This window comes from Streptomyces sp. NPDC088785 (assembly GCF_044750685.1).
Lineage (GTDB): Bacteria > Actinomycetota > Actinomycetes > Streptomycetales > Streptomycetaceae > Streptomyces.
This window is the reverse complement of sequence record NZ_JBIVKH010000007.1, coordinates 165,694-278,514: the sequence shown is the minus strand read 5'-3', so window position 1 is coordinate 278,514 and position 112,821 is coordinate 165,694. Positions and strand designations below refer to the sequence as shown.

Annotated in this window: 107 protein-coding genes and 1 riboswitch (2 of these 108 cut by a window edge); of the genes, 29 read left to right on the top strand and 78 right to left on the bottom strand. The window is 72.4% G+C overall.

The window, feature by feature from the left end:
• Positions 1-453, bottom strand: the 5' end (the start) of a protein-coding gene (locus ACIP5K_RS21810) for an acyl-CoA dehydrogenase family protein (RefSeq protein WP_401411794.1). The gene continues 711 nt to the left of window position 1, outside the view; 453 of the gene's 1,164 nt are visible here — the first part of the coding sequence; the start codon lies at positions 451-453; its stop codon lies off the left edge, out of view.
• A gap of 337 nt (positions 454-790) precedes the next feature.
• On the opposite strand from ACIP5K_RS21810, the gene ACIP5K_RS21805 reads away from it, so the two are divergent.
• Positions 791-2,032, top strand: a complete 1,242-nt coding sequence (locus tag ACIP5K_RS21805) for a glycoside hydrolase family 18 protein (protein WP_401411792.1) — start codon at positions 791-793, stop codon at positions 2,030-2,032.
• 59 nt (positions 2,033-2,091) lie between these two features.
• Here ACIP5K_RS21805 and ACIP5K_RS21800 read toward each other — a convergent pair whose 3' ends face one another.
• The 3 genes from ACIP5K_RS21800 to ACIP5K_RS21790 form a co-directional block, all read right to left on the bottom strand.
• On the bottom strand, positions 2,092-2,718 hold the full coding sequence (locus ACIP5K_RS21800; protein WP_401411790.1) for a TetR/AcrR family transcriptional regulator: 627 nt from the start codon (positions 2,716-2,718) through the stop codon (positions 2,092-2,094).
• Between the two features lie 95 nt (positions 2,719-2,813).
• On the bottom strand, positions 2,814-2,960 hold the full coding sequence (locus ACIP5K_RS21795; protein ID WP_401411788.1) for an SCO1431 family membrane protein: 147 nt from the start codon (positions 2,958-2,960) through the stop codon (positions 2,814-2,816).
• Positions 2,961-3,195: 235 nt separating this feature from the next.
• Positions 3,196-4,572, bottom strand: coding sequence for a peptidase C39 family protein (locus ACIP5K_RS21790; protein WP_401411786.1), 1,377 nt, complete (start codon positions 4,570-4,572; stop codon positions 3,196-3,198).
• Between the two features lie 173 nt (positions 4,573-4,745).
• Between ACIP5K_RS21790 and ACIP5K_RS21785 the strand changes: the two genes are divergently transcribed.
• Both ACIP5K_RS21785 and ACIP5K_RS21780 read left to right on the top strand, forming a co-directional pair.
• A complete protein-coding gene (locus ACIP5K_RS21785) occupies positions 4,746-5,423 on the top strand; it encodes a uridine kinase (RefSeq protein ID WP_401411784.1) in 678 nt (225 codons plus the stop codon).
• A 413-nt stretch (positions 5,424-5,836) separates the two neighbouring features.
• Positions 5,837-7,705 carry an AAA family ATPase gene (locus ACIP5K_RS21780; RefSeq protein WP_401411782.1) on the top strand — a complete coding sequence of 623 codons (1,869 nt, stop codon included), beginning with the start codon at positions 5,837-5,839 and terminating at the stop codon, positions 7,703-7,705.
• A gap of 216 nt (positions 7,706-7,921) precedes the next feature.
• Here ACIP5K_RS21780 and ACIP5K_RS21775 read toward each other — a convergent pair whose 3' ends face one another.
• The 10 genes from ACIP5K_RS21775 to ACIP5K_RS21730 all read right to left on the bottom strand — a co-directional run bounded on the left by ACIP5K_RS21775 (position 7,922) and on the right by ACIP5K_RS21730 (position 16,955).
• Entirely contained in the window at positions 7,922-8,998 is a 1,077-nt protein-coding gene (locus ACIP5K_RS21775; protein ID WP_401411780.1) for a hemolysin family protein, read from the bottom strand.
• On the bottom strand, positions 8,995-10,341 hold the full coding sequence (locus ACIP5K_RS21770) for a hemolysin family protein (RefSeq protein ID WP_401411778.1): 1,347 nt from the start codon (positions 10,339-10,341) through the stop codon (positions 8,995-8,997). The genes ACIP5K_RS21775 and ACIP5K_RS21770 overlap by 4 nt, the downstream gene beginning before the upstream one ends.
• Positions 10,342-10,581: 240 nt before the next feature.
• Positions 10,582-11,028, bottom strand: coding sequence for a PH domain-containing protein (locus tag ACIP5K_RS21765; protein WP_401411777.1), 447 nt, complete (start codon positions 11,026-11,028; stop codon positions 10,582-10,584).
• Positions 11,029-11,044: 16 nt separating this feature from the next.
• Positions 11,045-11,893 (bottom strand): ATP phosphoribosyltransferase, encoded by an 849-nt coding sequence (gene hisG / locus ACIP5K_RS21760; protein WP_401411775.1) that lies wholly within the window; start codon positions 11,891-11,893, stop codon positions 11,045-11,047.
• 57 nt (positions 11,894-11,950) lie between these two features.
• Entirely contained in the window at positions 11,951-12,223 is a 273-nt protein-coding gene (locus ACIP5K_RS21755) for a phosphoribosyl-ATP diphosphatase (protein ID WP_401411773.1), read from the bottom strand.
• 34 nt (positions 12,224-12,257) lie between these two features.
• Positions 12,258-12,743, bottom strand: a complete 486-nt coding sequence (gene ribH / locus ACIP5K_RS21750) for a 6,7-dimethyl-8-ribityllumazine synthase (protein WP_401411772.1) — start codon at positions 12,741-12,743, stop codon at positions 12,258-12,260.
• A 94-nt stretch (positions 12,744-12,837) separates the two neighbouring features.
• A complete protein-coding gene (locus ACIP5K_RS21745; protein ID WP_401411770.1) occupies positions 12,838-14,124 on the bottom strand; it encodes a bifunctional 3,4-dihydroxy-2-butanone-4-phosphate synthase/GTP cyclohydrolase II in 1,287 nt (428 codons plus the stop codon).
• A complete protein-coding gene (locus ACIP5K_RS21740) occupies positions 14,121-14,762 on the bottom strand; it encodes a nicotinamide riboside transporter PnuC (protein WP_401411768.1) in 642 nt (213 codons plus the stop codon). Before ACIP5K_RS21740 ends, ACIP5K_RS21745 begins: the two co-directional genes overlap by 4 nt.
• Positions 14,759-15,373, bottom strand: coding sequence for a riboflavin synthase (locus ACIP5K_RS21735; protein ID WP_401411767.1), 615 nt, complete (start codon positions 15,371-15,373; stop codon positions 14,759-14,761). The genes ACIP5K_RS21740 and ACIP5K_RS21735 overlap by 4 nt, the downstream gene beginning before the upstream one ends.
• A 162-nt stretch (positions 15,374-15,535) precedes the next feature.
• A riboswitch (FMN riboswitch) is annotated at positions 15,536-15,666 on the bottom strand.
• A gap of 125 nt (positions 15,667-15,791) precedes the next feature.
• Positions 15,792-16,955 (bottom strand): ROK family transcriptional regulator, encoded by a 1,164-nt coding sequence (locus ACIP5K_RS21730; RefSeq protein WP_401411765.1) that lies wholly within the window; start codon positions 16,953-16,955, stop codon positions 15,792-15,794.
• Positions 16,956-17,070: 115 nt separating this feature from the next.
• On the opposite strand from ACIP5K_RS21730, the gene ACIP5K_RS21725 reads away from it, so the two are divergent.
• Positions 17,071-18,291 (top strand): MFS transporter, encoded by a 1,221-nt coding sequence (locus ACIP5K_RS21725; RefSeq protein ID WP_401411763.1) that lies wholly within the window; start codon positions 17,071-17,073, stop codon positions 18,289-18,291.
• Here ACIP5K_RS21725 and ACIP5K_RS21720 read toward each other — a convergent pair.
• Positions 18,254-18,727 carry an acyl-CoA thioesterase gene (locus ACIP5K_RS21720; RefSeq protein ID WP_401411762.1) on the bottom strand — a complete coding sequence of 158 codons (474 nt, stop codon included), beginning with the start codon at positions 18,725-18,727 and terminating at the stop codon, positions 18,254-18,256. The genes ACIP5K_RS21725 and ACIP5K_RS21720 overlap by 38 nt on opposite strands.
• Before the next feature lie 189 nt (positions 18,728-18,916).
• On the opposite strand from ACIP5K_RS21720, the gene ACIP5K_RS21715 reads away from it, so the two are divergent.
• The 4 genes from ACIP5K_RS21715 (at position 18,917) to ACIP5K_RS21700 (ending at position 23,067) form a co-directional block, all read left to right on the top strand.
• Entirely contained in the window at positions 18,917-20,308 is a 1,392-nt protein-coding gene (locus ACIP5K_RS21715) for a uracil-xanthine permease family protein (RefSeq protein ID WP_401411761.1), read from the top strand.
• An 85-nt stretch (positions 20,309-20,393) separates the two neighbouring features.
• Positions 20,394-21,116 carry a DUF5995 family protein gene (locus tag ACIP5K_RS21710; protein WP_401411759.1) on the top strand — a complete coding sequence of 241 codons (723 nt, stop codon included), beginning with the start codon at positions 20,394-20,396 and terminating at the stop codon, positions 21,114-21,116.
• Positions 21,117-21,211: 95 nt separating this feature from the next.
• Positions 21,212-22,141 (top strand): LLM class F420-dependent oxidoreductase, encoded by a 930-nt coding sequence (locus ACIP5K_RS21705; protein WP_401411758.1) that lies wholly within the window; start codon positions 21,212-21,214, stop codon positions 22,139-22,141.
• 230 nt (positions 22,142-22,371) lie between these two features.
• Positions 22,372-23,067 (top strand): DUF4232 domain-containing protein, encoded by a 696-nt coding sequence (locus tag ACIP5K_RS21700; protein ID WP_401411756.1) that lies wholly within the window; start codon positions 22,372-22,374, stop codon positions 23,065-23,067.
• 43 nt (positions 23,068-23,110) lie between these two features.
• Here ACIP5K_RS21700 and ACIP5K_RS21695 read toward each other — a convergent pair whose 3' ends face one another.
• The 5 genes from ACIP5K_RS21695 to ACIP5K_RS21675 all read right to left on the bottom strand — a co-directional run bounded on the left by ACIP5K_RS21695 (position 23,111) and on the right by ACIP5K_RS21675 (position 29,407).
• On the bottom strand, positions 23,111-24,868 hold the full coding sequence (locus ACIP5K_RS21695) for a RecQ family ATP-dependent DNA helicase (RefSeq protein ID WP_401411753.1): 1,758 nt from the start codon (positions 24,866-24,868) through the stop codon (positions 23,111-23,113).
• A 49-nt stretch (positions 24,869-24,917) separates the two neighbouring features.
• Positions 24,918-25,076 carry a hypothetical protein gene (locus ACIP5K_RS21690; RefSeq protein WP_401411869.1) on the bottom strand — a complete coding sequence of 53 codons (159 nt, stop codon included), beginning with the start codon at positions 25,074-25,076 and terminating at the stop codon, positions 24,918-24,920.
• Between the two features lie 347 nt (positions 25,077-25,423).
• Entirely contained in the window at positions 25,424-27,118 is a 1,695-nt protein-coding gene (locus tag ACIP5K_RS21685; RefSeq protein ID WP_401411752.1) for a flavin monoamine oxidase family protein, read from the bottom strand.
• Between the two features lie 350 nt (positions 27,119-27,468).
• The gene (locus ACIP5K_RS21680; protein WP_401411751.1) at positions 27,469-27,921 is read right to left on the bottom strand and encodes an Lrp/AsnC family transcriptional regulator; all 453 of its coding nucleotides are present in this window, start codon (positions 27,919-27,921) and stop codon (positions 27,469-27,471) included.
• Between the two features lie 10 nt (positions 27,922-27,931).
• Positions 27,932-29,407 carry an amino acid permease gene (locus ACIP5K_RS21675; protein ID WP_401411749.1) on the bottom strand — a complete coding sequence of 492 codons (1,476 nt, stop codon included), beginning with the start codon at positions 29,405-29,407 and terminating at the stop codon, positions 27,932-27,934.
• 425 nt (positions 29,408-29,832) lie between these two features.
• Between ACIP5K_RS21675 and ACIP5K_RS21670 the strand changes: the two genes are divergently transcribed.
• The 6 genes from ACIP5K_RS21670 to ACIP5K_RS21645 all read left to right on the top strand — a co-directional run bounded on the left by ACIP5K_RS21670 (position 29,833) and on the right by ACIP5K_RS21645 (position 33,015).
• Entirely contained in the window at positions 29,833-30,072 is a 240-nt protein-coding gene (locus ACIP5K_RS21670; protein WP_401411747.1) for a hypothetical protein, read from the top strand.
• 162 nt (positions 30,073-30,234) lie between these two features.
• Entirely contained in the window at positions 30,235-30,693 is a 459-nt protein-coding gene (locus ACIP5K_RS21665) for an ATP-binding protein (RefSeq protein WP_401411745.1), read from the top strand.
• Positions 30,690-31,034 carry a hypothetical protein gene (locus ACIP5K_RS21660; protein WP_401411744.1) on the top strand — a complete coding sequence of 115 codons (345 nt, stop codon included), beginning with the start codon at positions 30,690-30,692 and terminating at the stop codon, positions 31,032-31,034. Before ACIP5K_RS21665 ends, ACIP5K_RS21660 begins: the two co-directional genes overlap by 4 nt.
• Entirely contained in the window at positions 31,031-32,248 is a 1,218-nt protein-coding gene (locus ACIP5K_RS21655; protein WP_401411742.1) for a PP2C family protein-serine/threonine phosphatase, read from the top strand. Before ACIP5K_RS21660 ends, ACIP5K_RS21655 begins: the two co-directional genes overlap by 4 nt.
• Positions 32,245-32,637, top strand: a complete 393-nt coding sequence (locus ACIP5K_RS21650; RefSeq protein ID WP_401411741.1) for an STAS domain-containing protein — start codon at positions 32,245-32,247, stop codon at positions 32,635-32,637. Before ACIP5K_RS21655 ends, ACIP5K_RS21650 begins: the two co-directional genes overlap by 4 nt.
• Positions 32,638-32,658: 21 nt before the next feature.
• The gene (locus tag ACIP5K_RS21645; RefSeq protein WP_401411739.1) at positions 32,659-33,015 is read left to right on the top strand and encodes an ATP-binding protein; all 357 of its coding nucleotides are present in this window, start codon (positions 32,659-32,661) and stop codon (positions 33,013-33,015) included.
• Positions 33,016-33,075: 60 nt separating this feature from the next.
• On the opposite strand, the gene ACIP5K_RS21640 is transcribed toward ACIP5K_RS21645, so the two are convergent.
• The gene (locus ACIP5K_RS21640) at positions 33,076-34,518 is read right to left on the bottom strand and encodes a GuaB1 family IMP dehydrogenase-related protein (protein ID WP_401411738.1); all 1,443 of its coding nucleotides are present in this window, start codon (positions 34,516-34,518) and stop codon (positions 33,076-33,078) included.
• A gap of 219 nt (positions 34,519-34,737) precedes the next feature.
• On the opposite strand from ACIP5K_RS21640, the gene ACIP5K_RS21635 reads away from it, so the two are divergent.
• On the top strand, positions 34,738-34,923 hold the full coding sequence (locus tag ACIP5K_RS21635) for a hypothetical protein (RefSeq protein ID WP_401411737.1): 186 nt from the start codon (positions 34,738-34,740) through the stop codon (positions 34,921-34,923).
• Entirely contained in the window at positions 34,859-35,341 is a 483-nt protein-coding gene (locus ACIP5K_RS21630; protein ID WP_401411736.1) for a DUF1097 domain-containing protein, read from the top strand. Before ACIP5K_RS21635 ends, ACIP5K_RS21630 begins: the two co-directional genes overlap by 65 nt.
• 14 nt (positions 35,342-35,355) lie before the next feature.
• Here the strand turns inward: ACIP5K_RS21630 and ACIP5K_RS21625 are convergent, their stop codons facing one another.
• From ACIP5K_RS21625 to rpe, 4 genes are all read right to left on the bottom strand, one after another.
• Positions 35,356-35,667, bottom strand: coding sequence for a barstar family protein (locus tag ACIP5K_RS21625; protein WP_401411734.1), 312 nt, complete (start codon positions 35,665-35,667; stop codon positions 35,356-35,358).
• A complete protein-coding gene (locus ACIP5K_RS21620) occupies positions 35,664-36,014 on the bottom strand; it encodes a ribonuclease domain-containing protein (protein ID WP_401411732.1) in 351 nt (116 codons plus the stop codon). The genes ACIP5K_RS21625 and ACIP5K_RS21620 overlap by 4 nt, the downstream gene beginning before the upstream one ends.
• A 54-nt stretch (positions 36,015-36,068) precedes the next feature.
• On the bottom strand, positions 36,069-37,052 hold the full coding sequence (locus tag ACIP5K_RS21615; RefSeq protein WP_401411864.1) for a sugar-binding transcriptional regulator: 984 nt from the start codon (positions 37,050-37,052) through the stop codon (positions 36,069-36,071).
• Positions 37,053-37,258: 206 nt separating this feature from the next.
• Positions 37,259-37,936 (bottom strand): ribulose-phosphate 3-epimerase, encoded by a 678-nt coding sequence (gene rpe, locus ACIP5K_RS21610; RefSeq protein ID WP_401411730.1) that lies wholly within the window; start codon positions 37,934-37,936, stop codon positions 37,259-37,261.
• A gap of 140 nt (positions 37,937-38,076) precedes the next feature.
• Here rpe and ACIP5K_RS21605 point away from each other — a divergent pair, with 140 nt between their 5' ends.
• Positions 38,077-40,272, top strand: a complete 2,196-nt coding sequence (locus tag ACIP5K_RS21605; protein WP_401411728.1) for an MMPL family transporter — start codon at positions 38,077-38,079, stop codon at positions 40,270-40,272.
• Here ACIP5K_RS21605 and ACIP5K_RS21600 read toward each other — a convergent pair.
• A complete protein-coding gene (locus ACIP5K_RS21600) occupies positions 40,269-41,717 on the bottom strand; it encodes an RsmB/NOP family class I SAM-dependent RNA methyltransferase (protein WP_401411727.1) in 1,449 nt (482 codons plus the stop codon). The genes ACIP5K_RS21605 and ACIP5K_RS21600 overlap by 4 nt on opposite strands.
• A gap of 114 nt (positions 41,718-41,831) precedes the next feature.
• Positions 41,832-42,761: a methionyl-tRNA formyltransferase gene (gene fmt / locus ACIP5K_RS21595; RefSeq protein WP_401411725.1), complete on the bottom strand. Its 930-nt coding sequence runs from the start codon at positions 42,759-42,761 to the stop codon at positions 41,832-41,834.
• Between the two features lie 275 nt (positions 42,762-43,036).
• Here fmt and ACIP5K_RS21590 point away from each other — a divergent pair, with 275 nt between their 5' ends.
• Positions 43,037-43,585 carry a hypothetical protein gene (locus tag ACIP5K_RS21590; RefSeq protein WP_401411724.1) on the top strand — a complete coding sequence of 183 codons (549 nt, stop codon included), beginning with the start codon at positions 43,037-43,039 and terminating at the stop codon, positions 43,583-43,585.
• Positions 43,586-43,689: 104 nt separating this feature from the next.
• Here the strand turns inward: ACIP5K_RS21590 and ACIP5K_RS21585 are convergent, their stop codons facing one another.
• The 14 genes from ACIP5K_RS21585 to pyrR all read right to left on the bottom strand — a co-directional run bounded on the left by ACIP5K_RS21585 (position 43,690) and on the right by pyrR (position 60,271).
• Positions 43,690-45,846 carry a primosomal protein N' gene (locus ACIP5K_RS21585; protein WP_401411722.1) on the bottom strand — a complete coding sequence of 719 codons (2,157 nt, stop codon included), beginning with the start codon at positions 45,844-45,846 and terminating at the stop codon, positions 43,690-43,692.
• A gap of 101 nt (positions 45,847-45,947) precedes the next feature.
• On the bottom strand, positions 45,948-47,156 hold the full coding sequence (gene metK / locus ACIP5K_RS21580) for a methionine adenosyltransferase (RefSeq protein ID WP_401411721.1): 1,209 nt from the start codon (positions 47,154-47,156) through the stop codon (positions 45,948-45,950).
• Positions 47,157-47,409: 253 nt separating this feature from the next.
• Entirely contained in the window at positions 47,410-48,624 is a 1,215-nt protein-coding gene (gene coaBC / locus ACIP5K_RS21575) for a bifunctional phosphopantothenoylcysteine decarboxylase/phosphopantothenate--cysteine ligase CoaBC (RefSeq protein ID WP_401411719.1), read from the bottom strand.
• Between the two features lie 118 nt (positions 48,625-48,742).
• Positions 48,743-49,015 carry a DNA-directed RNA polymerase subunit omega gene (gene rpoZ, locus ACIP5K_RS21570; RefSeq protein WP_005319902.1) on the bottom strand — a complete coding sequence of 91 codons (273 nt, stop codon included), beginning with the start codon at positions 49,013-49,015 and terminating at the stop codon, positions 48,743-48,745.
• A gap of 50 nt (positions 49,016-49,065) precedes the next feature.
• Positions 49,066-49,623 (bottom strand): guanylate kinase, encoded by a 558-nt coding sequence (gmk, locus tag ACIP5K_RS21565; RefSeq protein ID WP_401411718.1) that lies wholly within the window; start codon positions 49,621-49,623, stop codon positions 49,066-49,068.
• A 62-nt stretch (positions 49,624-49,685) separates the two neighbouring features.
• Entirely contained in the window at positions 49,686-50,009 is a 324-nt protein-coding gene (locus tag ACIP5K_RS21560; protein WP_026246651.1) for an integration host factor, read from the bottom strand.
• A gap of 275 nt (positions 50,010-50,284) precedes the next feature.
• Positions 50,285-51,133, bottom strand: coding sequence for an orotidine-5'-phosphate decarboxylase (gene pyrF / locus ACIP5K_RS21555; protein ID WP_401411716.1), 849 nt, complete (start codon positions 51,131-51,133; stop codon positions 50,285-50,287).
• The gene (locus ACIP5K_RS21550) at positions 51,130-52,239 is read right to left on the bottom strand and encodes a quinone-dependent dihydroorotate dehydrogenase (RefSeq protein ID WP_401411714.1); all 1,110 of its coding nucleotides are present in this window, start codon (positions 52,237-52,239) and stop codon (positions 51,130-51,132) included. The genes pyrF and ACIP5K_RS21550 overlap by 4 nt, the downstream gene beginning before the upstream one ends.
• Positions 52,240-52,318: 79 nt before the next feature.
• Positions 52,319-55,627 carry a carbamoyl-phosphate synthase large subunit gene (gene carB / locus ACIP5K_RS21545; RefSeq protein WP_401411712.1) on the bottom strand — a complete coding sequence of 1,103 codons (3,309 nt, stop codon included), beginning with the start codon at positions 55,625-55,627 and terminating at the stop codon, positions 52,319-52,321.
• Positions 55,620-56,762: a glutamine-hydrolyzing carbamoyl-phosphate synthase small subunit gene (carA, locus tag ACIP5K_RS21540; protein ID WP_401411710.1), complete on the bottom strand. Its 1,143-nt coding sequence runs from the start codon at positions 56,760-56,762 to the stop codon at positions 55,620-55,622. Before carA ends, carB begins: the two co-directional genes overlap by 8 nt.
• On the bottom strand, positions 56,759-57,331 hold the full coding sequence (locus ACIP5K_RS21535) for a hypothetical protein (RefSeq protein ID WP_401411708.1): 573 nt from the start codon (positions 57,329-57,331) through the stop codon (positions 56,759-56,761). The genes carA and ACIP5K_RS21535 overlap by 4 nt, the downstream gene beginning before the upstream one ends.
• Positions 57,328-58,614, bottom strand: a complete 1,287-nt coding sequence (locus ACIP5K_RS21530; protein WP_401411705.1) for a dihydroorotase — start codon at positions 58,612-58,614, stop codon at positions 57,328-57,330. The genes ACIP5K_RS21535 and ACIP5K_RS21530 overlap by 4 nt, the downstream gene beginning before the upstream one ends.
• A gap of 5 nt (positions 58,615-58,619) precedes the next feature.
• Complete coding sequence (locus ACIP5K_RS21525) at positions 58,620-59,597, bottom strand: aspartate carbamoyltransferase catalytic subunit (RefSeq protein WP_401411704.1); 978 nt, start codon at positions 59,595-59,597, stop codon at positions 58,620-58,622.
• 101 nt (positions 59,598-59,698) lie between these two features.
• A complete protein-coding gene (gene pyrR, locus ACIP5K_RS21520; protein WP_401411702.1) occupies positions 59,699-60,271 on the bottom strand; it encodes a bifunctional pyr operon transcriptional regulator/uracil phosphoribosyltransferase PyrR in 573 nt (190 codons plus the stop codon).
• Positions 60,272-60,514: 243 nt separating this feature from the next.
• On the opposite strand from pyrR, the gene bldD reads away from it, so the two are divergent.
• The gene (gene bldD, locus ACIP5K_RS21515) at positions 60,515-61,015 is read left to right on the top strand and encodes a transcriptional regulator BldD (RefSeq protein WP_093894511.1); all 501 of its coding nucleotides are present in this window, start codon (positions 60,515-60,517) and stop codon (positions 61,013-61,015) included.
• An 81-nt stretch (positions 61,016-61,096) separates the two neighbouring features.
• Here bldD and ACIP5K_RS21510 read toward each other — a convergent pair whose 3' ends face one another.
• The 15 genes from ACIP5K_RS21510 to ACIP5K_RS21440 all read right to left on the bottom strand — a co-directional run bounded on the left by ACIP5K_RS21510 (position 61,097) and on the right by ACIP5K_RS21440 (position 76,960).
• Entirely contained in the window at positions 61,097-62,536 is a 1,440-nt protein-coding gene (locus ACIP5K_RS21510) for a pyridoxal phosphate-dependent decarboxylase family protein (RefSeq protein ID WP_401411699.1), read from the bottom strand.
• Between the two features lie 95 nt (positions 62,537-62,631).
• Entirely contained in the window at positions 62,632-64,002 is a 1,371-nt protein-coding gene (locus tag ACIP5K_RS21505) for an MFS transporter (protein ID WP_401411697.1), read from the bottom strand.
• Positions 64,003-64,104: 102 nt separating this feature from the next.
• Complete coding sequence (nusB, locus tag ACIP5K_RS21500) at positions 64,105-64,539, bottom strand: transcription antitermination factor NusB (RefSeq protein ID WP_401411695.1); 435 nt, start codon at positions 64,537-64,539, stop codon at positions 64,105-64,107.
• A 2-nt stretch (positions 64,540-64,541) separates the two neighbouring features.
• Positions 64,542-65,108 carry an elongation factor P gene (gene efp / locus ACIP5K_RS21495; RefSeq protein ID WP_111665655.1) on the bottom strand — a complete coding sequence of 189 codons (567 nt, stop codon included), beginning with the start codon at positions 65,106-65,108 and terminating at the stop codon, positions 64,542-64,544.
• Positions 65,109-65,169: 61 nt separating this feature from the next.
• Positions 65,170-66,288: an aminopeptidase P family protein gene (locus ACIP5K_RS21490; RefSeq protein WP_401411694.1), complete on the bottom strand. Its 1,119-nt coding sequence runs from the start codon at positions 66,286-66,288 to the stop codon at positions 65,170-65,172.
• 141 nt (positions 66,289-66,429) lie between these two features.
• Positions 66,430-67,245, bottom strand: coding sequence for a Pro-rich N-terminal domain-containing protein (locus ACIP5K_RS21485; RefSeq protein ID WP_401411692.1), 816 nt, complete (start codon positions 67,243-67,245; stop codon positions 66,430-66,432).
• 134 nt (positions 67,246-67,379) lie between these two features.
• Positions 67,380-68,471, bottom strand: coding sequence for a 3-dehydroquinate synthase (aroB, locus tag ACIP5K_RS21480; RefSeq protein WP_401411690.1), 1,092 nt, complete (start codon positions 68,469-68,471; stop codon positions 67,380-67,382).
• Complete coding sequence (locus ACIP5K_RS21475; RefSeq protein ID WP_401411862.1) at positions 68,468-68,950, bottom strand: shikimate kinase; 483 nt, start codon at positions 68,948-68,950, stop codon at positions 68,468-68,470. The genes aroB and ACIP5K_RS21475 overlap by 4 nt, the downstream gene beginning before the upstream one ends.
• 29 nt (positions 68,951-68,979) lie before the next feature.
• Complete coding sequence (gene aroC / locus ACIP5K_RS21470; protein ID WP_401411688.1) at positions 68,980-70,164, bottom strand: chorismate synthase; 1,185 nt, start codon at positions 70,162-70,164, stop codon at positions 68,980-68,982.
• A 167-nt stretch (positions 70,165-70,331) separates the two neighbouring features.
• The gene (locus ACIP5K_RS21465) at positions 70,332-71,171 is read right to left on the bottom strand and encodes a shikimate dehydrogenase (protein WP_401411687.1); all 840 of its coding nucleotides are present in this window, start codon (positions 71,169-71,171) and stop codon (positions 70,332-70,334) included.
• Positions 71,149-72,888 (bottom strand): endolytic transglycosylase MltG, encoded by a 1,740-nt coding sequence (gene mltG, locus ACIP5K_RS21460; RefSeq protein WP_401411685.1) that lies wholly within the window; start codon positions 72,886-72,888, stop codon positions 71,149-71,151. Before mltG ends, ACIP5K_RS21465 begins: the two co-directional genes overlap by 23 nt.
• Positions 72,889-73,016: 128 nt before the next feature.
• Complete coding sequence (gene ruvX, locus ACIP5K_RS21455) at positions 73,017-73,481, bottom strand: Holliday junction resolvase RuvX (RefSeq protein WP_401411683.1); 465 nt, start codon at positions 73,479-73,481, stop codon at positions 73,017-73,019.
• Positions 73,481-76,153 carry an alanine--tRNA ligase gene (alaS, locus tag ACIP5K_RS21450; RefSeq protein ID WP_401411681.1) on the bottom strand — a complete coding sequence of 891 codons (2,673 nt, stop codon included), beginning with the start codon at positions 76,151-76,153 and terminating at the stop codon, positions 73,481-73,483. The genes ruvX and alaS overlap by 1 nt, the downstream gene beginning before the upstream one ends.
• A complete protein-coding gene (locus tag ACIP5K_RS21445; protein WP_401411679.1) occupies positions 76,153-76,506 on the bottom strand; it encodes a DUF6167 family protein in 354 nt (117 codons plus the stop codon). The genes alaS and ACIP5K_RS21445 overlap by 1 nt, the downstream gene beginning before the upstream one ends.
• A 7-nt stretch (positions 76,507-76,513) precedes the next feature.
• Positions 76,514-76,960, bottom strand: a complete 447-nt coding sequence (locus tag ACIP5K_RS21440) for a DUF948 domain-containing protein (protein ID WP_401411678.1) — start codon at positions 76,958-76,960, stop codon at positions 76,514-76,516.
• Positions 76,961-77,133: 173 nt separating this feature from the next.
• On the opposite strand from ACIP5K_RS21440, the gene ACIP5K_RS21435 reads away from it, so the two are divergent.
• Positions 77,134-79,344 (top strand): ATP-binding protein, encoded by a 2,211-nt coding sequence (locus ACIP5K_RS21435; protein ID WP_401411676.1) that lies wholly within the window; start codon positions 77,134-77,136, stop codon positions 79,342-79,344.
• A gap of 30 nt (positions 79,345-79,374) precedes the next feature.
• Here the strand turns inward: ACIP5K_RS21435 and rpsD are convergent, their stop codons facing one another.
• The 4 genes from rpsD to ACIP5K_RS21415 form a co-directional block, all read right to left on the bottom strand.
• Complete coding sequence (rpsD, locus tag ACIP5K_RS21430) at positions 79,375-79,989, bottom strand: 30S ribosomal protein S4 (protein WP_018534860.1); 615 nt, start codon at positions 79,987-79,989, stop codon at positions 79,375-79,377.
• Between the two features lie 342 nt (positions 79,990-80,331).
• Entirely contained in the window at positions 80,332-81,018 is a 687-nt protein-coding gene (locus ACIP5K_RS21425) for a DUF1524 domain-containing protein (RefSeq protein WP_401411674.1), read from the bottom strand.
• 563 nt (positions 81,019-81,581) lie between these two features.
• Positions 81,582-82,931, bottom strand: a complete 1,350-nt coding sequence (locus tag ACIP5K_RS21420; protein WP_401411672.1) for a replication-associated recombination protein A — start codon at positions 82,929-82,931, stop codon at positions 81,582-81,584.
• Positions 82,932-82,976: 45 nt separating this feature from the next.
• Positions 82,977-83,624, bottom strand: a complete 648-nt coding sequence (locus tag ACIP5K_RS21415; protein ID WP_401411670.1) for a vitamin K epoxide reductase family protein — start codon at positions 83,622-83,624, stop codon at positions 82,977-82,979.
• 140 nt (positions 83,625-83,764) lie between these two features.
• Between ACIP5K_RS21415 and ACIP5K_RS21410 the strand changes: the two genes are divergently transcribed.
• Genes ACIP5K_RS21410 through ACIP5K_RS21395 form a run of 4 tightly spaced genes read left to right on the top strand, consistent with a single transcriptional unit; the run spans position 83,765 to position 87,316 of the window.
• The gene (locus ACIP5K_RS21410; RefSeq protein WP_401411669.1) at positions 83,765-84,637 is read left to right on the top strand and encodes an ABC transporter ATP-binding protein; all 873 of its coding nucleotides are present in this window, start codon (positions 83,765-83,767) and stop codon (positions 84,635-84,637) included.
• Positions 84,634-85,503, top strand: coding sequence for an ABC transporter permease (locus tag ACIP5K_RS21405; RefSeq protein ID WP_401411668.1), 870 nt, complete (start codon positions 84,634-84,636; stop codon positions 85,501-85,503). Before ACIP5K_RS21410 ends, ACIP5K_RS21405 begins: the two co-directional genes overlap by 4 nt.
• Positions 85,461-86,696, top strand: coding sequence for a sensor histidine kinase (locus ACIP5K_RS21400; RefSeq protein ID WP_401411666.1), 1,236 nt, complete (start codon positions 85,461-85,463; stop codon positions 86,694-86,696). Before ACIP5K_RS21405 ends, ACIP5K_RS21400 begins: the two co-directional genes overlap by 43 nt.
• Positions 86,693-87,316: a response regulator gene (locus ACIP5K_RS21395; RefSeq protein WP_401411663.1), complete on the top strand. Its 624-nt coding sequence runs from the start codon at positions 86,693-86,695 to the stop codon at positions 87,314-87,316. The genes ACIP5K_RS21400 and ACIP5K_RS21395 overlap by 4 nt, the downstream gene beginning before the upstream one ends.
• Before the next feature lie 82 nt (positions 87,317-87,398).
• Here ACIP5K_RS21395 and hisS read toward each other — a convergent pair whose 3' ends face one another.
• Both hisS and ACIP5K_RS21385 read right to left on the bottom strand, forming a co-directional pair.
• Positions 87,399-88,661, bottom strand: a complete 1,263-nt coding sequence (gene hisS / locus ACIP5K_RS21390) for a histidine--tRNA ligase (RefSeq protein WP_401411661.1) — start codon at positions 88,659-88,661, stop codon at positions 87,399-87,401.
• Between the two features lie 14 nt (positions 88,662-88,675).
• A complete protein-coding gene (locus ACIP5K_RS21385) occupies positions 88,676-89,386 on the bottom strand; it encodes an MBL fold metallo-hydrolase (protein WP_401411659.1) in 711 nt (236 codons plus the stop codon).
• 146 nt (positions 89,387-89,532) lie between these two features.
• Between ACIP5K_RS21385 and ACIP5K_RS21380 the strand changes: the two genes are divergently transcribed.
• Both ACIP5K_RS21380 and ACIP5K_RS21375 read left to right on the top strand, forming a co-directional pair.
• On the top strand, positions 89,533-90,324 hold the full coding sequence (locus ACIP5K_RS21380; RefSeq protein WP_401411658.1) for a peptidylprolyl isomerase: 792 nt from the start codon (positions 89,533-89,535) through the stop codon (positions 90,322-90,324).
• Between the two features lie 135 nt (positions 90,325-90,459).
• Positions 90,460-91,692: a DUF349 domain-containing protein gene (locus ACIP5K_RS21375; RefSeq protein ID WP_401411656.1), complete on the top strand. Its 1,233-nt coding sequence runs from the start codon at positions 90,460-90,462 to the stop codon at positions 91,690-91,692.
• Positions 91,693-91,770: 78 nt separating this feature from the next.
• Here ACIP5K_RS21375 and ACIP5K_RS21370 read toward each other — a convergent pair whose 3' ends face one another.
• From ACIP5K_RS21370 to pgsA, 15 genes are all read right to left on the bottom strand, one after another.
• Positions 91,771-94,299, bottom strand: coding sequence for a RelA/SpoT family protein (locus tag ACIP5K_RS21370; protein WP_401411655.1), 2,529 nt, complete (start codon positions 94,297-94,299; stop codon positions 91,771-91,773).
• A 169-nt stretch (positions 94,300-94,468) separates the two neighbouring features.
• Complete coding sequence (locus ACIP5K_RS21365) at positions 94,469-95,008, bottom strand: adenine phosphoribosyltransferase (protein WP_401411653.1); 540 nt, start codon at positions 95,006-95,008, stop codon at positions 94,469-94,471.
• A gap of 155 nt (positions 95,009-95,163) precedes the next feature.
• Positions 95,164-96,297, bottom strand: a complete 1,134-nt coding sequence (gene secF, locus ACIP5K_RS21360; RefSeq protein ID WP_401411651.1) for a protein translocase subunit SecF — start codon at positions 96,295-96,297, stop codon at positions 95,164-95,166.
• Position 96,298: 1 nt separating this feature from the next.
• Positions 96,299-98,065, bottom strand: a complete 1,767-nt coding sequence (gene secD, locus ACIP5K_RS21355) for a protein translocase subunit SecD (protein ID WP_401411860.1) — start codon at positions 98,063-98,065, stop codon at positions 96,299-96,301.
• Positions 98,066-98,208: 143 nt separating this feature from the next.
• Positions 98,209-98,727 (bottom strand): preprotein translocase subunit YajC, encoded by a 519-nt coding sequence (gene yajC, locus ACIP5K_RS21350; protein ID WP_401411650.1) that lies wholly within the window; start codon positions 98,725-98,727, stop codon positions 98,209-98,211.
• 175 nt (positions 98,728-98,902) lie between these two features.
• On the bottom strand, positions 98,903-99,982 hold the full coding sequence (ruvB, locus tag ACIP5K_RS21345; RefSeq protein ID WP_401411648.1) for a Holliday junction branch migration DNA helicase RuvB: 1,080 nt from the start codon (positions 99,980-99,982) through the stop codon (positions 98,903-98,905).
• Between the two features lie 108 nt (positions 99,983-100,090).
• Complete coding sequence (gene ruvA, locus ACIP5K_RS21340) at positions 100,091-100,702, bottom strand: Holliday junction branch migration protein RuvA (protein ID WP_401411646.1); 612 nt, start codon at positions 100,700-100,702, stop codon at positions 100,091-100,093.
• Positions 100,699-101,229, bottom strand: coding sequence for a crossover junction endodeoxyribonuclease RuvC (ruvC, locus tag ACIP5K_RS21335; RefSeq protein WP_401411644.1), 531 nt, complete (start codon positions 101,227-101,229; stop codon positions 100,699-100,701). Before ruvC ends, ruvA begins: the two co-directional genes overlap by 4 nt.
• Before the next feature lie 105 nt (positions 101,230-101,334).
• Positions 101,335-102,087 carry a YebC/PmpR family DNA-binding transcriptional regulator gene (locus ACIP5K_RS21330; protein WP_401411642.1) on the bottom strand — a complete coding sequence of 251 codons (753 nt, stop codon included), beginning with the start codon at positions 102,085-102,087 and terminating at the stop codon, positions 101,335-101,337.
• 74 nt (positions 102,088-102,161) lie between these two features.
• Positions 102,162-102,767, bottom strand: a complete 606-nt coding sequence (gene pdxT, locus ACIP5K_RS21325) for a pyridoxal 5'-phosphate synthase glutaminase subunit PdxT (RefSeq protein WP_401411640.1) — start codon at positions 102,765-102,767, stop codon at positions 102,162-102,164.
• The gene (pdxS, locus tag ACIP5K_RS21320) at positions 102,767-103,678 is read right to left on the bottom strand and encodes a pyridoxal 5'-phosphate synthase lyase subunit PdxS (RefSeq protein ID WP_401411638.1); all 912 of its coding nucleotides are present in this window, start codon (positions 103,676-103,678) and stop codon (positions 102,767-102,769) included. The genes pdxT and pdxS overlap by 1 nt, the downstream gene beginning before the upstream one ends.
• Positions 103,679-103,875: 197 nt before the next feature.
• Positions 103,876-104,421, bottom strand: a complete 546-nt coding sequence (locus tag ACIP5K_RS21315; protein ID WP_401411636.1) for a hypothetical protein — start codon at positions 104,419-104,421, stop codon at positions 103,876-103,878.
• 157 nt (positions 104,422-104,578) lie between these two features.
• Entirely contained in the window at positions 104,579-105,742 is a 1,164-nt protein-coding gene (locus tag ACIP5K_RS21310; RefSeq protein WP_401411635.1) for a glycosyltransferase family 4 protein, read from the bottom strand.
• The gene (locus tag ACIP5K_RS21305) at positions 105,739-106,653 is read right to left on the bottom strand and encodes a phosphatidylinositol mannoside acyltransferase (RefSeq protein ID WP_401411633.1); all 915 of its coding nucleotides are present in this window, start codon (positions 106,651-106,653) and stop codon (positions 105,739-105,741) included. The genes ACIP5K_RS21310 and ACIP5K_RS21305 overlap by 4 nt, the downstream gene beginning before the upstream one ends.
• Positions 106,650-107,303 carry a phosphatidylinositol phosphate synthase gene (pgsA, locus tag ACIP5K_RS21300; RefSeq protein WP_401411631.1) on the bottom strand — a complete coding sequence of 218 codons (654 nt, stop codon included), beginning with the start codon at positions 107,301-107,303 and terminating at the stop codon, positions 106,650-106,652. Before pgsA ends, ACIP5K_RS21305 begins: the two co-directional genes overlap by 4 nt.
• Before the next feature lie 274 nt (positions 107,304-107,577).
• Between pgsA and ACIP5K_RS21295 the strand changes: the two genes are divergently transcribed.
• Positions 107,578-109,785, top strand: a complete 2,208-nt coding sequence (locus tag ACIP5K_RS21295; protein WP_401411629.1) for an elongation factor G-like protein EF-G2 — start codon at positions 107,578-107,580, stop codon at positions 109,783-109,785.
• Positions 109,786-109,953: 168 nt separating this feature from the next.
• On the top strand, positions 109,954-111,696 hold the full coding sequence (locus ACIP5K_RS21290; RefSeq protein WP_401411627.1) for a hypothetical protein: 1,743 nt from the start codon (positions 109,954-109,956) through the stop codon (positions 111,694-111,696).
• On the opposite strand, the gene ACIP5K_RS21285 is transcribed toward ACIP5K_RS21290, so the two are convergent.
• Complete coding sequence (locus ACIP5K_RS21285; protein WP_401411626.1) at positions 111,641-112,339, bottom strand: YitT family protein; 699 nt, start codon at positions 112,337-112,339, stop codon at positions 111,641-111,643. The two genes, ACIP5K_RS21290 and ACIP5K_RS21285, sit on opposite strands and share 56 nt — an antisense overlap.
• Before the next feature lie 109 nt (positions 112,340-112,448).
• Between ACIP5K_RS21285 and ACIP5K_RS21280 the strand changes: the two genes are divergently transcribed.
• Positions 112,449-112,821, top strand: partial view of a PLP-dependent aminotransferase family protein gene (locus ACIP5K_RS21280; RefSeq protein WP_401411624.1) — the 5' end (the start) only. Its footprint extends 1,136 nt past the window's final position; 373 of the gene's 1,509 nt are visible here — the first part of the coding sequence; it begins with the start codon at positions 112,449-112,451; its stop codon lies off the right edge, out of view.

Here is a 112,821-nt window from a genome sequence, read left to right as displayed (position 1 = left end):
GTCGCCGTCGCGCACCGCCTTCGTCCGCAGGGAGGCGGCGTCGGAGCCGGACGAGGGCTCGGACAGGCAGTACGCGCCGAGCAGTCCCCCGCCGAGCATGTCGGGCAGGTACTCGGAACGCTGCTGCTTCGTACCGAAGTTGGCCAGCGCGTGGCAGGCCAGCGAGTGGACGCTGACGCCGAGCCCGACCGTCAGGCGCGCCGCCGCCAGCTCCTCCAGGGCCTGGAGGTACACCTCGTACGGCTGGTCGCCGCCGCCGAACTCCGCGTCGTAGGGCAGTCCGAGCAGGCCGGACGAGGACAGCAGCGCGAAGGTCTCGCGGGGGAAGCGGCCGGCGTCCTCCTCCTCGGCCGCGCGCGGGGCGATCTCCCGCTGCGCGATGTCACGGACCAGCTGCATCAGATCCTGGGCTTCGTCCGTCGGCAGCTGACGCTCGACTCCTGGCTCCGGCATGGCGGCGCTCTCCTCCCTGGCGGGCGCTGCGGTGGTGCCGCGGGGTGCGGCGGCGCCACCGGGTGGGCACGACCGAACCGATGCTGCCCTTCCGGGTCTCGGAAGCGGCTGACCAGCGGCTGCGGCGTGTTGAGTATTCCCGATCCGGAGCCTCCCGTCACTAGTTAACGACCGCTTACTCCAAGTTTTTCACGGGCCTCCACCCCGTGTGCGGAAGCTGCGGAGGTTGGTACGGACCATTGACCCGACTGGTCTAGTCCTCCTACTGTTCCGTCCGCAGGTCCAGCACGGAATCCCCCACATCCCGTATGTCACCCCTCCCCCACGAGGAGACAAGATGCTCAGGCCGCACCTCCCCCGCACGCGCCTCAAAGCGCTGACCGCCGCCGCGTGCGGCGTCGTCCTCGGCGCCGGCATGCTCGCCTCCGCGGGCACCGCGTCGGCCCGGACCGAGACCGGCCCGGCCCCGGCCGCCGCCGGCTCGAAGGTCGTCGGATACTTCACCGAATGGGGCGTCTACGACCGGAACTACCACGTCAAGAACATCGAGACGTCCGGTTCCGCCGATCGGCTGACGCACATCAACTACGCCTTCGGCAACGTCCAGGGCGGCAAGTGCGCCATGGGCGACTCCTACGCGGCGACCGACAAGGCGTACACCGCCGACCAGGCCGTGGACGGCGTCGCCGACACCTGGGACCAGCCGCTGCGCGGCAACTTCAACCAGCTGCTCAAGCTGAAGAAGCTGCACCCGAACCTCAAGATCCTCTGGTCGTTCGGCGGCTGGACCTGGTCCGGCGGGTTCGGCGAGGCGGCGAAGGACCCGGCCGCGTTCGCCCAGTCCTGCTACGACCTCGTCGAGAACTCCAAGTGGGCCGACGTCTTCGACGGCATCGACATCGACTGGGAGTACCCGAACGCCTGCGGCCTCACCTGCGACACCAGCGGGCCCGACGCCTACAAGAACCTGATGGCGGCGCTGCGCGCGAAGTTCGGCGGCGACTACCTGATCACCTCCGCCATCGCGGCCGACGCCGAGGACGGCGGCAAGCTGGACGCCGCCGACTACGCGGGCGCCGCCCAGTACGTCGACTGGTACAACCCGATGACGTACGACTACTTCGGCGCCTGGGACGCGCAGGGTCCGACGGCCCCGCACTCGCCGCTGACCTCCTACACCGGGATCCCGAAGGAGAGCTGGAACTCCGCATCGACCGTCGACAAGCTCACGGCGAAGGGCGTCCCGGCGTCCAAGCTGCTGCTGGGCATCGGGTTCTACGGGCGCGGCTGGACCGGCGTCACCCAGGACGCCCCCGGCGGCACGGCGACCGGCCCGGCGGCCGGCAAGTACGAGCCCGGCATCGACGACTACAAGGAGCTGCGGACCAAGTGCCCCGCGACGGGCACCGTCGGCGGCACCGCGTACGCGCACTGCGGCTCGGACTGGTGGAGCTACGACACCCCGCAGACCATCGCGGGCAAGATGGACTACAAGAACCGGCAGGGCCTGGGCGGCACCTTCGTCTGGGAGCTGTCCGGTGACACCGCGGACGGCGAACTGATCAAGGCGATCGACTAGGCGGTGTCCTGGTAGCCGCTACCCCGGCCGGCCGGGGCCGGGCTGCCGGCCCCGGCCGCTCACGCCGCAGGGGCCGGCAGACCGGGCTCGAACTCCGCGATCACGCCCATCGTTTCGACGAGGGTGCGTACCAACAGGTCCCGCACCGTGTCCCGTTCGACCTCGCGGCGGCCGATCCACTCCAGCGTGACGCCCTCGACGCTGCTCAGCCAGCCGAGCAGGGCGAGCCGGGCCAGCTCCGGCACGTCGGGCTTGCCGTACGCGCCCCGGGCGATCGTCGCGATCATCTCCTCGCGCACGCCGTTGCGCAGGGCCTGCACCTCGGCGTCGAAGCCCACACCGCCCGTGATGATCGTGCGGTAGGCCGCCTGGTGGTGCTCGGCGTAGCGCAGGTAGCCGTCGAGGGTGCGGTGGACGCGGTCGAGGGGGGCCAGCTCCTCGGCGCTGCTCGCCCGGTCGACGAGGTCGCCGACGGACTCCTCGACGATCGCCAGGTAGTAGCCGCGCTTGGACGTGAAGTAGTAGTAGATCAGGCCCTTGGCGACCCCGGCGTGCTGGGCGATGTCGTCCATCGACAGCGCGTCGTAGGACGTGTCGGCGAACAACTTCCGCCCGATGGCGATGAGTTCGGCGCGGCGCGCGACCGAGCGATCGGTACCGCGCGCCCGCTGTTCACTGTTCTTCAATTCCGGCCCTGGTGTCCGATTCCTGCGGATGTCGCAGTATGGCAGCTCCGGGGCCGGCCGTGACCCGGATCACCTCACGCCGGGTGACGCGGGGGTCACAGCAGGCCGAGCTGGGTGACGAGCATCGCGACCACCACGACGAGGGTCCAGCCCAGGACGTGTTCGAGGATCTCGGGGCCGTGGTCCCGGGGGCCGCCGGTGCGGGTGGCAGGGGCTGCGACAGGGGCTGAACTGGCGGTCATGGGCGTCTCGCTCGGCTCGTGATCAGGGGCCTGATCGGGGCAGGAACTCCCCCCGAGGGCGCCCGACTCCCCTCCGGCGCCTCCTCCACCATGCCACCGCGCGGGCCGCTTGCGACCGAGACCTTCATCACGCGGGCCCCGCCCGGGCATCCGAGGGCCGACGATGCCGGGCGGACGCGGCCCGAGGGGGGGCCGCCGCACCCGCGAGGCCCCTCCCGCGTCTCCCGGCCGGTGCCTAGCGGACACCCACCTCCGCGAGCGCGCGCCGCTGCGCGGGCGTGACGCGCGTCGGGAAGTACAGGTAGCAGACGCCGCCGGTGCCGGAGGCGACACCGCCGGAGGCGTTGTACCGCTTCGTGCGCAGCCAGATGTTCTCCCACTCGCGGCGCCGGTAGACGCGGCGCACCGCCGGGTCGTCCGGGGAGGCCGGGTCGTTGGCGATCACGTCGCCCGCGGCGGTGAAGCCGATGACCGTCATCAGATGCCCCGAGGTGCCGTAGCCGGCGCCGGTCAGCTCGGTCTTCAGGAACGACTGGGAGGTGATGACCGGGATGCCCGCCGCGATCAGCGTCTCCAGGTCGGTGAGCGAGCCGAGCCGGGTGACGACGCCCTGGAGCTCCTTGTACGTGGCCGCGTACGCCGCGTTGAACGGCCAGTTGCCGCAGCCCTCGTACTGGTAGTCGTAGGTCGAGCGGGCCGCGAGGCAGACCTGCGGGTCGGCGTAGGACGGGTCGACCCAGGCGAGCTGCGCGGCGGTCGGCCTGCGCCCCCAGGACTCGATGATCATCTGCGAGGAGGTGGGGCTGCACCACGCCTCGCCGCCGCCGTCGTACTCGGGGTACTGGCCGGCGTGCACGTCCTGCGAGTAGCGCGGGACGCGCAGCTCACCGGCGAAGCCGGGGACGGAGGCCGGGACGGTGAAGCGGTCCGGGACGTCCGAGCCCATCGCGCCGAGCCGCCAGACGGTGGGCGCGGCCTCGGCGCCCGGGGTGCGCAGCAGGGTGAGCCGCAGGCGGTAGGAGACGAGCCGCAGGCCGGACGCCGCGTCGTCGATCGAGAAGGTGTCGGTCCAGATGCTGGAGCGGCCGTCGCTCTGGTCGTCGACCGAGGTGCGCCGGATGTCCGCCTTCTCGTCGTCGCCCGCGGTCCAGCGGCCCATGACGTACCAGGGGGTCGCGGTGCCGTCGGTGTACGTGCCGCGCAGCTCGACCTGGATCCAGGTGCCGGCCGGGGTGTGCGCGTTCCAGGAGGCGATGACCTCGGTGGCGGGCACGGCGAGCGTGTGGAGGGGCGAGGTCCAGGTCGCGTACTCCCAGTCGGCCGTCCGGTTCAGGTGCGGATCGGTGTAGCTCATCGTGCCGGCGGCCCGGGCGAGGGTGACGCCGGGGCGGGCGCCCGCGACGGTGCGGGTGCCGCGGCCGGTGCCGGAGCGCCAGTCGGCGTACGTGGTCCAGGCGCGGTTGTCCACGGGTCGGGCGGGGGCCTTCCGGTGTGCGGGGGCGGCGGCGTGCGCGGCGGTGGCCGAGGTCGCGGCGAGCGCGGCGCCCGCGGCCGCCGTCAGCACGGTTCTGCGGGACGGGGTCGAAGAGGTCTGCTGGTCGGGGCGGGTCATCGGGAGGATCCCCCTGTCGACGGGTCGGGCGGACGGACGGACGCGCGGGATGCGTTCCGGGTGGAACGGTGCGCCAACTATGGCTCCCGGAACGGGATTTCCACCAGCGTTTCGGGAGGGCCACGCGCCACCAATATTGGTCTTCACCACTGGCATGACCTGCGGAGGCGTCGATGAAACCGATCGGCGCGCGACATACCCTTGCGGGTGTGGACCCTCAGCACACCCCCCTCGGCCCGTACGCCGAACGGCTGCGCCGGCTACCGCCCTCCTGCGGCCCGGTCCGGCTCGTCGGCGTCGACGGGCACGCCGGTTCCGGCAAGTCGACCTTCGCCGGCCGGCTCGCACGGGCGCTCGGTGACGCGCCGGTGCTGCACCTCGACGACCTCGCGAGCCACGACGCCCTCTTCGACTGGACCGGGCGGCTGCGCACCCAGGTCCTTGAGCCGCTCTCCCGCGGCCGGACCGCGCACTACGAGACGTACGACTGGCACGCCCGGCGCTTCGCGGGGACGCGGCCGCTGCCGCCCGCCCGGGTGGTCCTCGTCGAGGGCGTGGGGGCCGGGAGGCGGGCGGTGCGGCCGTTCCTCGCGGAGCTGCTGTGGATGGAGATGGCGGACGGGCCGGCATGGGAGCGCGGGCGCGCGCGGGACGGTGCGGGGCAGCGGGAATTCTGGGACGGCTGGATTCCAGCGGAGCGCGAGCATTTCGCGCGGGACCCCTCCCGGCCGTTCGCCAAGAAATTGGTAAGAGAGTGCCCGGAGGGATACGAGATGCGCACGGGCCCTGCCGGGACCACACAGACTCGCCACTCCGTCACTCACCGTGAGGGTCCGCCAGCGGTGTGCTGAACGCGCGAAAAGCGCCTTCCGCCAGTTTCCGCGAGTGCCTCAACTCGGCTTGACCCAGGGGCCGTACAGGACTTACGTTCTGAATGTGCGGCCTTTAGGGGCCGCCCGCAGTCGCGAAGCCCCCGGTTGTTCCCCCGTGATCGGGGGCTTCGTTCTGCCCGCATTGCCCCTTCACCGGTGTTCCGGCGCACACTTCGTTCACCGAGAGTCACCCTGTGGTACCGCGCTCACCTGCACCGAATCCCCCGATCGCGCACCGATCCGACCCCGTTGCGCCCTTCGGCCCGCCCTGTGCCCGCAGGTACGATGCCTGTCGGTGCGGCCTCTGGACGGCTCGCTGTCCGCATCCTGGCAACTCCCGTCCATGACAGAGCGGTTCAGGTTCATCGGGGGCACGGCGTGTGGGGGACGTGATGAGCTTCGGCACTGGGGCACCACCGACGGGCCCGGCCGACCTCGCCTGGCTGCGGGGCGTCGACGCGTACACGATGGGCGCATACCCGCAGGCGGAGGAGGAGTTCCGGGCCGCCGTGCGGATGGATCCGGGGATGGCGGACGGCTGGCTCGGGCTGCACGCCCTGCGCATCGACACGACGACGGCCCTGCTGCGGATGTTCCGGCACCGCGAGCGGTTCGGCGAGCAGCGCACCCGGCACCGCCGCACCCTCAACTCCTGGTACTGGCTGGGCTGGTGGGTCCAGCCGGTGCTCGAGCACCCGCGCGACCTGCTGCTCGCGCACGCCTCGCACTGGCTGGACGGCCGCCATGTCCCGGACCTGGACCGGGCGTTGGCCACGCTGCCGCCGGTCGACGCGGACCGGCAGGTGCGGTTCCTGCACGCCTGCCGGGCCTATCTGGTCAAGGACTGGGAGCAGCTGGTCCGGCACACGGACCCGCTGGTCGACGACCCCATGCTCGGCATCGAGGCGGGGCTCTTCGGCGGCATGGCGCGGGTGCGCCTGGACATGTACGGGCAGGCCGAACCGCTGCTGTCGTCGGCCCTGATGCGCTGTCGCAGCGAGCAGCCGCAGCGCAAGGAGCTGCGGTACTGGCTGGCCCGCGCGCACGAGGGCACCGGCCGCTCGGCCGCCGCGCTGCCGCTGTACCGGGCCGTGCACCGGGTCGACCCCGCCTTCATGGACACCGCGGCGCGGCTCGCGGCGATCACCGAGGGGGACGGCTACGCGGACTTCACGGACGGCACCGACCTCACCCCGATGTCGCTGACGGGCTTTCAGGACGGCTTGGACACCGGGGAGTCCGTCGATCCGCTGTTCGCCAGCGACGGGCGCGACCTGAAGGTGTCCGAGCCGGATCTGCCGCCGCCCGGCGCGGGCACGGCGGAGGACGCCGACCGGGTGCGGGAGAAGGCGGTGGTACCGGTGGCGGCGCCGCTGCCGCCCGGGCCGGCCGATCCGACGCTGCTCGACGAGGCGCTCACGGAGCTGGAGTCGATGGTCGGCCTCGAACCGGTCAAGCGGCAGGTCAAGGCGTTGTCGGCGCAGCTGAACATGGCGCGGCTGCGGGCCGGGCAGGGCCTGCCGGTGCAACCGCCCAAGCGGCACTTCGTCTTCTCCGGCCCCTCGGGCACCGGCAAGACGACCGTCGCCCGGATCCTCGGCCGGGTCTTCTACGCGCTCGGGCTGCTCGGCGGCGACCACCTGGTGGAGGCGCAGCGGGCGGACCTGGTCGGCGAGTACCTGGGCCAGACCGCCGTCAAGGCGAACGAGCTGATCGACTCGGCGCTGGGCGGGGTGCTCTTCGTCGACGAGGCGTACGCGCTGTCCAACTCGGGGTACGGCAAGGGCGACGCGTACGGCGACGAGGCGCTCCAGGTGCTGCTCAAGCGGGCGGAGGACAACCGCGACCACCTCGTGGTGATCCTCGCCGGCTATCCCGAGGGCATGGACCGGCTGCTCGCCGCGAATCCCGGGCTGTCCTCGCGCTTCACGACGCGGGTCGACTTCCCCTCGTACCGGCCGCTGGAGCTGACCTCGATCGGTGAGGTGCTGGCCGCGGAGAACGGGGACGTGTGGGACGAGGAGGCGCTGGACGAGCTGCGCTCCATCGCCGGGCACGTCGTCGACCAGGGCTGGATCGACGAGCTGGGCAACGGCCGGTTCCTGCGGACCCTGTACGAGAAGTCCTGCGCCTACCGCGATCTGCGGCTGACCGGCTATCTGCGGGAGCCGACCCGCGACGACCTGGCCACGCTGCGGCTGGCGGACCTCATGCAGGCGTACGGCGAGGTGCTGTCGGGGCGGGGGCCGGGCGGGCTGTGACGGGGCCGTGGGGGGGGCGCCCGGGGGGGGGCCCCGCCCGGCGGGGCAGGCCGGGGCGGCCCGCCCCGGGGGGGCCCCGCGGGCCCCACCGGCGGGGCCCGGGGGGGGGGGCGCCCCCTCTGGCGGGGGGGGGGGGGGGGGGGGGGGGGGGGGGGGGGGGGGGGGGGGGGGGGGGGGGGGGGGGGGGGCCCCGGGCCCCCCCCCCCCCACGGCGGGTCAGGCCGGTACGCCCTGCCGGGTGCGGGCCGGCGGGACCACCGGGTCGTCCCGGTGGGCCGGGTCCCTGACCTCGCCCACCAGCAGTTCCAGGACGTCCTCCAGCGCGACGAGCCCGAGGACCCGGCCGGAGGCGTCCGCGACCTGTGCCAGGTGGGTGGCGGCGCGGCGCATGACGCTCAGCGCGTCGTCCAGCGGAAGCTCGGCGCGCAGGGTCGTCATGGGACGCCACACGTGCTGCGGGACGGCCCGGTCGGTGTCGGGGCCCTCGATCAGGTCGAGGACGTCCTTCACGTGCAGGTAGCCCATGAACGCGCCGGTGTCCGCGCAGATCGGGAAGCGCGAGAAGCCGGTGCGGGCGGTGCGGGCGATGACCTCCGCCGGGGTGACCGACGGGCCGACCGTCACCAGGGACGCCTTGGTCAGCAGGACGTCCGTGACCGGGCGCGAGCCCAGCTCGAGGGCGTCCTCCAGGCGCTCCTGCTCCTCGGGGCCGAGGAGGCCGGCCTGTCCGGAGTCCTCCACCAGACGGTTCAGCTGCTCGCTGGTGAAGACCGCCTCCACCTCGTCCTTGGGCTCGACCCGGAAGAGCCGCAGGATCAGCCGGGCGCAGGCGCCGAGCGCCAGCGTGATCGGCTTGCACAGGCGGGCGAAGGCGACGAGACCGGGGCTGAACCACAGCGCGGTCCTCTCGGGCGCGGCCATCGCCAGGTTCTTCGGGACCATCTCGCCGATGACGAGGTGGAAGAAGACCACCGCGGCGAGCGCGATGACGTACCCCAGCGGGTGGATGACGCCGTGCGGCACGTGGACCGCCTCGAAGAGCGGCTCCAGGAGCTTGGCGACCGTCGGCTCGGCGACCGCGCCGAGCGTCAGCGAGCAGACGGTGATGCCGAACTGGGCCGCCGCCATCATCTGCGGCAGGTGTTCGAGCCCGTACAGGACCTGGCGGGCCCGGTTGCCGGGGATCGGTTCGATCTGGCTGCGGCGGACCGAGACCAGGGCGAACTCGGCTCCCACGAAGAAGCCGTTGGCCAGCACCAGGAGCGCGGCGAAGAACAGTTGCAGGGCGCTCATCGGGCCGCCTCCAGGGCTGCGGCCGGCGTCGCGTCCGCGGTGCGGACGAGCCGGACCCGCTCGGCCCGGTAGTGGTCGACCTGGCGGACCGAGAGCTTCCAGCCCGGGAGCTCGGCCCTGTCGCCGGGGGCCGGGATGCGGCCGAGGAGGTCGGCGACGAGTCCCGCCACCGTCTCGTAGGGGCCCTCGGGGACGTCGAGGCCGATGCGGCGCAGGAGGTCGACCCGGCAGCCGCCGTCGGCGTCCCAGGCGGGGCGGCCGTCCTCGGCGGGCGCGACGGCCAGCTGGGGCCGCTCGTCGAGGACGTCGTCGTGCTCGTCGCGCACCTCGCCGACCAGCTCCTCCACGATGTCCTCCAGGGTGACGACTCCGGCGGTGCCGCCGTACTCGTCGACGACCACGGCCATCGGCTGCTCGCTGCGCAGCCGGGCCAGGAGCGGCTGGACCGGGAGGGTCTCGGGGATCAGCAGCGGGGCCTGGGCGATCCGGCTCACCGGGGTGCGCAGGCGTTCGTGGGCGGGCACCGCGAGGGCGTCCTTGAGGTGGACGACTCCGATGACCTCGTCGATCCGCTCCCGGTAGACGGGGAAGCGGGACAGGCCGGTGGCGCGGGTCAGGTTGACCACGTCCTCGGCGGTCGCGGAGGACTGGAGGGCGCTGACCTTCACCCGCGGTGTCATGACGTGCTGCGCGGTCAGCTCGCCCAGCGAGAGGGTGCGCACGAACAGGTCGGCGGTGTCCTGCTCCAGGGCGCCGGCCTGCGCGGAGTGGCGGGCCAGCGACACCAGTTCGCCCGGGGTGCGGGCGGAGGCCAGTTCGTCGGCGGGTTCCACGCCGAGCGCCCGGACCAGCCGGTTGGCGACGGTGTTGAGCAGGGCGATGACCGGGCGGAACAGCCGGGCGAACACCGACTGCGGGCCGGCCACGAAGCGGGCCACCTGGAGCGGCTTCGACACCGCCCAGTTCTTGGGGACGAGTTCGCCGACCACCATCTGCACGGCGGAGGCCAGCAGCATGCCGACGACGACGGACACCCCGCCGACCGCGCCCCCGGGCACGCCCAGGGCCGTGAACGGGCCGCGCAGCAGCTCGGCGAGGGCCGGTTCGGCGAGCATGCCGACGACCAGGGAGGTGATGGTGATGCCGAGCTGGGTGCCGGAGAGCTGGAAGGAGAGTTCCTTCAGGGCGCTCACGACGGTGCGGGCGCGCTTGTCGCCCGCGGCCGCGGCCTGTTCGGCGTCGGGGCGTTCCACGGTGACGAGGCCGAATTCGGCCGCCACGAAGAAGCCGTTGGCGAGGATCAGAAGAAAGGCGGCCGCGAGAAGCAGCAACGGGATGGTCATGCCGCCGCCTCCGAAGACGTACGCGAGCGGGTCGCGCTATGTCGGGAGGGGGCGGCGCAGGTACTACCGGACGATCCGTCCATCGCTGGAGGGAGTCACTCCTCGGTTAGCAGGAACCCCGGTCGGTCGGTCGGGCCGGGGCGGGGCGGCACTCGACGCGCGCCCTTCCAACAGATTAATCACGACCGGGGGCGCGGCGTCAGGGGCGGGGCCCCTGATCCGTCCCCGAACCGCGGCGGGTCAGTCCCGGGAGCCGCCGTGGGCCGCGTCGGTCAGGGCGCGCAGGGCCCGCGCGTCGCGGATCGCGCTCTGGCGGGCGAGGCCGGGCTGGATGCCCATGGCGGCCATGCTGGTGCCGTCGGTGAGGTCGAGGAACACCCAGGGGTCGCCCGGACGGAGGTTGACCCGCACGATCTCCGCCCAGGCCAGACGGCGGCCGCGCGCGATGTTGACGACGGTGACGCCGTCGCCGTCGGCGACCACCTTGGGGCGGGCCAGCAGGGCCAGGACGCCCCAGAAGAGCGCCGCCGTGAAGACGAAGCTGGTCTTCTCGGCCGGGCTCATCCCGTGCAGGACGAGCGCGACGACGGTGATCGTGACGAAGGAGGCGGCGCCGAGCGTGTGCAGGATCACGCGGGTGCGCCCCGGCCTGAAGGTGACGGGCAGGCTGGGCAGGGCTTCCGGCATGGTGGTCTCGGTGTCCTCAGAGGCGGCAGGCGTGGATGGCCGTCGTCAGGATGGCCCGCGCGCCGAGGGCGTACAGGTCGTCCATGATCCGCTGCGCGTCCTTGGACGGGACCATGGCGCGCACGGCGACCCAGCCCTCGTTGTGCAGCGGCGAGACGGTCGGCGACTCCAGGCCCGGAGTGAGGGCGACGGCCCGCTCCAGGTGCTCGGCGCGGCAGTCGTAGTCCATCATCACGTACGTACGGGCGACGAGGACGCCCTGCAAGCGGCGCAGGAACTGCTGCGCCTTGGTGTTGTCGGTGTCGGCGCCGGTGCGGCGGATGACGCACGCCTCGGACCTCATGATCGGCTCGCCGAAGACCTCCAGGCCCGCGTTGCGCAGCGAGGTGCCGGTCTCGACGACGTCGGCGATGGCGTCGGCGACGCCCAGTTCGATGGCGGTCTCGACGGCGCCGTCCAGGTGGACGACGGAGGCGTCGACGCCGCGCTCGGCGAGGTACTTGCCGACGATGCCCTCGTAGGACGTCGCGATCGTCCTGCCCGCGAGGTCGGCGAGGTCCTTGACGGCGCCGGGCCGGGAGGCGAAGCGGAAGGTGGAGCGGGCGAAGCCGAGCGGCAGGATCGTCTCGGCGTCGGCGCCCGAGTCGATCAGCAGGTCCTGTCCGGTGATGCCGATGTCGAGCTTGCCGGAGGACACGTAGATCGCGATGTCCTTGGGGCGGAGGTAGAAGAACTCCACCTCGTTGTCCGGGTCGACCGTGACGAGTTCCTTGGACTCCTTGCGCTGGCGGTATCCGGCCTCATGCAGCATCGCCGACGCAGGTCCGGACAGTGAACCCTTGTTGGGGACGGCGATGCGCAGCATGAGGCGGGATTCCTTCGCGTGATCAGGGAGTGGGCGGAAACGGGCTGAGCCGGCGGCTCAGAGGTGGGCGTACACGTCGTCGAGGGAGATGCCGCGGGCGACCATCATCACCTGGACGTGGTACAGCAGCTGCGAGATCTCCTCGGCGGCGGCCTCCTTGCCCTCGTGCTCGGCGGCCATCCAGACCTCGGCGGCCTCCTCGACGACCTTCTTGCCGATGGCATGGACACCCTTGCCGACCAGTTCGGCGGTGCGGGAAGTGGCGGGGTCGCCGGTGGCGGCCTTCTGCTGGAGCTCGGCGAAGAGCTCCTCGAACGTCTTATTGGGCATGGTGGTGCCTACTTTACGCGGCTCTCCCCGGCCCCTAGCGCCAGGGTTCGGCGATGGTGCGCAGCGTGGTCGCGGTGGCGACGGCGGCGGTGACGGCCTCGTGCCCCTTGTCCTCGGTGGACCCCGCGAGGCCCGCCCGGTCCAGGGCCTGCTCCTCGGTGTCTACGGTCAGCACGCCGAAGCCGACGGGGACGCCGGTGTCGACGGAGACCTGGGTGAGGCCCTGGGTGACGCCCTGGCACACGTACTCGAAGTGCGGGGTGCCGCCGCGGATGACGACGCCGAGCGCGACGATCGCGTCGTAGCCGCGGTCGGCGAGCCGCTTGGCGACGACCGGCAGCTCGAAGCTGCCGGGGACGCGCAGCACGGTGGGCTCGCTGATGCCCAGCTCGTTCAGGGCCCGCAGGGCGCCGTCGACCAGGCCGTCCATGACTTTCTCGTGCCACTGGGCGGCGATGACGGCCACCCGCAGGTCGCCGCAGTTCTCCACGCTCAGTTCGGGTGCACCCTTGCCGCTCACGCGCTTCTCCTCGTGTGTACGTAGATCGGTGGTACGTAGATCGGTGGTACGTAGTTCGGTGGACGTCGGTCGATGCGGGTGGGGGAAGGAGGGCTCACTGGTTGTTGCAGGCGGACGTGCGGGGCGCGTCCAACCAGGGCAGGTCGTGGCCCATCCGGTCCCGCTTGGTGCGCAGGTAGCGGAGGTTGTGCTCGCCCGCCGTGACCGGCATCGGCTCGCGGGCGGTGACCTTGAGGCCGTGCCGGGTCAGGGCATCGGTCTTGTCGGGGTTGTTGGTCATCAGGCGCAGGCTGCGCACCCCGAGGTCGTCGAGGATCTGGGCGCCGGCCGCGTAGTCGCGGGCGTCGGCGGGCAGGCCCAGCTCCAGGTTGGCGTCGAGGGTGTCGCGGCCCTGCTCCTGGAGTTCGTAGGCGCGCAGCTTGGACAGCAGGCCGATGCCGCGGCCCTCGTGGCCGCGCAGGTAGACGACGACCCCGCGGCCGGTCTCGACGACGCGGCGCATGGACTCCTCCAGCTGGGGGCCGCAGTCGCAGCGCAGCGAGTGGAAGATGTCGCCGGTCAGGCACTCGGAGTGGATCCGCACGAGGACGTCGTCGCCGTCGCCGATCGCGCCGTGGACGAGGGCGACGTGCTCGACGCCGTCGACGGTGGAGCGGTAGCCGTGGGCGGTGAACTCGCCGAAGGCGGTGGGGAGCCGGACGGTGGCCTCGCGCTTGACGGTGGGCTCGGCGCTCCTGCGGTACGCGATGAGGTCCTCGATGGAGATGATCGTCAGGCCGTGCTTGCGGGCGAACGGGATCAGCTCGGGCAGCCGCAGCATGACGCCGTCCTCGCCGGCGATCTCCACGATGGCGCCGGCCGGGCGCAGTCCCGCGAGGCGGGCCAGGTCGACGGCGGCCTCGGTGTGGCCGTTGCGGACGAGGACCCCGCCCTCCTTGGCGCGCAGCGGGAAGATGTGGCCGGGCCGGACGAAGTCGCCCGCCGCCGCCGTGCCGGAGGCGAGCAGCCGGAGCGTGGCGGCGCGGTCGGCGGCCGAGATGCCGGTGGTGACGCCGTGGGCGCCGGAGGCGTCGACCGAGACCGTGAAGGCGGTCTGCATCGACTCGGTGTTGTCGCCGACCATCTGCGGCAGGTCGAGCCGGTCCAGTTCGGGGCCCTCCATCGGGGCGCAGATCAGGCCGCGGCACTCGCTCATCATGAAGGCGACGATCTCGGGGGTGATCTTCTCGGCGGCGACGATCAGGTCGCCCTCGTTCTCCCGGTCCTCGTCGTCGACGACCACGACGGGGCGGCCCGCGGCGATGTCGCGGACCGCCATCTCGACCGGGTCGAGGACGAGGGCGTCCTGGGGGACCTCGTACAGGCGGGGTGCCGTGCTCATGCGTGCGCTCCTTCCAGAGCGGGGGCGGCGGCCGCGCGGGACCGCTGCCACCAGTCGCGCATGCCCCACAGGACGAGCGCGCCGTAGATGACGTAGACGAAGCCGGAGAAGGCGTAGCCGTTGGCGAAGTTCAGCGGGACGCCGACGGCGTCGACCAGCAGCCAGGCGAACCAGAACTCGACCATGCCGCGCGCCTGGGCGTACATGGCGACGACGGTGCCGACGAAGATGTACGCGTCCGGCCACGGGTCCCACGACAGGGTGGGGAAGGCCTTGAAGAGCAGCGCGACGGCGACCGTGCCGGCGGCGCCGGCGAGGACCATCAGGCCCCGCTCCTTCCAGGTGGCGAAGCGCACGGCGATGGTGCCGTCCTGCGCCTGCTTGCGGCCGCGGATCCAGGCGGCCCAGCCAAGGGCGGCCACGACCATGACCACGACCTGCTTGCCGGCGCTGCCGGTCAGGTGTCCGGCGAAGGCGCCGAAGAGGATCAGGCCGGAGACGAACTGCACGGGCCAGGTCCATATGGAGCGCTTCCAGCCGAGCGCGAGGGCGACCAGGCCGAAGCTGTTGCCGATCATGTCGGACCACAGGATGTGCTGGCCGAAGGCCGTGAACGCCTCGGTGTTGAGCCAGTTCACCGGGTGCCTCCCCGGGTGTCCTCGCGGCCGCCGAGCATCCGCTCGACGTACTTGGCGATGACGTCGACCTCCAGGTTGACCGGGTCGCCGGGCCGCTTGAGGCCGAGCGTGGTCAGGGCGAGCGTGGTGGGGATGAGGCTGATGGTGAAGTGGTCGGCGGCGGCCTCGACGACGGTGAGGCTGACGCCGTCGACCGTGATCGAGCCCTTCTCGACGACGTAGCGCGACAGCTCCGCGGGGAGCGAGACCTTGACGATCTCCCAGTGCTCGGAGGGGATGCGCTCGACGACGGTCCCGGTGCCGTCGACGTGGCCCTGCACGATGTGCCCGCCGAAGCGGCCGTCGGCCACCATCGGGCGTTCGAGGTTGACGCGCGAGCCGACGGCGAGGGCGCCGAGGCCGGAGCGCTTGAGGGTCTCCGCCATGACGTCGGCGGTGAACGCGCCGTCGCCGTGCTCGACCACGGTGAGGCAGACGCCGTTGACGGCGATGGAGTCTCCGTGCTGGGCGCCTTCGGTCACGACGGGGCCACGGACACGGAAGCGACAGGCGTCATCGAGCATCTCGACGGCGGTGATCTCGCCCAGCTCTTCGACGATTCCGGTGAACACTTCCCGGGTCCTCCCTCTTGGGGCCTGGACTCCGGGGCACTGTCGTACGACGACGACAGGACGTGCGGACCGCGACACCGGGAACGGCGACGCCGTGTTCGACACCGGTCCCTTGCGGGAACGGCGAAACAGCCGGCGACGCGCACCTGTGGTGCCCGCCCGCCGCGCACTGCCTCCCATCCGGACTTTAACCGTCGGTCCAGGAATTTCACCTGGTCAACCGGCCACTGGACGTGGCCGGGTCGCGGACTGTAACCGCCGGTTCGGACTTTCACCGACCCCGGAGTGCGCTGCTTCTGGTACACGCCCAGTCTGCCACGTCGGGTCGTCGTCCATGCGGACACCCGCTGTGGCCTGACTCACAGCGCGGACGGGCATGTTCCGGCGCGCGGCCGACAGGGGGCCGGGCGCGGGCCGGCTAGGGCGCGAACACGTCCTCCTGCGCGGCCTCGCGCGCCATCAGCAGCGCCCCGCGCAGCACGGCCCCGCCTCCCAGCTCCCCGGCCCGCACCTCGGTGGCCAGCGGCGACATGGCGGCGAGGCGGGCGGCGACCCGTTCGGCCAGGAGATCGCCCCCCGCCCGTCCGACCTCGCCGGCGAGCACGACGCAGCCGGGGTCGAGCACGGCGACGACCGCGGCGGCGCCGAGCACCACCCGCGCGGCCAGCGCGTCGAGGAAGGCGTCCGCCCCGGCGGCGACGGCCGCCCGGACCACGTCGGCGGCCCGCGCCACGGGCTCCCCCGGCGCCGCGAGCCCGTGCTCCGCGGCGAGCGCCAGGATCGCCGCCGCACCGGCCAGCGAGTGGAACCCGCCGCCGCAGTCGGTGGCGGACGGCACCCCGCCGGTGCCGGGCACGGGCAGGAAGCCCACCTCACCGGTGCCGCCGGAGGCCCCGCGGCGCAGCCTGCCGTCCAGGACGACGGCCGCGCCGATGCCGAGACCGAGCCAGAGCAGCACGAACGTGTCCCGGTCCCGGGTGGCGCCGTCGCGCTGTTCGGCGAGTGCGGCGAGGTTCGTCTCGTTCTCGACCAGGACCCGCGCGGGCAGCCGTTCCTGGAGGGCCGCGATCAGCCGGCGGTGCCATTCGGGCAGTCCGGAGGAGTCCCGCAGTTCGCCGGTCGCGGGGTCGATGAGGCCGGGGGCGCCGACCCCGACGGTGTGCAGGGCGCCGGCGCCGACCTCCTCGGCGGTGCGCTCCAGCAGGGCGACGGCGCGCTCGACGGCGGCCGCGGTCTCCTCCCCCTCCTCGACGGGGACGGCGGCCCGGGCGAGGACGGAGCCGAGCAGGTCGGCGACGACCAGCCGGACCCCCTCGGTGCGCACGTCGAGGGCGGCGAGGTGGGCGCGGCCGGCGACGATCCCGTACAGCTTCGCGTTCGGGCCGCGGCGCTGCGACCCGCTCTCCCCCGCGACCTCGACGAGGCCGGAGGCGGTGAGCCGCTCCACGAGGTCGGCGACGGTGGGCCGGGACAGGCCGGTGCGTTCCTTCAGCTGGCCCGCGGTGAGCGGCCCCTCCTCCTGGAGGAAGCGCAGTGCGAGCCGGTCGTTGATGGCTCGGGCGGTCCTCGGCGATGCGGGCATGGCGGGATCCTACGGCTCGGCGACGGAAACAGGTTAACTATCAGGCAGGGTTCCTGATAGTTTACGGCGGCACCGTGCGGGACGAGCATGGGACACACCGGGAGGGACCCGCGGGATGAGTGAAGTCACATACGGAGCACGGGAGTTGAAGCGGGCGCGGTACGCCGTCGCGACCGTCTTCTGCGTCCACGGGGCGGTGACGGGTTCGTTCGCGACCCGGGTGCCCTGGATCCAGGACCACGCGGGCGTCAGCGCGGGCCAGCTCGGGCTCGCGCTCGCCTTCCCCGCGATCGGCGCCTCGGTGGCGATGCCGCTGGCGGGCAGCATCAGCCACCGGTTCGGGGCCCGGACGGCGCTGCGCGGGCTGCTCGCGCTGTGGACGCTCGCGCTGACCCTGCCCTCCCTCGCGCCGAACCTGCTCACCCTCTGCGTGGGCCTGTTCGTCTACGGCGCGACGGCCGGCATGTCGGACGTGGCGATGAACGCCCTCGGGGTGGAGGTCGAGACCCGCCTCGACAAGTCGATCATGTCGGGGCTGCACGGCATGTGGAGCACGGGCGCCCTGCTCGGTTCGGCGGGCGGCACGCTGGCGGCCCATCTGGGCACGGACGCCCGGCTGCACCATGTGTGCGCCGCGGCGGTGCTGACCGTCGCGGGGTTCACCGCCTGCCGGTGGGTGCTGGACCTGCGGCCGACGGAGGACGAGGAGCCGCCGCCGCGCTTCGCGCTGCCGCCGAGGTCCGCGCTGCTGATCGGCGCGGTCGGCTTCTGCGCGGTGTTCGCCGAGGGCGCCAGCCTGGACTGGTCGGCGGTGTACCTGAAGGACGTGCTCGACACGTCGGCCGGGCTCGCGGCCGCCTGCACCACCGGCTTCACCCTCACCATGGCGGTGGCGCGCATCGCGGGCGACCGGGTCGTGGACCGGTTCGGGGCGGTGCGCACCGTGCGGATCAGCGGCATCGGCGCGGCCTTCGGCGCGCTGATGGTGGTCCTCGCGCCGAACCCGGCCGTCGCCATGGCCGGATTCGGGCTGCTCGGGCTCGGCATCGCGGTGGTCGTGCCGCTCGCCTTCGCGGCGGCCGGACGCAGCGGGCCGAACCCGAGCCAGGCCATCGCCGGTGTCGCCACGATCACGTACACCTCGGGACTCGTCGCGCCGTCCGCGATCGGCACGATCGCCGAGGCGACGAGCCTGGTGGTGTCGTTCGGCGTGGTCACCGTGCTGGCCTGCGGGCTCGCGGTGTTCGCGGGGGTGCTGCGGGCCGGCGACCGGACCCGGGCGACGGTGCCGGAGCAGGTCAGTCGCGCGGCAGCAGATCCCGCGCAGAAGCCCTGAACCGCTCGCTCCAGGGGGTGGGGCGCAGCGTCCCCGGGTCGAGCCGGACCAGGACGCGCGTCCCGCGCGCGTAGGTGGTGGCGCCGTCCGCCGAGCAGAAGCGGAAGCCGTAGGTGAGCCCGGTGTTGCCCAGCCGCTCGATCCACAGGTGGACGGCGTACGTGCCGGGGCGCAGGACCGGGGCCTCGTAGCTGACGGTGAGTTCCCTGACCGCGTTGCAGAAGTCGCCCGCGGCGTTCCAGTCGCCGTCGAAGGCGAGGCCGCGCGCGTTCCACAGCGCGGTCCAGGCGCGTTCGACGAGGACCGGGTAGCGGGCGTTGTGCAGCATGCCGAGCGCGTCGAGGTCGTCGAAGTGGACCTCGACGGGAACCGCCGGGACGGGACGGCCGGGGCCGCCGGTGGTGCCGGGCTGGAGGTCGGGGGTGACGGCGGTCACGGATGGGGCTCCTGGTGCGGTGCGGGTGGGAGCGTCATCGTACGGCGGAAAGCTAAGCAAACGCTCAGCAGACCGGCGTGACCTGCACCTCAGCGGCGACGGGGCGGGCGACGGGCACAGCGGGACCCCGTACTTACGTCGCATTAACATGAGGCGATCGTTTCAGGCCACAGAAAGCAGAGTGCGCTCATGGACCTCGGCGTCCGCTGGAAACTGCACGGTGACGGCAAGGTCCCGGCCCCGGGTGCCGTCGTCCGGCCCGACGAGCGGCTCACCTGGCCGCGCACGATCGGGCTCGGCGCCCAGCACGTGGTCGCGATGTTCGGCGCCTCGTTCGTCGCCCCGGTCCTGATGGGTCTCGACCCGAACCTCGCGATCATGATGTCCGGTGTCGCCACGGTCATCTTCCTGCTCGCGACACGCGGCCGGGTCCCCAGCTATCTGGGCTGTTCGCTCTCCTTCGTCGGGGTCGCCGCCGTCATCCGGGCCTCGGGCGGCGACAGCGCCACGGTCACCGGCGCGGTCTTCGCCGTCGGGGTGCTGCTCTTCTTCGTCGGTCTTGCGGTGCAGAAGTTCGGGGCACGGATCATCCACGCCGCGATGCCGCCGATCGTGACCGGCGCGGTCGTCATGCTGATCGGCTTCAACCTGGCGCCGGTGACGGCCTCCACCTACTGGCCGACCGACCAGTGGACGGCACTGCTCGTCATGCTGTTCACCGGTCTGGCCGTGGTGTGCCTGCGCGGATTCTGGTCCCGCATCGCGATCTTCCTCGGGCTGATCTTCGGATACCTGCTCTCGTGGCTCCTCGACGAGGTCTTCGGCCGGATCCACTCGCCGAACGGCGGCGCCCGGGCCGTGGACCACTGGCGGCTCGACCTGTCCGGCGTCGGCAAGGCCGACTGGATCGGGCTGCCGACCTTCCACGCCCCGTCCTTCCAGTGGTCGGCGATCCTCGTCGCCCTCCCGGTGATCATCGCGCTGATCGCGGAGAACGCCGGGCACGTGAAGGCCGTCGGCGAGATGACCGGCGACAACCTCGACGACAGGCTGGGCACCGCGGTCTCCGCCGACGGCGTCGCGTCGATGCTCTCCACCGCCGTGGGCGGCCCGCCCAACACCACGTACTCCGAGAACATCGGCGTGATGGCGGCGACCCGCGTCTACTCGACGGCGGCCTACTGGGCGGCGGCCGGCTTCGCGCTCCTGTTCGGCCTGTGCCCGAAGTTCGGGGCGATCGTGGCCGCGATCCCGGGCGGGGTGCTCGGCGGCATCACCGTCATCCTCTACGGCATGATCGGCCTGCTCGGCGCCCAGATCTGGATCAACGCCGGGGTGGACCTGCGCAATCCGCTGAACCTGGTGCCGGCCGCCGCCGGCATCATCATCGGTGTGGGCAACGTGTCCCTGAAGTTCACCGACAACTTCTCGCTGAGCGGCATCGCCCTCGGCACCATCGTGGTCATCACCGGCTACCACGCGCTGCGGGCGATGGCCCCGGCCCACCTCAAGCAGCAGGAGCCGCTGCTCGACCAGGGCACCTCCACGTACGACGAGGAGAGGACGGCCGGGCAGCCGTAGCCCTCCCGCGCCGGCCGTTCCCTCGTTTCGGGGAAGCCCCGGCCGGCCGGCGCCCGCGTCGGCCCGGGGCTGGGACGCTTCGCACATGGCGCAGTCGGAACGCATCACGGGGCCGCACATCCCGGCCCAAGGAGTCGACCCGGTGCTCGCACGGATGCGGGCGGTCGCCGCGCGGCTGCCGCCGCAGGACGGCGTGGCGGTGTTCAACCGGATCTACCTGTCGGTCACGGAAGCGATGGATCACGCCATCGACCAGGGGGCGCGCGGCGGGTTCGGGGACCGCCCGGCGGCCGTCGCGCTCGGCGTCCGCTTCGCCGAGCGCTATCTGACGGCCGTCGACGCGGCGGCGTGCGGGGTGCGGCCACCGGCCTGTTGGCGGCCGCTGTTCCAGTTCCGCAGCCACCCGCAGGTACGCCCCCTCCAGTTCGCGCTCGCGGGCATCAACGCCCACATCGGCCACGACCTCGCCCTGGCCGTCGTGGACAGCTGCCACACCCTCTCCTGCGAACCGGCCGCGCTGGAGGACGAGTTCGACCGCGTCGGTGACCTGCTCGTCTCGCTGGAGGAGCGCGTCCGCGAGGAGCTGATGCCGGGCCCCGACCTGCTCCAGGTCGCCGATCCGCTCACCCACCTGCTCGGCTCCTGGAGCCTGGAGCGGGCCCGCGACGGCGCCTGGGCGGCGGCCCGCGCCGTGTGGGCGCTGCGCGATCTGCCGTCGCTCCAGGCCGAGTTCGCCCAGCGCCTCGACGCGTCGGTGGGTCTGGTGGGCCGGATGCTGCTCACTCCGCTGCCCGCCTTCCCCGGCTGAAACCGGCCGTTCCCGCTCCGGAACTCCCCTGGCGTGCGGCTACGTTGACGGTGTGACACCCGTTGTATCGGACACGTACGACGAAGGAGACCCGCATGACGACCCGGCTCGGACTCGGACTTCCGCAGATGCGGCAATACGCCATCGGCCGTGACATCCCCGACGTGGCGCGCGCCGCCGAGGCGACGGGCTACGAGAGCCTGTGGGTCTTCGAGCGGATCCTCTATCCGGAGCCCGCCCGGCAGGGGCTGTACGGGATACCCGGCATGCCGTGGCCCGACGGATACCGCTCGGTCGCCGATCCGCTCGTCTCGCTGACGCTCGCGGCGGCGGCCACGAGCACGGCGCGGCTCGGCACCAGCGTGCTGGTGGCGCCGCTGCACGTGCCGTTCCAGCTGGCGCGCTCGCTGGCCACCCTGGACGCGGCGAGCGGCGGCCGGGTGGTGGCGGGGCTCGGCACCGGCTGGTCCCACGACGAGTACGCGGCGGCGGGCGTCGCGCCGTTCGCCCGGCGCGGGCAGGTCCTCGACGAGCTGATCGAGGTGTGCCGCGCCGTGTGGGGGCCGGACCCGGTCGCGTACGAGGGCGGGCTGACGACCATCGCGCCGTCCGTGGTCGGCCCGAAGCCGGCCCGGCCGGTGCCGATCCTGCTGGCCGCGGGCAGCCCCAAGGCCAGCCGTCGGCTCGTCGACCGGGCGGACGGCTGGATGCCGGTGGGGATGGGCGCCGACGAGCTGAAGCGGAGTTGGGCGCAGTTGCGGGAGCTGGCCGAGGAGCGCGGTCGCACGGAGCCGTTGCAGAGCGTGCTGCGGGTGAACACGGTCCGCACGCCCGAGCCGTACACCGGCGACGACCGCCGGCCCTTCCAGGGCAGCGTCGACCAGATCGTCGAGGACCTGGTGGCACACGACGAGGTCGGCCTGGACGAGATCCTGATCGAGCTCCAGGGGCCGCTGCGCGACGCCGAGGAGCTGAAGGACGTGGCGGCCGAGGTGTACGAGAAGGCGCGGGCCGCGGGCGTCTGACCCCCTCCCCCCGGGCCCGCGGGTCAAGGGCCGCCGTGTCACGGAACGGTGCCGGTGGCCCGGCCGGCGCCCCGCGCGGAACCCGCTCCACCACCGCCTTCCCCGATCGCGTGTAACAGACATGTATGGGGACGGTGGTGGGCGGAACGGGCCGCGCCGCCGGGGTGTCCTGATGATCAGTGGGCCGCTCACACCGGGCGGCCGCCGCCACCGATCACGAAGGAGCCACCATGCGCGCCCAGAAGCTCGCCCTCGCCGCGGTCGCCCTCACCGCCGGCCTCACCCTGACCGCCTGCCAGGACAACGACGACGCGGCATCGGCCCCGGACGGCTCCGGCGCCTCGTCCTCGGCGGCGGCTTCGTCGTCATCGTCGTCATCGTCATCGTCGTCGTCGTCTTCGTCGTCCGGCTCGTCCGGCTCGTCCGGCTCGTCCTCGGAGGCGTCGGCGGGCTCGGCGTCCGCCGAGGGCGGTGCCGGCGCGGCCACGGACGACGACGCCCCGGGCAGCGGCGGCGGCCAGATCAACACCGGCCCGTGCCGGACCGCGCACCTCGACTTCAGCACCGCGCACGGCATGGGCGAGGGCGACTTCATGGTCGCCCTGAAGAACACCGGCGACTCCTGCCTGCTCAAGGGCTTCCCGGGGGTCGACCTGAAGGCACGCAACGGCGGGGGCAGCCTCAGCGCCGGGCGCTCGGGGGTCGCACCGGTGCCGGTCGTCCTCAAGAACGGCGAGGAGACCCGCTTCCACCTGCACTACACGCCCAACACCACGGGCGGCTCCGGCGTGACCATCACCAGCCTCGTCGTGACGCCCCCGAACGAGACCCACTCCACGAGCCTGCCGGTCACCCTGAACCTGCCGGCCACCGACAACCCCTCCGGCGGTGTCACCGTGGACCCCGTGGGCACCGGCAAGCAGTGACGCGGGGCGGTGACCGCCGGGCGGGGCACAGCGCCCGGAACGCTCAGGCCGGGGTCTTCTCGCCGTTCCCCGTCGCGGCCGTCAGCAGGCCGTTCTCGCTGATCGCGCTGAGCGAGAGCGTGCGGTACCCGGCGTCGGCGAACAGGACCGTGACCCGGTCCTCCTGCTGGCTCATGACCTCGCCCTCGCCCCAGGACGTGTGCCGCACCCGCTGCCCCGGAAGGAACAGGTCGGCGTGTCCGCCGCCGGGCGCGGCGCCCGGGGCGCCCGGGGCGTGCGGCTGCGAGATGACGCCGCCGGTGCCGGCCAGGACGCCGTTCCGCTGGTCGCGGGAGGCGGGCTCGGGGCGGGCGGGCACGCAGCTGTCGCAGCCGCCGCAGTTCTTCTTGGCCGGCGATTCGCCGAAATACCCCAGCAGCTGACGACGGCGACAGCCGTCGGCCTCCGCGTAGGACCGCATCATCTCCAGGCGGGAGCGCTCCAGCTTGACGCGGGCTCCGGCGATGCGCAGCGCCTCGCGGGCGCAGGTGTCGCGGCGGGCGCCGGGGACCACGTGCACGTCGCCCTCGGCGGTGAAGCGGACGCCGCCCGCCTCCTCCAGGAGGTGCAGCATCGAGGTCAGGGCCGTCTGCGACAGGTCCGTCTCGTCCCGCAGCGCGGTGCCGGAGACGCCGTTCCGGTGGGCGCGCACGGCGTCCATCAGTCGCAGGAGGGTGTCCTCCTCGGGGCGGCCGCCCGCGCGATAGCGCTGGGCCGCGAGGTCTTCGGGCCGGTAGGCGAGGATCGCGGCGGCCGGTTCACCGTCACGGCCCGCCCGGCCTATCTCCTGGTAGTAGGCGTCCAGCGAACCGGGAACGGTGGCGTGCAGCACGAAGCGGATATCCGCTTTGTCGATTCCCATTCCGAATGCCGAGGTGGCGACGACGACATCGAGCGCGCCGTCGCGAAAATGTTCGTGGGTCCGCGTGCGTTCCGCCGCGGAAAGTCCGGCGTGGTACGCGGCGCTGTCGAATCCAAGATCGGACAGTTCGGCGGCGTACTGCTCGGCCTCCCGGCGGGTTCCGGCGTAGATGATGCCGGGTTTCGCCTCGGCGGAGGCGCGTTCCACGACCCAGCGGCGCTTTTCCGCGTCCTGCTGGTGGCGGACGACTTCCAGGTGGAGATTGGGGCGGTCGAAACCGGCGATCACCTGGTGGACGTCCCGCATGCCGAGGCGCTCGACGATGTCGTTGCGCACCGGCGCGGCGGCGCTCGCCGTCAGGGCCAGCAGGGGCGGCCGACCGAGCCGGTCGCGCACCCGCCCGAGGGCGAGGTAGTCGGGCCGGAAGTCATAGCCCCACGTGGAGACGCACTGGGCCTCGTCGACCACCAGCAGCGCGGGGTGCGCGGCGGCGATCTCGGCCACGACCTCGTCCTTGGCCAGCTGCTCGGGCGAGACGAAGAGGAAGTCCAGGGCCCCGTCCCGCATCCGCTCCCAGGCGGCTTCGTTGGCCCGGTTGCCCTGGGCGGAATTGACGGCCTGCGCGCCGGGGCGGCCGCGTGCCCCCGTGAGCGCCGCCACCTGATCGCGTTGCAGCGCGATCAGTGGCGACACGACCACGGTGGGACCGTTCAGGAGGACACCAGGGACCTGATAGACAGCCGATTTGCCGGCGCCCGTCGGCATCACGACCATGGTGTCCCGCCCCGACATCACGGCGCTCATCGCGTCGACCTGCGCCGCTCTCAGTCTCTTCCAGCCGAACACGTCTCGAGCGCTGCGACGAAGACGTCGCCTGAGGGACATGTTCTTGAGAGGCATGGTTCTCCAGAGAAAAAGGGCGGGTCGACCGCGATCCACTGCTGGAGATCTAGAAGTAATGCTTGCGCCCGCCGACGGCACGCCCGGTGGCTCCGAGAATCCACAGAATCGCGCCGACCAGGATCAGGATTCCACCTATGGTGGTGAGGAGTCCCATGCCCACCAGCAGGCCGATGATCAGCAGGATCAGTCCAATAACAATCATCACGAATCCGTTCGTTCGAGTTCTGCGGGTTGATTTTTTCGAGTCGTTCTCTGCGAGCTCTCGTCGAGTACCCCGACCTGAACCGCACATGCGACCGAGAAAGATATTTACCGGTCCTTGTGACGGGACCCGGTTCGTCGTACGGGCGTCGAGTACCGGCCGCGGAGAGAAACAATCGGAAACGCGTTCATCGTCGCCAACTCCCTCACCTCCGCCACCTCGCACGCTCGTGCCGATCACCTTCCGAGGGCACGATTGCCCCACAACCACCCGCGCACTCATACAACCTTCATGACTTCGCGTCGCAGGGCCCTCCGGACGCCGCCCGGGCCCGCAAACCCGTGCGGGAACTAGTCCTCGGGCAGTTCGACCGGTGCGAGGGAGTCGTACAGGTCGCCGGGGCCGGGGTTGGCCGGGTCGGTCCCGCCGCCCAGGTGGTGCATGACGCCCCACACCGCGTTCAGCGCGGTCTGCACGGCGCCCTCGGCCCAGCCGGCCGTCCAGGAGATGTCGTCGCCGGCCAGGAAGATCCCGCGCCGGTCGGCCGGCAGCGTGTCCTGCATGAAGTGGGTGAACAGGCGGCGCTGGTAGCGGTAGTGCCCGGGGAGGTTCGCCTTGAAGGCGCCCATGAAGTACGGCTCGTTCTCCCAGGACACGGTCGCCGGGTTGCCGATGATGTGCTTGCGGATGTCGACGCCGGGATAGATCTCGCCGAGCGACTTCAGCATCACTTCGAGCCGCTCGTTCGCCGACAGCGGCAGCCACTTCAGGCTGTCGTCGCACCAGGTGTAGGAGAGGCAGATGACGGCGGGCCGGTCGGGGCCGTCGTCCAGGAGGTAGGTGCCGCGGGTCATGCGGTCGGTGAGCGTCATCGACATGACGTCGCGGCCCGTGGTCTCGTCCTTGTCCAGCCAGAAGGGCCGGTCGACGGGGACGAACAGCTTGCTGGACTCCATGTAGTGGGTGCGCTCGATGGCGGTCCAGTGGTCGATGGGGAAGAGCGCGTCGTCGCACGCCACCTTCGACAGCAGCATCCACGACTGGGCGGTGAAGATCGCGGCGCGGTAGGTGCGGATGTCGCCGTCGGCGTCGGTCACGGTGATGCGGTTGCCTGCGGTCCGGGACAGCCGGGTCACGGCGGGGCGCGGGGTGCGCTCGGGGTGCAGGGCGGCGAGGGAGGTGCCGGGCGCCCAGTGCACCAGCTTGCGCGGCTCGCGCTCCCACAGCCGCAGCGGCAGCTGCTGCGAGCCGCCGACGATGCCGCGGTGGTGGTCGTCGGCCTCGGTGTAGACGACGCGCAGGATCTCCAGGATCGAGTTCGGGAAGTCGGTGTCCCAGCCGCCGGTGCCGAAGCCGACCTGGCCGAAGATCTCCCGGTGCCGGAAGGACCGGAAGGCGTCGGACTCGCACAGGAACCCGTAGAAGGTCTGGTTGTCGAGCTTCTCGACGAGCTGCGACCAGATCTCCCGGATGCGCGGCACGTCCCGCTCGCGCATCGCCTGGTTCATGTCGGAGAAGTCGGCGCCCTCCTCCAGGCAGGCGCTCCACGCGGCGGCGACGTCGCGGTAGACCTGCGGCAGGTCGTCGATCGTCTCGGCGTAGTGCGACGCGCCCTTGAGGTCGACGACCGTCGACGGGGTCGCCGGGGAGAGCGGGTTGGGGAACTCCCGGGTCTCCAGGCCGACCAGGTCGATGTAGTGCTGGAGCGCCGTCGACGACGGCGGGAAGCGCATCGCGCCCATCTCGGCGGTCAGCGTCGGGTCGCAGCCGTCGAACCCCACGGTCCGCAGCCGCCCGCCGATCTGGTCGGCCTCGTACACGACGGGCTTGAGGCCCATCTTCATCAGCTCGTACGCGGCGACGATGCCCGACAGGCCGCCGCCGATGACGGCGACCTCGGTGCCGTGCTCGGTCGCCGGTATCTGGCCGAGGCCCGCCGGGTGCGCGAGGAAGTCGTCGTACGCGTACGGGAAGTCCGGCCCGAACATGGTGATCGGCGGCTGGGCGTCGGTGTGCTGGACAGCGGTGGGCACCGTGGACGTCATGGGGTGCGGACTCCTTGCGGACGCGGTTGAGACAGGAGCGTGCCCGGCCTGGGCGAGCTGGGGGGGGGCGGTCCGCGACGGTTCGGCGGGCCCCGAGAACGGTACGTTTGCGCTGGTCAGCCGGGCAAGACGGGACTGTTGCGTCTGCGTGTGCGATCTGTTGCGTACGGGGCGCTGTGGGCGTCGATTCATTGCGCGGGGGACGCCCGGAACGGCGCATCGCGTACCCGGGCCCGCGTGCGCCGCCCCGTCGCCGGGGTCCGTCGGCTCGGGCGGCCCGGCGGTCGGGGGGCCGCGAAGGCGGCGAGCCGGTGGCAGTCCCGCCCTGTGCGGGAGGCCCCCGCCGGCGGTCAGGCCGGGGCGCCGGAGGTGAAGCGGCGCATCAAGGGGGACAGGACCAGGACGGACTTGGTCCGCTCCACGAAGGGCTCGCCCGCGATCCGCTCCAGGACCCGCTCGAAGTGCCGCATGTCGGAGGCGAAGACCTGCACCAGGGCGTCCGCGTCCCCGGTGACGGTCGACGCGGCCACGATCTCCGGATAGCGCTCCAGGCCCCGCCGGATCGACTCCGGCGAGGTGTTGCGGCGGCAGTAGACCTCGATGAACCCCTCGGTCTCCCAGCCGAGCGCGGCCGGGTCGACGCGGACGGTGAAGCCGGTGATGGCGCCGGTGGCCCGCAGCCGGTCCACGCGGCGCTTCACGGCGGGCGCGGACAGCCCGACGAGCTGGCCGATGTCGGCGTAGGAGCGGCGGGCGTCCTCGGCGAGGGCGTGCACGATGCGTTCGTCGAGATCGTTCAGCAAGGCAGGAGGTTCACTTCTGGGCTGGGGGGTCAGCGGTGACTTCCGGGGCGGCGAGACGGGAGCGACGCATCCCGTAGCAGAAGTAGAACACGAGGCCGACGGCCATCCAGGCACCGAAGACGATCCAGGTGATCGAGGACAGGCTGCCCATCATCCAGATGCAGAAGCCGAAGCCCAGGACCGGCAGGACCGGGAAGAGCGGCACCCGGAAGGTGCGGTTCATCTCGGGGCGGGTCCGGCGCAGCAGCACCACGGAGACGTTGACCAGGGCGAACGCGAAGAGCGTGCCGATGCTGGTGGCGTCGGCGAGCTGGCCCAGCGGGATCGCGGCGGCGAGCACCCCGCAGAACAGGGAGACGATGACGGTGTTGGCGCGCGGCGCGCCGGTCCTGGGGTGGACCTTGGCGAACACCTTGGGCACCAGCCCGTCCCGCGACATGGCGAACAGGATGCGGGTCTGGCCGTAGAGGACGGTGAGCACGACCGAGGCGATCGCGATGACGGCCCCCGCGGCGAGGAGCGTCGCCCAGAACGACTGGCCGGTGACGTCCTGCATGATCCCGGCGAGGGTGGCCTCGGTGTCGTCGAACTGCTTCCAGGGCCGGGCCCCGACGGCGACCGCGGCGACGAGCACGTACAGCGCGGTGACGATGACCAGCGAGAGCATGATCGCGCGGGGCAGGTCGCGCTGTGCGTTCTTCGCCTCCTCACCGGCGGTGGAGGCGGCGTCGAAGCCGATGTAGGAGAAGAAGAGGGTGGCGCCGGCCGCGCTGACCCCGGCCATGCCCAGCGGCATGAAGTCCGCGTAGTTGCCCGACTGGAAGCCCTTGAGGCCGATGGCGCAGAAGAGCAGCAGCGAGACGATCTTCACCACGACCATGATCGTGTTGGCGCGGGCGGACTCCCGGGCGCCGCCGAGCAGGAAGCCCATCGCGAGCAGGACCACGATGAGCGCGGGCAGGTTGAAGACGCCGCCGTCGCCGGGCGGCGCGGAGAGCGCGTCCGGGATGGTGACGCCGATCGTGCCGTCGAGCAGTTCGTTGAGGTACTCGCCCCAGCCGACGGCGACGGCGGCCACCGAGACCCCGTACTCCAGGATCAGGCACCAGCCGCAGACCCAGGCGACCAGCTCGCCCATCGTTGCGTATGCGTACGAGTACGAGGAGCCCGCGACCGGGATGGTCCCGGCCAGTTCCGCGTACGACAGGGCGGAGAAGAGCGCGGTGAGACCGGCGATCACGAAGGAGAGGGTGACCGCGGGCCCGGCCTTGGGGACCGCCTCGCCGAGCACGACGAAGATCCCGGTGCCGAGCGTGGCACCGATGCTGATCATGGTCAGCTGCCAGAGGCCGAGGGTGCGCCGCAGCGAGCCGCCCTCCCCCTGGCCGCCCTCCGCGACCAGGCGTTCCACGGGTTTGCGCCGCAGGAGGCGGGCGCCGAGCCCTGCGGGGGGTCCTGCTGCGGGTGGGGTTCCCTGGTCGAGCACGCGCTGGCTCCTTGATCGCTGCCGGTGGAGTCGGCCGTGACGGAAGGAGACGTGACGGTCCACACCCTGACCGGGGACCGCCGAGCAGGCCGTCCCCCGCCTTGCCACGTACAGCGGATGACTCTAGAGGACGCACGTTCCCGTCTGTAATGCAGCAACCTTGCGCACACCCGGATGATCGTTGCGCAGAGCGTCAACACGCACGTGTTCATTGCGTCGTTCGGCCGCGCGGGGGGCGTGCGGTGTGTCCGAGGCCACATCGGACGCGTGGGAGTGAAAGCTCCGTTCGGGGGTAATCGGAACGGCCGCCCCTGCCGGTGGCCCGGAGGCCGACCTGACCCCCTCCCGGGCTTCGGCGGGGGTGGTTCGGGAAAGGCATCATGTGCGCGACGTACATGCCCGGAGAAGCGATGTGAGAGAGGCCTGTGAGGACCAGCGACACCGACAGCCGCACCCTGTCGCCCGCGACGCCGCGGGAGCGGGCCGCGCTCGGCAGTACGGACGGGCCCGGGGGCGCACCGCGCCGCACGGCGGCCCGCCGCGCCGGCGAGCCCCTCGGTGACGCGCCGGCCGGGAACACCCCGCTCCGGCACCCGGCCGCCTCCCCCCACGGACTGCCGCTGCCCGCCGCGCCCCGGGCGGTCGCCTGCTCGGCGGCCCGGTGACCGTCCCGCGCCCGGCGGGCGTTCCCCTGTTCCGGCCGCTGTTCCGGCCGCGCGACGCCGCGGTGACCGGCCCGCACGGCGCGCCGCACGGCGTGGCCGCCCCGACGTGCGCGGCCGGACCGTGCGCGCCGACGCGACCGCGGATCCTGGAGGCCCCGGGCCATGACCCTCTCGGATGAGCACGCGGCGCCCGCGGCCCACCCCCCGGGACCGCGGGTGACCTCCCGGCGCGCCTACGAGGTGCGCTCGGACGACGACCTGCTGACGGTGCGGCACGCCGTGCGCGCGGCCACCGTCCAGTGCGGATTCGGCCTGGTCGACCAGACCCGGGTCGTGACGGCGGCGAGCGAGCTCGCCCGCAACGCCTACGTCCACGGCAAGGGCGGCACCCTCACGGTGGAGCTGCTGTCCCGCCCCGGCGCCGACGGCATCCGCCTGGTGATAAGGGACGACGGTCCGGGCATCGCGGACGTCGCCGCGGCGCTCCAGGACGGCTTCACCACCGGCGGCGGGCTCGGCCACGGGCTGGGCGGCGCCCGCCGCCTGATGGACGAGTTCCATGTCGAGACCCGCCCCGGGGCGGGCACGACGGTGACCGCGACGCGCTGGACGCAGCGATGACCGCGGACCTCCTCGCCCCCGCCGCCACCGCGCGCGCCACCCTCGGCCACCGCGCCGCCCGCCACCCCGCCGCGCAGGTGGGGGGCCGTGCGCCGGGTCCGGGCGCGGGCGCGGCCGGGTGGAACGCGCGGCGCCCACGAACCCGTACGCTGCATATGCCCCAGAAGTGCGCCGCGGCGCCGCGCAGCGACGGCACCGCCGCACGCTGGGCCGACACCGCCGCGCCCGTCCTGCCCGGCACGCCACCCCGGCCGCTCGCCGCCGACCCGGGGCACGGCCACCGCAGCACACGCGACGAAGCGACCGCACGGGTCTCCGGAGCGGCAAGGAGGAGTTCATGACCGACAAGGCGGCCGCGCAGCAGCGTACGACGCACCGGTCGCTGCCCGAACTGCGGTCAGCGGTACGGGCGTGGGCGGCCCGGATGCGGCTGCCCGCCGAGCTGCGCACCCGGCTCGCGCAGTCCGTGTCCCGGGTGGCCGAGGCCGAACTGCGGGCGGGCCGGCTGGTCACCCTGGAGGCCGCCCCGGACCCCGCGGCGGACGACCGGGGACTGACACTGCGGCTGCGCGCCCCCTCCGCGTCGGCCGTGGAGAACCTTCCTCTGCCCGCCCAGCGCGAGGCGGACGCCGCGGTGTGGCGGATCCCGCTGCCCGCGCAGGCCCCGGCCGACCGGCCTCCGGACTCCCCCGTGGAGCTGCTGGAGGAGGAGCTGCGGACGGCGGTGCAGCGGGCCGACTCCCTGGAGGCCGACCGGCGCAGCCTCACCCACGAGCTGGACGAGACGAACAGCGGTGTCCTCGCCCTGTACGTGGAGCTGGAGAAGCGCGACGAGCAGCTGCGGCGCGCGCACGGCCAGATGCTGCGCGAGCTGGAGGACGCGCTGCGTCCGGCGCCGATCAAGGTCGACGGGCTGGAGCTGGCGATCCACTACGCGCCGGCCGGGTCCGACGCGCCGACCGGCGGCGACCTCTACGACTGGTTCGAGCTCCCCGACGGCACCGTGCACATCACGGTCGTCGACGCCCTCGGGCACGGTGTCACCAGTACCCGCAGCGCCCTGAACGTCACCCACGCCGTGCGCACGCTCACCCTGGAGGGACACTCGCTGGAGTCGATCGTCGGGCGCACGGACGAGATCCTGCTGCCCTACGACCGGGAGCTGATGGCGACGGTGCAGCTGGTCCGCATCGACCCGGCGTCCGGCCACGTCGCCCTGGCCAACGGCAGCCACCCGCCGCCCCTGCTGGTGAGCGGCGACGGCAGCGCCCGCTTCCTGGAGATGCGCGGCCGGGGCATCGGCTACCCGCTGGCGGGCAGCGACGGGCTGCGCCACGAGCGGCTCGCCCCCGACGACCTCCTGGTCCTGTACACGGACGGGCTGACCGAGAGCCGCCGCGACCCCTACGAGGGGGAACGCCGGCTGACGGCGGCGGCCGTGCGCCACCGGCACCGCCCCACCGAGGAGATTCCCGGGGCCCTGGCCCAGGAGATGCACACCGTGATCCTGCACCCGGACGACACGCTCGCCCTGACCGTACGGAGAAGCCGATGACCCACGCCGCGCCCGGGGCGATACCCGGCGACCCGTCCCACGCCCTGCGGCTGGCCACCGAGCCGGGCCCGGCCGGTCCGCTGCTCGTCCTCACCGGCGACCTGGACTACGAGAGCGCGCCCCGGCTGCTGGAGACCCTCACCGAGGTCGCCGTGCCGGACGGCGGCACGCTCACCCTCGACCTGTCGGACGTGCGGTTCTTCGACTCGGGCGGCATCAACGCGCTGCTGCGGGCGCGGCGGGCCCTCCAGGAGCGGGGCTCGCGGCTCGCGGTGTCCGCGCTGTCGCCGGTCGTCGAACGGATCTTCCGCATCACCGGGCTGGACACCGTCCTGGTCCCGGACGGACCGGCGGGAACCGGCACCGGTACCCCGCCGTCGGCGGGGTAGCCGGTACAGATGGAGATCGTGATGGACGGTCCCCTGACGGGGACACAGGCCCGGCACACGGCTGCCCGGTTCCTGGCCGAGCACTGTCCCTGGGCCGACGCGGACGCGGTGCTCCTGGTCGTCTCGGAGCTGGTGACCAACGCGTCCCGGCACACCGGCGCGCTGGCCCGGCTGCGGCTGCGCTCCGACGCGGGCGGCCTCGCGGTGGAGGTGGAGGACGGGGATCCGCGGGCGCCGGTGGCGCGCACGCCGGACTTCGGCGGCGGGGGCGGCTTCGGCTGGCACATGGTGGAGCGGCTGGCCGAGCAGCTGACGGTGCGTCCGGCGGCGGACGGGAAGTGCATCGCCGTGGGATGGGCGGCGCCGACGGTGGCGTGAGCGGGCGGGGCGCGCCGCCCGGACCGGGTCCGGACGGCGCGTGCGCGGAGCGCGGTCCCGCTAGCTCCAGCTGGCGTGCAGCGGCTTGCCCTCGGCGTAGCCGGCGGCGGACTGGATGCCGACGGTGGCGCGCTCCTCGAACTCGGCCAGCGAGTTGGCACCGGCGTAGGTGCAGGAGGAGCGGACGCCCGCGATGATCGAGTCGATCAGGTCCTCGACGCCCGGACGCTGCGGGTCGAGGAACATGCGGGAGGTGGAGATGCCCTCCTCGAAGAGCGCCTTGCGGGCGCGGTCGTACGCGGACTCGTCCGAGGTCCGGTTCTTGACGGCGCGGGCGGAGGCCATGCCGAAGGACTCCTTGTAGGCACGGCCCTTGGCGTCGTGCTGGAGGTCGCCCGGGGACTCGTAGGTCCCGGCGAACCAGGAGCCGATCATCACGTTCGACGCGCCGGCGGCCAGCGCCATGGCGACGTCGCGCGGGTGGCGGACACCGCCGTCGGCCCACACGTGCTTGCCGTACTTCTTGGCCTCGGCGGCGCACTCCAGGACGGCGGAGAACTGCGGGCGGCCGACGCCGGTCATCATCCGGGTGGTGCACATGGCGCCGGGGCCGACCCCGACCTTGATGATGTCCGCCCCGGCCTCGATGAGGTCCTTGACGCCCTCGGCGGCGACGATGTTGCCCGCGACGATCGGGACGTGCGGGTCGAGCGCGCGCACGGTCCTGATCGCGGAGATCATCGACTCCTGGTGCCCGTGGGCGGTGTCGATGACGAGGGTGTCGACCCCGGCGTCGAGGAGCTGCTTGGCCTTGCCCGCCACGTCGCCGTTGATGCCGACGGCGGCGGCGATGCGCAGCCTGCCCTCGGCGTCGGTGGCCGGGCTGTAGAGGGTGGCGCGCAGCGCGCCGGTGCGGGTCAGGATGCCCGCGAGTCGGCCGTCCTTGTCGACGGCCGGGGCGTAGCGGCGGTTGGCGCCGTCCAGCTTGTTGAAGGCGTCCCGCGGATCGATGTCCGCGTCGAGCAGCAGCAGGTCGCGGGACATGACCTCGGACAGCTGGGTGAAGCGGTCCACACCGGTCAGGTCCTCGTCGGTGACGACGCCGAGGGGGCGCTGGGCGTCGTCGACGACCACACCGGCGTTGTGCGCGCGCTTGGGCAGCAGGGCCAGGGCGTCGGCGACGGTCTGGGTGGGGGCGAGGACGATCGGGGTGTCGAGCACCAGGTGGCGCGTCTTGACCCAGGAGATGACGTCGGTGACGACCTCGATCGGGATGTCCTGCGGAATGACGACGATGCCGCCGCGGCGGGCCACGGTCTCCGCCATGCGGCGGCCGGCGATCGCGGTCATGTTGGCGACGACCAGCGGGATCGTGGTGCCCGTGCCGTCCGGGGACGAGAGGTCCACGGCCTGCCGGGAGCCCACCGCGCTGCGGCGGGGCACCATGAAGACGTCGTCGTACGTCAGGTCGTACGCGGGCTGGATGTCATTGAGGAAACGCACGTGCGCAGGTCCCGATCGCTAGGAGGGAGCCCCGGAAGAATGCCGCCGGGGCACAAAGCACGTACCTCATTTTCCCACGGGGCCCATGGCCGCGTCTTCGGGCCGAACGTCCCAAGGGTGCCGCATCCGCTTGGACGATCACATGAGACCACCGGCGGGAGCGGTGACGCCGCAGGTCAGGGCGGGGTCGGCCGGTCGGGGAAGGCGTCCAGGGCGCGGGTGAAGCAACGCAGGGGCGCGCGGGTGAGCTACGGGGTCCGGCCGGGCGCCCGCGCCGATCTGGTGGTCCTGGACTCGACCACCTACGACGACATCGTCCTGGACCGCCCCGACCGCACCCATGTCATCAAGGCGGGCCGGATCGTCGCCCGCACCACCCGCACGAGCGAACTCCTGGCTCCCTGAGCCCGGTCGCCCACCAGCACGGCACCCGCGCACCCACCCCTTCCTCCCCTCGGCGTTCATCGGCGGCAACGCCCTCCATCTGCCGCCCTGGGCGATCTTCATCGGCCGGCTCGCCCGCGACACGTTCCAGGCGCTGGTCGTCCTGGTCGTGAACAGCGCCCTGATGTACGCGGGCCGGCTCCGGGCCCTCGCCCTGGTCCCCGGCATGTTCTTCGGGTTCGCCTGCTACTTCGCCACGTACTTCGGCGGCTTCGGCCACGACCCGGGCGACGAGTGGGTGGCCTGGCTGAGCGTGGTCGCCATGAACGCCCTGGGGCCGGTCTTCGCGTACCTGTCGGTGAAGCTGACCTTCGCGACGGCGGACGGACCCCACTCCTCGGCGCCGCGGGCCGGGGCCGAGCCGGTCCGGCGGGCCTGAGCCGCGGCGGGCTCCTAGAGGGGGCCGAGCGCCAGGGCCACGCGGACCGCCGCGGCCCGCTCGAAGACCTCCTGGGCGATCTCCCACTGGCCGGGCTCGCGCCGGGCGTACCCGCGCCAGCCGGTGACGACGAGCAGCAGTCGGTGCCCGGCGGCCGGCGGGGGCAGTTGCCCGGCGTCGCCGAGCGCGTCGGCCAGCGCGTCCCAGTTCCGCCCGAACCACGCGGGCAGGTCGAGGGCGGTGGCGCAGCGGTCCATGAAGGCGGCCTTGTCGACGGCCCCTTCGAGGTCCAGGACGCGGACCGTCCAGTCACCGCTGGCGCTCATCGCAGCACTTCCTTGAACGACTCGTAGTGGTCATCGGTGTAGTACGTCTCCCCCGCCGCACCGGTGACGAGGCGCCGGGCGCCCCGGTCGCGCGAGCCCGGGGTGGGCACGGTGTACTCGTGGTAGTAGCCGCGCCGCTCGGCGGGCAGCTCGTGCTCGTAGTTCCCGAACACGCTGCCGTCCTTCTCGTACGGGAAGGGGCCGCCCCGGTCGATGAGGGTGAGCGTGCGCCGCGCCTCGGCGGGCAGCCGGCTCTCCCGGACGGTGTCCGTGCCGGAGCCGGCTGCGGAGCACCCGAGGAGAAGGGCGCCGCAGACCAGCACCAGACACAGGAGACGACGAACCACGGATGAACCCCTCCGGCGGTCGAGGAGCGGGGCCCGGGGCCGAGCCCCGCGGCCTCACACTCCGTCGGGGTCGGCCCGCTGGAGCGCGGGCTTGGGCGTCGGCCCCGCTGTCAGCAGGAAATCGGCCGCGGACGTGTCGGTGACCAGGCTGGTCACGAGCCCCGACCGCAGCACCGCGTCGATGGCGGCGGCCTTGCGCTGCCCGCCCGCGATCGCGACGACCTCAGGTATGCGGCGCAGCCGGTCCGCCTCGACGGTGATGCAGCGCTCGCCGAGGTCCCGGCCGACCCGGCGCCCCTGGGCGTCGAACAGGTGGGCGGACATCTCGGCCGCGACGCCGAGCGAGGCGTAGTGCGCGCGCTCCTCGTCGCTGAGCATGTCGTGGACGGTGGAGATGCCCGGCTCCCAGGAGCCGATGGACACGCACGCGACGGTGACCTTGTCGAAGTACTCGAAGGCGCGGGCGATCCCGGTCTGATTGCGCAGCGCGGCGGCGGTCGCCTCGTCGGGCAGCAGCATCGGCGCGTAGATCGGGTGCGCGTCCCCGCCGGAGACCTGCGCGGCGCGCCGCACGGCCTCCACGGAGCCGCGCTCGGCGGTCCCGGCGTCGTACACACCGGTCAGCTGCACGACGGTGCACGGCGGGAGCCGGTCGAGGGCGGCGGCCATGTGGATGGTGGAGCGGCCCCACGCGAGACCGAGGACGTCGCCCTCGGTGACGAGTTCGCCCAGGAGGTCGGCGGCGACCTCCCCCAGGTTCTCGGGATCGGGCGACTCCTCGGCGTCGGCCGGCGACTCGACGACCACCACGTGCCGCAGGCCGTACCGCGCGCGCAGCGCGTCGGAGCGGTCCGCGTCCAGCTCGGCCGGGACCCGGATCTCGATGCGTACGAGATCACGCTCCAGGGCGGTCTCCAGGACCCGGGCCACCTTGAAGCGGCTGACGCCGAACTCCTCGGCGATCTGGATCTTGGACTTGCCCTCCAGATAGAAGCGACGGGCCATGGCCGCCGCCTGCATCAGCTCCGCGGGTCCCATCCTCAGGGCTGCGCGTCCCGCCGATGATGCGGACACGGCGATCTCCTCACTGCTCTTCTTCACGACTCACACGACAAAGGTGGACACAGGCACTCATGGGGCGCCCACCGCACCCTCTTCTGTTCACAACCTGGATACGTCGTTCATCCTTGCAGATCCCGCGGATTTGATCAGCCCCGAAGGAACGCCGTTCACGGAACCGTGGCTCAGTGTCCGCATGCCCAGGTCGTCGACGCCGCCGCCTGCTCGCGCAGCGCGCGGACCGCCTCGGCCGGGTCGCTCGCGCCGTATACCGCCGAACCGGCGACGAAGACGTCCGCGCCGGCGTCCGCGCACCGCTCGATGGTCGACGCGGAGACCCCGCCGTCGACCTGCAACCACAGCTCCAGGCCGTGCTTGGCGATCAGCTCACGCGTCCGGCGGATCTTGGGAAGCATGATGTCGAGGAAGGACTGGCCGCCGAAACCGGGCTCGACCGTCATGATCAGCAGCATGTCGAGCTCGGGGAGCAGGTCCTCGTACGGCTCGATGGGCGTGGCCGGCTTGAGCGCCATGGAGGCGCGGGCGCCCTTGGCGCGGATCTCCCGGGCGAGGCGGACCGGCGCGTGGGCGGCCTCGGCGTGGAAGGTGACGGATCCGGCCCCCGCTTCGACGTACTGGGGGGCCCAGCGATCGGGGTCCTCGATCATCAGGTGGCAGTCCAGCGGGGTGTCCGTCGCCCGTGCCAGCGACTCTACGACCGGCACCCCCAGGGTCAGGTTCGGGACGAAGTGGTTGTCCATGACGTCGACGTGGAGCCAGTCGGCGCCCGCGACCGCCCGTGCCTCGTCGGCAAGGCGCGCGAAGTCCGCGGAGAGGATGCTGGGGTTGATCTGAACGGCCATGCCCCAAGACTGCCATGCCCGGCGCCGCTTTCCCGCCTCGGTCCTGACCGGTCCCGCGGACCGATGCCGAGCCGTGCCCTCGCGTGCCATGGTGGGCGGCCGGCGGAGCAGGCACCGCACGGCACACGGCGGGGGGCGCCATGGCGGACGGGCAGGGCGGGGTGCGCGACGGCGGACGCACGGAGCGCGGCCGGCGGGAGCGGCCCGCGCGGCGCGGCGCCGCCCGGCTGGTGTGCGGGCGGCGCGGCAAGTGGCTGGTGCTGGTGCTGTGGCTGGTGATCATCGTCGGCGCGGCCCCGCTCGCCCAGAGACTCACCGGCGCCCAGGACAACGACGCCCAGTCCTGGCTGCCCGGCTCCGCCGAGTCCACCCGGGTCCTCGGCGCCTCCAAGGACTTCCGGCCGGAGACCATCCCGGCCATCGTGGTCTACGCGCGCGAGGGCGGCCTCACCGCGGCGGACCGGACCCGCATCGAGCGCGACGCGGGCGAACTGCGCCGGCTCGGGACGTTCGGGCTGCGCGGCACCGAGGTCCGGGGCCCGGTCTACGACGACGAAGCGCGGCCCGCGGCGGCGCAGACGTACATCCCCGTGACGATGAACGCGAAGGGCTGGCAGCAGATCGCCGACGCCGTCGGCGCGGTCCGGGACCGCACGGGCACCTCGCACGGCGGGCTCGCCGTCCACATCACGGGCCCGGGCGGCACCTCGGCCGACTTCGCCGAGGCGTTCGACGGCCTGGACTCGACGCTGCTGTTCGCGGCGCTCGGCATCGTCATCGTGATCCTGCTGTGCACCTATCGCAGCCCTTCGCTGCTGCTGGTGCCGGTGGTGAGCGTGGTGGCGGCGCTGTTCACGGCCCAGGCGCTGGTCTATCTGCTGGCCCGGCACGCCGGGCTGACGGTGAACGGCCAGAGCGCGGGCATCCTGACCGTCCTCGTGTTCGGCGCGGGGACGGACTACGCGCTGCTGCTCGTCGCCCGCTACCGGGAGGAGCTGCGCCGCCACGAGGACCGGCACGAGGCGATGGCGCTCGCCCTGCACCGCGCGGGCCCGGCCGTGCTCGCGTCCGGCGCGACCGTGGTGCTGAGCATGCTGGTGCTGCTGACGGCCGAGATGAACTCCACGCGCGGCCTCGGCCCGGTCGCCGCCGTCGGGGTCGCCGTCGGCCTGGCCGCGATGCTGACGCTGTTCCCGGCGCTGCTGGTGGTCCTCGGCCGCTGGATCTTCTGGCCGCTGGTGCCGCGGCGGGGCAGCCCGGAGCCCACGGTGCGCGGCTTCTGGGCCCGCTCCGGGCGGCGGATCGCCCTGCGCCCCCGTCTGGTGTGGGGCGCGACGGCCGGGATCCTGGCGGTGCTGTCGCTCGGCCTGCTCCAGCTGCGCGCCGAGGGCATCGGCAACGCCGACTCGTTCACGACCAGGCCGGACTCGATCGTCGGGCAGGAGGTGTCCGCGAAGTACTTCCCCGCGGGCAACGGCGATCCGCTCGTCGTCGTCGCGGACCGGGACCGGGCCGCCGCGGTGCGCGGCGCCGTCGCCGGTACGGACGGCGTGGTCCGGCGGAGCGTCGGGGCGCCGCCGGGCACCGCGCCCGAGGCCGGGGGCCGGGTCCTGTTCGAGGCGACGACGACCGCCCCGTCCGACAGCCGGGCCGCCCAGGACACGGTGGAACGGGTGCGGCGGGCGGTGCACGCGGTGCCGGGCGCCCGGGCCGCGGTGGGCGGCGGCGCGGCGGCCCTGCTCGACATGGACCGCGCCACGACGCACGACAACAGACTGGTGATCCCGCTGGTGCTGGTGGTCGTGCTGCTGATCCTGGCCCTGCTGCTGCGCGCCCTGGTCGCGCCGCTGCTGCTGATCGGGACGGTCGTGCTGTCGTTCGCGGCGGCCCTCGGCGTCAGCGCGTTCGCCTTCCGCCACCTGTTCGGCTACGCGGGCGAGAGCACGGACTTCCCGCTGTTCGTCTTCGTGTTCCTGGTGGCGCTCGGCATCGACTACAACATCTTCCTCACGACCCGCATCCGCGAGGAGGCGATCCGCCAGGGCACCCGCGCCGGCGTCGTCACGGGCCTGGCCGCGACCGGCGCGGTGATCACCTCGGCGGGCCTGGTGCTGGCCGGCACCTTCGCGGCCCTCGGCACGCTGCCGATGGTGGCGTTCGCGGAGATCGGCTTCGCGGTGGCCCTCGGCGTCCTCCTGGACACCTTCGTGGTGCGGTCGGTGCTGGTGACGGCGCTGTTCCTGGACGTGGGCCCGAAGATCTGGTGGCCCCACCCGCCGGCCCGCTCCGGCCCGGCGCCCGCCCCGCACGGCCACCGGAGCGTGAGGAGCGGCTAGGAGGTCCGCCGGATCAGGGCCAGATACATCGCGTCGGTGCCGTGCAGGTGCGGCCACAGCTGCACGTCGGGCCCGTCGCCGAGCCCCGGCACGCCCTGCATCAGGGGCCGCGCGTCGATGAGTTCGGCGCCGCCGACCGACTTCAGCACGTCGTCGACGACGGCCCGGGTCTCGGCGAGGTGCGGCGAGCACGTCGCGTACCCCACGACACCCCCGACCCGCACCGAGTCGAGCGCCGTCCGCAGCAGGCTCCGCTGCAACGGGCCGAACCCGTCCAGGTCCTCCGGCCGCCGCCGCCAGCGCGCCTCGGGCCGCCGCCGCAGGGCGCCGAGTCCCGTGCAGGGCACGTCCATCAGGACGCGGTCGAAGGTGCCGGACCGCCACGGCGGGCGCGTCCCGTCCGCCGCGATCACCTGGTAGGGGCCCGGGTTGCCGGCCAGCGCCTTGGCGACGAGCCCGGCGCGGTGCGGTTGCTTCTCGGAGGCGAGGAGCACGGCGCCGCGCTCGGCGGCGAGCCCGGCGAGCAGGGCGGCCTTGCCGCCCGGCCCGGCGCACCCGTCGAGCCACGCGCGGTCGGAGCCCTCGACCGGCGCGTTCGCGAGCGCGAGCGCGACGAGCTGGCTGCCCTCGTCCTGCACTCCGGCGCGCCCGGTCCTGACGATGTCGAACGACCCCGGCTCACCGCCCTCGGACAGCCGCACGGCGTACGGCGACCAGCGCCCCGGCAGCCCCGACTCCTCGCCGACCTCGGCGAGCACGGCCTCGGCGGTGGTCCGCCCGGGCCGCGCCACGAGCGTCACCTCGGGCCGCTCGTTGTCCGCCTCCAGCAGGTCCTCGATCCCGGCGCGCCCGCCGCCCAGCGAGTCCCACAGCGCCGACACGACCCATCGCGGATGCGAATGGACGACGGCGAGATGGTCCTCGGGGTCCTCGTCGTACGGCGGCGCGACGCGCTCCAGCCAGGCGTCGAGGTCGTGCTGCGAGACCTTGCGCAGCACGGCGTTGACGAACTTGGCCCGTCCGTCGCCGAGCACCACGCGCGCCAGCTCCACCGAGGCGGAGACGGCGGCGTGCGTCGGGATCCGGGTCCCGAGCAGCTGGTGCACGCCCAGGTTCAGCACGTCGAGGACGGGCGGGTCGACCTCGCGCAGCGGCCGGTCGATGCAGGCCGCCACGATCGCGTCGTAGGTGCCCTGGCGCCGCAGCGTGCCGTAGACCAGCTCGGTGGCGAGGGCCGCGTCCCGTCCGTCGAACTTCTCCGGGCCCTCCTTCTCGCGCGCCTTGCGCAGCAGCGGCGGCAGCACGAGATTCGCGTACGCGTCCCTCTCGTCGACCGCGCGCAGCGCCTCGAAGGCGAGGATGCGCACCGGGTCCTTCTTGGGACGGCGGTGGGGCTTGCCGGGCTTGCGGGGGCCACGGCTCGACGAGGTCGGCTGGTCGCTCAAAGGTGCTCCGCTGCTGGATTCGTACGGGCGTCACGCGCGGGGGCGCACGCCGATGTCAACCCTCCCAGCCTACGGCCCGGCCCCCGCACGGGCCCTTCCGGGCCCGGCCGGGCCTCAGCCCAGCCGCTCGCCCGCGGCGATGCGCACCCCGCGCGCCCAGTCCGCCGCCGCCATCGGCTTCTTGCCCTGGGCCTGCACCCACAGCAGCTCGACGGCGTACGAGCCGGTGCCCACGTACAGATTCTTCTTGCCGACGGCCAGCTCGCCCGGCGCCAGGTCGGTGCGGTCCGGCACCGGCACGGCGGAGCGCACCTTGAGCCGCTCGCCGCGGAACTCGGTCCAGGCACCCGGCGCCGGGGTGCAGCCGCGCACCACCCGGTCGACGCGGAGCGCGGGCGCCGCCCAGTCGATCCGGGCGTCCTCGACGGTGATCTTCGGGGCGAGGGAGACGCCGTCGGCGGGCTGTGGCACGGCGTGCACGGACCCGTCCTCGATCCCGTCCATGGTCGCGACGAGCAGCCCGGCCCCGGCGAACGCGAGCCGCGTCAGCATGTCCCCGCTGGTGTCCGTGGGCCGGACGGCCTCCGTCACCGTGCCGTACACCGGCCCGGAGTCGAGCCCCTCCTCGATGAGGAAGGTCGAGGCGCCGGTGATCTCGTCACCGGCCATGATCGAGTGCTGCACGGGCGCGGCGCCGCGCCAGGCGGGCAGCAGCGAGAAGTGCAGGTTGACCCAGCCGCGGGCGGGCACGGCGAGCGCGGTCTTCGGCAGCAGCGCGCCGTAGGCGACGACCGGGCAGCAGTCCGGGCCGATCTCGCGCAGCCGGGCCAGGAACTCCTCGTCGCGCGGCTTGGCGGGCCTGAGCACCTCGATGCCCGCCTCCTCGGCCCGCTCGGCGACCGGGCTCGCGATCAGGCGGCGCCCGCGCCCGGCGGGGGCGTCGGGCCGGGTGACGACCGCGGCGACCTCGTGCCGGTCGGAGGCGATCAGGGCGTCCAGGGCGGGTACGGCGACCTCGGGGGTGCCGGCGAAGACGAGCTTCATCGGTGGATCGTGGCCTCTCGGGCGGGGTGACGGGCAGCGCACCAGTCTATGGGGGCCCGCTCGCACACACGCATGGGGCGCACGCCAGAACGTGCGCCCTGCGCATATGCGGATACGCCCGAACAGCGTGACCCCTCACCGCATGGCGCGTTGGTCAAGAAAGAGTTGACCAGTCAGCGGGCCGTCAGCACTCGATCGTCGCCGGACACGGTCGTCGTTCGGTGCGCGAGCGGCCCATCATTCTCATCTTCATCGCCGGTTCGAGAGGCTTGTAAATGGCCGACCACGCAACCCACGACGCCCAGGCACGGGCCAGCCTGCACCTGCTGGTGCGGGACATCGAGCGGGTCCGACGGCAGGTGGACGCACTGCGCACCCTCACCGCACAGCTCGGCAACGTCTACCGCCCGCGCCGCTCCGGCCCCTCCGCGGGGTTCGTCGTCTACGGCAGGGCGCCCGCCCCGACCGTCCGCCTCGCCCAGGAGCTCCGGGACAGCGTCGAGACCCTGGTGACAGCGGCCGTGGACTTCGACCGCTCGCTGGGATTCTCGTGGGACGCGGTGGGCTCCGCGCTCGGAGTCACCAAGCAGGCGGTGCACCGCCGTTACGGAGCGCGCCGAGCCGCCACCCAGGCCGCCGCCGAGGCGGAGCGCGCCACCGACACCCCGACGGCCACCGCGCCGCGCCCGCCGGTGCCGCTGGCCGCGGGCCCGCTGCCCTCGGTGCCCGCCGCCCGGTCGATGCCGACCCAGCCGACCGCGGGCAGCTCGGGCCTGCGCGAGGAGGTGCGCCCCAGCGCGTTCCCCGGTCCGCGCAACGGCTGACGCCGACACCGCACCGTCCCCGTACGACGCAGCCTCCCCGCACTTCACGTCCGGGGAGGCCTCGCCATGTTGACGCCCCCGCGGCAACCGCGCCTGACGCCGGGTCACCCGATGTCGAGCGGATCCACCCGCACGCGCACCGGCTCACTCCCGCCGCGCGCCATGCGCGCCGCCTGCGCCTGCTTGAGCGCCGCCGCGAGCGCGGCGCCGCTGCCCGGCGGCACCCGCACGAGCGCCCGCTCCTCCTGCTCGCCGCCCGCGGGCTCCGCGGGCCGCGGGCCCGGCCCGCGGGTCCCCCCGCCGCCGCTCCCCGCCACCGGCACGGGCCCGAGCACCTCGGCGTCCGCGGGCAGTTCGACCGCCCCCAGGAACTCCGCCAGCGCGTCCGGCGCGCCGCTCACCGCGGCCATCCGGGACACCGGCGGGAAGCCCAGCTCGGCCCGGTCGGCGAGCTCCCGCACGGCGTGGCCCACCGGGTCCCAGCGCACCAGCGCCTGCACGGGCCGCAGCGTCGGCTCGGCCACGACGACGACGGTGCCGCCCGCCTCCTGGGGACGGACCAGCGCCGACGCGGCGATCCAGCGCCGCAGCGCCTCCTCGCCGGCCCGCAGGTCGGGCCGCCCGAGCATGGCCCAGCCGTCCAGCAGCAGCGCCGCCGCGTACCCGCCCTCGGCCACCGGCTCGGCGCCCGGGGTGCTCACCACGAGCGCCGGTTCCCCGGACACGCTGTCGAGGACCTGCTCGCGGCCCGAGGTCCGCACCGGCACGGCGGCGAACGCCCGGCCCAGCTCCTCGGCGGTCCGGCGGGCGCCGACGACCTGGGCCCGCAGCCGGGTGCCGTCGCACTCGGCGCACTGCCAGCCGGGCTCCTCGCGCCCGCACCAGCCGCAGGCGAGCACGCCGGTCGCCTCCCGCGCCTCCAGCGGCCCGGCGCACGCCCGGCACCGGGCCGGCTCGCGGCAGCGCTGGCAGGCCAGCCGGGGCACATAGCCGCGCCGGGGCACCTGCACCAGCACGGGCCCCTCGCGCAGCGCCGTCCGCGCGGTCTCCCAGGCGATGCTGGGCAGCCGGGCGGCCCGCGCCGCCTCGTCCCGCGCGAGGTCGAGGTCGCCGACGGTCCGCACCAGCGGCGCGGTCCGCCGCACCTCGGCCCGGGGGGCGGCGACGGCGGCCGCCCAGCCGCTGCGCACCAGCTGCGCGGCCTCGACGGTGCAGCTCCAACTCCCGGCCAGGAAGGCGCACTTGTCCCGCGCGGCGCGCAGTTCGAGCACTTCGCGCACATGCGGGAACGGCGCCCGGTCGTCGCTGTGGTGCGCGTCCCCGTCGTCCCAGACGACGACGAGCCCCAGGTCCCGCACGGGCGCGAACATGGCGGCCCGGGTCCCCACCACGGCCCGGACCGCGCCGCGCCGCACGGCGAGCCACTCCGCGTACCGCCGCTGCTGCCCGGCCTCGGCGGTGAGCACGGCGTGCTGGCCGGGCCCGAGCAGCTCCCGCATCGCCCGATCGACCCGGGCGGCGAGCCGCACGGTCGGTACGACGACCAGGGCGCCGCGCCCCGACGCCAGCGTCGCCCGCACGGCCCGGGCGATCTCGTCGGCCCACTCGGGGCCGGGCAGCGCGGTCCACACGGCGCGCGGGGCGCCGCCCGCGGCGAGCGAGGCGATGAGGTCGGCCCCCCGCTCGTACCGCTGCCAGGAGCCGGGCCCGGGCGCGGCGGGCGGCTCGGGCGGCGGCGGGAACTCCCGGGCCTCGGCCTTGGCGTGCCGGGGCGGGATCGCGAGCTGGAGCACATCCGCGAGGCTCCCGGCGTACCGGTCGGCCACCGCCCGCGTCAGGCCCAGCAGCTCCGGCCCGAGCACCTGCTCGGGCGACACGACCTGCGCCAGGGCGGCGAGGGGCCCCTGGTACTCGGCCTCGGCGACCCGCTCCAGGAGGAAGCCGTCGATGAGGCCGCCGCCCTCGCGCCGCCCGTCCCGCACGTTCTTCGCCCCGGCCCCGAACCGCACCCGGACCCGCACCCCCGGCTGCGCGACGGCGTCCAGCTCCGCGGGCACCGCGTACTCGAAGTACCGGTCGAGGTGCAGCACCCCCTTGTCGACGAGCACCCGCGCGACGGGCAGCTCCTCGGCCAGCGCGGCCCCCCGCCACGTCCGAGGCTTGGCCTTCGGCGCCTTGGCCCGCCGCACACTCTCCCGGATCAACGCCAGCTGCTCGGGCTCCCCGCCCCCCTGCCCCGACCCGCCGTCCTCGCTGCTCACACCTGCATTCCTACCAGAGGGCACCGACAGACCGGGCCCGCGCACAGCGGTGGGCCCGGCCCTCCCGAAGGAGGAGCCGAGCCCACCGGACAGGACGCGGGTTACAGCCCCGCGGCCGTACGCAGAGCGTCCACCCGATCGGTCCGCTCCCACGTGAAGTCGGGCAGCGCGCGCCCGAAGTGGCCGTAGGCGGCCGTCTGGGAGTAGATCGGGCGGAGCAGGTCGAGGTCGCGGATGATCGCGGCCGGGCGGAGGTCGAAGACCTCGGAGATCGCCGACTCGATCCTGTCCGGGTCGACCGTCGCCGTGCCGAACGTCTCGACGAACAGGCCCACCGGCTCGGCCTTGCCGATCGCGTACGCGACCTGGACCTCGCAGCGCGAGGCGAGTCCGGCGGCGACCACGTTCTTGGCGACCCAGCGCATGGCGTAGGCGGCCGAGCGGTCGACCTTGGACGGGTCCTTGCCGGAGAAGGCGCCGCCGCCGTGCCGGGCGTAGCCGCCGTAGGTGTCGATGATGATCTTGCGGCCGGTCAGGCCGGCGTCGCCCATCGGGCCGCCGATCTCGAAGCGGCCGGTCGGGTTGACCAGGAGGCGGTAGTTCTCGGTCTCCAGCTTGATGCCGTCGTCGAGGAGCGCCTTCAGCTCCGGCTCCACGACGAACTCGCGGATGTCGGGGGCGAGCAGCGACTCCAGGTCGATGTCGGAGGCGTGCTGCGAGGAGACCACGACGGTGTCGAGGCGGACGGCCTTGTCGCCGTCGTACTCGATGGTGACCTGCGTCTTGCCGTCGGGGCGCAGGTAGGGGATCGTGCCGTTCTTGCGGACCTCGGACAGGCGGCGCGACAGGCGGTGCGCGAGGTGGATCGGGAGCGGCATCAGCTCCGGGGTCTCGTCGCACGCGTAGCCGAACATCAGGCCCTGGTCGCCCGCGCCCTGCTTGTCCAGCTCGTCGTCATCGCCCTCGACCCGCTTCTCGTACGCGGTGTCGACGCCCTGCGCGATGTCCGGCGACTGCGAGCCGATCGAGACCGAGACGCCGCAGGACGCGCCGTCGAAGCCCTTCTTCGACGAGTCGTAGCCGATCTCCAGGATCTTGTCGCGCACGAGCTGCGCGATCGGCGCGTAAGCCTTGGTGGTGACCTCGCCGGCCACGTGCACGAGGCCCGTGGTGATCAGCGTCTCGACGGCCACGCGGGACGTGGGGTCCTCGCGCAGCAGCGCGTCGAGAATGGTGTCGCTGATCTGGTCAGCGATCTTGTCGGGGTGACCCTCGGTCACGGACTCCGAGGTGAACAGGCGACGGGACACAACGCTCCCTGTGGTTGCAGCGGCTGCTGGCTGATCATTTACGGATGGGTACGGGAGCTGCGCCCGACGACATCCAGAAACAGTTTATCGGTCGTGCTCGCTCGCCGGACCACGTGTCTCGCCTACTGGGAGCGCTGTGACCTGCGACACCGCATTCTCCGATATGACGATCGGTCTTAGGAAGAGCGCCGGGCGCCCGAAATCATGGCGTTTTCGTGTCTTGGGTGCACCCAAAGGGGCGAATGCGCTTTTTTCATCCGACCCGGGGCAACCGGGACACGACGGCGTCCCAGATCCGCTCCGCGAGGGCCTCCTTGGGGCCGTACGGCACGGGGTCCTCGCTGCCGTCGGAGCCGAGGATGACGGCCTCGTTCTCCTCCGCGCCGAACGTCTTGCGCTCCCCCACCTCGTTGACGACGAGCAGGTCACAACCCTTGCGGGCGAGCTTGGCGCGGCCGTTGGCGAGGACGTCGTCGGTCTCGGCGGCGAAGCCCACGACCACCTGGCCGGGGCGCGGCCGCCCGGCGGCGATCTCGGCCAGGATGTCGGGGTTGCGCACGAGGGCGATCGGCGCGGGCTCCTCGCCGTCCTTCTTCTTGATCTTGCCGGTGGCGTACGTCTGCGGGCGGAAGTCGGCGACGGCCGCCGCCATGACGACCGCATCGGCGTCCCCGGCCGCCTTCAGGGCCGCCTCCCGCAGCTGGACGGCGGTGCCCACGTGGACGACGTCGACACCGGCCGGGTCGGGCAGGCCCGCGTTCGCGGACAGCAGCGTGACCCGGGCGCCGCGCGCGGCGGCGGTGCGGGCGAGCGCGTAGCCCTGCTTGCCGGAGGAGCGGTTGCCGAGGAAGCGGACCGGGTCGAGGGGCTCGCGGGTGCCGCCGGCGCTGACGACGACGTGCCGGCCGGACAGGTCCGGGACCACCGGTCCGCGGGCGAGCACCCGGCGCACGTACTCGAAGATCTCGACCGGGTCGGGGAAGCGGCCCTTGCCGGTGTCGACGCCGGTCAGCCGGCCGACGGCGGGCTCGATGACGAGGGCGCCGCGGCGGCGCAGCGTGGCGACGTTCTCCCGGGTCGCCGGGTGCTCCCACATCTCGGTGTGCATGGCCGGCGCGAAGACGACCGGGCAACGGGCGGTGAGCAGGGTGTTCGTCAGGAGGTCGTCGGCGAGGCCGTGGGCGGCCTTGGCGAGCAGGTCCGCGGTGGCCGGGGCGACCACGACCACCTCCGCGTGCTGGCCGATGCGGACGTGCGGCACCTCGTGGACGGAGTCCCAGACCTCGGTGGAGACCGGGTTGCCGGACAGGGCCGACCAGGTGGCGGCGCCGACGAAGTGGAGCGCGGAGTCCGTGGGCACGACGCGCACGTCGTGGCCGGACTCCGTCAGACGGCGCAGCAGCTCGCACGCCTTGTAGGCGGCGATACCGCCGCTGACCCCCAGGACGACGTTGGGCTTCGACGACACCGGCTCTCCCCTGACTCCACTGCTGCGTACGAGGACACGTACGCCTCCATGACACACCACAGGCCCGGCAGTCGCGCTGCCGGGCCTGTGGTGACGTGAATGCTGCGAGAAACGGGTGCTACTGCGCGGGGCCCTCGATGGCCTCGGACGTCAGCAGGCCCGCGTTGATCTCGCGGAGGGCGATCGAGAGCGGCTTCTCGTGGACGTGGGTGTCCACCAGCGGGCCGACGTACTCGAGCAGGCCCTCACCGAGCTGCGAGTAGTACGCGTTGATCTGGCGCGCGCGCTTGGCGGCGTAGATGACCAGGCTGTACTTCGAGTCGGTTGCTTCGAGCAGCTCATCAATCGGCGGGTTGATGATGCCCTCGGGCGCGGTGATGGAAGAGGACACTCTCTGCCTTCCGATGGGGGCCGGGACCGGAGTCCCGACTGGGGTAAAGATCAAAGGACCTTCATCAAGGCTAGCAGCTCGCGGGCCACGTCCTCGACGGAGGTATTGACAAGCGTCGTGTCGAACTCCGCCTCGGAGGCCAGCTCCACCTTCGCGGTGTCGAGACGGCGCTCGATCACCTCGGCGGACTCGGTCCCCCGCCCGGTGAGCCGGCGCACCAGCTCCTCCCAGCTCGGCGGGGCGAGGAAGACCAGCTGCGCCTCGGGCATCGACTCGCGGACCAGACGGGCGCCCTGGAGGTCGATCTCCAGGAGCACCGGCTCGCCCGCTTCGAGGCGGTCGAGGACGGCACGTCGCGGAGTGCCGTAGCGGTTCCCCGCGAACTCGGCCCACTCCAGGAGCTCGCCGTTGGCGATCAGCTTGTCCATCTCCTCGTCGGTGACGAAGAAGTACTGGACACCGTGCTTCTCGCCCGGGCGCGGCCTGCGGGTCGTCGCCGACACCGAGAGCCAGACCTCGGGGTGTTCCTTGCGCATATGAGCGACGACCGTGCTCTTGCCGACCCCGGAGGGGCCGGAGAGCACGGTCAGCCGCGGACGTTCACTCATGCAGCGATTATTCCAGTTGTTCCGGAGTGCCCGGACCAGCCCCGGAGCCGGTCCGGAAGCACTCAGGCGCCGGTGCTGCCGAACTCGCGCTCCAGGGAGGCGATCTGGTTGGAACCGAGACCGCGCACCCGGCGGGATTCGGAGATCCCCAGACGCTCCATGATCTGCTTGGCGCGGACCTTGCCCACGCCCGGGAGGGACTCCAGCAGGGCGGAGACCTTCATCTTGCCGATGACGTCGTTCTCCTGGCCCTGCTTGATGACCTCGTGCAGCGAGGCACCGGAGTGCTTGAGTCGATTCTTGACCTCGGCCCGCTCCCGGCGAGCCGCGGCGGCCTTCTCGAGCGCGGCTGCGCGCTGTTCAGGGGTAAGGGGCGGAAGAGCCACGCCTACGTCACCTCGGATGTCGAACTGTCGGATACGGACCGGTGCGGAAGCTGGTCGCCCCACACCTGGTGAGCAACGGACAACGCCCTTGCCTGCGTTCGCCCGTTCGCTCTCGTCGGAGACTAGCGGCCACGGCGGTCAGAGTCAGCGAGAACAGCGGAAAAGTCCTGGTCAGCTGTGCCCAGGCCGTGCATTTCGGACATATCGTCCACTAAATCGGTCAGGATTCGGACGGCGGGCCCAAGGTAGGCACGCAGTGCCACCCGCGAACGGGCTCAGCCGGCGGTCCCGACCGCCGCACGCACCTCGTCCGCGAACCGCACGGCCGCGTCCCTCAGTGCCGTCACGGACGGCCCTTCCTCGAGCACGGCGCGGCTCACGTTCGGCACGACGTCGCGGACCGCGGAGCCGAAGACGGACGGCAGATCGGCCGCCGTCGCGCCCTGCGCGCCGATGCCGGGCGCGAGGAGCGGACCGTTGATCCCGAGCTCGTACCCGGACAGGTCGCCCAGGGTCGCGCCCACGACGGCGCCGAAGGAGCCCAGCGGGGTCGCGCCCGCGTTCTCCTCGGCGAGGTGGGCGAGCATCGTGGCGCCCACGTTCCGTCCGTCGGCCCGGACGGCGTGCTGGACCTCGCCGCCCTCCGGGTTGGAGGTGAGCGCGAGCACGAAGAGCCCGGCGCCGGACTCGCGCGCGAGGTCGACGGCCGGCCGCAGCGAGCCGTAGCCGAGATACGGCGACACGGTCAGGGCGTCCGAGAACAGCGGGGAGCCCGGGTCCAGGAAGGTCTGCGCGTACGCGGCCATGGTCGAGCCGATGTCGCCGCGCTTGGCGTCCATGACGACGAGGGTGCCCGCGGCCCGCAGGTCCGCGACGGCCCGCTCCAGCACGGCGACACCGCGCGAGCCGAACCGCTCGAAGAAGGCCATCTGCGGCTTGACCACGGCGACCGTCCCGGCCAGCGCCTCGACGGTGGTGCGGGTGAAGGTCTCCAGGCCCGCGATGTCGTCCTCCAGGCCCCAGGAGGCCAGCAGGGCGGCGTGCGGGTCGATGCCGACGCAAAGCGGCCCGCGCTCGTCCATGGCGCGGCGCAGGCGGGCACCGAAGGGTGCGAGGACTGTCATGCGGCGGCGGCCTTCTTCCGGACATCGGCGCCGACGGCGTCGGCGAGCGTGGCGTACGGCGAGTTGTTCAGGCGGGCGGCGAGGCCCTTGTGGATCGCGCGGGCGTAGAACGGGCCCTCGTAGATGAAGGCCGAGTAGCCCTGGACGAGCGTGGCGCCGGCCAGGATGCGCCGCCAGGCGTCCTCGGCGTTCTCGACGCCGCCGACGCCCACGAGGGTGATCCGGTCGCCCACGCGCGCGTACAGGCGGCTGAGGACCTCCAGGGAGCGCTCCTTGAGGGGCGCGCCGGACAGGCCGCCGGTCTCGTTCACGACGTCGCCCCGGGTCGTCAGGCCCGCGCGGGAGATCGTCGTGTTCGTGGCGATGATGCCGTCGAGGCCCAGCTCGACGGCGAGGTCGGCGACGGCGTCGACGTCCTCGTCGGCGAGGTCGGGCGCGATCTTCACCAGGAGGGGGACGCGGCGCGAGCGCACGGTGCGGTCGGCGGCCTCGCGCACGGCGGTCAGCAGCGGGCGCAGCGCCTCGGTCGCCTGGAGGTTGCGCAGGCCCGGCGTGTTCGGCGAGGAGACGTTGACCACGAGGTAGTCCGCGAAGGCGGCCAGCCGCTCGGTGGACTTCACGTAGTCGCCGACGGCCTCGGCCTCGGGGACGACCTTGGTCTTGCCGATGTTCACGCCGACGGTGGTCCGGAAGGCCGGGGTGCGGGAGGCCAGGCGGGCGGCGACGGCCAGCGAGCCCTCGTTGTTGAAGCCCATGCGGTTGATCAGCGCGCGGTCCTGCACGAGGCGGAAGAGGCGCTTGCCGGGGTTGCCGGGCTGCGGCTCGCCGGTGACGGTGCCGATCTCGATGTGGTCGAAGCCGAGCATCGACATGCCGTCGATCGCGACGGCGTTCTTGTCGAAGCCGGCGGCGAGCCCGAAGGGGCCGTGCATGCGCAGGCCGAGGGCCTCGGTGCGCAGCTCCTTGTGGCGGGGGGCGAAGACGGCCGCCACGAAGGTGCGCAGCACGGGGATGCGGGCCGCGAGGCGGATCCAGCGGAAGGCGAGGTGGTGCGCCCGCTCGGGGTCCATGCGCCGGAAGACGAGGCGGAAGAACAACTTGTACATGACTGACGTCCTAGGGGTGCTCATGAGGCGGTGGGCTCATGAAGAGGGGGACACCGTTTCGGTGTCCCCCTCCGGGCTGCTAGTCGCGGGCCGCGGTCAGGTGCTCCGCGTGTTCCTGGAGTGAGCTGACGCCCACGTCGCCGTGGTTGAGCGCGTCGATGCCCTGGACGGCGGCCGCGAGGGCCTGGACCGTGGTGAGGCAGGGCACGGAGCGGGCCACGGCGGCCGTCCGGATCTCGTAGCCGTCGAGCCGGCCGCCGGTGCCGTACGGCGTGTTGACGATCAGGTCGACGCCGCCGTCGTGGATCAGCTGGACGATCGTCTTCTCGCCGCCCGGGCCCTCGCCCTCGGACTGCTTGCGCACGACGGTGGCGTTGATGCCGTTGCGCTTGAGCACCTCGGCCGTGCCGGACGTGGCGAGCAGCTCGAAGCCGTGGGCGACCAGCTCGCGCGCCGGGAAGATCATCGAGCGCTTGTCGCGGTTGGCGACCGAGATGAAGGCGCGGCCCTTGGTGGGCAGCGGGCCGTAGGCGCCCGCCTGCGACTTGGCGTAGGCCGTGCCGAAGACGGAGTCGATGCCCATGACCTCGCCGGTGGAGCGCATCTCCGGGCCGAGGACGGTGTCGACGCCGCGGCCGTGGATGTCGCGGAAGCGCGACCACGGCATGACGGCCTCCTTGACGGAGATCGGCGCGTCCAGCGGCAGGGTGCCGCCGTCGCCGGTCCTCGGCAGCAGGCCCTCGGCGCGCAGCTCGGCGACGGTGGCGCCCAGCGAGATGCGGGCGGCGGCCTTGGCGAGCGGCACCGCGGTCGCCTTCGAGGTGAAGGGGACGGTCCGCGAGGCGCGCGGGTTGGCCTCCAGGACGTAGAGGATGTCGCCGGCCATGGCGAACTGGATGTTGATCAGTCCGCGCACGCCGACGCCCTTGGCGATGGCCTCGGTCGAGACGCGCAGCCGCTTGATGTCGTGGCCGCCGAGGGTGATCGGGGGCAGGGCGCACGCCGAGTCGCCGGAGTGGATGCCGGCTTCCTCGATGTGCTCCATGACGCCGCCGAGGTAGAGCTCCTCGCCGTCGTAGAGGGCGTCGACGTCGATCTCGATGGCGTCGTCGAGGAAGCGGTCCACGAGGACCGGCCGCGAGGGGCTGATCTCGGTGGACTCCTCGATGTACGAGGACAGGCGGGCCTCGTCGTAGACGATCTCCATGCCGCGGCCGCCGAGGACGTACGACGGGCGGACGAGGACGGGGTAGCCGATCTCGTCGGCGATCGCCTTGGCCTCGGTGAAGGTGGTGGCGGTGCCGTGCTTCGGGGCGGGCAGGCCCGCCTCGGCGAGGACGCGGCCGAAGGCGCCGCGGTCCTCGGCGGCGTGGATCGCCTCCGGCGGGGTGCCGACGACGGGGACGCCGTTGTCCTTCAGGGCCTGCGCGAGGCCCAGCGGGGTCTGGCCGCCGAGCTGCACGATGACGCCCGCGAGCGGGCCGGCGAGGGACTCGGCGTGCACGATCTCCAGCACGTCCTCCAGCGTCAGCGGCTCGAAGTAGAGGCGGTCGGAGGTGTCGTAGTCGGTGGAGACCGTCTCGGGGTTGCAGTTGACCATCACGGTCTCGTAGCCCGCGTCGCTGAGCGCGAAGGAGGCGTGGACGCAGGAGTAGTCGAACTCGATGCCCTGGCCGATGCGGTTCGGGCCCGAGCCCAGGATGATCACGGCGGGCCTGGTGCGCGGCGCGACCTCCGACTCCTCGTCGTACGAGGAGTAGAAGTACGGCGTCTTCGCGGCGAACTCGGCGGCGCAGGTGTCGACCGTCTTGTAGACCGGGCGGACCCCGAGCGCGTGCCGGACCTCGCGGACGACGTCCTCGCGCAGGCCGCGGATCTCGGCGATCTGGTGGTCGGAGAAGCCGTGGCGCTTGGCCTCGGCGAGCAGCGCGGCGTCGAGGCGCTCGACGGCGGCGAGCTCGTCGGCGACCTCCTTGATCAGGAACAGCTGGTCGACGAACCACGGGTCGATCTTCGTGTAGTCGAAGACCTCCTCGGGGGTGGCGCCGGCCCGGATCGCCTCCATGACGGTGTTGATCCGGCCGTCGGTCGGGCGGACGGCCTCTTCGAGGAGGGCGGTCTTGTCGCCGACCGGGCCGACGAAGGTGAACTGGCTGCCCTTCTTCTCCAGGGAGCGCAGCGCCTTCTGGAAGGCCTCGGTGAAGTTGCGGCCGATGGCCATGGCCTCGCCGACCGACTTCATGGTGGTGGTCAGCGTGGAGTCGGCGCTCGGGAACTTCTCGAACGCGAATCGCGGAGCCTTCACGACCACGTAGTCGAGGGTCGGCTCGAAGGAGGCCGGCGTCTTCTCCGTGATGTCGTTGGGGATCTCGTCGAGCGTGTACCCCACGGCCAACTTGGCGGCGATCTTCGCGATCGGGAAGCCGGTCGCCTTGGATGCGAGGGCCGAGGAGCGCGAGACGCGCGGGTTCATCTCGATGACGATGATGCGGCCGTCGACGGGGTCGATCGCGAACTGGATGTTGCAGCCGCCGGTGTCGACGCCGACCTCGCGGATGATCGCGATGCCGATGTCGCGCAGCCGCTGGTACTCGCGGTCGGTCAGCGTCATCGAGGGCGCGACGGTGATCGAGTCGCCGGTGTGCACGCCCATCGGGTCGAAGTTCTCGATGGAGCAGACGACCACGACGTTGTCGTTCTTGTCGCGCATCAGCTCCAGCTCGTACTCCTTCCAGCCGAGGATGGACTCCTCCAGGAGCACCTCGGTGGTGGGGGACAGGGTCAGGCCCTGGCCGGCGATGCGGCGCAGCTCCTCCTCGTCGTGGGCGAAGCCGGAGCCGGCGCCGCCCATGGTGAAGGAGGGGCGCACGACGACGGGGTAGCCGCCGAGCGTGTCGACGCCCTTCAGGACGTCGTCCATGGAGTGGCAGATGACCGAGCGGGCGGACTCGCCGTGGCCGATCTTCTTGCGGACCTCCTCGACGACGCCCTTGAAGAGGTCGCGGTCCTCGCCCTTGTTGATCGCCTCGACGTTGGCGCCGATCAGCTCGACGCCGTACTTCTCGAGGACGCCCTGCTCGTGCATGGAGATGGCCGTGTTGAGGGCCGTCTGCCCGCCGAGGGTCGGCAGCAGCGCGTCGGGGCGCTCCTTGGCGATGATCTTCTCGACGAACTCGGGGGTGATCGGCTCGACGTACGTGGCGTCGGCGATCTCCGGGTCGGTCATGATCGTCGCGGGGTTGGAGTTCACGAGGATGACCCGCAGGCCCTCGGACTTCAGCACGCGGCACGCCTGGGTGCCGGAGTAGTCGAACTCGGCGGCCTGGCCGATGACGATCGGGCCGGAGCCGATGACCAGGACGGACTGGATATCGGAGCGCTTAGGCACGCTGGCCCTCCATCAGGGAGACGAAACGGTCGAACAGGTAGGCGGCGTCGTGCGGACCGGCCGCGGCCTCGGGGTGGTACTGGACGGAGAAGGCCGGCCGGTCGAGCAGCTGGAGGCCCTCGACGACCTGGTCGTTCAGGCAGACGTGGGAGACCTCGGCGCGGCCGAAGGGGGTCTCGCTCACCCGGTCGAGCGGCGCGTCCACGGCGAAGCCGTGGTTGTGCGCGGTGACCTCGACCTTGCCGGTGGTGCGGTCCTGCACCGGCTGGTTGATGCCGCGGTGGCCGTACTTCAGCTTGTAGGTGCCGAAGCCGAGGGCGCGGCCGAGGATCTGGTTGCCGAAGCAGATGCCGAACAGCGGCGTCCCGCGCTCCAGGACGGCGGTCATCAGGGCGACCGGGCCCTCGGCGGTGGCGGGGTCGCCGGGGCCGTTGGAGAAGAACACGCCGTCGGGGGCGACGGCGTAGACGTCGTCCGCGGTGGCGGTGGCGGGGAGCACGTGCACCTCGATGCCGCGCTCGGCCATGCGGTGCGGGGTCATGCCCTTGATGCCGAGGTCGATCGCGGCGACGGTGAACTTCTTCTCACCGACCGCGGGCACCACGTAGGCCTCCTTGGTGGCGACCTCCTCGTACAGGCTCGCGCCCTTCATCTGGGGCTGGGACTGGACCTTGCCGACCAGCTCGGCGTCGGCCGGCAGCGTCTCGCCGGAGAAGATGCCCGAGCGCATCGAGCCGCGCTCGCGCAGGTGGCGGGTGAGGGCGCGGGTGTCGATGCCGGAGATGCCGACGATGTTCTGGGCGACGAGCTCGTCGTCGAGGGAGCGGCGCGCGCGCCAGTTCGAGGGGATGCGGGCGGGGTCGCGCACGACGTAGCCCGAGACCCAGATGCGGGACGACTCGTCGTCCTCGTCGTTCCAGCCCGTGTTGCCGATCTGCGGGGCGGTGGCGACCACGATCTGGCGGTCGTACGACGGGTCGGTCAGGGTCTCCTGGTAGCCGGTCATGCCGGTGGAGAACACGGCCTCGCCGAAGGTCTCCCCCACGGCCCCGTAGGCGCGGCCGCGGAACACCCGGCCGTCCTCCAGGACGAGAACGGCGGGAACTTTGCTGGTTCCCCTGGTGGAGGTGGTCATCGTGCGGTGCCTTCCGTCGTGAGGGGCGTCTTGGGGGTTGCGTTGATGGTGGTGACCCACGCGGCGTGCTCGGCGGCCGTGTCCGAGCGGAACCCGGAGTCGATCAGCCGGTCGCCGTGGCTCCAGGTGACGATCAGCAGGCCGCCCTCGGTGAGGACCTTGCCGGCGATGCCCTTGTCGAGCCGGGCCTCGCGCAGCGCCGCGGCGGGGACGAAGAAGTCGCTCGCTCCCGGGCGTACGACGTTCAGTCCCTCGTCGGTGAGGGTCAGCTCCACGCGGCTGCGGGTGCCGAGGCCGTGCGCCACGATGCGGTCGAGCCACTGCCCGGCGCTGGTCGAGCCGTGGTAGCGACCGCTCAGCTCCAGTTTCGCCGGGCTCTGCGCGCTCGGCGCGGCGGGCAGCGGCGGCAGGTCGCCCTGGAGGGTGCCGCGCCACTTCCAGCCCTGGCGCATCAGCCAGTACACGAGCGCGATGAAGAGGAGGAGCCCGACGATCCAGCCGATCCGGTCGGGCCAGTCGGTCACGTCCGCCGACTTCTGTTCGGCGGCCAGGTGCAGCAGAGGTGTCACGCGAGCTTCCCGTCGGCGAGGGTGGCCTTGCCCCGCAGCCAGGTGTGGGTGACGCGCCCCGGCAGCTCACGGCCCTCGTACGGGGTGTTGCGGCTGCGGGAGGCGAAGCCCGCGGGGTCCACTGCACCACGGTAGTCGGCGTCGACCAGAACCAGGTTGGCGGGCTCACCTGCCGAGACGGGACGTCCATGACCGGTGGCCCGGCCGATCGCGGCGGGCCTGGCGGACATCCGGTCGGCGACGCCGGCCCAGTCGAGCAGTCCGGTCTCGACCATCGTCTGCTGGACGACGCTCAGCGCGGTCTCCAGGCCGACCATGCCCATGGCGGCGGCGGCCCACTCGCAGTCCTTGTCCTCGTGCGGGTGCGGGGCGTGGTCGGTGGCGACGATGTCGATGGTGCCGTCGGCGAGCGCCTCGCGCAGCGCCCTGACGTCCTTCTCGGTGCGCAGCGGCGGGTTCACCTTGTAGACCGGGTCGTACGAGCGCACCAGCTCGTCGGTGAGGAGCAGGTGGTGCGGGGTGACCTCGGCGGTGACGTCGATGCCGCGGGACTTGGCCCAGCGCACGATCTCCACCGACCCGGCGGTCGACAGGTGGCAGATGTGGACGCGGGACCCGACGTGCTCGGCGAGCAGGACGTCGCGGGCGATGATCGACTCCTCGGCGACGGCGGGCCAGCCGCCCAGGCCCAGCTCGGCGGAGACGGTGCCCTCGTTCATCTGGGCGCCCTCGGTGAGGCGGGGCTCCTGCGCGTGCTGGGCGACGACGCCGCCGAAGGCCTTCACGTACTCCAGGGCGCGGCGCATGATCACGGCGTCGTGGACGCACTTGCCGTCGTCGGAGAAGACGGTGACGCCGGCGGCGGACTCGTGCATGGCGCCCAGCTCGGCGAGCTTGGCGCCCTCCAGGCCGACGGTGACGGCGCCGATGGGCTGCACGTCGCAGTAGCCGTGCTCCTGGCCGAGCCGGTAGACCTGCTCGACGACGCCGGCGGTGTCGGCGACGGGGAAGGTGTTGGCCATGGCGAACACGGCGGTGTAGCCGCCGGTGGCGGCGGCCCGGGTGCCGGTCAGGACGGTCTCGGAGTCTTCGCGGCCGGGCTCGCGCAGGTGGGTGTGGAGGTCGACGAGGCCCGGCAGGAGGACCTTGCCGTCGGCCTCGACGACCTCGGCGCCCTCGGCGCTCAGGCCGGTGCCGACCTCGGCGATGGTCGCGCCGTCGATCAGGACGTCCTGCGGCTCGCCGCCGAGCACCTTCGCACCACGGATCAGGATCTTGCTCATGTCGTTCAGTTCCCCTCGGTACGGGTGTGCGTGACGGCGGGCTCGTTGCCGCCCAGAAGCAGGTAGAGGACGGCCATCCGGGTGTGGACCCCGTTGGCGACCTGTTCGACGACCGTGCAGCGCTCGGAGTCGGCGACCTCGGCGGTGATCTCCATGCCGCGGACCATCGGGCCCGGGTGCATCACGATGGCGTGCCCGGGCATCCGCGCCATGCGGTCGCCGTCGAGGCCGTAGCGGCGGCTGTACTCGCGCTCGGTCGGGAAGAAGGCGGCGTTCATGCGCTCGCGCTGCACGCGGAGCATCATCACGGCGTCCGTCTTCGGCAGCGTGCTGTCCAGGTCGTAGCTGACCTCGCAGGGCCAGGACTCGACGCCGACGGGCAGCAGGGTGGGCGGCGCGACCAGGGTGACCTGGGCGCCGAGCGTGTGCAGCAGGTCGACGTTCGAGCGGGCGACGCGGCTGTGCAGGACGTCGCCGACCAGGGTGACGCGCTTGCCGTCCAGGCCCTGGCCGATCCCGGTGTCCGGGCCGACCAGGCGGCGGCGCATGGTGAAGGCGTCGAGCAGTGCCTGGGTCGGGTGCTGGTGGGTGCCGTCGCCGGCGTTGATGACGGGGGCGTCGATCCAGCCGGAGGTCGCGAGCCGGTAGGGGGCGCCGGAGGCGCTGTGCCGGATGACGACCGCGTCGACGCCCATGGCCTCCAGCGTCTGCGCGGTGTCCTTCAGGGACTCCCCCTTGGAGACGCTGGAGCCCTTGGCGGCGAAGTTGATGACGTCGGCGGACAGGCGCTTCTCGGCGGCCTCGAACGAGATCCGCGTCCGCGTCGAGTCCTCGAAGAAGAGGTTGCAGATGGTCCGGCCGCGCAGCGCGGGCAGCTTCTTGATGGGCCGGTCGGCGACCCGCGCCATCTCCTCGGCGGTGTCGAGGACGAGGACGGCGTCGTCGCGGGTGAGGTCGGCGGCCGAGATGAGGTGTCGCATCATCGGGGGTGCTCCGTAGGGAAGTTCAGGGCGTTTCGGGGCATGCGGGCGCGCGCGGGCGCACCTGTCTCGCCGTACGGGCGTGCGTACGGCGGGAGAGGTGGCTACTGCTCGGCCGCCTCGGGGTCCGGCTTGGCGCCGAGCAGCACGGCGTCCCGGCCGTCCTCCTCGGAGAGCTGGACCTTGACCGTCTCCCGCAGCGACGTGGGGAGGTTCTTGCCGACGTAGTCGGCGCGGATCGGGAGCTCGCGGTGGCCCCGGTCGACGAGGACCGCGAGCTGCACGGCGCGCGGGCGCCCGATGTCGTTCAGGGCGTCGAGGGCGGCGCGGATGGTGCGGCCCGAGAAGAGCACGTCGTCGACGAGGACGACGAGCCGGCCGTCGATGCCCTCGGCGGGGATGTCGGTGCGGGCCAGTGCGCGCGGCGGGTGCATCCGCAGGTCGTCGCGGTACATGGTGATGTCCAGCGAGCCGACGGGCACGGCGCGGCCGGTGACCTCGTCGAGCTTCTCGGCCAGGCGGCGGGCGAGGAAGACGCCCCGGGTGGGAATGCCCAGGAGCACGACGTCCTCGGCGCCCTTGGCGCGCTCGACGATCTCGTGGGCGATACGGGTCAGTACCCGCGCGATGTCAGGGCCTTCGAGAACGGACCTGGCGTCGGAATTCTGCGTGTCCATACGAAACGGACCCCCTTCTCCGCCTCACGGGACGGATCTTAAAGGACGTCGGATTTGCGCCATCCACATTACCAGCCCCGAAACGGCGCTGATCACCCCCCTGAAGGTGCGGGATCGGCGGATTCGGGAGATGGTCGGTACGGACCATTCGGCTTGACGCGGCCAAGTAACGCTGCGTAACCTCACAGTGAGTTACCAGCCACGCGGCGCAGCCGCTAAGTGATGCAGTGTCCGGGGAGCTATATGTCCAGCGAATACGCCAAACAGCTCGGGGCGAAGCTCCGCGCGATCCGTACCCAGCAGGGCCTTTCCCTCCACGGTGTCGAGGAGAAGTCCCAGGGCCGCTGGAAGGCGGTCGTGGTCGGTTCGTACGAGCGCGGTGACCGTGCCGTGACCGTGCAGCGCCTCGCCGAGCTGGCGGACTTCTACGGCGTGCCCGTGCAGGAGCTGTTGCCGGGGACCACTCCGGGCGGCGCCGCCGAGCCCCCGCCGAAGCTCGTCCTGGACCTGGAGCGCCTGGCCCACGTGCCGCCGGAGAAGGCGGGCCCGTTGCAGCGCTACGCCGCCACGATCCAGTCGCAGCGCGGTGACTACAACGGCAAGGTGCTGTCCATCCGCCAGGACGACCTGCGCACGCTCGCGGTCATCTACGACCAGTCGCCCTCGGTTCTCACCGAGCAGCTGATCAGCTGGGGCGTGCTGGACGCCGACGCGCGTCGCGCCGTGGCCCACGAAGAGGCCTGAGCCGTCGTCCGTTCAGCGGACCGATACAGAAGAAACGTCACATCGAGGGGGCGGAGCCGGTCGGCTCCGCCCCTTCGCGCGTCAGCGGCCCGTCGTGTACAGCCGCCCGATGACCTCGGGCAGCAGCCGCTCGCTCAGTCTCGGCGGCAGCGCCTGGAGGACCGCGAGGACGGGCGCCATCCGGCGCGGCAGCGCCCCGCCCTCCCCCACGCCCGCGAGGGCCAGCGCGATCTCCACCTCGTCGGAGGTCAGCGCGTCCGGGTCCAGCGAGCCGGCGGCCTCGATGATCGCCGGGTCGATCCGCACCGGTCCGGCCGCCCGCGCCCGGCCCACGGCCCTGTCCAGCTCGTCGAGCAGCACCCGGACGGTCTCCGCGTCCGCGACCGCCGCCGTCACGGTCAGGTGGAGATTGGCGGGCGAGGCCCCGAAGGCCGGCTGCGGCTGGAGGTACCAGCCGCTCTCGCGCATCTCGTCCGCCACGACGAACACATCCACCTCGGGGTCGTCGGAGGCGAGCGCGAGGAGCGACGCCTCCGGCGGGGCGAGCAGTCGCAGTCCGTCGATGCGTCCGACACCCTCGGCGAGATCCCGCGTCGTCCGGTGTACGCGCGTCGACAGCGCGGTGTAACCGTCGGTCCCGACCCGCTCGGTCACCGCCCAGGCCGCGGCGAGCGGTCCGGCCGCCTTGGTGCCCTGGAGGGTGGAGTTGACCACGGGGTAGCCGGGCCAGGAGGCGTGTGCGAACCATCCGTGACGGCGCAGTCCGGCCTCGGCGAAGAGGAGCAGCGAGGCGCCCTTCGCGGCGTACCCGTACTTGTGCAGATCGACGGAGAGCGAGGTCACGCCGGGGACGGTGAGCCCGAAGTCGGGGATGTCCGGGGCGTCCGCCGCCCGCCTGAGGTGGCCCAGGTACCAGCCGCCGATGCAGGCGTCCACGTGGCAGAGCACCCCGCGCGCGGCGGCCAGGGCGGCGACCTCGGCGACCGGGTCGACGACCCCGTGCGCGTAGCTCGGGGCGGAGACGACGACCAGGGCCGTGCGCTCGGTGAGCGCGTCGGCGACGTCGGCGGGCCGCACCTTGAAGGTGTCCGGGTCGACGGGCACGGTCACGACGTCGAGCCCGAACAGGTCGGCCGCCTTGTGGAAGGCCGCGTGCGCGGTGTCGGGGAGCACCAGCTCGGGCCGGGTCACCCCCCGTGTCCTGCGCGCGTGCTGACGGGCCGTCAGGACAGCGAGGAGGCAGCTCTCGGTGCCGCCGCTGGTGAAGGTGCCCGCCTCCCCGCCGAGCAGGTCGGTGGCCCGCCGCACCAGGTCGTTCTCCAGCTCCACGACGCTGGGGAAGGCCGTCATGTCGAGGCCGTTGACCCCGGCGAAGGCGGCATGCGCGGCGCTCGCGAGCTCTTCGAGGCCGTCGAGCCCGGAGTCGTAGACGTAGGCCATGGTGCGGCCGCCGCGCGTGGGCAGGTCGCCCGCGCGCAGCTCGGCGAGCCGCTCCAGGATCGCGTCGTGGTCGGTACTCATCGCGGAACTCTCCTCGTGGTGCGGGGCGGTGGCGGTGCGGCGGGCGGACAACGGGAGGACGAAGGGCCGGGAAGGGCGGCGGGCGGCCGTCGGGATCAGGCGGTGGTCCGGGTGCCGGCCGCGTCCCGCAACCGGGTCAGTTCGGTCTCGGTGAGCCGGTAGCGGGCCAGCAGGGGCAGGCTCAGGAGCAGCAGGGCGGCGGGCAGCACCCCGAACCCGGTCACGATCGCGGTGAGCGCGGAGCCGGGCTGGGCCACCCGGTGGTCGGCGTCGGACGAGACGAAGCCGCCGAGCGAGAGCACGAGTCCGAACAGGCCGGGCCCCAGCGCGAGTCCGAGGGTCTCGCCCGCGGTCCACAGCCCGGTGAAGACGCCCGCCCGGCGCCGCCCGCTGGTGTACGCGTCGGCGGCGACGGCGTCGCCGAGCATGGCGAGCGGCAGCATCTGCATGCCCGCGTACCCGATCCCGGCCAGCGCCACGGCCGCGTAGATCAGGGCGTCGGGCAGGTGCCGGCCGGCGGCCGCGCCCAGCGCGCCGACGAGGAAGCAGAGCGAGGCGGCGATCGCCGCGTCGCGCTTGCCGGTGCGGCGGCCGACGGCGAGCCACAGCGGCATGGCGAGCAGGGACGGCACGATGAGGCAGGCGAAGAGGACGGTGGTGGCGCCCGGCCGGTCCAGGATGTACGTGGCGAAGTACTGGGTGCCCGCGAGCATCAGGCCGGTCGCGGCGGCCTGCACGACGAAGGCGGCGAGCAGCCGGGCGAAGGGCGCGTTGCCGCGGGCCGCCCGCAGCTGGGCGCGCAGGTTCGGCTCGCTGGTGGTGCGGACGACGGCCGGGGCGCCGGCCGTCGCGCCGACGGCGGCGAGCATGCCGCAGGCGAGGACGGCGCCGACGGCCAGGCCCATCAGCCGGTAGCCGTCCGCGCTCCCCCGGTCGTCCCCCGTGGAGCCCGCGAGCACCGGCGCGACCGCGCCGGCCAGCAGGATCGCGACGGCGAGGAAGGCGACGCGCCAGGACATCACGCGGGCCCGCTCGTCGGGGTCGTCGGTGAGTTCCGCGGGCAGGGCGACGTACGGGACCTGGAAGAAGGCGTACGCGGAGGCCGTCAGCAGGAAGAGGACGGCCACATAGGCGGCCGCGGGGCCGCCTTCGAGGCCGCCGGGCGCCGCGAACATGGCGGCGAAACAGAGCGGCATGGTGACGGCGCCGAGCAGCATCCAGGAGCGGCGCGGGCCGAAGCGGGAGCGGGTGCTGCGGTCGGAGAGGCTGCCGATCCACGGGTTGAGCAGCACGTCCCACGCCTTGGGCAGGAAGATCAGGAGCCCGGCGAGGCCGGCGCCGACGCCGAGGACGTCGGTCAGGTAGTAGAGCAGCAGCAGACCGGGGACGGTGCCGAAGGTGCCGGTGGCGAAGGAGCCGAGGCCGTAGCCGATCCGGACCCGCGCGGGGAGGCCTGAGGGGGACATGGCGTGAACCTACGCAGGATCCCCGGGAACGCACCAGGCCCGAAGCAGAACAATGTTCATGTTCCGCTCCGGGCCTGCGAGCTTGCTGAGCGACTGCGGCTTTTATGCCTCGTCGCGGCGCAGCGACGGCTTCAGGTCCTTGAAGCGGGCCAGAAGTCCGTTGATGAACGCCGGGGACTCGTCGGTGGAGAATTCCTTGGCCAGGGAGACGGCCTCGTCGAGCACCACGGCGTCCGGGGTCCCGTCGACCCAGATCAGCTCGTACGCGCCGAGCCGCAGGATGTTGCGGTCGACGACGGGCATCCGGTCGAGGGTCCAGTCGACGGCGTACTGCGAGATCAGGTCGTCGATCCGGCGCGCCTTGGGGGCGTACCCCTCGACCAGCTCCATCGTGTACTCGCTGACGGGCGGCTGCTGCGGGTCGCTGTGCGAGTTCTTGATCCAGTCGGCGAGGACCGTGACGACGTCGGCGCCGCGCTGGTCGGCCTCGAAGAGGATCTGGAAGGCTCGCTTGCGGGCCGTGTTACGGGCGGCCACGGTTAGCTGTTCACCCGGCCGAGGTAGCTGCTGTCACGGGTGTCGACCTTGATCTTCTCGCCCGTCGTGATGAAGAGCGGGACCTGGATCTGGTGGTCCGTCTCCAGCGTGGCGGGCTTGGTGCCGCCGGTGGACCGGTCGCCCTGGACGCCCGGCTCGGTCTCCTTGACGACCAGCTCGACGGCGGCCGGCAGCTCGACGAAGAGCACCTCGCCCTCGTGCTGGGCGACCGTGGCGGTGAAGCCCTCGATCAGGAAGTTGGCGGCGTCGCCGACGGCCTTGCGGTCGACCATGAGCTGGTCGTAGGTCTCCATGTCCATGAAGACGAAGTACTCGCCGTCCATGTACGAGAACTGCATGTCGCGCTTGTCGACAGTGGCCGTCTCGACCTTGACGCCGGCGTTGAACGTCTTGTCGACGACCTTGCCGGAGAGCACGTTCTTGAGCTTGGTGCGCACGAAGGCAGGGCCCTTGCCGGGCTTGACGTGCTGGAACTCGACGACGGACCAGAGCTGGCCCCCGTCGAGCTTGAGCACCAGGCCGTTCTTGAGGTCGTTCGTGGAAGCCACGGTTGCGGAATCTCCTGGACTGACGTGGACGACCCCGGGTCCCGCGTCCAGCCCTGCGGGGCTAGAGCGCGAGCAGCTCCTTGGTCGTGATGGTGAGTAGCTCGGGTCCGCCGTCCGCCTCGGGGCGGACGACGAGCGTGTCATCGATCCGGACGCCGCCCCGGCCCGGGAGGTGGACCCCCGGTTCGACGGTGACCGGCACACAAGCGTCAAGTTTACCCATGGCGGCGGGGGCCAACTGCGGGTCCTCGTCGATTTCGAGTCCCACCCCGTGTCCGGTCAGCTCCGCGAGTCCGTCACCATACCCTGCGCCGTCCAGGACGTGACGGGCGGCCCGGTCCACGTCCCGGCACGGCACACCCGGCAGCAGACTCTCCCGGCCGGCCCGCTGAGCGGCGAAGACGAGGTCGTAGAGATCGATCTGCCAGTCCGCGGGCGAGGTGCCGATGACGAAGGTGCGGCCGATCTCGCAGCGGTAGCCGCGGTAGGCGGCGCCCAGGCAGACGGACAGGAAATCGCCCTCCTCGACCCTGCGGTCGCCGGGCCGGTGCCCGGTACGTCCCGAGTGCGGCCCGGTGCCGACGGACGTGGGGAAGGCGGGCCCGTCGGCACCGTGGTCGACAAGTCGACGTTCCAGTTCCAGGGCGAGATGCCGCTCGGTCCGGCCGACGAGGATCGATTCGAGGAGTTCGCCCAGCGCCTGGTCGGCGATCTCGGCGGCGATCCGCAGACAGGAGATCTCCTCCTCGTCCTTGACCAGCCGCAACTGCTCGACGGCCCGGTCGAGGCCGGTCAGCCGCAGCCTCGGCGCGACCGAGCCGAGCGCCCGGTGCCGGGTCACCGTCAGGTGGTGCTCCTCGACGGCGAGCGAGTCGACGCCCTGGGCCGCCGCCCGCTCCGCGGCGGCCACGGCCGCGTCCCCGGCGGGCGCGGACAGCACCTGGATCCGCAGCTCCTCGTCGGCCCGGCCCTCCGCGGCCTGTCCGCTCGGCGGGCGGGCGCACAGCAGCAGATCGTCACCGCCGCCGGGCTCCCGGCCCAGCAGGAGCACCGCGCCGTGCGGCGCCGCTCCGGCGAGGTAGCGGACGTTGGCGGGCCGCGACACCAGCGCGCCCGCACTGCCGCTCGCTGTCGCGCGCTCTCTCAGCCGGTCCCGTCGGGCCGCGTACACCTCTGCCATGAGGCCGAGCGTACGAGCGGGCGCCCGCCCCGGCCGGTTCAGCGCGTCCGGACGGGCGGCGCACGCCCGTGACCAGGGGCGTCGGGGGCGTCGGGGGCGCCGGGCCCGCCCGGAGGGCCGGCGCCGCTCAGCGGCGCCGGTTCACCACTGGGGCGGGCTCGCGATGGCGCGGGCCAGCACCTCGTCCAGCACCTGCGCCGTGCCGGGGACGTCGAGCTGGGAGTTGTCGACGATCGGCAGGCCCGAGCCGTACCAGCCCGCCATGCGCCCGTGGATCCGGGCGACCTCTTCGTCGGTCAGCCGGCGGTTGCCGCTGCGCTGGGCGTTGCGCTCCAGGACGATCTCCAGTCCCGGCAGCAGGACGACGGGCAGCAGCCCGGGCCCCACGTGCCGCTTCCAGCCACCGAGACCGACGACCGGCCGGTCGGGGAAGACGGCGTCGTCGAGGATGCAGGAGATCCCGTTCGCCAGGAAGTTGCGCGCGGCGAAGCCACAGGTGCGGCGGGCCAGCCGGTACTGCGCCTCGCTGTTGTCGTTCCAGCCGGCCTGCGGGTCCGCGAACCCCGAGCGCACCCATTCCCGTACGTCGTCCAGGCTGATGTGGGCCGTCGGGACGCGGCGGCGCTCCGCCCAGTACTTGGCGACGCTGGTCTTCCCGGCGCCCGCGGGGCCGATCAGCAGGACCGCGAGGATCGTGTTGCCCGGGTCGGCGGGGGCCTGCGCGGGCGGCGGGCTCGGCACGGCGACCGGGCCGCCGGGCGGCAGCTGCACATGGCCGGTGGTGTCCCGGCGCGGCGGCACCGGCTGGTGCGGGTGCGGCGGGACGGGCGGGTGGTGCGGGGCGCCGGCGAAACCGGGCGCGCCGGGCTGCTGCGCCTGGCTCCCGGGGGTGGCCGGGCCCGGTCCGTGCCCCGGCCGATGGGGCGGTGGCAGCGGCGACCCCACTGCGTGCTGCATCCGGTGCCACTCCGTCTCGTACAACCGTCAGGGAGGCGTCGGCGAACCGAGCGCTATCGAACGGTACCGTCCCGGGCCGACGTTGTGTGAACGGCCCGGGCGGCCGGAACGTGCCCGCCCCTCGACGACCAGGCTTATTCGGCCACTTCGCCGTAGGCGGCGAGCAGGACGGCGGGGTCCGGGCCCTCCAGGACGGTGGGCTTGCCGAGGCCGTCGAGGACGATGAAGCGCAGCAGGTCGCCGCGGGACTTCTTGTCGACCTTCATGGTCTCCAGCAGCTTGGGCCACTGGTCGTAGCGGTACGACAGCGGCAGTCCCACGGACTCCAGGACGGTGCGGTGGCGGTCGGCGGTGGCGTCGTCCAACCGCCCGGCCAGACGGCCGAGTTCGGCGGCGAAGTGCATGCCGACGGAGACGGCGGCGCCGTGCCGCCACTTGTAGCGCTCGTTCTTCTCGATGGCGTGGGCCAGCGTGTGCCCGTAGTTGAGGATCTCGCGCAGGCCCGACTCCTTGAGGTCGGAGGAGACCACCTCGGCCTTGACCTTGATGGCGCGCTCGATCAGCTCGGCGGTGTGCCGGCCCGCGGGGGTCCGCGCCGCCTGCGGGTCCTCCTCCACCAGCTCCAGGATCCGCTCGTCGGCGATGAATCCGGCCTTGATGACCTCGGCCAGCCCGGACACGTAGTCGTGGACCGGGAGCGAGTCGAGGGCGGCCAGGTCGCAGAGGACGCCGGCCGGCGGGTGGAAGGCGCCGACGAGGTTCTTGCCCTCGGCGGTGTTGATGCCGGTCTTGCCGCCGACCGCCGCGTCCACCATGGCGAGCACGGTGGTCGGAATGGCGATCCAGCGCACGCCGCGCAGCCAGGTCGCGGCCACGAACCCGGCGAGGTCGGTGGTCGCGCCGCCGCCGACGCCGACGATGACGTCGGAGCGGGTGAAGTTCGACTGGCCGAGCGCCTTCCAGCAGTAGGCGGCGACCTCGGCGGTCTTCGCCTCCTCCGCGTTCGGCACCTGGATGGCGACGGCCTCGAAGCCCTGGTCGGCCAGGTCCGCGCGGAGCGCCTCGCCGGTCTCGGCCAGCGCCTCGGGGTGCACGATGGCCACCCGCTTGACCCGGTCGCCGATCAACTGGCCCAGCTCGCCCAGGAGCTGACGGCCCACCAGTACCTCATAGGGATCGGTGCCCGCGGTGCCGCCGACCTGGATCCGGGTGATCTGCTCGCTCATGCCTGCTTCAACTCCAGTGCGTCGAGGACGGCCGCCGCGACCTCGTCGGGTGTGCGGCCGTCGGTGGCGACGACCACCCGGGCGACCTCGGTGTACAGATGGCGGCGCGCCTCCATCAACTCCCGCCACTGCTTGCGGGGGTTGACGGCGAGCAGCGGCCTGGCCACGTTGAGACCGGTCCGCTTGACCGCCTCCTCCACGTCCATCGAGAGGAAGACGACGGGCCGCCCGTCGAGCAGTGCCCGGGTGCCGGCGTCGAGGATCGCCCCGCCGCCGAGCGCGAGGACCCCCTCGTGCGCGGCGAGCGCCGTGGCGACGGCCGCCTTCTCGACGGCGCGGAAACTGTCCTCGCCCTCGTCGACGAAGATGTCGGCGATGGTCCGGCCCTGCGCGGCCACGATGTCGTCGTCGGTGTCCCGGTAGGTGCAGCCGAGCCGCTCGGCGAGCAGCGCGCCCACCGTCGACTTGCCCACGCCCATCGGCCCGACGAGGACGATCCTCGGCCCGGTCACCGGATGTGGAGGTTGTCGAGGTAGGACCGCACGTTGCGCCGGGTCTCGGGCACGCTGTCGCCGCCGAACTTCTCCGCGACGGCGTCCGCGAGGACGAGGGCGACCATGGCCTCGGCGACGATGCCGGCGGCCGGTACGGCGGAGACGTCGGAGCGCTGGTGGTGGGCCTGCGTGGCCTCGCCGGTGGCGACGTCGACGGTCTTCAGGGCGCGCGGCACGGTCGCGATCGGCTTCATCGCGGCGCGGACCCGCAGCAGCTCACCGGTGGTCAGTCCGCCCTCGGTGCCGCCGGACCGGCCGGAGACGCGGCGGATGCCCTCGGCGGTGTTGACGATCTCGTCGTGGGCCTGCGAGCCCGGCACCCGCGCCAGGTCGAAGCCGTCGCCGATCTCGACGCCCTTGATCGCCTGGATGCCCATGAGGGCGCCCGCGAGCCGGGCGTCCAGCTTGCGGTCCCAGTGCACGTGCGAGCCGAGCCCGACCGGCACGTCGTAGGCGAGCACCTCGACGACACCGCCGAGCGTGTCGCCGTCCTTGTGGGCCTGGTCGACCTCCGCGACCATGGCCTTCGAGGCGACGGCGTCCAGGCAGCGCAGCGGGTCGGCGTCCAGCTTCTCCACGTCGGCCGGCGTCGGGTACACGCCGTGCGGGGCCTTGACGGAGCACAGCTCGACGACGTGGCTGACGATCTCGATGCCGGCGGTCTCCTTGAGGTACGACCGGGCGATCGCGCCGAGGGCCACCCGGGCCGCGGTCTCGCGGGCCGAGGCGCGCTCCAGGATCGGCCGGGCCTCGTCGAAGCCGTACTTCTGCATGCCCGCGAGGTCGGCGTGGCCGGGCCGGGGCCGGGTCAGCGGCGCGTTGCGCGCGAGGTCCTTGAGGATCTCGGGGTCGACGGGGTCGGCCGCCATGACCTGCTCCCACTTCGGCCACTCGGTGTTGCCCACCATGACCGCGACCGGGGAGCCCAGCGTCAGGCCGTGCCGGACGCCGCCCAGGAAGGTGACCTCGTCCTGCTCGAACTTCATGCGCGCGCCGCGGCCATAGCCGAGGCGCCGCCGTGCGAGGTGGTCCGCCACCATCTCCGTGGTGATCGGAACGCCGGCGGGAAGTCCCTCCAGCGTCGCGACAAGTGCGGGTCCGTGCGACTCCCCCGCGGTCAGCCAGCGCAACCTGCTCAACGGTGCTCCTCATGCTCGCGCTCTGCGTAACGGCTCTGCGGGCGGCGCCGGACGGCACATGTGACCGGCCCACCGCGCATCCTCCGATCCTCCCATGCCCGGCCAGGGGCTCGTCCCGGTGTCCGCCTTGCGGACGTCGGGTGAGACGGGGAACACGCGGGCGGCGGTCAGCCGAGCGACCGCAGCGCCTCCTCGCGCATCGCGCCGAGGACCGGCCGGGTGTCGCCGGTGAACTGTTCGAACTGGAAGACGGCCTGGTGCACGAGCAGGTCGAGGCCGCTGAGCACGGGTCCGCCGCGCCGCTGCCAGGCCGCCGCGAGCGGCGTCGGCCACGGATCGTAGATCACGTCGAACAGGGTGCCCACCTGTGCGGGCACCGCGTCGACCAGGTGGTCGGTGCTGCCCTTGGGCGTCGTCGATATGACCAGCGGCGCCTCGAAGGCGCGGGCCGCGTCGTCCCAGGCGGCGATGCGCACGGGGACGCCGAGCCGCTCGCCCCAGCCGCGCATCTCGTCGGCCCGTCGCCCGCTGCGGACGTGGACGACGACCTCGCCCGTGCAGATCCGGGCCAGCGCGGCGAGCGCCGAGGACGCGGTGGCGCCCGCGCCGAGGATCGCGGCGGACCCGACCTTCTCGACGCCCTGCTCGTGCAGCGCGGCGACCAGGCCGGGGATGTCGGTGTTGTCGCCGGTCCGGCGCCCGTCGGCGTGGAAGACGACGGTGTTGACCGCCTCGACCGAGGCGGCGGCGCCGGTGATCCCGTCGAGCAGCGGGATCACCGCGCGCTTCAGCGGCATCGTGAGCGACAGCCCGGCCCACTCCCGCGCGCCGAGGCCGCGGAGGAACCCGGGCAGCGCCGCCTCGTCGACGTCGAACCGGTCGTACGTCCATCCGTCCAGGCCGAGGGCCCGGTACGCCGCGGTGTGCAGCCGCGGCGAGAGCGAGTGGGCGATGGGGGAACCGAGGACCGCGGCGCGGCGCGCGTCAGTTGCCCTGCTGGCTGGCATTGAACTTGTCCTTCAGCTTCTCGAACTCTGCGTTGGTCTTGGCGAACTCGGTCTTGTGCATGCCGTCGGTCGCCACGAAGTACAGCCAGCCGTCGCTGGTCGGGTGCAGCGTGGCGGCCAGCGCCTCGTCGCCGGGGTTGCCGATCGGTCCGGGCGGCAGCCCCTTGTGGAAGTAGGTGTTGTACGGGTCCGAGTCGCTGTTGATCGCGGACTCGCCGATGTTGATGTTGCTCTGGCCCTTGGCGTAGTTGTACGTCGAGTCGAACTGGAGCTTGCCGACGGTCTCCATGTTGCCGGGCTTGAGCCGGTTGTAGACGACCTCGGCCATCTTGCGGAAGTCGTCGTGCGTCTTGCCCTCGGCCTGCACGAGGCTGGCGACGGTGAGCACCTGCCACGGGCCGTCGAGGCCGAGCTTCGCGGCCTGGCCCTCCAGGTCGAGCCGCTTGTAGTTCTCGTCGGCCCGCTCGACCATCTGCTGGAGCACGTCCTCGGGCTTCATGCCCTTGGCGACCGCGTAGCTCGACGGGTAGAGGAAGCCTTCCAGCGGGTCCTTGACGTCCTTGTGGTTGAGCGCCCAGGACGGCAGGCCCAGGTCCTTGTAGTCGCTCTTGGCGACCTTGGCCGTGGTGCCGGGGTCGAGGTCCAGCTTGGCGTCGATCTTCTTGTAGACCTTGGCGTTGCGCATGCCCTCGGAGACGATCATGTTGGCTTTGCTCTTCGGGCTGAGCATCAGCTTGACCGCGCTGCCGGCCGACATCTCCCTCTGGAGGATGTAGGCGCCGGCCTGGATCGTCTTGCCCTGCGGGTTGGCGGACTGGGCCGCGACGAAGGCGTCGACGCTCTGCACGACACCGGCCGCCTTGAGCTTCTGGCCGATGGTGTAGCCGTCCGAGCCCTTGTCGATGACGACGCTGACCGTCTCGCCGTTGCCGTCGCCCGCGTAGTCCGGTGCCCCGCCGAAGCGGTCCTGGTAGAACTGGTAGCCGAAATAGCCGACGCCGCCGACACCGGCCGCGAAGATCACCGTGAGCACCAGGCAGGCACAGCCGCTGCGGCGCTTCTTCGGTTTGCGGCCGCCGCGCCGCGAGCCCCGGTCGTCGTCCTCGTCGTCGTCCCCGCCGCCGTTGAAGAACGCGTCCTCGCCCTGGTCGGGGCCCGCGTCCCACTCCGTCTGCGGCTCGGGGGCGCGCCGCCGGCCCGGCGGTTCCGGCGGGGGGTAGGCGTCGGGGGTGCTGTAGTAGTCCGGCTGGTCGCCGCCCTGATAGGCGGCCTGGTGGCCGGTGTTGTACGGGTCCGTGGGGTCGATGCCGTACGGGGCCTGCCCGCCCTGGCCGCCGGGGTCCCAACCGCTCTGGTCCTGGCTCTGCTGCTGCCCGCCGTACCCCTGCCGCCCGTACGCCGGGTCCTGACCGTACGCCGGGTCCTGGCCGTACCCCGGGCCCTGGCCGTACCCGGGGTTCTGGTCGTAGCCGGAGCCCTGACCGTAGGCGGGGTCCTGGCCGTAACCGGGGTCCTGGCCGTAGCCGTGACCGTCCTGCTGTTGGCCCTGGGTCCAGTCACCGCCGTAGCCCTGCTGCGGCTGCTGCGGGTCGTACTGCCCCTGGCCGCCGTAGGCAGCCTGGCCGTGGCCGGCCTGCTGCCCCCACCCCTGGTCCCCGTACAGCGGGTCCGCGGGGTGCCACGGTTCGGAGCCTTGGCCCCGGCCATAATCAGTCATCGGTCCCCTACAAGCCGCGAGGCGGGAAGGGCCCGATTTCCGGTCAGGAGGGCAACCGTTCCGCCTCTTGATGCTGTGCGGCAGCTGTTCGAACGCCGCCGATCGCGCGGAACGTTACCGTATCGCGATCAGACAACCACTTCGACGCCCTCGCCAGCAGCGTTTCCTGACGCCCGTTCGGACTCCAGGGCCTGCTGGAGGATGATGACGGCGGCCGCCTGGTCGATGACAGAACGGCCCTTTTTGGACTTTACGCCGCTGGCGCGCAGGCCCTGACTGGCCGTCACTGTGGTCATCCTCTCGTCCACGAGCCTCACCGGAACGGGTGCGATGCCCCGGGCCAGCTGCTGGGCGAAGCCACGGACCTTGGTGGCGGCCGGACCTTCGTCCCCCTTGAGCGAGCGGGGCAGTCCGACGACCACCTCGATCGGCTCATACTCCTCGACGAGCTGCCGCAACCGGCGGTGGGCGGCCGGGACGTCGCGTCCCGGCACGGTCTCCACCGGGGTCGCGAGGATCCCGTCGGGGTCGCAGGACGCGACCCCGATCCGGGCGTCCCCGACGTCGATCGCCAGTCGGCGGCCTCTGCGCATCAGTTCGCGGTCTCCCCGACGAGGCGCTCGACGGCGTCGATGGCGTCGCCGATCGCGGCCGGGTTCTGGCCGCCGCCCTGCGCGACGTCCGGCTTGCCGCCGCCACCGCCGCCGAGGGTCTTGGCCGCGGCGCGGACCAGGTCACCGGCCTTGAGGCCGCGGTCGCGGGCCGCGTCGTTGGTGGCGATGACCGTGAGCGGCTTGCCCTGGGCCGTCGTGAACAGCGCGACGACGGCGGGCCGGCCGCCCTGGATGCGCCCGCGCACGTCGAGGACCAGCTTGCGCAGGTCGTCGGTGCTCGTGCCGTCCGGCACCTGGCCGGTGACGAGGGCGACGCCGCGGACGTCCTTGGCGGAGTCGGCGAGCCCGCCGGCCGCCTGGAGGACCTTCTCCGCGCGGAACTTCTCGATCTCCTTCTCGGCGTCCTTGAGCTTGCCGAGCATCGCCGAGATCTTCTCGGGCAGCTCCTCGGAGCGGCCCTTGACCAGCTCCTGGAGCTGGGCGACGACCGTGTGCTCCTTGGCCAGGAAGTTGTACGCGTCGACGCCGACCAGCGCCTCGATGCGGCGCACGCCCGAACCGATGGACGACTCGCCGAGCAGCTTCACCAGACCCAGCTGGGCCGTGTTGTGCACGTGCGTGCCGCCGCACAGCTCCTTGGAGAAGTCGCCGATGGTGACGACGCGCACCCGCTCGCCGTACTTCTCGCCGAACTCGGCGATGGCGCCCTGCTTCTTCGCCTCGTCGATCGACATGACCTCGGCCTGGACGTCCAGCTCGCGGGCCAGCACCTCGTTGATCTTCTGCTCGACGTCCGTCATCACCGCCGTGGGCACCGCGGCCGGCGAGCCGAAGTCGAAGCGGAAGCGGCCCGGCTGGTTCTCGGAACCGGCCTGCGCGGCCGTCGGGCCGAGCGCGTCGCGCAGCGCCTGGTGGGTCAGGTGGGTGGCGGAGTGGGCGCGGGCGATGGCCCGGCGGCGGGTCACGTCGATGACCGCCTGGGCCGGAGCGCCGACGGTCACCTCGCCGACCTGCACGACACCCTTGTGGACGTAGACGCCCGGGACCGGCTTCTGGCAGTCGCGGACCTCGACGATCGCGCCGTTGTCCAGCTTGATGCGGCCGGTGTCGCCGATCTGGCCGCCGCCCTCGGCGTAGAAGGGGGTGCGGTCGAGGACGACCTCGACCTCGTCGCCCTCGGTGGCGGCCGGCGAGGAGACGCCGTTGACCAGCAGGCCGACGACGGTCGACTCGCTGTTCGTCGACGTGTAGCCGATGAAGTCGGTGGCACCGGCGGCGTCGGCGATCTCGCGGTAGGCGCCGACGTTGGCGTGTCCGGTCTTCTTGGACTGGGCGTCGGCCTTGGCGCGCTCCCGCTGCTCCTTCATCAGGCGGCGGAAGCCGTCCTCGTCCACGGAGAGGCCCTGCTCGCCGGCCATCTCCAGGGTGAGGTCGATCGGGAAGCCCCACGTGTCGTGCAGCAGGAACGCCTTGTCGCCGGCGAGGACCGTGCCGCCCGCGGCCTTGGTCTCGGTGACGGCGGTGTCCAGGATGTTCGTGCCGCCCTTGAGGGCCTTGAGGAACGCGGCCTCCTCGGCGAGCGCGACCTGCTCGATGCGCTTGCGGTCGGTGATCAGCTCCGGGTACTGCTGCCCCATCGTGTCGACGACGACGTCGAGCAGCTCCTGGACGACCGGGCCGGTGGCGCCGAGGATGCGCATGTTGCGGATGGCGCGGCGCATGATGCGGCGCAACACGTAGCCGCGGCCCTCGTTGCCGGGGGTGACGCCGTCGCCGATGAGCATGGTCGACGTGCGCATGTGGTCGGCGACGACGCGCAGCGAGACGTCCGACGCGTGCTGGGCGCCGTAGGCGACACCGGTCAGCTCGGTCGCCTTGTCGATGACGACGCGCAGGGTGTCCGTCTCGTACATGTTCTGCACGCCCTGCAGAATCATGGCGAGGCGCTCCAGGCCGAGGCCCGTGTCGATGTTCTGCGAGGGCAGGTCGCCGAGGATCTCGAAGTCGTCCTTGCCAGTGCCGGCGCCGCGCTCGTACTGCATGAAGACCAGGTTCCAGATCTCCACGTAGCGCTCGTCGTTGACCGCCGGGCCGCCCTCTTCGCCGAACTCGGGGCCGCGGTCGTAGTTGATCTCGGAGCACGGGCCGCAGGGGCCGGGGACGCCCATGGACCAGAAGTTGTCCTTCTTGCCCAGGCGCTGGATGCGCTCCTTCGGGACGCCGACGACCTCGTGCCAGATCCGCTCGGCCTCGTCGTCGTCGAGGTAGACGGTGATCCAGAGCTTCTCCGGCTCCAGGCCGTAACCACCCTTGTCCTGGGGGCTGGTGAGCAGCTCCCAGGCGTACTTGATGGCGCCTTCCTTGAAGTAGTCGCCGAAGGAGAAGTTGCCGCACATCTGGAAGAACGTGCCGTGGCGGGTGGTCTTGCCGACCTCTTCGATGTCCGGCGTGCGCACGCACTTCTGCACCGAAGTGGCGCGCGGGGCGGGCGGCTTGACCTCGCCCAGGAAGTACGGCTTGAACGGGACCATGCCCGCGGGGACGAGCAGCAGAGTCGGGTCGTCGGCGATGAGCGACGCCGAGGGCACGACCTTGTGGCCACGCTCCTCGAAGAAGCTCAGCCAGCGGCGACGGATTTCAGCCGACTCCATCAGTGGTCCTCATTCCGGTTGTCGTACGCGTTCTGCGCGTTGTACTCGATGGGCTTGTGCTGCTTGGTGCTGGAGGTGTTCTCGACGACCGCGAAGCGGCGCTGCGGGGGCAGTTCGCCCTCGGCCGGTCCGGCCAGGCCCAGCGCGTCGCCGAGCTGGGCCTCGCGCTCCGCCATGTTGTCCCGGACGTCGAGGGCGAAGTCCTTGAGCCGGTGGCCCGCCTCGACCGCCTTGTTCGCGGCCTGGGCGGCGAGGCTCTCGGGCGACAGCTGCTTGATCTTGCGGTTGACCTTGGTGGTGGCCCACACGCCGGCGGCTGCGCCCGCGGTGAACCAGAACGTACGGCGGAACATAGCTTGGTCAGTCCCTCTTGTTCCGGTGGGCCCGCTTGGCGCGGCGTGACTCCGGGATCGCGCGGCCCACGATCACGGTACGGCGGGTCTGCTTGGCGGGGGCGTCCTTGCCGCGGCCTCCGATGGCCCGGCGCACGCCGTAGCCGAATGCGGCCACCTTGACCAGCGGGCCGCCGAAGGTCGAGGCCACGGTGGAGGACAGCGCCGACGCGTTCGACGTGACTTCCTGGACGTCCGAGGCGATCGCGTCGACCCGGTCGATCTGGGTCTGCGCGGAGCGCACCGCCGCCGAGGCGTCCGCGAGCAGCGGGACCGCCTGATCGGTCACCTCCGCGACGAGCTTGGTGGTCGCCCTGAGCGTCTGGGCCAGCCTCGCGAGTGCCACCGCGAGGAAGGAGACCAGGATCGCCCAGAAGACGGCCACCAGGATCCCGGCCACCTCTCCACCGGACACTTGGCACCGCTCCCTGGTTGTCTGCTGCTGACACCGCTGCTGAACATCGAAAAGTCGTCCCCCGAGCCTATCGCGCCCCGCCCCGCGCTCGGCACCGCATTCCCCTCGCCGCCGCCGCACTTCGATCGAACCGATTGTACGGAGTGCGTACGGATGAGTACGCTCCGTACCTCATGCCACGCACCCCGCGCCCCGATCCCCCGGCCGCCGCCCCCGCGCGCCCCGGCAACCTTCCGCACGAGGTGAACCGTTTCGTCGGGCGGGCCGCCGAACTCGCCGCGCTCCCGGAGGCGCTGACCGCCGCCCGGCTGGTCACGGTCACCGGCGCGGGCGGGGTCGGCAAGTCCCGCTTCGTGGCGCACGCGGCGGCCCGGCTGCCCGGGCCGCTGTGCGCCGACGGGGTGTGGCGGGCGGAACTGGCGTCGGTCCGCCGGCCGGAGCTCGTGGAGTACGCGCTCACCGAGGCCCTGGGCCTCACCGACCACACCACCCGGTCCCCGCGCCAGGTCCTGCTCGACCATCTCGCCGGGCGCACCCTGGTCCTGGTCGTCGACGGGTTCGAGCACCTGGTCGACGCGTGCGCCCTGCTCGTGCGGGATCTGCTGGGCGCCGCACCGGGGCTGCGGGTGGTCGCGGCGGGGCGGCGGCCGCTCGCGCTGGCCGGGGAGCGGCTGCTGCCGCTGGCTCCGCTGCCGGCCGGGGCGGCGGCCGAGCTGTTCGCGGAGCGGGCCGCCGCGCTGCTGCCCGGCTTCCGCCTGGACGACGGCAACCGGGACGACGTGCACGAGGTGTGCCGCCGCCTGGACGGTCTGCCGCTCGCGGTGGAGCTGGCGGTGGGACGGTTGCGGGCGCTGTCGCCGGGCCAGTTGGCGGAGCGGCTCGACGACCGCTTCCGGCTGCTCACCGGCGGCGGGCGGGACACGCCGGCCCGGCACCGGACGCTGCGCACGGCGATCGGCTGGAGCCACGAGCTGTGCACGGCGCAGGAGCGGCTGCTGTGGGCCCGGCTCTCCGTGTTCTCCGGCTCCTTCGACCTGGAGGCCGCCGAGTACATCTGCGGCGGCGACGGCCTGCACGCCGACGCGATCCTCGACGTCCTCCAGGAACTCATCGGCCAGTCCGTCGTGTCCCGCGAGGAGACACCGGCCGGGGTGCGCTACCGGATGCTGGACACGGTCCGCGCGTACGGCGCCGAGTGGCTGGACGGCATCGGCGACACCGAGCGGATGCGGCGCAGGCACCGCGACTGGTACGTGGGGCTCGCGACCTGGTGCGAGCTGGACTGGTTCTCCCCCCGGCAGGCCGAGGTGGCGGCCCGGACCGACGGGGAGCTGCCGAATCTGCGCGCCGCCCTGGAGTTCTGCCTGAACGAGCCGGGCGAGACGCATCTGGCCCAGTACCTGGCGGGCACGCTGTGGTTCTACTGGGCGGGCTGCGGCCGGCTCGCGGAGGGCCGGCACTGGCTGGAGCAGAGCATCGAGCTGGACACGGCGGGCGACGGGCACCCCGGCGGCGGGCACGCGGACTCCCGGCTGAAGGCGCTGTGGGTGCTCGGCTATGTGGCGATCCTCCAGGGCGACACGGTGCCCGCCCTCGCGGCGCTCCAGGAGTGCCGCGAGGCGGCGGAGCGGACGGGCAACGCGACGGCGCTCGCCTACGCCGTGCACCGCACGGGGTGTCTGGCGCTGGTCTCGGACGACATGCCGCGCGCGGAGCTGCTGCTGCGCGACGCGCTCACCCGGTATCGCGAGATCGGCGAGCTGAACAGCAATGTGCTGATGGGCCAGGTCGAGCTGGCGATGGCCCTGGCGTTCCGGGGCGAGCTGACGCAGGCCGTCGCGCTCTGCGAGGACGTGCGGCAGGTGTGCGAGGACCACGGGGAGCGGTGGACCCGGGCGTACGCGCTCTACGTGCTGGCCTACGCGCGCTGGACGGAGGGCGAGCCGGCCGCGGCCCGGCGGCTCCTCGGGGAGTGCCTGACCATCGACCACGAGTTCCGCGATCTGCTCGGCACGGTCCTGGCGATCGAGCTGCTGGCGCTGGTCACGGTCGCGGAGGGGGACGCGGCGGAGGCGGCGGTGCTCCAGGGCGCGGCGGGCGGGATGTGGCCGTCGGTGGGCCTGCGGCTGTTCGGCTCGGGTCACTACAACGTGCCGCACGAGCGGTGCGAGGCGCAGGCCCGCGAGGTCCTGGGGGACGCCCGGTTCGAGGAACTGACGCGCGTCGGCGGGCTGCTGGACCGTGACGAGACGGTGGCGCGGGCGCTCGGCGGGGGTCCGCCGGCGTCGGCGGTCACGCTGCCGCGGCCGGCCCGCGCACTCCCCCCGGACATGCGAGAACCCGCCGCCTCCCCCACCGCGAACGGCGGGGAGACGACGGGCTGAAACGCAGGTGAGACTACGTCCGCTGGTCGGTCAGCGGGCGTAGTACTCGACGACGAGCTGCTCGTCGCAGATCACGGGGATCTCCTTGCGGTTCGGGTCCCGGTCCAGGCGGAAGGCCAGGGCCTTCAGGTTCACCTGGAGGTAGCGCGGGGTCTCGCCCTCGGGGGCGAAGCCACCCTCACGCGCGACCTGGAACAGCGGCTTCTCGCGGCTGCGCTCGCGGACCATCACGACGTCGTCGGGACGGACGCGGAACGAGGGCTTGTCGACCTTCTGGCCGTTGACCTCGATGTGGCCGTGGACGACCATCTGGCGCGACTGGTAGATCGTGCGGGCGATGCCCGAACGCAGCAGCAGCGCGTCGAGACGACGCTCCAGCTCGATGACCAGGGCCTCGCCGGTCTTGCCTTCGGCCTTCTTGGCGCGGTCGTAGGCGCGGGCCATCTGCTTCTCGCTGATGTCGTACTGCGCGCGCAGACGCTGCTTCTCGAGCAGACGGACCTTGTAGTCCGAGTTCTGCTTGCGGCCGCGGCCGTGCTCGCCCGGCGGGTAGGGGCGGGCCTCGAAGTACTTGACGGCCTTCGGGGTCAGCGCGATGCCGAGGGCACGCGACTTCTTGACCTTGGGGCGGGACTGGTTCGCCATGAACCAAACACCTCATTGTTTCTGATGCGAATACGGCTTCACCAGGGTTTGGGAGGTCGCATCCGCAGCCCGGGAAACCCGTCCATCACGTGGATGGAGAGGCAGCCGCTCCCGGATACTGGGCACATACGTGCAGCACGCGAGTGGCCCACCGACCTGGTCCCGGAACCCGGAAGGGTGGTGGGCTGCCCGCGACACCTTCGAAGGTGCGCGACGCTCCTGGATCCCCTGTGCCTCGCGGTTCGGGGGATCCGGCTGGATGTCCCGCTCTGGTGACGCCCCGTCTCCCTTTCGGGACACCGGGCACAGGACACAGCACTTCTGGGGAGTCTACCGGATGGCTCAGCGGCAGCTTGCCAGCAGGTCCTGGACCGCCTGCTTCTCCGGCGGGGTCACCGTCAGCGCGTACTTGCTCTTGATGCCGGTCCAGCGCCGTCCGTACTCGCACCAGAACGCCTTGTTCGGCGGCTTCCACCGGTCCGGGGTGCTGCTGCTCTTCTCGTGGTTCGCCGTCTTGTCGGCGGCCAGCAGCACATCGAGGTCGTTGGCGTACGCGAGCCGCTTCTGCGGTGTCCACGCCCAGGCGCCGGCCCGCCAGGCCGCGCCCAGCGCGACGACGTGGTCGGTCTGGATCTGGGAGGCCCGGCGGTAGGAGTAGGGCAGCTTCTTGCCAGTGTACGGGTCGTGCAGGGTGCCGGAGATCACCACGCAGCGGTTGCGGTCGCCCTCGCGCAGGTCGTCGAGGTCGCGGCGCAGGACGTCGTCGCGGGTGTCGCAGCCGTTGCGGCCGCCCGGGGCGTCCACGGCGTCGCTCCAGCCGTCGCCGAACGCGCTGCGCCGGTACGTCTGCCAGTTCTTGCCCCAGGCGACGGTGAGGGTGTTGAGCTGGGCCCTGGCCTGCGCGGCGGTCGGGGGAAACCCCTGGCTCAGGGCTGCCGCCCGCACCGGGGGGCGGGGCTGGCCGGTGCCGCACGCCGCCGCGCCGAGCAGCAGCACCGTGGCGGCTGTCCCCGTGAGGCTTCTGCGCATGGCCCGAGCGTAGGCGCGGCGCCCTTCCTCCGCGCGCCGACCGCATCCGGTCGGCGCACCCCTGGGCAGTTCTTCGTCCACCGGCCGGTGGCCGCTTCTCGCGCAGTTCCCCGCGCCCCTGAGATGCGCACTGCGTGCGCCATCTCATCAGGGGCGGCCCACCGGCCCGCCCCCAAAGGAGAGCCGCGCCACCGTCCCGCCTCCCAGGAGACCCGCACGAAGCGCAGCCTCAGAAAGGAGAGGCGCGCGAAGTGCAGCCTCACGCAGAAGCGGCGCGCGACGCGCAGCCTCAGGCAGAAGCGGCGCACGAAACGCAGCCCCACGCAGGAGCGGCGCACCAAGCGCAGCCCCAGACAGGAGCGGCGCACCAAGCGCGGCCCCAGACAGGAGCGGCGCACGACGCGCAGCCTCACGCAGGAGCGGCGCGCGACGCGCAGCCTCAAGAGGAGGCTGCGCGCAGCGCATGCCTCAGGGGCGCGGGGAACTGCGCGACCAGCCACGACGAGAGGCGCGGGCGGAAGACGCGAGCGAGCCGGCCCGCACCGGAGCCCGGGCCGAGGGAGTCATTCGCCGCGCAAGCGCTCCCGCACCCGCTCGACGACATCGGCATAGCGCGCCTCGGCCCCGTAGCGCGTCGGCTCGTAGTAATGGCGGCCGGCGATGGCGTCCGGCGCGTACTGCTGGGCCGCGATCCCCCCGGGCACGTCGTGCGGGTACACGTACCCCTGGGCGTGCCCCAGCTTGGCGGCGCCCTTGTAGTGGCCGTCGCGGAGGTGCGCCGGGACCGGCCCGGCGAGGCCCTTGCGGACGTCCTCCATGGCGGCGCCGATCGCGGTGGTCGCCGCGTTCGACTTCGGGGCCAGCGCCAGCGCGATCGTGGCATGGCTCAGGGTCAGCGCGGCCTCGGGAAAGCCGATCATGGCGACGGCCTGCGCGGCGGCCACCGCCGTGGGCAGCGCGGTCGGGTCGGCGAGGCCGATGTCCTCGCTCGCGGAGATCATCAGGCGCCGGGCGATGAAGCGCGGGTCCTCACCGGCCTCGATCATGCGGGCCAGATAGTGCAGCGCCGCGTCCACGTCGGAGCCGCGGATGGACTTGATGAGGGCGCTGGCGACGTCGTAGTGCTGGTCGCCGTCCCGGTCGTACTTCACCGCCGCGCGGTTGACCGTCTCCTCGACGCTCTCCAGGGTGATGGCCTCCTCGCTCTTGGCGAGGGCGGCCCCGGCGGCGGCCTCCAGCGCGGTGAGCGCCCGCCGCGCGTCCCCGCCCGCGACGCGCAGCAGGTGCTCCTCGGCGTCGTCGGCCAGGGTGACGGCGCCGCCCAGCCCGCGCTCGTCGGTCAGCGCCCGCGCGAGCAGCCCGCGCAGGTCGTCGTCGGTCAGCGGCTCCAGGGTCAGCAGCAGGGAGCGGGAGAGCAGCGGGGAGATGATCGAGAAATACGGGTTCTCCGTCGTGGCCGCGATCAGCGTCACCCAGCGGTTCTCCACGGCGGGCAGCAGCGAGTCCTGCTGGGCCTTGCTGAAGCGGTGGATCTCGTCGAGGAAGAGGACGGTCTCCTTGCCGTGGCCGCCCAGCGCCCGCCGGGCGCCCTCGATGACGGCCCGGACCTCCTTGACGCCCGCGGTGATCGCGGACAGCTCCACGAACCGCTTGTTGGTCGCCTTGGAGACGACGTAGGCCAGGGTGGTCTTGCCGATGCCGGGCGGGCCCCACAGGATCACCGACGACGCGCCGGCCGGACCGCCGCCGCCCTCGCCGACCAGCCGGCGCAGCGGCGATCCCGGCTTGAGCAGGTGCTGCTGGCCGACGACTTCGTCGAGCGTGCGCGGGCGCATCCGGACGGCCAGGGGACTCGCGGACGGGTCCTTCTCCTGGCGTTCCTCGGCTGCGGCGGTGAAGAGGTCGGGTTCCACGCACAAAACCCTAAGTCACACCGCTGACAACGCCGCCGGGAGGCGTCAGGCCCAGAGCTTGTCGCCCCAGCGCGTGAAGATCAGGACGGCGATGATGCCGACGTGCACGACCGGCAGCGCCCAGGTGAAGTCCTCGAAGAACGTCTTCAGCCAGCGCGGCGCCGGCAGCAGGCCGTGGCGGACGTTCGACGACGTGACGTACCAGAACATGAGGATCGTGGCGACCCAGGCCAGGCAGCACCACAGGCACAGCGCGTTGATCCGGTACAGGGACTGGAACTGCAACCAGGTCACGAAGCCGACGCCGAACAGGCAGCCCGCGTTGAACGTCAGCCAGTACCAGCGCGGGAAGCTCGCCCGCGCGAGCAGGCTCATGCCCACACAGATCACGACCGCGTAGGCGGCCAGGCCCAGCATCGGGTTCGGGAACCCGAAGGCCGACGCCTGGTCGCTCTTCATGATGCTGCCGCAGGAGATGACCGGGTTGATGGAGCAGCCCGGCGTGAAGCCCGGGTCCTCCAGCAGCTTGAACTTGTCCAGCGTGATGATCCACGAGGCGAGCAGTCCGGCCGCTCCGGTGATCACCAGCAGCAGCCCGAACCCGCGACTGCCGCCGACGGTGCGTGGCACGCCCGCGGAGTCGATGTCGCGGGAGACGCTGTCGCTGTCGCTTGCTGTGGTCGTCTTGCTCATCACGCCGATCCGTATGTGAGAGGTGAGGCCTGCGGGCACGCTCATTCTGCCGTACGGGCGCGGGTGTCCACCGTTCGATGGACATAAGAATGCCCACCCGTGGGGCCCGGAACGGCCGGTTCGGCGGGACGCTCTCGGTCATGACCCCACAGACGACAGAACTCGCGGTGGACGTACGGCGGCTGCGCAAGCGGTACGGCGACCTGACCGCGGTCGACGGCCTCGATCTGACGATCCGTACGGGCGAGGTCTTCGGCCTGCTCGGGCCGAACGGCGCGGGCAAGTCCACGACGGTGGAGATCCTCCAGGGCCACCGGTCCCGCGACGGCGGCGAGGTGAGCGTGCTCGGCGCCGACCCCGACCACGCGGACCGCGCCTGGCGGTCCCGGGTCGGCATCGTCTGGCAGGACGATTCGGCCCCCGCGGAGTTGACGGTGCGCGAGACCGTGCGGCACTTCGCGCACTACTACCCGGAGCCGCGCGACCCCGACCGGGTCATCGAGCTGGTGGGCCTGGAGAAGAAGGCGGACTCCCGGATCAAGGCGCTCTCGGGCGGGCAGCGGCGCCGCCTCGACGTGGCGCTCGGTGTCATCGGCGACCCGGAGCTGCTGCTCCTGGACGAGCCGACGACCGGGTTCGACCCGGCCGCCCGCCGCCGGTTCTGGGAGCTGATCCGGATGCTCGCGGCCGAGGGCACCACGATCCTGCTGACCACGCACTACCTCGAGGAGGCGGAGGCGCTCGCGCAGCGACTCGCGGTGATCGCGGCGGGACGGGTCGTCGCCGAGGGCTCCCCCGCCGAACTGCGCGAACGCCACGGCAGCCACGCCACCGTCGAGTGGACCGAGCCCGACGGCACCCCGCGCAGCGAGCGGACGCGGACCCCCACCCGCACGGTCGCCGCGCTGGCCCGGCGCTTCGACGGCGAGATCCCCGGCCTGCGGGTCGGCCGCCCGACGCTGGAGGACGTGTACCTCCGCCTCACCGGACAGGACGAGGAGACCCGGCGATGACCGTTCCTTCCGATGCCACCGGCGCGACCGCGACACCGCCGCAGAGCGCCGCGCAGGCCGCTCGACGACTGCCCGGCGCCTGGGAGTTGGGGCTGCGCCGCGGGGCCCTGGAGATCAAGCAGTTCTTCCGGCTGCGGGAGCAGGTGATGTTCACCTTCGCCTTCCCGGTCGTCTTCCTGTTCCTGTTCGCGTCGATCTTCAGCGACGACGTGCGCGGCGCGGGCGTCACCGCCTCGCAGCTGTACGTCCCCGCGATGATGGCGGCGGGCATCATGTCGACGAGCTTCCAGTCGCTCGGCATCTCCATCGCCATCGAGCGCGACGAGAAGGTGCTGCGCCGGCTGCGCGGCACGCCGATGCCCCCGGCCGCGTACTTCCTGGGGAAGGTCTGGCTTGTCCTGGTCACGGGCCTGCTGGAGACGGCGGTCCTGCTGGCCGTCGGCACGGTGTTCTACGACGTCTCCCTGCCGACGGGCCCCGGCAAGTGGCTGACGTTCGGCTGGCTGTTCCTGCTCGGCATCACGGCGTGCGCGCTGCTCGGCATCGCGGTCGGCTCGCTGCCGAACTCGGGGCGGAGCGCGACCTCCGTCGTCGTCCTGCCGTTCCTGGTGCTCCAGTTCATCTCCGGGGTCTACATCTCGATCGACACCATCCCCGACTGGATGCTGGACATCGGCGCGCTGTTCCCGCTGAAGTGGCTCTGCCAGGGGCTGCGCGGGGTGTTCCTGCCGGACTCGGCGCACGTCCTGGAGCAGGCGGGCAGCTGGGAGTTCGGGAAGGCCGCTCTGGTGCTGGGAGCCTGGTGCGTCGGAGGATTGGTGCTGTGCCTGCTGACATTCCGCTGGAAGAACCGCCGGGCCGGGTGAGCCCGCGGACCGGGCCGCGCGCCGCGCACGCCTGGGACCGCGGCTTCCGGCTCTGGGACACCTATTTCGCGATCGTGTGGCTGGCCACGGTGGTGTTCGTGCTCGGCACCGCCCAGCCGTCGTGGCCCGTCCGGCTGGGCGCGGCGGCCCTGCTCCTCCTGCTCGTCCCCTGGTACCTGGGCCAGGGCCGTTTCGTACTGCTGACCGAGGGGTCGGACGAGCGACGGGCGCTGACGTACGTCGCGGGGGCCGTCGTCGTGTACCTGATGCCGGGCGTCCTGGTCGGCGAGACGCGGCTGATGGCGTTCGCCCTCGTCCCGCAGTGCTTCATGGCGCTGCGCCACCGCAGGGCGATGATCGCGGTCACCGTCGTCAACCTGGCGCCGGTGGTGGGCTGGGCGCTGCTGTGGGGGATCGGCGGCCGGGACCTCTTCTTCAACTCCGTGTTCGCCGTGGTGACCCTCGCCTTCTCGGCGGCCTTCGGCGGCTGGACGATCCGGATCATGGAGCAGAGCCGGGAGCGGGCGGACCTCATCGCGGAGCTGGACGCGAGCCGCGAGGAGGTCGCCCAGCTCTCCGCGGACCGCGGGGCCCTCGCGGAGCGCGAGCGGATGTCCCGGGAGATCCACGACACCCTCGCCCAGGGCTTCACCAGTGTCCTGATGCTGGTCCAGGCCGTCGAGGCGGAACTGGCCACGGACGTCCCGCGGGCCCGCCGCCATCTGGCGCTGATGGCGGACACCGCGCGGCAGAACCTCGCGGAGGCCCGCGCGCTCGTGGCGGGCGGCGCCCCCGCCGACCTGGACGGCGCGTCCCTCCCCGACGCGCTGCGGCGGCTCGCGGCGCGGCACGGCGCCGAGGTCCAGGTCTCCGGCGCGGCCCGGGTGCTGGCGCCCGGCCTGGAGGTGGTGGTGCTGCGCGGCTGCCAGGAGGCCCTGTCCAACGTACGCAAGCACACCGCCCCCGGCACCGAGGTGCACATCGGGCTCGGCTACACGGCGGCCGGGCTGACCCTCGTCGTACGGGACGGCGGGCCCGGCTTCGTGCCGGGCGCGGCCGGCGACGGCTTCGGGCTGCGCGGGCTGCGGGCGCGGGCCGCCGAGGTCGGTGGCACGGCCGTCGTCGAGAGCGCGCCGGGCGCGGGGACCACGGTCACCGTCCGGCTCCCGGTACCCGAGAGGACCCCTTCGTGATCCGCATCCTGCTGGCCGACGACCATCCCGTGGTGCGCGAGGGCCTGCGCGCCATGCTCGACGCCGAGCCCGACCTGGAGGTCGTCGCCGAGGCCGCGAACGGCCCGCGGGCGGAGGCGCTCGCCGCCGAACTCGCCCCGGACATCGTCCTGATGGACCTGCGGATGCCCGGCGGCGACGGGGTCGATTCGATCACGCGGATGACGGCGGCCGGGCTGTCCTGCCGGACGGTCGTGCTGACGACGTACGAGACGGACCGGGACATCCTGCGGGCCGTGGAGGCGGGCGCGGCGGGCTATCTGCTCAAGGACATGGCCCGCGCCGAGCTCGCCGACGCGGTCCGGGCGGCCGCGCGGGGCGAGACGGTGCTGGCGCCCTCGGTCGCGGCGCGGCTCGTGGACCAGCTCAGGACCAACCCGGAGCGGCCCCGGCTGTCGGAGCGGGAGACGGCGGTGCTGCGGCTCGTCTCCGACGGGTGCACGAACGCGGAGATCGGGCGGCGGCTGCACGTCGCCGAGTCGACGGTGAAGACCCATCTGCTGCGGGTGTTCGGGAAGCTGGGCGTGGACGACCGTACGGCGGCCGTCACCAGCGCGATGCGCCACGGCCTGCTGGAGTAGCGGGCGCGGCGTCGGATGGGTGCGGGCCCGGTGGGGGCGGCGCGGTCGAGCGCGCCGCCCCCACCGGGCCCGCGGACGGACGTCAGCCGAGCCGGGCCCGGAGCACGTCGACGACCTGGTCGACCGCGACCGCGGTCTGCTCGCCGGACTCCATGTCCTTGAGCTGCACGACCCCGTCGGCGAGATCCCGCTCGCCGGCGACGAGCGTGAAGCGCGCGCCGCTGCGGTTGGCGTTCTTCATGGCGCCCTTGAGGCCCTTGCCGCCGAAGGAGAAGTCCGCCGAGACGCCGGCCCGGCGCAGCGCGGTCACCGTGGAGAACAGCACCCGCCGCGCCTCCTCGCCCAGCGGTACGGCGAACACGCTGGTCGTGGACGGGAGTTGCAGCTCCACGCCCTCGGCCTCCAGCGCGAGCACCGTGCGGTCGACGCCGAGCGCCCAGCCCACCGAGGGCAGCGAGGGGCCGCCGATCATCTCGGACAGGCCGTCGTAGCGGCCGCCGCCGCCCACCGCGGACTGCGCGCCCAGACCGTCGTGGACGAACTCGAAGGTCGTACGGGTGTAGTAGTCGAGCCCGCGGACGAGCTTCTCGTCGTCCTCGAAGGCGACGCCCTCGGCGACGAGCAGTTCGCGCACCTGCTCGTGGTACGCCTTGCACGCGTCGCACAGGTGGTCGCGCAGCGAGGGCGCGCCCACGAGCTGCTTCTGGACGTCGGGCCGCTTGTCGTCGAGGACGCGCAGCGGGTTGATCTCCGCGCGGCGCAGCGTCTCCTCGTCGAGGTCGAGGCCGCGCAGGAAGGCCTGGAGCGCCTCCCGGTACACCGGGCGGCACTCCTTGTCGCCCAGCGAGTTCAGCAGGATCCGGAAGTCGCGCAGGCCCAGCGAGCGGTACGCCTGGTCGGCCAGGACGATCAGCTCGGCGTCCAGGGCCGGGTCCTCGGCGCCGATCGCCTCGGCGCCGACCTGGGAGAAGTGGCGGTAGCGGCCCTTCTGCGGGCGCTCGTAGCGGTAGTACGAGCCCGAGTACCAGAGCTTGACGGGGAGGTTGCCGGCCTTGTGGAGGTTGGCCTCCAGGGCAGCGCGCAGCACGGAGGCGGTGCCCTCGGGGCGCAGGGCGAGGCGGTCGCCGCCCTTGGTCTCGAAGGCGTACATCTCCTTGGTCACGATGTCGGTGGACTCACCGACGCCGCGCGCGAACAGCTCGACGTTCTCGAAGCCGGGCGTCTCGATGTAGCCGTAGCCGGAGTTGCGCAGCGGTGCGGCGATCGCCTCGCGGACGGCGAGGTAGGTGGCGGAGTCCGGCGGAAGCAGGTCGTACGTGCCCTTGGGGGCCTGAAAGGTACTCACGGGAGGTGTTCTCGTCACATTCCTCGTCGGGGAGCCTCGGTGGAGGGTCCCTGGCCGGCGGCCACCTGCCGCAGATACGGGTTGGTGGCGCGCTCCTGGCCGATGGTCGTCTGGGAGCCGTGTCCGGACAGCACCACGGTCGAGTCGTCGAGCGGCAGGCACACGCGGGCCAGCGATTCGAGCATGTCGTCCATGGAGCCGCCGGGGAGGTCGGTGCGTCCGATGGAGCCGGCGAACAGCAGATCGCCCGAGAAGAACACCGACGGCACGTCGGTCGTCTCCGGCATCCGGAAGGTCACCGACCCCTTGGTATGGCCGGGCGCGTGCGCGACGGAGAAGTCGAGTCCGGCGAGCTTCAGGGCGGCGCCGTCGGTGAGCGTGCGGACGTCGTCGGGCTCCCCCACCGTGAGCTCGCCCATGAGCGGCATGCCGATGGCGCGGCCGAGGCCCTTCTCCGGGTCGCTCATCATGTAACGGTCCTCGGGGTGGATCCACGCCGGGACGTCGTGCGCCCCGCACACCGGGACGACCGAGGCGACATGGTCGATGTGCCCGTGCGTGAGGACGACGGCGACCGGCTTGAGCCGGTGCTTCCTGAGCGCTTCCTCGACTCCCTCGGTGGCCTGGTGGCCCGGGTCGATGATCACGCACTCCTCACCCGCGGCGGGGGCAACCAGGTAACAGTTGGTGCCCCAGGCCCCGGCGGGGAACCCGGCAATCAGCACGATCGTCCTTCATCTGTCGTCGGAATGCGGCAATGCGGCAGATGAGAGCCTACCGGCGCTGCCGATTCCACAGCGAACCCATATACGGTACGGGGCACAATCAAGGGCCCAGTCATGGTCATACACACGTACGAGGAGAAGATCCGGTGGTCACGAAGGATCAGCGGCAGCGTCAGCTCGCCCGGGAGAAGTTCCTGCGCCAGCAGCAGCGGCGCGAGGCCGCACGGCGCAAGGCGCGCACCCGTAACACCGTGATCGCCTCCGTGCTCGCGGTGGCCGTCCTGGGCACCGGTGGCGCGTACGCCGCCGGGGCCTTCAGCGGTGACGACAAGAAGGACACCGCGGGCCCCGAGGCGAGCCCCAGCCCGAGCGCCTCCCCCAAGGAGAAGCCCGAGCCGAAGATGGCCATCGACAAGAAGGCCACGTACACGATGGCGCTGAGGACGAGCCAGGGCGAGGTGAAGATCGCCATGGACGCGGCCAAGACGCCGCACACCGTCAATTCGTTCAAGCACCTCGCCGACAAGAAGTTCTTCGACGGCACGAAGTGCCACCGGCTCACCACGTCCGGCATCTTCGTCCTCCAGTGCGGCGACCCCGAGGGCACCGGCGCGGGCGGCCCCGGCTACACGATCCCGGACGAGAACCTGGACGGGCTCGGCAAGCCGGGCAAGGACAGCACGGTGACCTACCCGGCGGGCACGGTCGCGATGGCGAACACGGGCCAGCCGCACACCGGCGGCAGCCAGTTCTTCCTCGTCTACAAGGACAGCAAGCTGCCGCCGTCGTACACGCCGTTCGGCACGATGGACGCGGCGGGGCTCAAGGCCGTGCAGGCCGTCGGCAAGGGCGGGGTGGCCGCCGGCGGACAGAGCGAGACCGACGGTGCACCGAAGAAGACCGTCAAGGTCACGAGTGTGACGGTGGAGAAGGGCTGACCCGTCGGCCGCCGAATTTCGGTCGCGCGGGATGCGGACAGCATCCCCGCCGGTCGCCTATGTTGGCCGTGACGAAACTGTGGACGATGCCCGGGGGCCCACGAGTCCCCGCGGGCATCATGTGGAGGAGGCGCTGTGAGCAGCGACCCGTGGGGCCGCGTCGACGAGACGGGGACCGTGTACGTGCGTTCGGCCGACGGCACGGAGCGTGAGGTCGGTTCGTGGCAGGCAGGCTCTCCTGATGAGGCCCTTGCCTACTTCAAGCGCAAGTACGACGGTCTGGTCGTCGAGATCGGGCTCCTCGAGCGCCGGGTGCAGACAACGGACCTGTCCGCCAAGGACGCCATGACGGCGATCGAGCACCTGCGGGGCCAGGTCACCGACGCGCACGCGATCGGTGACCTGGACGCGCTCGGCAAGCGGCTCGACAAGCTGGTCGAGTCGGTCGACTCGCGTCGCGAGGAGCGCAAGGCGCAGAAGGCCAAGCAGTCCGACGAGGCGCGGCACTCCAAGGAGGCGCTGGTCGTCGAGGCGGAGGAGCTGGCCCAGTCCGAGCAGTGGCGGGCGGCCGGCGAGCGGCTGCGCGCGCTGGTGGACACCTGGAAGGGGCTGCCGCGGCTCGACCGGAAGTCGGACGACGAGCTGTGGCACCGCTTCTCGCACGCCCGGTCGGCGTTCTCCAAGCGCCGCAAGGCCCACTTCGCTTCGCTGGACGCGCAGCGCGAGGAGGCCCGCAAGGCGAAGGAGAAGCTGGTCGCCGAGGCGGAGGCGCTGTCGAACTCGCAGGACTGGGGCGCGACCGCGGCCCGGTACCGCGAGCTGATGACGGACTGGAAGGCCGCCGGGCGGGCCCAGCGCGAGCACGAGGACGACCTGTGGAACCGCTTCCGCGGCGCCCAGGACGTGTTCTTCGCGGCCCGCGGCTCGGTCTTCGCCGAGCGGGACGCCGAGCAGGGCGAGAACCTCAAGCTCAAGGAGGAGCTGGCCGCCGAGGCGGAGAAGCTGCTCCCGGTCGGCGATCTGAAGGCGGCCCGCGCCGCGTTCCGCTCGATCAACGAGCGCTGGGAGGCCATCGGCCACGTGCCGCGGGACGCCCGCCCGAAGGTCGAGGGCCGGATGCACACCGTGGAGCGGGCCCTCCAGGAGTCCGAGGAGGCCGAGTGGCGGCGGACGAACCCGGAGGCGCGGGCGCGTGCCGCGGGTCTCACGGGTCAGCTCCAGGCCGCCGTCGACAAGCTCCGGGGCCAGATCGAGCAGGCCCGCGCCCAGGGCAACAACGCCAAGGCCGACAAGCTCCAGAAGGAGCTCGACGGGCGGCAGGCGCTGCTGGACTCGGCGCTGAAGGGGCTTGAGGAGTTCGGCGGCTGACGCCCGCCGGACACCAGCCGTGGCGAACGGCCCCGGGCATTGGCCCGGGGCCGTTCGCATGCCCGCGGAAGGCCGGCCCTAGGGGCGCCGCGCCGAGGTCACCCGGTACACGTCGTAGACGCCCTCCACGCCTCGTACCGCCTTCAGCACGTGCCCCAGGTGCTTCGGGTCGCCCATCTCGAACGTGAAGCGCGAGGTGGCCACCCGGTCGCGGGACGTCTGGACGGCCGCGGACAGGATGTTCACGTGCTGGTCCGACAGGACCCGCGTCACGTCCGACAGCAGCCGGGACCGGTCCAGCGCCTCGACCTGTATGGCGACCAGGAAGACCGAGGACTGGGTCGGCGCCCACTCGACCTCGAGGATGCGCTCGGGCTCGCGGGACAGCGAGTCCACGTTCACACAGTCGCTGCGGTGAACCGATACGCCGCTGCCGCGCGTGACGAACCCGATGATCGGGTCACCGGGCACCGGCGTGCAGCACCGCGCCAGCTTGACCCAGACGTCGTCGACGCCCTTGACCACGACCCCCGGATCGGCGTTGGAGCGTCGCTTGGAGCGCCCGCGCGAGGGCGGCGCGCTCTCGGCGATGTCCTCGTTGGCGGCCTCCTCGCCGCCGAGCGCCTGGACGAGCTTCTGCACGACGGACTGCGCCGTGACGTGCCCCTCGCCGATCGCCGCGTAGAGCGACGAGATGTCGGGGTAGCGCATCTCGTGGGCGAGCGTCACGAGCGAGTCGCCGGTCAGGATCCGCTGGATCGGCAGGTTCTGCTTGCGCATGGCCCGCGCGATGGCGTCCTTGCCCTGCTCGATGGCCTCGTCGCGGCGTTCCTTGGAGAACCAGCCGCGGATCTTGTTGCGGGCCCGCGGCGACTTGACGAAGCCGAGCCAGTCGCGGGACGGCCCGGCGCCGGCGGCCTTGGAGGTGAAGACCTCCACCAGGTCGCCGTTGTCCAGGGTGGACTCCAGGGGCACGAGGCGTCCGTTGACGCGTGCCCCTATGGTCCGGTGGCCGACCTCGGTGTGCACCGCGTACGCGAAGTCCACCGGGGTGGCCCCGGCCGGCAGCGCTATGACGTCGCCCTTCGGCGTGAACACGAAGACCTCGTTGCGCGAGAGGTCGAAGCGCAGCGACTCCAGGAACTCGCCGGGGTCCTCGGTCTCCTTCTGCCAGTCGAGCAGCTGGCGCAGCCACGCCATGTCGTTGAGGTGGTCGTCCTTGCCGGTGGTCCGCGGCTGGTCGGAGCGCACCTTGGAGGCCCCGGCGACGGCCTCCTGCTTGTACTTCCAGTGCGCGGCGATGCCGTACTCGGCGCGGCGGTGCATGTCGAACGTGCGGATCTGGAGCTCGACGGGCTTGCCGTTCGGGCCGATCACCGTCGTGTGCAGCGACTGGTACATGTTGAACTTGGGCATCGCGATGTAGTCCTTGAACCGCCCCGGAACCGGGTTCCAGCGGGCGTGGACGGTGCCCAGCGCGGCGTAGCAGTCGCGCACGGTGTCGACGAGGACGCGGATGCCCACCAGGTCGTAGATCTCCGCGAAGTCCCGGCCGCGGACGATCATCTTCTGGTAGACGCTGTAGTAGTGCTTCGGGCGGCCGGTGACGGTCGCCTTGATGCGGGCCGCGCGCAGGTCGGACTGCACCTCGTCGGTCACTATGGCCAGGTACTCGTCGCGCTTGGGGGCGCGCTCGGCCACGAGCCGCACGATCTCGTCGTACATCTTGGGGTAGAGGATCGCGAAGGCGAGGTCCTCCAGCTCCCACTTGATGGTGTTCATGCCCAGGCGGTGCGCCAGCGGAGCGTAGATCTCCAGCGTCTCGCGGGCCTTCTTCTCCTGCTTCTCGCGCTTGAGGTAGCGCATGGTGCGCATGTTGTGCAGGCGGTCGGCGAGCTTGATGACGAGGACGCGCGGGTCCTTCGCCATCGCCACGACCATCTTGCGGACCGTCTCGGCCTGCGCGGCCTCACCGAACTTGACCTTGTCCAGCTTGGTGACGCCGTCGACGAGGAGGGCGACCTGGTCGCCGAAGTCCCGCTTGAGGGTGTCCAGGCCGTACTCGGTGTCCTCGACGGTGTCGTGCAGCAGGCCGGCCATCAGCGTCGCCGGGTCCATGCCCAGCTCGGCGAGGATCGTCGTCACGGCCAGCGGGTGCGTGATGTACGGGTCGCCGCTCTTGCGCTTCTGTCCCCGGTGCCAGCGCTCGGCGACCTGGTAGGCCCGCTCGATCTGGCGCAGCGTCGAGGTCTCGATCTTGGGGTCGTTGCCGCGCACTATCCGCAGCAGCGGCTCCAGGACCGGGTTGTACGGGTTCGAGCGCTGGACGCCGAGCCGGGCCAGGCGGGCCCGGACGCGGTTCGAGGAGCCCGAGCGGGCCGCCGGCTGGTTCGCGGCGGCGCGGATGACGGGCGGCGGCGTGGCACGCGGCTGCTCGGCGGCGGGCTCGGGGCGCGGCGTCCCGGCCGCCTCGGTGCCGGGCGGCGGAGCGGGCTTCGCGCCGGTGCCGGGCGTCGCGCCGTTCGCGGGCGTGCCGGACTCCGCCGCGCCCTGGGCAGCCTGCTGGTCGGGCGTGGCGGCGGTGAGTGGCTTGGCCTCGTCTGGCAACGGCGCTCCTCGTGCGCGACGGGTCCCCGTGCAGGTCCCGGAGAGCCCATGGTATCGATCCGGCGCCCACCGAACGTATTCGGCCGGTGGTGCGGCCTGGTACTGGAGAAACAGCAGGGGCGGGCGCCGGATTCCTCCGGGCCCGCCCGTGGGGCTGTGAGCTGGGGTTTCAGACCACGAGCAGGGCGTCGAGCGGGGCGCCCCGGAGCGCGGGCTCCAGACGGGCGCGGCCGGGCAGGAAGCCCAGCTCCATGAGGACCGCGACGCCCGCGACCTCGGCGCCGGCCCGGCGGACGAGGTGCACGGCGGCCTCGGCGGTGCCGCCGGTGGCGAGCACGTCGTCGATGACCATGACCCGGTCGTCGGCGCTGAGGTCCTCGGCGTGCACCTCGATCTCGGCGGTCCCGTACTCCAGCGCGTAGGACTGCGCGAGCGTCGCTCCGGGCAGCTTGCCCGCCTTGCGTACGGGGATGAAGCCGAGACCGGCGCGGATGGCGACGGGGGCGCCCAGGATGAAGCCGCGCGCCTCCAGGCCGACGACCTTGGTGGCGCCGTGCCGGACGCACAGCCCGGCGAGGGCGTCGGTGAGGGCCGTGAAGGCGGACGGGTCCGCGAGCAGCGGGGTGATGTCCTTGAAGAGGACGCCGGGCTCGGGGTAGTCCTGCACATCGCGGATGCGGCTGAGGAGCAGCTCCTTGATGTCGGTCATGTCTGCACCTCAGCGAGTGAGTGATGGAGTCGGCCGCGCCCCGGTCCCTCGGGTCCGCGCGGTCGTCAACCCTAGCAGTGGTCCCGGTCCTGACATGCCACGGGCGCCAGGAGCGTCGCCGCTCCTGGCGCCCGTGCGCGGACGTGACCGGGGGGTCAGCGGCGCTTGCCCGAGGGGCGGCCGCGGCCGCGGTTGCGGGCCGGCTGGTTGCGCGGACCGGCACCGGCCGGGGTGGCGTCCTCCGGCTCGTCCTCGGCCAGCGGGTCCGCGGCCTGGTGGCCGAGGACGGAGCCGGCCGGCTCCGTCTCCGCCTTGGCCGCGGCGGCGGCCCGCTTGGCGAGCACCCGCTTCTTGAGGGCCTTCATCTTCGGCTCGCGCTCCTTGAGGTCGGCGACCAGCGGAGTGGCGATGAAGATGGAGGAATACGCACCGGCCGCGAGACCGACGAAGAGCGACAGCGAGATGTCGTTCAGCATGCCGGCGCCGAGGAAGCCGCCGCCGATGAAGAGCAGGCCCGCCACCGGCAGGAGCGCGACGACCGTGGTGTTGATCGAGCGGACCAGGGTGGAGTTGATCGACCGGTTGGCGATGTCGCTGTAGGTCCAGCGGGTCTGCTTCTCGATGCCCTTCGTCTGCTCCTTGAGGGAGTCGAAGACGACGACCGTGTCGTAGAGCGAGTAACCGAGGATCGTGAGCAGACCGATCACCGTGCCCGGGGTGACCTCGAAGCCCACCAGGGCGTAGATCCCGACGGTGATGGTGATGTCGTGGATCAGTGCGACGAGGGCGGCGATGGCCATCCGCCACTCGAAGGCGATCGCCAGATAGATCACGACCAGGACCATGAAGATCGCCAGGCCCTGCCAGGCCTTGTTGGCGATCGTCTCGCCCCAGCTGGGGCCCACCAGGTCGGCGTTGATCCTGTCGGCCGGGATGTCGAGATCCTTGGCCAGGGTGTCCTTGATCTGGTCCGACTTGTCGGTGTCGATGCCCGCGATCTGGATGCGCAGACCGCCGGTGCCGAGCTTCTGCACCACCGCGTCGTGGCCACCGGCGGCGGCCTCCGCGTCCTTCTCCGCCGTCGCGGCGGAGACGGAGGTCTTGGGCGTCGTGAAGACGGCGCCGCCCTCGAACTCGATGCCCATGTTGAGCCCGCGCACCGTCAGGCCGAGGATGGCCGTGATGGTGATCAGGATCGAGACGCCGTACCAGATCTTGCGCTTGCCGATGAAGTCGTAGCCGACCTCACCGCGGTAGAGCCTGGCGCCGAGATTGCCGAGCTTCGACATCTCAGGCCTCCTTCGGGTCGACGGGACCGGCGGTACGGCGGGTGCGGCGCAGCGGCGGCTGGACCCCGAGGCGCTTGGGGTCGAGGCCGGACCACTTGTGGCCGGTGAAGAACTTCCCGCGGGCCAGCAGCGACATCAGGGGCTTCGTGAAGAGGAAGACCACGACGACGTCGAGCAGGGTGGTCAGGCCGAGCGTGAACGCGAAGCCCTGGACCTTGCCGACGGTGACGACGTAGAGCACGGCGGCCGCGAGGAACGACACGAAGTCCGAGACCAGGATGGTGCGCCGGGCGCGCGGCCAGGCGCGCTCGACGGCGGGCCGCACGGACCGGCCCTCCCTGATCTCGTCCCTGATCCGTTCGAAGAACACGATGAACGAGTCCGCGGTGATACCGATGGCGACGATCGCACCACACACCGCGGGCAGGTTCAGCGCGAACCCGATGGCCGGGCCGAGGAGCGTCATCAGCGTGTACGTGAGGATGCCGGAGACCAGCAGCGACGCCAGGGCGACGAGCGACAGGCCGCGGTAGTAGACCACCAGGTAGATGACGACCAGGGCGAGGCCGATGGCACCCGCGATGAGGCCGGCGTGCAGCTGCTCGCCGCCGAGGGCGGCGGTCACCGAGGTGACGCTCTGCTCGTGGAAGGTGAGCGGCAGGGCGCCGTAGGACAGCACGTTGGCCAGGTCCTGGGCGGACTGCTGGTTGAAGCTGCCGGAGATCTCGGCGTTCTGGCTCAGCACGGAGTTGACGCTGGGCGCCGAGACCACGTCGCCGTCGAGGACGATGGCGAACTGGTTCATCGGCTGCTGCTGGTCCTTGAGCTTGCCGGTGGTGGCGGCGAACTTCTTCGACCCGGAGCCGGTGAACTCCATGTTGACGACCCACTGGCCGCTCTGCTGGTTGATCGCGGCCTGGGACTTCTTGACGTCCTTGCCGTTCACCTCGGACGGGCCGAGGATGTACTTCGCCCACTGGCCCGACGAGTCCTTGCCGCAGGCGGCGATGGTGTCGCCCGGCTTGGCGCCCTCGTTGACCTTCGTCCGGGCCGACGAGTCGGTGCAGTCCAGCTCGGTGAACTTCTTCTGCAACGCGGCGGTGGCCGGGTCGGCGGAGGCGCTGGCCGACGGCGAGGGGGAGGCCTTGGCGTCGCCGCTCGCGGAGGAGCTGGGCGTCGCGTCGGCCTTGAGCGCGTCGGTGACGGCGCGGCCCTGCGAGGTGGCGGTGGCGGACGGCGTGGCGGAGGCCGACGAGCCGGTCGCCTTCTCGCCGGAGCCCGGGCTGGCCTTGTCCGTGGGCTTGCCGCTGGAGGAGGCGCTCGGGGACGGGCTTCCGGAGGAGTCCGGCGTCGGGGAGCCGGCGGTCACCGTCAGGACGGGACGGAAGTAGAGCTGAGCGGTCGTGCCGACCTGCTCGCGCGCCTGCTTCTCGTTCGTGCCCCGGGGGATGTTGACGATGATGTTGTCAGCACCCTGCGTCTGGACCTCGGCCTCGGAGACACCCAGGCCGTTGACCCGGCGGTTGATGATGTCCGCCGCCGTGTCCATGTTGGTCTTGTTGATCGCGTTCTTGGGCTGACCCGGCTCGGTCTTGGCCTGCAGGGTGATGCTCGTGCCGCCCGCGAGGTCGATGCCGAGGCGGGGGGTGAACGTGCCCGAGATGAACATCCCGCCGACGAGCGCGACCATGACGATCACGATCAGGCTCAGAGCACGGCCCGGCTTGCTCTGGGCACCTGCCCCTCGGCTCTTTTTAGGTGTGGCCACCTTCTCGTACTCCCTCTCCATCCGTCCGGCATCGGGGATGAGTGCCCGGACGGCCATGAAATGGTCGAGAATCCGCGCGCGTCACGCACGAACGGGAACCACGGGGGACGCAAGCGGTTCGTCCCCCCGGGTTCCGGTCGTGACTACTTCGCGTCGGACTCGCCGTCGGTCTTCTTCGCCTCGGTGCCGGCCTCGGGGGCCGCGTCGGCCGTGGGGGCCTCGACGGTTCCGGCGGGCTTGGCCTCGTCGGCCGGGTCGGCCTCGTCCTTCTTGCCGAGGTCGATGCGCGAGGCGTCGGCGGCGGTCTCGTCGGTCCCGGTGAGGGACGACGCGTCGTCCGGCACGACGGCGTCGCCGGCCAGCTCGTCGTCGGTGGCCTCGGGACCGTGGACGATGCGGTTGTACTCGTCGTCCGAGAGCACGGCACCGATCGCGTTCTTCGCGAACATGAGGTGGACGCCGGGACCGGCGTCGAGGAGGACCGTGTCCTCGTTGACCTCCTTGACCGTGGCGTACATGCCGCCGATCGTGCGGACGCCGGAACCGGGCTGCATGTCATTGCGCATGCTCGCGGCCTGCTGCTGCTTCTTCTTGGCAGACCGGGTCATCAGGAACATGGCCCCGATGAGCACAATGAACGGGAGGAGGGTCACAGGACTCACGGGTGGGACTTCCTTCATACGACCGCGTCGGATGTGCGGCCTTGTCGGGGGTGTGGGGTCGGCCGTCGCGCCTCAAACCGTAAGGACGACGTCGGCGGAGTCTAAGCGAGTCCGCCATCCGGGAACAACGCTCAGCGTGGCCCCGGGGTTCCAGGCAGGGCGCGGATCCGCGTCGTCAGGCCCCGAACAGGTCCGCTTGTCCGCTTGCACCGGGTTTCCCCTGGGGCGCCACGAGTCCGAGGTGGGCCCAGGCCGCGGGAGTGGCGACCCGGCCGCGCGGGGTCCGCGCGAGCAGGCCTTCCCGTACGAGGAAGGGTTCGGCGACCTCCTCGACGGTCTCCCGCTCCTCCCCCACCGCCACGGCGAGGGTCGACAGTCCCACGGGTCCGCCGCCGAACAGCTTGAGCAGGGCCTCCAGGACGGCGCGGTCGAGCCGGTCGAGGCCGCGGCCGTCCACCTCGTAGACCTTGAGCGCGGCGGCGGCGACGTCCCGGGTGATGTGGCCGTCGGCCTTGACCTGGGCGTAGTCGCGGACGCGGCGCAGCAGGCGGTTGGCGATGCGGGGGGTGCCGCGGGAGCGGCCGGCGATCTCGGCGGCGCCCGCCGGGTCGATCTCCACGTCGAGCAGGCCGGAGGAGCGGTGGATGACGCGCTCCAGCTCGGCCGGTTCGTAGAACTCCATGTGCGCGGTGAAGCCGAAGCGGTCGCGCAGCGGCGGGGGCAGCAGTCCCGCGCGCGTGGTGGCGCCGACCAGGGTGAAGGGGGGCAGTTCGAGGGGGATGGCGGTGGCGCCGGGGCCCTTGCCGACGATGACGTCGACGCGGAAGTCCTCCATCGCCATGTACAGCATCTCCTCGGCGGGCCGGGACATGCGGTGGATCTCGTCGAGGAAGAGGACCTCGCCCTCCTGGAGGGAGGAGAGGATCGCGGCGAGGTCGCCCGCGTGCTGGATGGCGGGGCCCGACGTGATCCGGATCGGGGCGGCCATCTCCGCCGCGATGATCATGGAGAGGGTGGTCTTGCCGAGGCCGGGGGCGCCGGAGAGCAGGACGTGGTCGGCGGTGGCGCCGCGCGCGCGGGCGGCACGCAGGACCAGGTCGAGCTGTTCCCTGACCTTCTCCTGGCCGATGAACTCGTCCAGGTCCTTGGGGCGCAGGGCCGCCTCGACGGCCTGGTCCTCACCGTCGGCGGACGCACCGACGAGCCGGTCGGCAGCCTCCGGGGCGGCTTCGTCGGTCGTCTCGTCCCAGTTCATGTGGTGTGCCTCGCGTTACGTGAGCTGCGGGATCAGGGGGATCCGGAGGGATCGGGGCGATCCGGAGGGATCGGGGCGATCCGGGGGGATCGGGGGCGTCGTCGTCGGCTAGCGGGTGCGGTTGAGCGTCTGGAGGGCGGCCTTCAGGAGCTGGCCGACCTGCGGGGTGCCGTCGGCGGCCTCGGCCTGCGGGGTGACGGCGGCGACGGCCTCGTCGGCCTCGCGGGTGGCGTAGCCGAGGCCGATCAGGGCGGCGTGCAGCTGGTCGCGCCAGCCGCTGGTCACGGCGGTGCCGATCGCGGGGCCGCCGGTGCCCAGTGGCGCGCCGAGGCGGTCCTTGAGCTCCAGGAGGAGCTTCTGGGCGCCCTTCTTGCCGATGCCGGGGACGGCGGTGAGTGCCTTCTCGTCGGCGGTGGCGACGGCGCGTCGCAGGGCGTCGGGGCTGTGCACGGCGAGCATGGCCTGCGCGAGGCGCGGGCCGACGCCGCTCGCGGTCTGGAGCAGTTCGAAGGTCTGCTTCTCGTCGTCGTCGGCGAAGCCGTACAGGGTCAGCGAGTCCTCGCGCACGACGAGCGAGGTGGCGAGCCTGGCCTGCTGGCCGACGCGGAGCGCGGACAGCGTGTTCGGCGTGCACTGGAGGGCCATGCCGACGCCTCCGACCTCCACGACCGCGGCGTCCGGGGCGAGTGCGGCGACGGGGCCGCTGACGAAGGCGATCATGCGGTTCGGCCTTTCGATGCGTGCAGCGCTACGGCTTGCTGGAGTCTGTTCTGCGCGGGGGCGCGCCAGATGTGGCAGATGGCGAGGGCGAGGGCGTCCGCCGCGTCGGCCGGCCGGGGCGGGGCGTCGAGCCGCAGCAGCCGGGTCACCATGGCGCCGACCTGTGCCTTGTCGGCGCGGCCGCTGCCGGTGACGGCGGCCTTGACCTCGCTGGGCGTGTGCAGGACGACGGGGATGCCGCGGCGCGCGGCGCACAGCATGGCGACGGCGCTGGCCTGGGCGGTCCCCATCACCGTGCTGACGTTGTGCTGGCTGAACACCCGCTCCACGGCGAGGACTTCGGGCTCGTGCTCGTCGAGCCAGCGCTCGATGCCCTGCTCGATGCCGACGAGGCGGTGGCCCAGGTCGGCGTCGGGCGGGGTCCGCACCACGCCGACGCCGCGCATGCTGAGCGGCCGGCCCGCGACCCCCTCGACCACGCCGACTCCGCACCGGGTCAGTCCCGGGTCCACGCCCAGTACGCGCACGCCTCGCCCCCACAGTTCGATCGCCTGTTTGTGCAGGCTATCGGGTGACACCGACAAAGCGGCGGGCCGACGGGTGTGTCCCGTCGGCCCGCCGCTGATGTTACGTCAGGCGTCGACCTTCTCCATGACCTCGTCGGAGACGTCGAAGTTGGCGAAGACGTTCTGCACGTCGTCGCTGTCCTCCAGCGCGTCGATCAGTTTGAAGATCTTGCGGGCGCCGTCCTCGTCCAGCTCGACCTGCATGGTCGGGACGAAGTTGGCGTCGGCCGAGTCGTAGTCGATGCCGGCCTCCTGGAGCGCGGTGCGGACCGCGACCAGGTCGGTGGCCTCGGACAGCACCTCGAAGGACTCGCCCAGGTCGTTGACCTCCTCGGCGCCGGCGTCGAGCACCGCGCCGAGGACGTCGTCCTCGGACAGCTCGCCCTTGGGGACGACCACGACGCCCTTGCGGTGGAACAGGTACGACACGGAGCCCGGGTCCGCCATGTTGCCGCCGTTGCGGGTCATGGCGACGCGCACGTCGGAGGCGGCGCGGTTGCGGTTGTCGGTCAGGCACTCGATGAGCACCGCGACGCCGTTGGGCCCGTAGCCCTCGTACATGATCGTCTCGTAGTCGGCGCCGCCGGCCTCAAGGCCGCCGCCGCGCTTGACCGCGGAGTCGATGTTCTTGTTGGGGACCGACTGCTTCTTCGCCTTCTGGATGGCGTCGTAGAGCGTCGGGTTGCCCTCGATGTCCGTGCCGCCCATGCGCGCCGCGACTTCGATGTTCTTGATCAGCTTCGCGAAGAGCTTGCCGCGCTTGGCGTCGATCACGGCCTTCTTGTGCTTCGTCGTAGCCCATTTAGAGTGGCCGGACATCTGCCTGTCTCCTTCGCGTAACCAACCTCATGAACGAACTCCCCGGGCAGCAGCGCGGGGGGACCCCGCAGATCCTACAAGGATCCCGCCGCGCCGTTCTCACGGACCATGTCCACGAACAGGCCGTGGAGCCGGTGGTCGCCCGTCAGCTCCGGGTGGAACGACGTCGCGAGGGCGTTGCCCTGGCGGACGGCGACGATGTGGCCGTCGTGCTCGGCGAGGACCTGCACCGCGGCGCCCACGGACTCGACCCAGGGGGCGCGGATGAAGACGCCCTCCACGGGGTCGCCCCCGACGCCGCGGACGTCGACCGCCGCCTCGAAGGACTCGTTCTGCCGGCCGAAGGCGTTGCGGCGCACGATCATGTCGATGCCGCCGATGGTCTCCTGGCCCGAGCGCGGGTCGAGGATCTTGTCGGCGAGCATGATCAGGCCGGCGCAGGTGCCGTAGACGGGCATCCCCGCGTGCACGCGCGCGCGGAGGGGCTCCATGAGGCCGAAGAGGTGGGCCAGCTTGGAGATCGTCGTCGATTCGCCGCCGGGCAGCACCAGGCCGTCGACCTCGGCCAGCTCCTCGGGGCGCCGCACCTGCCTGGCCACGGCGTCGGCCGTGGCCAGGGCGATCAGGTGTTCCCGCACATCGCCCTGGAGGGCGAGGACACCGATGACGGGGGTGGTCATCACCAGCCCCGGTTCGCGTAGCGCTCGGCCTCGGGGAGGGTGTCGCAGTTGATGCCGACCATGGCCTCGCCCAGGTTGCGGGAGGCGTCCGCGACGACCTTGGGGTCGTCGTAGAAGGTGGTGGCCTTCACGATGGCGGCGGCGCGCTTGGCGGGGTCGCCGGACTTGAAGATGCCGGAGCCGACGAAGACGCCCTCGGCGCCGAGCTGGCGCATCAGGGCGGCGTCGGCCGGGGTCGCGACGCCACCGGCGGAGAAGAGGACCACCGGCAGCTTGCCCAGCTCGGAGACCTCCTTGACCAGCTCGTAGGGGGCGCGCAGGTCCTTGGCGGCGGCGTACAGCTCGTTGTTGTCGAAGCCGCGCAGCCGGGCGATCTCGTTCTTGATCTGGCGCAGGTGGCGGACGGCCTCGACGACGTTGCCGGTGCCGGCCTCGCCCTTGGAGCGGATCATGGCCGCGCCCTCGGCGATGCGGCGCAGGGCCTCGCCGAGGTTGGTGGCGCCGCAGACGAAGGGCGTGGTGAAGGCGAACTTGTCGCTGTGGTTGACCTCGTCGGCCGGGGTGAGGACCTCGGACTCGTCGATGTAGTCGACGCCGAGCGACTGGAGGATCTGGGCCTCGACGAAGTGGCCGATGCGGGACTTGGCCATGACCGGGATCGAGACGGCCTCGATGATGCCCTCGATCATGTCGGGGTCGGACATCCGGGCCACGCCGCCGTCCTTGCGGATGTCGGCCGGGACCCGCTCCAGGGCCATGACGGCGACGGCGCCCGCGTCCTCGGCGATCTTCGCCTGCTCGGCGTTGACGACGTCCATGATCACGCCGCCCTTGAGCTGCTCGGCCATGCCGCGCTTGACGCGGGCGGTGCCGGTGGCGGCGGACTCGTACGACTGGGTGCTGACGGACACGGGTGACCTCACTCGGTGAACTCTGTGCGGAGGGTTGTTGCCGCACCGAGGAAACCCCTGCGGACCAGGCCACTACAAGAGCCAATGGAGAGCCGGTGGCTCCTTCTGCCTGTGATCGGCAGGTCGGACCGGCAGGCCGGAGGGCGAGGAGGGGCGTCAGGAGGCAGGAGGAGGCAGGGGGCAGGAGGGCGAGGGCGTCAGGCGGTGGCGCGGTCGGCGAGCGCGGCGGGCGGCTCGTCGTCCATCTCGAAGGCCATCGGGAACGGCGCGTGTCCCGCGAGCCGGAACCAGCGGACGTTGCGGTGGCGGCGCAGGGCGCGGGCCGCGCGGACGGCGTCGTTGTGGAAGCGACGGGCCATGGGGACCCGGCGCACGGCCTGGGCCAGCTCCTCCGCGGCCTCGTCGCCGCCGGGGGCCTCGCGGACCGCCTCGACCTGGTCGGGTTCGCTGAACACGGCCCGCAGCGCCTGGCTGAGCTCGCTCTCGGCGACCTCCCGCTGCTCCTCCTCGGCCTGCCGGGCCGCGTGCGCCGCTTCGTACAGCACGATGGAGGCGGCCGGGTCGAGCACGCCGGACGTGGCCAGCTCCTGGGCGACGGACGCCCGGCGCAGGAGTTGGGCGTCGAGTGCGGCGCGGGCCGCGTCGATACGGGCGTGCAGCCGGTCCAGGCGGCCCGCGGTCCAGCTCAGATAGAGCCCGATCGCGAAGAGGGCTACGGCGATCCAGATCAGGGTGACGGTCACGGGCGGCAAGGCTACCGTCGGCGCGGGGGCGCCCGGCGCGGCCGGGCGCGGGGCGGCCGGGTCCTGTCACGACCGGCGCCGCGCGCCGCCGGGTGCCGCGCACGTCGTGGGTGCCCGCGGCATTGATCCCCGCGCCCCCCGGGAGGCGCGGGCCGGATCAGTCCCGGGCCAGGCCGAAGCGGGACCTGAAGCGGCCCGCGCGCTCGTCCTCCGCCACCGCCGCCGCGCCCTGGGTCACCGTCTCGTACACCGAGAGGATGTCGGCGCCGACCGTCGACCAGTCGAAGCGGCGTACGTGCTTGCTGCCGCGCTCGCGCAGTTCGGCGCGGCGGTCGGGGTTGCCGAGGAGCTTGACGGCCGCCGCGGCCAGCGCGTCCGCGTCCTCGTTGGTGAAGAGTTCGCCGGCCGCGCCCTGGTCGAGGACCTGGGTGAAGGCGTCGAGGTCGGAGGCGAGCACGGGCGCGCCCGCCGACATCGCCTCGACCAGGATGATGCCGAAGGACTCACCGCCGGTGTTCGGGGCGACGTACACGTCGACGCTGGCGAGCAGCCGCGCCTTGTCCTCGTCGCTGACCATGCCGAGGAACTCGACGCGCCCGCGCATGTCCTCGGGGAGCGAGGCGACGGCCTCCTCCTCGTCGCCTCGGCCCGCGACCAGCAGCCGTGTCCCCGGGCGTTCGGCGAGGATCTTCGGCAGCGCCTTCATGAGGACCGGCAGGCCCTTGCGGGGTTCGTCGATCCGCCCGATGAAGCCGAGGGTGTCGCCCTGCCAGGCGGGCTTCGGCTCGGCCCGCGCGAAGAAGTCGACGTCGACGCCGTTGGGGATGACGACGGCGTCGCCGCCCAGGTGCTCGACGAGGGTGCGCCGGGCGTACTCGCTCACGGCGATGCGCGCGCTGATCTTCTCCAGCGCGGGTTGCAGGATCGGATACGCCGCGATCATGGCGCGCGAGCGGGGGTTGGAGGTGTGGAAGGTGGCGACGATGGGGCCCTGGGCCGCCCAGCAGGTGAGCAGCCCCAGCGACGGCGACGCCGGCTCGTGGATGTGGATGACGTCGAAGGTGCCGTCGTGCAGCCAGCGGCGTACCCGGGCGGCGCTCAGGAACCCGAAGTTGAGCCGCGCGACCGAGCCGTTGTACGGGACGGGCACCGCGCGGCCGGCCGAGACGACGTACGGCGGCAGGGGGGTCTCGTCGTCCGCCGGGGCGAGGACGGAGACCTCGTGCCCCAGGGCGATGAGGTGCTCCGCCAGGTCGCGGATGTGGAACTGGACGCCGCCCGGCACGTCCCAGGAGTACGGGCAGACGATTCCGATCCTCACGCGGGCCGCTCCTCGAAGTCGGTGAGGTCCGCGAGCCACAGGCGCTGCAACATGTGCCAGTCCTCCGGGTGGTCGGCGATCCCCGTGGCGAAGGCATCGGCCAGCGCCTGCGTCATGACAGACGTCTTCTCGGCGCGGGTACCTGTCTCCGGTACGTCGACGGGCGGGTGGACCCGGCCGCGCATGACGGCCGAGTCGTCGTACCAGAGGGTGACGGGCAGCAGCAGCGCGCCGGTCTGCTGGGCGAGCATGGCCGGGCCGGCCGGCATCCGGGTCGGCTCGCCGAAGAACTTCACCTCGACGCCCGACGAGGACAGGTCGCGGTCGGCGACCAGGCAGACGAGGCCGCCCGCCCGCAGCCGCCGCGCCAGCGTCCCGAACGCGGCGCCGCCGGTGTGCGGCAGCACCTCCATGCCCAGGCCCTCGCGGTAGGCGACGAACCGGTCGTACAGGGTCTCCGGCCTGAGCCGCTCGGCGACCGTGGTGAAGGGGGTCTCCAGGCTGGTGGTGACCCAGGCGCCCGCGAGGTCGTAGTTGCCCATGTGCGGCAGGGCCAGGACGACGCCCTTGCCGGCGGCGAGGCCGTCGACGAGGTGGTGCAGGTCCTGGGGCGTGAAGCCGTCCCTGATGCGGTCCTTGCTCCAGGTGGGGAGCCGGAAGGACTCCATCCAGTAGCGCAGGTACGAGCGCATGCCCGCCTTCGACAGCCGCGCCAGGTGCTCGGGGCTCGCGTCGGGCACCACCCGGGCGAGGTTCGCCTCCAGGCGGAGCACGCCCTTGCCGCGCTTCTTCCAGACGGCGTCCGCGATGGTCCGGCCCAGCCGGGCCGCGACCGGTTCGGGGAGCTTCTTGACCCCGGCCCAGCCGAGTCCGTACAGCCCGTCGGTGATCCGCTCCTGCGCGCCGCTCACGAGGCGGTCTCCTCCCGGGCCGCCTCGGCCTCGGCGGACTCCCGGCGCACCGTCACGACGCGCTGGATCAGCGTGACGAGGCTGCCGGCCGCGACGACCCACAGCGCGACGGGCAGCAGGTACTGGATGCCGGGCACGCCGAACTTGTGCAGACCGGCGAAGCCCGCGGCCACCAGGGTGATGACGAGCCGCTCGGCGCGCTCGACCAGGCCGTTCACGGCGACCGGCAGGCCGATCGATTCTCCGCGCGCCTTCGTGTACGAGACGACCTGGCCGCTGGCGAGGCAGAAGATGGACACCGCGCACAGCGTGTTGTCGTCGCCGCCGCCCGCGTACCAGAGCGCGAGGCCGCCGAAGATGGCGCTGTCGGCGACGCGGTCGAGCGTGGAGTCCAGGAAGGCGCCCCAGCGGCTGGAGCGGCCGAGCTGGCGCGCCATGTTGCCGTCCACGAGGTCCGAGAAGACGAACAGCGTGATGACGATCGTGCCCCAGAAGAATTCCCCGCGCGGGAAGAAGACCAGCGCTCCCGCCATCACTCCGGCCGTGCCGAGGAGTGTGACCGTGTCGGGGCTCACCCCGCGACGGATCAGAAACGCGGCGAACGGTGTGAGGACACGCGTGAAGAATGCACGCGCGTACTTGTTCAGCATGGCCTTCCCGAGGGTCGGTGCCGCGCGGCCCCTCTGGCCACCGGCTGGCCCATCGTAGCCACGCGCGCCCGCATCCGGCCGCCGGGCCACCACGCGCGCGTGCGATCCGGTACGACGTATGGACGCACCGTGACCGCGGTGGAAAGCTCGAAGTCACCGCGGGCGTCGCCGCAGCCGCCTCGCCACACGTGGATCCACGTGTGGCGCCTGCCGTGACCACGGCGTCCCGACAAGGGCCACCTCACCGTGAGAACGAACCGGGAGGCAAGGACACATGGGCGACAAGGCGAACGGACACCCCGGCGCCGCCGGCAGGGCGACGACGGCCGACCGTCCCGCGTCCGTACGGAATGTGGTGCTGGTCGGCCACAGCGGATCGGGCAAGACGACCTTGGTGGAGGCGCTCGCGCTGACCGCGGGCGCGGTGAACCGGGCGGGCCGGGTCGAGGACGGCACGAGCGTCTCCGACTACGACGAGATCGAGCACCGCCAGCAGCGCTCGGTCCAGCTCTCCCTCGTCCCGGTGGAGTGGGACGGCTTCAAGATCAATCTGCTGGACACCCCCGGCTACGCGGATTTCGTCGGGGAGCTGAGGGCCGGTCTGCGCGCCGCGGACGCGGCCCTCTTCGTCGTCTCGGCGGCGGACGGCCCGCAGACCATGGCGGGGGCCACCCGGATGGTGTGGGACGAGTGCGCGGCGGTCGGCATGCCGCGGGCCATCGTGGTCACCCACCTGGAGTCGGCGCGCGCCGACTTCGACGACGTGACGCGCGCCTGCGCCGCGGCCCTCGGCGGCGACGACCCCGACGCCGTACTGCCCCTGTACCTGCCGCTGCACGGCGCGCGGGGCGCGGACGGGCACGCGCCCGTGACGGGGCTGACCGGGCTGCTCTCGCAGCGGCTCTTCGACTACGCGTCGGGCGCACGCGAGGAGTCCTCCCCCGGCGCCGAGCAGCTGCCGCGGATCGAGGAGGCCCGCGACCGGCTCATCGAGGGGATCATCGCCGAGAGCGAGGACGAGACCCTGATGGACCGCTATCTGGGCGGTGAGGACGTCGACGTCAAGACGCTCGTCGACGATCTGGAGCGGGCGGTGGCGCGCGGCGTCTTCCACCCGGTGCTCGCGGCGGCCCCGGCCGCGGCGGGCGGCCGGCAGGGCATCGGGACGGTCGAGCTGCTCGAACTGATCACGGGCGGCTTCCCCAGTCCGCTGGAGCGCGCGGCGCCCGCCGTGACGACGCCGGGCGGGGCGGCCCGCGCGATCGCGCCGTGCGATCCGGACGGCCCGCTGGTCGCGGAGGTGGTCAAGACCGCCTCCGACCCGTACGTCGGCCGGATCTCCCTCGTCCGGGTCTTCTCGGGCACCCTGCGCCCGGACGAGACGGTGCACGTGTCGGGGCACGGCCTGGCGGACCGCGGGCACGCCGACCACGACGTGGACGAGCGGGTCGGGGCCCTGTCGGCGCCGTTCGGGAAGCAGCAGCGGACCCTGACGCGGTGCATCGCGGGCGATCTCGCCTGCGTGGCGAAGCTGACCCGGGCGGAGACCGGCGACACCCTCTCCGCGAAGGACGATCCACTGCTGATGACGCCGTGGGACATGCCGGACCCGCTGCTGCCGCTGGCGATCCGGGCGCACAGCAAGGCCGACGAGGACAAGCTGTCGCAGGGCCTGTCGCGGCTGGTCGCGGAGGATCCGACGATGCGGCTCGAACAGAACCGGGACACCCACCAGGTGGTGCTGTGGTGCCTGGGCGAGGCGCACGCGGACGTCGCCCTGGAGCGGCTCCGCAGCCGGTACGGCGTCCAGGTCGACGTCGTCGGGCACAAGGTCGCCCTGCGCGAGACGTTCGCCGTCCGGTCGGCGGGGCGCGGGCGCCATGTGAAGCAGTCCGGCGGGCACGGGCAGTACGCGGTCTGCGAGATCGAGGTGGAACCGCTGCCCGGCGGCTCCGGCATCCAGTTCGTCGACCGGGTCGTGGGCGGCGCGGTGCCCCGCCAGTTCGTCCCGTCCGTGGAGAAGGGCGTGCGCGCGCAGGCCACGCGGGGGGTCGCCGCCGGGTATCCGCTCAGCGACGTGCGGGTGACGCTGCTCGACGGCAAGGCGCACTCGGTGGACTCCTCGGACGCGGCGTTCCAGACGGCGGGCGCGCTCGCGCTGCGGGAGGCCGCCGCCGAGACCCGGATCCATCTCCTGGAGCCGGTGGCCGAGGTCCAGGTGCTGGTCGGCGACGACTACGTGGGCGCCGTGATGAGCGATCTGTCCGGGCGGCGCGGGCGCGTCGTCGGCACCGAGCAGGCGCCGGGCGGACGCACCCTCGTACGGGCGGAGGTGCCGGAGATCGAGATAGGCCGGTACGCGGTCGATCTGCGCTCTTTGTCGCACGGCACGGCCCGCTTCAGCCGTAGGTACGCCCGGCACGAGCCGATGCCGGCGCACCTCGGCGACCGGATCCGCGAACAGGCCCGGGACACGGCGTAGCCGGGGTGCGTCCGGCCCCCGCGACCACGGACCTTCCGCAGGGCGGGACGGATGTCGGCGGGGGCCGTTACGCTGGTCGACGATCAACATCATCAAGCCGATGAACCGATCAACAGGTGTGCGGGGCAGGGAAGTCGGGAAGAGCCGCAGCAGCGACGGCATGCGGCGATGGGGGCGGCAGTGGCGGACGACGCGTTCGATTTCAGGCCCGGGGCCCAGGTCCCGTTGCAGGGTTCCGCAGGACAGACCGCGGCGACGTTCGCCATCGCCTCGGCCGCGTACCGCGACGACCCGGCGGCCAAGATCGAGGATGCCAACAACGACTGGCACAAGTCGGAGATGAAGAGCGGCAAGTCGTCGCTGTTCGCGCCCAATCTCGGCGAGGCGTTCTCGCGGGCGGTGCAGCTGCGGATGCTGGGCGGCGGCCGCAAGCCGCTCATCCAGTCGTTCGGGACCGAGCCCCAGGTCGTGGTGGAGCACTGTCTCGCGGCGAACAACATCCGGCGCAGGCGCGATCAGCTGCTCACCCTCATCACCGTGGTCTTCGGTTTCCTGTTCCTGCCGGGCTTCCTGCTGTGGCTGGTGGCGTTCCAGGTGCGCCAGCGCAGTCAGGCGGCGGTGGCGCAGGCCGAGAAGGAGGTCGCGGAGGCCAAGGGCGCCAAGGCGGTCCGCGAGGCGAAGAAGCACGAGCGCGGGGCGCACGGCCGGGCGGCGGTGGCGACGACGATCACGGCCGTGCTCGCCGTGGGCCTGGTGATCCTGCTGATCAAGCTGCCCTTCGGCGGTGTCCTGGCCTGGTATCTGCGGGCGTGCTTCGTCGCCCCGGTGATCGGCGCCGTCTGGGCCCGGCGGGTCTGCGAGGACACCGCGAAGGACCTGCGGGACCGCTGGGACGCGCTGCTGTCGGGCGGCGGCATCGGCGCGAAGATCCCGGAGGCGGTGCCCGGCAGCCCCGGCGAGACCGCGGCCGAGCAGCTGCGCCAGAGCCTGGCGAAGCTGACGGCGGAGCAGCAGTCGAACACGGTGTTCTACGCCGGTCCCAAGGGCATCCTGGGCATGGGCACCCGCTGGGGCAGCTGGCAGCTCGCCGAGGACCTGGTCCCGCGCGAGGCGGGCAAGGAGATCCACCCGTTCCGCAGCTGGGACGTCATCCGGGTGATCCACGACCAGCTGCGGATGCTGGAGCGGGGCCCGCTGCACACGGGCGGCTTCCCGACCCCGTCGATCAAGCACTGGATCGTCACCCCGATCGGGGAGAACGCGAAGGCGGTGGCCCGCCCCACGGGCGAGGACGTCGACGCGTTCCAGATCAAGCAGCACGAGATACAGCGGATCTGCAACGAGCAGCAGTTCGGCAGCGGCGACCGGCACTACCTGGGCGTCCAGTTCACGCTGTGGGACGGCCAGTTGGTGATCACCATGCTGATCACGGTGACGGTGCTGCACGAGACGCTGCGCATCGAGGTGACCGGGCACGCGCTGGGGCCGGTGCACTCCCTGTTCACGTCGAAGCCCGACGCGAAGACGAAGACGGTCGCCAAGTCGATACGGTTCTGGGAGACCACGGACAAGTCGCTCCCGCTGATCGAGGCCGACGACGCGGTCCGCATCGCGGTCCGCGCCCCCTTCTCCTGGTATCCCCCGCTCCTGGACCACCTGGGCGGCAAGCTGGTCCTGCCCGAGCCGTTCGGGCTGCGGCACGCGTGGGCGGACCAGCCGTGGCGGCACCGCTTCATGGCGGACGACGCGCTGCGCACGGCGACCCCGGTGCTGCGCGTGGTCCACTCGGCGGCCATCAAGGTCCTGGAGGAGCACGGCGTGGACACCGAGAAGTTCGGGAACCGCTCCGGCTTCCTCAGCGGCCTGGTCCAGGACCCGGCTCCGCGCAAGGCCGACGTGTACGACGCGTAGGGACGGCGGCGGCGCGGCCGGGAGCCGGGCCGGGCCCGTCGCGGTGGGTGAACCGGGGCATCCAGTACTGCGCCACCGGCCCCACCGCCACCGCGTACAGCACGGTGCCGGGGCCCACTCCCCCGCCGAGCAGCCAGCCGGCGGCGAGGACGGCGAGTTCGAGGGCGGTGCGGACGGAGCGCACGCTGCGGCCCGTCGCGGCGGTGAGGCCGGTCATCAGGCCGTCGCGGGGGCCGGGTCCGCAGCGGGCCCCGACGTAGACGGCGATCGAGAACCCGTTGAGGAGGATGCCGGCCGCGAGCAGGCCGGCGCGGGCCGCCGGCGGGAGGCCGCCGGGCAGCAGCCCCAGCCCCAGGTCGCAGGACCAGCCGACCGTGAGGATGTTCGCGAAGGTGCCCAGGGTGGGCCGCTGGCGCAGCGGGATCCACAGCAGCAGGACGGCCGCGCCGATCAGGTTGGTGAGCGTGCCGAAGCTGAGCGGGAGGTGGCGGGCGAGTCCTGCGGTGAGGACGCTCCACGGGGCGAGGCCGAGCTGCGAGCGGATCAGGAGCGCGACGCTGCACCCGTACAGGAACAGGCCGGCGAGGAGCTGCGGCAGCCGGCGGGCGGGCCGATCGCGCAGCGGCAGGCAGGACAGGGACATCGGGACTCCGGAGGACGGGGGTGGGCCGCGGCGGGGCAGCGACCGGGCCAATACCGCCACTCTGTAGATTGATTGGACCGTTCCGCAGGGCCAATCACGGGAGAATGGTGTGGTCAGTGCCGCCGAGTACGCCGAGGCCGCCGGTTCCGGCGCCCGGACCCCGCGCACCGTCGGGGCCCGCCGGCTCGCCGCGCTGCTGCCCGATCCGGCGCGGGCCCGGCCCGCGTACCGTCATCTGGCCCACGCCATCAGCGAGTTGATCCTCGACGGCCGGCTCGCCCTGCACGCGCGGCTGCCCGCCGAGCGGGAGCTGGCGGCCGCGCTGGGCACCAGCCGCACCACGGTCACCGCCCTGTACGACCTGCTGCGCGAGAACGGGTACGCGCACAGCCGCCAGGGCTCCGGCACCTGGACGGCGCTGCCCCCGGGCCGCGCCGCGAAGGGCGTCAGCAGGCTGCTGCGCCCGCAGGACAGCGCGATCG

Excerpts from the sequence above, each read along its gene's own strand:
- pyrR (WP_401411702.1), bottom strand. The coding sequence starts at position 60,271 with ATGGACACGCAGAATTCCGACGCCAGGTCCGTTCTCGAAGGCCCTGAC.
- rpsD (WP_018534860.1), bottom strand. The coding sequence starts at position 79,989 with ATGGCGAACCAGTCCCGCCCCAAGGTCAAGAAGTCGCGTGCCCTCGGC.
- ACIP5K_RS21695 (WP_401411753.1), bottom strand. The coding sequence starts at position 24,868 with ATGCCTCTCAAGAACATGTCCCTCAGGCGACGTCTTCGTCGCAGCGCT.
- ACIP5K_RS21630 (WP_401411736.1), top strand. The coding sequence starts at position 34,859 with ATGTCATCAAGGCGGGCCGGATCGTCGCCCGCACCACCCGCACGAGCG.
- ruvX (WP_401411683.1), bottom strand. The coding sequence starts at position 73,481 with ATGCGCAGAGGCCGCCGACTGGCGATCGACGTCGGGGACGCCCGGATC.
- ruvA (WP_401411646.1), bottom strand. The coding sequence starts at position 100,702 with ATGATCGCCTTCGTCAGCGGCCCCGTCGCCGCACTCGCCCCGGACGCC.
- aroB (WP_401411690.1), bottom strand. The coding sequence starts at position 68,471 with ATGAGCGAGCAGATCACCCGGATCCAGGTCGGCGGCACCGCGGGCACC.
- ACIP5K_RS21505 (WP_401411697.1), bottom strand. The coding sequence starts at position 64,002 with ATGTCCCCCTCAGGCCTCCCCGCGCGGGTCCGGATCGGCTACGGCCTC.
- pyrF (WP_401411716.1), bottom strand. The coding sequence starts at position 51,133 with ATGACAGTCCTCGCACCCTTCGGTGCCCGCCTGCGCCGCGCCATGGAC.
- ACIP5K_RS21590 (WP_401411724.1), top strand. The coding sequence starts at position 43,037 with ATGGCCGACCACGCAACCCACGACGCCCAGGCACGGGCCAGCCTGCAC.
- ACIP5K_RS21655 (WP_401411742.1), top strand. The coding sequence starts at position 31,031 with ATGACCGACAAGGCGGCCGCGCAGCAGCGTACGACGCACCGGTCGCTG.
- pgsA (WP_401411631.1), bottom strand. The coding sequence starts at position 107,303 with ATGCTGAACAAGTACGCGCGTGCATTCTTCACGCGTGTCCTCACACCG.
- ACIP5K_RS21445 (WP_401411679.1), bottom strand. The coding sequence starts at position 76,506 with ATGTTCCGCCGTACGTTCTGGTTCACCGCGGGCGCAGCCGCCGGCGTG.
- ACIP5K_RS21615 (WP_401411864.1), bottom strand. The coding sequence starts at position 37,052 with ATGGGACCCGCGGAGCTGATGCAGGCGGCGGCCATGGCCCGTCGCTTC.
- ACIP5K_RS21415 (WP_401411670.1), bottom strand. The coding sequence starts at position 83,624 with ATGAGCAAGACGACCACAGCAAGCGACAGCGACAGCGTCTCCCGCGAC.
- ACIP5K_RS21530 (WP_401411705.1), bottom strand. The coding sequence starts at position 58,614 with ATGAGCAAGATCCTGATCCGTGGTGCGAAGGTGCTCGGCGGCGAGCCG.
- alaS (WP_401411681.1), bottom strand. The coding sequence starts at position 76,153 with ATGGAGTCGGCTGAAATCCGTCGCCGCTGGCTGAGCTTCTTCGAGGAG.
- ACIP5K_RS21805 (WP_401411792.1), top strand. The coding sequence starts at position 791 with ATGCTCAGGCCGCACCTCCCCCGCACGCGCCTCAAAGCGCTGACCGCC.
- ACIP5K_RS21785 (WP_401411784.1), top strand. The coding sequence starts at position 4,746 with ATGAAACCGATCGGCGCGCGACATACCCTTGCGGGTGTGGACCCTCAG.
- ACIP5K_RS21790 (WP_401411786.1), bottom strand. The coding sequence starts at position 4,572 with ATGACCCGCCCCGACCAGCAGACCTCTTCGACCCCGTCCCGCAGAACC.
- ACIP5K_RS21660 (WP_401411744.1), top strand. The coding sequence starts at position 30,690 with ATGACCGCGGACCTCCTCGCCCCCGCCGCCACCGCGCGCGCCACCCTC.
- ACIP5K_RS21780 (WP_401411782.1), top strand. The coding sequence starts at position 5,837 with ATGAGCTTCGGCACTGGGGCACCACCGACGGGCCCGGCCGACCTCGCC.
- ACIP5K_RS21755 (WP_401411773.1), bottom strand. The coding sequence starts at position 12,223 with ATGCCCAATAAGACGTTCGAGGAGCTCTTCGCCGAGCTCCAGCAGAAG.
- ACIP5K_RS21605 (WP_401411728.1), top strand. The coding sequence starts at position 38,077 with ATGGCGGACGGGCAGGGCGGGGTGCGCGACGGCGGACGCACGGAGCGC.
- ACIP5K_RS21625 (WP_401411734.1), bottom strand. The coding sequence starts at position 35,667 with ATGAGCGCCAGCGGTGACTGGACGGTCCGCGTCCTGGACCTCGAAGGG.
- ACIP5K_RS21665 (WP_401411745.1), top strand. The coding sequence starts at position 30,235 with ATGACCCTCTCGGATGAGCACGCGGCGCCCGCGGCCCACCCCCCGGGA.
- ACIP5K_RS21475 (WP_401411862.1), bottom strand. The coding sequence starts at position 68,950 with ATGGGCGTGGGCAAGTCGACGGTGGGCGCGCTGCTCGCCGAGCGGCTC.
- carA (WP_401411710.1), bottom strand. The coding sequence starts at position 56,762 with ATGACCACCTCCACCAGGGGAACCAGCAAAGTTCCCGCCGTTCTCGTC.
- ACIP5K_RS21710 (WP_401411759.1), top strand. The coding sequence starts at position 20,394 with ATGGCGCAGTCGGAACGCATCACGGGGCCGCACATCCCGGCCCAAGGA.
- ACIP5K_RS21485 (WP_401411692.1), bottom strand. The coding sequence starts at position 67,245 with ATGCAGCACGCAGTGGGGTCGCCGCTGCCACCGCCCCATCGGCCGGGG.
- gmk (WP_401411718.1), bottom strand. The coding sequence starts at position 49,623 with ATGAGTGAACGTCCGCGGCTGACCGTGCTCTCCGGCCCCTCCGGGGTC.
- ACIP5K_RS21510 (WP_401411699.1), bottom strand. The coding sequence starts at position 62,536 with ATGAGTACCGACCACGACGCGATCCTGGAGCGGCTCGCCGAGCTGCGC.
- ACIP5K_RS21405 (WP_401411668.1), top strand. The coding sequence starts at position 84,634 with ATGACCGTTCCTTCCGATGCCACCGGCGCGACCGCGACACCGCCGCAG.
- ACIP5K_RS21715 (WP_401411761.1), top strand. The coding sequence starts at position 18,917 with ATGGACCTCGGCGTCCGCTGGAAACTGCACGGTGACGGCAAGGTCCCG.
- bldD (WP_093894511.1), top strand. The coding sequence starts at position 60,515 with ATGTCCAGCGAATACGCCAAACAGCTCGGGGCGAAGCTCCGCGCGATC.
- ACIP5K_RS21435 (WP_401411676.1), top strand. The coding sequence starts at position 77,134 with ATGCCACGCACCCCGCGCCCCGATCCCCCGGCCGCCGCCCCCGCGCGC.
- rpe (WP_401411730.1), bottom strand. The coding sequence starts at position 37,936 with ATGGCCGTTCAGATCAACCCCAGCATCCTCTCCGCGGACTTCGCGCGC.
- ACIP5K_RS21725 (WP_401411763.1), top strand. The coding sequence starts at position 17,071 with ATGAGTGAAGTCACATACGGAGCACGGGAGTTGAAGCGGGCGCGGTAC.
- ACIP5K_RS21365 (WP_401411653.1), bottom strand. The coding sequence starts at position 95,008 with ATGACCGACATCAAGGAGCTGCTCCTCAGCCGCATCCGCGATGTGCAG.
- ACIP5K_RS21730 (WP_401411765.1), bottom strand. The coding sequence starts at position 16,955 with ATGCCCGCATCGCCGAGGACCGCCCGAGCCATCAACGACCGGCTCGCA.
- ACIP5K_RS21745 (WP_401411770.1), bottom strand. The coding sequence starts at position 14,124 with ATGAGCACGGCACCCCGCCTGTACGAGGTCCCCCAGGACGCCCTCGTC.
- ACIP5K_RS21765 (WP_401411777.1), bottom strand. The coding sequence starts at position 11,028 with ATGCCGGAAGCCCTGCCCAGCCTGCCCGTCACCTTCAGGCCGGGGCGC.
- ACIP5K_RS21705 (WP_401411758.1), top strand. The coding sequence starts at position 21,212 with ATGACGACCCGGCTCGGACTCGGACTTCCGCAGATGCGGCAATACGCC.
- ACIP5K_RS21330 (WP_401411642.1), bottom strand. The coding sequence starts at position 102,087 with ATGTCCGGCCACTCTAAATGGGCTACGACGAAGCACAAGAAGGCCGTG.
- ACIP5K_RS21290 (WP_401411627.1), top strand. The coding sequence starts at position 109,954 with ATGGGGGCGGCAGTGGCGGACGACGCGTTCGATTTCAGGCCCGGGGCC.
- ACIP5K_RS21770 (WP_401411778.1), bottom strand. The coding sequence starts at position 10,341 with ATGACCATCCCGTTGCTGCTTCTCGCGGCCGCCTTTCTTCTGATCCTC.
- mltG (WP_401411685.1), bottom strand. The coding sequence starts at position 72,888 with ATGACTGATTATGGCCGGGGCCAAGGCTCCGAACCGTGGCACCCCGCG.
- hisG (WP_401411775.1), bottom strand. The coding sequence starts at position 11,893 with ATGCTGCGCATCGCCGTCCCCAACAAGGGTTCACTGTCCGGACCTGCG.
- ACIP5K_RS21525 (WP_401411704.1), bottom strand. The coding sequence starts at position 59,597 with ATGATGCGACACCTCATCTCGGCCGCCGACCTCACCCGCGACGACGCC.
- ACIP5K_RS21700 (WP_401411756.1), top strand. The coding sequence starts at position 22,372 with ATGCGCGCCCAGAAGCTCGCCCTCGCCGCGGTCGCCCTCACCGCCGGC.
- fmt (WP_401411725.1), bottom strand. The coding sequence starts at position 42,761 with ATGAAGCTCGTCTTCGCCGGCACCCCCGAGGTCGCCGTACCCGCCCTG.
- pdxT (WP_401411640.1), bottom strand. The coding sequence starts at position 102,767 with ATGACCACCCCCGTCATCGGTGTCCTCGCCCTCCAGGGCGATGTGCGG.
- secF (WP_401411651.1), bottom strand. The coding sequence starts at position 96,297 with ATGTCGAAGCTCGGCAATCTCGGCGCCAGGCTCTACCGCGGTGAGGTC.
- ACIP5K_RS21645 (WP_401411739.1), top strand. The coding sequence starts at position 32,659 with ATGGACGGTCCCCTGACGGGGACACAGGCCCGGCACACGGCTGCCCGG.
- ACIP5K_RS21775 (WP_401411780.1), bottom strand. The coding sequence starts at position 8,998 with ATGAGCGCCCTGCAACTGTTCTTCGCCGCGCTCCTGGTGCTGGCCAAC.
- ACIP5K_RS21410 (WP_401411669.1), top strand. The coding sequence starts at position 83,765 with ATGACCCCACAGACGACAGAACTCGCGGTGGACGTACGGCGGCTGCGC.
- ACIP5K_RS21685 (WP_401411752.1), bottom strand. The coding sequence starts at position 27,118 with ATGACGTCCACGGTGCCCACCGCTGTCCAGCACACCGACGCCCAGCCG.
- ACIP5K_RS21550 (WP_401411714.1), bottom strand. The coding sequence starts at position 52,239 with ATGTACAAGTTGTTCTTCCGCCTCGTCTTCCGGCGCATGGACCCCGAG.
- ruvB (WP_401411648.1), bottom strand. The coding sequence starts at position 99,982 with ATGAACTGGGACGAGACGACCGACGAAGCCGCCCCGGAGGCTGCCGAC.
- ACIP5K_RS21425 (WP_401411674.1), bottom strand. The coding sequence starts at position 81,018 with ATGCGCAGAAGCCTCACGGGGACAGCCGCCACGGTGCTGCTGCTCGGC.
- ACIP5K_RS21490 (WP_401411694.1), bottom strand. The coding sequence starts at position 66,288 with ATGGCAGAGGTGTACGCGGCCCGACGGGACCGGCTGAGAGAGCGCGCG.
- ACIP5K_RS21295 (WP_401411629.1), top strand. The coding sequence starts at position 107,578 with ATGGGCGACAAGGCGAACGGACACCCCGGCGCCGCCGGCAGGGCGACG.
- ACIP5K_RS21465 (WP_401411687.1), bottom strand. The coding sequence starts at position 71,171 with ATGCCAGCCAGCAGGGCAACTGACGCGCGCCGCGCCGCGGTCCTCGGT.
- ACIP5K_RS21650 (WP_401411741.1), top strand. The coding sequence starts at position 32,245 with ATGACCCACGCCGCGCCCGGGGCGATACCCGGCGACCCGTCCCACGCC.
- ACIP5K_RS21285 (WP_401411626.1), bottom strand. The coding sequence starts at position 112,339 with ATGTCCCTGTCCTGCCTGCCGCTGCGCGATCGGCCCGCCCGCCGGCTG.
- ACIP5K_RS21795 (WP_401411788.1), bottom strand. The coding sequence starts at position 2,960 with ATGACCGCCAGTTCAGCCCCTGTCGCAGCCCCTGCCACCCGCACCGGC.